104 protein-coding genes, 1 tRNA gene and 2 pseudogenes (1 of these 107 running past the window's edge) are annotated in these 114,578 nt (G+C 64.1%); 47 read left to right on the forward strand and 60 right to left on the reverse strand.

The annotated features are described in order from the left end of the window. Nucleotides 1-76: 76 nt before the first annotated feature. From fdxA to G6N73_RS00345, 4 genes are all read right to left on the reverse strand, one after another. Entirely contained in the window at nt 77-415 is a 339-nt protein-coding gene (gene fdxA, locus G6N73_RS00330) for a ferredoxin FdxA (RefSeq protein ID WP_165021593.1), read from the reverse strand. 136 nt (nt 416-551) lie between these two features. Beyond that, entirely contained in the window at nt 552-938 is a 387-nt protein-coding gene (locus G6N73_RS00335; protein ID WP_165021594.1) for an RNA-binding S4 domain-containing protein, read from the reverse strand. Then, the gene (locus tag G6N73_RS00340) at nt 939-4,406 is read right to left on the reverse strand and encodes a helicase-related protein (RefSeq protein WP_165021596.1); all 3,468 of its coding nucleotides are present in this window, start codon (nt 4,404-4,406) and stop codon (nt 939-941) included. Nucleotides 4,407-5,284: 878 nt separating this feature from the next. Next, nucleotides 5,285-6,166, reverse strand: a complete 882-nt coding sequence (locus tag G6N73_RS00345) for a LysR family transcriptional regulator (protein ID WP_165021598.1) — start codon at nt 6,164-6,166, stop codon at nt 5,285-5,287. Between the two features lie 388 nt (nt 6,167-6,554). Here G6N73_RS00345 and G6N73_RS00350 point away from each other — a divergent pair, with 388 nt between their 5' ends. The 3 genes from G6N73_RS00350 (at nt 6,555) to G6N73_RS00360 (ending at nt 9,153) form a co-directional block, all read left to right on the forward strand. After that, nucleotides 6,555-8,051: a CoA-acylating methylmalonate-semialdehyde dehydrogenase gene (locus G6N73_RS00350; protein ID WP_165021600.1), complete on the forward strand. Its 1,497-nt coding sequence runs from the start codon at nt 6,555-6,557 to the stop codon at nt 8,049-8,051. Nucleotides 8,052-8,337: 286 nt separating this feature from the next. Then, nucleotides 8,338-8,649 (forward strand): hypothetical protein, encoded by a 312-nt coding sequence (locus tag G6N73_RS00355; protein WP_165021602.1) that lies wholly within the window; start codon nt 8,338-8,340, stop codon nt 8,647-8,649. Between the two features lie 201 nt (nt 8,650-8,850). After that, the gene (locus G6N73_RS00360; protein WP_246251554.1) at nt 8,851-9,153 is read left to right on the forward strand and encodes a hypothetical protein; all 303 of its coding nucleotides are present in this window, start codon (nt 8,851-8,853) and stop codon (nt 9,151-9,153) included. 88 nt (nt 9,154-9,241) lie between these two features. Here the strand turns inward: G6N73_RS00360 and G6N73_RS00365 are convergent, their stop codons facing one another. Continuing rightward, on the reverse strand, nt 9,242-9,895 hold the full coding sequence (locus tag G6N73_RS00365; protein ID WP_206078580.1) for a GntR family transcriptional regulator: 654 nt from the start codon (nt 9,893-9,895) through the stop codon (nt 9,242-9,244). Between the two features lie 106 nt (nt 9,896-10,001). Here G6N73_RS00365 and G6N73_RS00370 point away from each other — a divergent pair, with 106 nt between their 5' ends. The 10 genes from G6N73_RS00370 to pyc all read left to right on the forward strand — a co-directional run bounded on the left by G6N73_RS00370 (nt 10,002) and on the right by pyc (nt 23,446). After that, nucleotides 10,002-10,895 (forward strand): dihydrodipicolinate synthase family protein, encoded by an 894-nt coding sequence (locus tag G6N73_RS00370; protein ID WP_165021606.1) that lies wholly within the window; start codon nt 10,002-10,004, stop codon nt 10,893-10,895. 216 nt (nt 10,896-11,111) lie between these two features. Then, a complete protein-coding gene (locus tag G6N73_RS00375; RefSeq protein WP_165021608.1) occupies nt 11,112-12,371 on the forward strand; it encodes an NAD(P)/FAD-dependent oxidoreductase in 1,260 nt (419 codons plus the stop codon). Between the two features lie 8 nt (nt 12,372-12,379). After that, entirely contained in the window at nt 12,380-13,381 is a 1,002-nt protein-coding gene (locus G6N73_RS00380) for a 4-hydroxyproline epimerase (protein ID WP_165021610.1), read from the forward strand. 333 nt (nt 13,382-13,714) lie between these two features. Then, nucleotides 13,715-14,617: a branched-chain amino acid ABC transporter permease gene (locus G6N73_RS00385; protein ID WP_165021613.1), complete on the forward strand. Its 903-nt coding sequence runs from the start codon at nt 13,715-13,717 to the stop codon at nt 14,615-14,617. A 4-nt stretch (nt 14,618-14,621) separates the two neighbouring features. Continuing rightward, a complete protein-coding gene (livM, locus tag G6N73_RS00390; protein WP_165021615.1) occupies nt 14,622-16,016 on the forward strand; it encodes a high-affinity branched-chain amino acid ABC transporter permease LivM in 1,395 nt (464 codons plus the stop codon). After that, nucleotides 16,016-17,416: an ATP-binding cassette domain-containing protein gene (locus G6N73_RS00395; protein WP_246251555.1), complete on the forward strand. Its 1,401-nt coding sequence runs from the start codon at nt 16,016-16,018 to the stop codon at nt 17,414-17,416. Before livM ends, G6N73_RS00395 begins: the two co-directional genes overlap by 1 nt. After that, nucleotides 17,416-18,144, forward strand: coding sequence for an ABC transporter ATP-binding protein (locus G6N73_RS00400; RefSeq protein ID WP_165021621.1), 729 nt, complete (start codon nt 17,416-17,418; stop codon nt 18,142-18,144). Before G6N73_RS00395 ends, G6N73_RS00400 begins: the two co-directional genes overlap by 1 nt. An 86-nt stretch (nt 18,145-18,230) precedes the next feature. Beyond that, entirely contained in the window at nt 18,231-18,578 is a 348-nt protein-coding gene (locus G6N73_RS00405; protein ID WP_165021630.1) for a DUF6867 family protein, read from the forward strand. A 146-nt stretch (nt 18,579-18,724) separates the two neighbouring features. Further along, nucleotides 18,725-19,840, forward strand: a complete 1,116-nt coding sequence (locus G6N73_RS00410) for a branched-chain amino acid ABC transporter substrate-binding protein (RefSeq protein ID WP_165021632.1) — start codon at nt 18,725-18,727, stop codon at nt 19,838-19,840. Between the two features lie 147 nt (nt 19,841-19,987). After that, nucleotides 19,988-23,446, forward strand: a complete 3,459-nt coding sequence (pyc, locus tag G6N73_RS00415; RefSeq protein WP_165021634.1) for a pyruvate carboxylase — start codon at nt 19,988-19,990, stop codon at nt 23,444-23,446. 2 nt (nt 23,447-23,448) lie between these two features. Here pyc and G6N73_RS00420 read toward each other — a convergent pair whose 3' ends face one another. Further along, the gene (locus tag G6N73_RS00420) at nt 23,449-23,727 is read right to left on the reverse strand and encodes a type II toxin-antitoxin system HicB family antitoxin (protein WP_165021636.1); all 279 of its coding nucleotides are present in this window, start codon (nt 23,725-23,727) and stop codon (nt 23,449-23,451) included. A gap of 7 nt (nt 23,728-23,734) precedes the next feature. After that, nucleotides 23,735-23,929, reverse strand: coding sequence for a type II toxin-antitoxin system HicA family toxin (locus G6N73_RS00425; RefSeq protein WP_165021637.1), 195 nt, complete (start codon nt 23,927-23,929; stop codon nt 23,735-23,737). A 322-nt stretch (nt 23,930-24,251) separates the two neighbouring features. Between G6N73_RS00425 and G6N73_RS00430 the strand changes: the two genes are divergently transcribed. Beyond that, nucleotides 24,252-25,430, forward strand: coding sequence for an MFS transporter (locus G6N73_RS00430; protein ID WP_165021639.1), 1,179 nt, complete (start codon nt 24,252-24,254; stop codon nt 25,428-25,430). 124 nt (nt 25,431-25,554) lie between these two features. Here the strand turns inward: G6N73_RS00430 and glmM are convergent, their stop codons facing one another. Next, nucleotides 25,555-26,907 (reverse strand): phosphoglucosamine mutase, encoded by a 1,353-nt coding sequence (gene glmM, locus G6N73_RS00435; RefSeq protein WP_165021641.1) that lies wholly within the window; start codon nt 26,905-26,907, stop codon nt 25,555-25,557. A gap of 150 nt (nt 26,908-27,057) precedes the next feature. Further along, nucleotides 27,058-27,621 carry a peroxidase-related enzyme gene (locus G6N73_RS00440; protein WP_165021643.1) on the reverse strand — a complete coding sequence of 188 codons (564 nt, stop codon included), beginning with the start codon at nt 27,619-27,621 and terminating at the stop codon, nt 27,058-27,060. Nucleotides 27,622-27,737: 116 nt separating this feature from the next. On the opposite strand from G6N73_RS00440, the gene G6N73_RS00445 reads away from it, so the two are divergent. Further along, nucleotides 27,738-32,522: an NAD-glutamate dehydrogenase gene (locus G6N73_RS00445; protein WP_165021645.1), complete on the forward strand. Its 4,785-nt coding sequence runs from the start codon at nt 27,738-27,740 to the stop codon at nt 32,520-32,522. A gap of 28 nt (nt 32,523-32,550) precedes the next feature. After that, nucleotides 32,551-33,954, forward strand: a complete 1,404-nt coding sequence (locus G6N73_RS00450; protein WP_165021647.1) for an MFS transporter — start codon at nt 32,551-32,553, stop codon at nt 33,952-33,954. 32 nt (nt 33,955-33,986) lie between these two features. Here the strand turns inward: G6N73_RS00450 and purH are convergent, their stop codons facing one another. Then, nucleotides 33,987-35,603 carry a bifunctional phosphoribosylaminoimidazolecarboxamide formyltransferase/IMP cyclohydrolase gene (gene purH / locus G6N73_RS00455; RefSeq protein ID WP_165021649.1) on the reverse strand — a complete coding sequence of 539 codons (1,617 nt, stop codon included), beginning with the start codon at nt 35,601-35,603 and terminating at the stop codon, nt 33,987-33,989. A gap of 142 nt (nt 35,604-35,745) precedes the next feature. Between purH and G6N73_RS00460 the strand changes: the two genes are divergently transcribed. Then, a complete protein-coding gene (locus G6N73_RS00460) occupies nt 35,746-37,398 on the forward strand; it encodes an FAD-binding dehydrogenase (RefSeq protein ID WP_165021651.1) in 1,653 nt (550 codons plus the stop codon). A gap of 36 nt (nt 37,399-37,434) precedes the next feature. Here G6N73_RS00460 and G6N73_RS00465 read toward each other — a convergent pair whose 3' ends face one another. Together G6N73_RS00465 and G6N73_RS00470 are read right to left on the reverse strand one after the other, a co-directional pair. Further along, entirely contained in the window at nt 37,435-37,755 is a 321-nt protein-coding gene (locus G6N73_RS00465; protein ID WP_165021653.1) for a DUF167 family protein, read from the reverse strand. Nucleotides 37,756-37,764: 9 nt separating this feature from the next. Beyond that, complete coding sequence (locus G6N73_RS00470; protein WP_165021654.1) at nt 37,765-38,055, reverse strand: YggT family protein; 291 nt, start codon at nt 38,053-38,055, stop codon at nt 37,765-37,767. 140 nt (nt 38,056-38,195) lie between these two features. On the opposite strand from G6N73_RS00470, the gene G6N73_RS00475 reads away from it, so the two are divergent. Continuing rightward, nucleotides 38,196-38,271: transfer RNA gene (locus tag G6N73_RS00475), tRNA-Ala, on the forward strand. 56 nt (nt 38,272-38,327) lie between these two features. On the opposite strand, the gene G6N73_RS00480 is transcribed toward G6N73_RS00475, so the two are convergent. Beyond that, nucleotides 38,328-38,543, reverse strand: coding sequence for a flagellar FlbD family protein (locus G6N73_RS00480; RefSeq protein WP_165021656.1), 216 nt, complete (start codon nt 38,541-38,543; stop codon nt 38,328-38,330). Between the two features lie 284 nt (nt 38,544-38,827). On the opposite strand from G6N73_RS00480, the pseudogene G6N73_RS00485 reads away from it, so the two are divergent. Next, nucleotides 38,828-39,061, forward strand: a pseudogene (locus G6N73_RS00485) (MFS transporter); the annotation flags it as partial. Between the two features lie 19 nt (nt 39,062-39,080). On the opposite strand, the gene G6N73_RS00490 reads toward G6N73_RS00485, so the two are convergent. The 6 genes from G6N73_RS00490 to hemC all read right to left on the reverse strand — a co-directional run bounded on the left by G6N73_RS00490 (nt 39,081) and on the right by hemC (nt 45,183). Beyond that, nucleotides 39,081-39,800 (reverse strand): glutamine amidotransferase, encoded by a 720-nt coding sequence (locus tag G6N73_RS00490; protein WP_165021658.1) that lies wholly within the window; start codon nt 39,798-39,800, stop codon nt 39,081-39,083. A 5-nt stretch (nt 39,801-39,805) separates the two neighbouring features. Beyond that, the gene (locus tag G6N73_RS00495; protein ID WP_165021660.1) at nt 39,806-40,291 is read right to left on the reverse strand and encodes a tellurite resistance TerB family protein; all 486 of its coding nucleotides are present in this window, start codon (nt 40,289-40,291) and stop codon (nt 39,806-39,808) included. Nucleotides 40,292-40,315: 24 nt separating this feature from the next. Then, nucleotides 40,316-41,974: a heme biosynthesis protein HemY gene (locus G6N73_RS00500; protein ID WP_165021662.1), complete on the reverse strand. Its 1,659-nt coding sequence runs from the start codon at nt 41,972-41,974 to the stop codon at nt 40,316-40,318. Between the two features lie 13 nt (nt 41,975-41,987). Next, on the reverse strand, nt 41,988-43,424 hold the full coding sequence (locus tag G6N73_RS00505; RefSeq protein WP_165021664.1) for a COG4223 family protein: 1,437 nt from the start codon (nt 43,422-43,424) through the stop codon (nt 41,988-41,990). A gap of 112 nt (nt 43,425-43,536) precedes the next feature. Then, nucleotides 43,537-44,253 carry a uroporphyrinogen-III synthase gene (locus tag G6N73_RS00510; RefSeq protein ID WP_165021666.1) on the reverse strand — a complete coding sequence of 239 codons (717 nt, stop codon included), beginning with the start codon at nt 44,251-44,253 and terminating at the stop codon, nt 43,537-43,539. After that, nucleotides 44,254-45,183, reverse strand: coding sequence for a hydroxymethylbilane synthase (gene hemC, locus G6N73_RS00515; protein WP_165021668.1), 930 nt, complete (start codon nt 45,181-45,183; stop codon nt 44,254-44,256). It abuts the gene before it with no gap. Between the two features lie 83 nt (nt 45,184-45,266). Between hemC and tsaD the strand changes: the two genes are divergently transcribed. From tsaD to G6N73_RS00550, 7 genes and pseudogenes are all read left to right on the forward strand, one after another. Further along, on the forward strand, nt 45,267-46,373 hold the full coding sequence (gene tsaD, locus G6N73_RS00520; protein ID WP_165021670.1) for a tRNA (adenosine(37)-N6)-threonylcarbamoyltransferase complex transferase subunit TsaD: 1,107 nt from the start codon (nt 45,267-45,269) through the stop codon (nt 46,371-46,373). Further along, entirely contained in the window at nt 46,370-47,353 is a 984-nt protein-coding gene (locus G6N73_RS00525; RefSeq protein ID WP_165021672.1) for an NAD(P)H-dependent glycerol-3-phosphate dehydrogenase, read from the forward strand. Before tsaD ends, G6N73_RS00525 begins: the two co-directional genes overlap by 4 nt. A gap of 17 nt (nt 47,354-47,370) precedes the next feature. After that, nucleotides 47,371-47,667: a YciI-like protein gene (locus G6N73_RS00530; protein ID WP_165021674.1), complete on the forward strand. Its 297-nt coding sequence runs from the start codon at nt 47,371-47,373 to the stop codon at nt 47,665-47,667. Between the two features lie 33 nt (nt 47,668-47,700). Continuing rightward, a complete protein-coding gene (locus G6N73_RS00535; protein ID WP_165021676.1) occupies nt 47,701-48,126 on the forward strand; it encodes an EVE domain-containing protein in 426 nt (141 codons plus the stop codon). Continuing rightward, nucleotides 48,081-48,779 carry a class I SAM-dependent methyltransferase gene (locus G6N73_RS00540; RefSeq protein WP_425484024.1) on the forward strand — a complete coding sequence of 233 codons (699 nt, stop codon included), beginning with the start codon at nt 48,081-48,083 and terminating at the stop codon, nt 48,777-48,779. Before G6N73_RS00535 ends, G6N73_RS00540 begins: the two co-directional genes overlap by 46 nt. Nucleotides 48,780-48,826: 47 nt before the next feature. Then, a pseudogene (locus G6N73_RS00545) lies at nt 48,827-49,240 on the forward strand (DUF1761 domain-containing protein). Between the two features lie 153 nt (nt 49,241-49,393). Then, nucleotides 49,394-50,005 (forward strand): LysE family translocator, encoded by a 612-nt coding sequence (locus tag G6N73_RS00550; protein WP_165021680.1) that lies wholly within the window; start codon nt 49,394-49,396, stop codon nt 50,003-50,005. Between the two features lie 119 nt (nt 50,006-50,124). On the opposite strand, the gene ftsH is transcribed toward G6N73_RS00550, so the two are convergent. From ftsH to ruvC, 15 genes are all read right to left on the reverse strand, one after another. Beyond that, on the reverse strand, nt 50,125-52,071 hold the full coding sequence (ftsH, locus tag G6N73_RS00555) for an ATP-dependent zinc metalloprotease FtsH (RefSeq protein WP_165021682.1): 1,947 nt from the start codon (nt 52,069-52,071) through the stop codon (nt 50,125-50,127). Between the two features lie 105 nt (nt 52,072-52,176). Beyond that, entirely contained in the window at nt 52,177-53,484 is a 1,308-nt protein-coding gene (gene tilS / locus G6N73_RS00560) for a tRNA lysidine(34) synthetase TilS (RefSeq protein ID WP_165021684.1), read from the reverse strand. Between the two features lie 16 nt (nt 53,485-53,500). After that, nucleotides 53,501-54,523, reverse strand: a complete 1,023-nt coding sequence (ybgF, locus tag G6N73_RS00565) for a tol-pal system protein YbgF (protein ID WP_165021686.1) — start codon at nt 54,521-54,523, stop codon at nt 53,501-53,503. Between the two features lie 154 nt (nt 54,524-54,677). Beyond that, nucleotides 54,678-55,181 (reverse strand): peptidoglycan-associated lipoprotein Pal, encoded by a 504-nt coding sequence (gene pal / locus G6N73_RS00570; RefSeq protein WP_165021688.1) that lies wholly within the window; start codon nt 55,179-55,181, stop codon nt 54,678-54,680. Nucleotides 55,182-55,387: 206 nt separating this feature from the next. Continuing rightward, nucleotides 55,388-56,674 (reverse strand): Tol-Pal system beta propeller repeat protein TolB, encoded by a 1,287-nt coding sequence (gene tolB, locus G6N73_RS00575; RefSeq protein WP_246251565.1) that lies wholly within the window; start codon nt 56,672-56,674, stop codon nt 55,388-55,390. Between the two features lie 68 nt (nt 56,675-56,742). Continuing rightward, complete coding sequence (locus G6N73_RS00580) at nt 56,743-57,810, reverse strand: hypothetical protein (protein ID WP_165021692.1); 1,068 nt, start codon at nt 57,808-57,810, stop codon at nt 56,743-56,745. A gap of 6 nt (nt 57,811-57,816) precedes the next feature. Continuing rightward, on the reverse strand, nt 57,817-58,275 hold the full coding sequence (tolR, locus tag G6N73_RS00585; protein WP_008834628.1) for a protein TolR: 459 nt from the start codon (nt 58,273-58,275) through the stop codon (nt 57,817-57,819). Between the two features lie 11 nt (nt 58,276-58,286). Continuing rightward, complete coding sequence (gene tolQ, locus G6N73_RS00590; RefSeq protein WP_165021694.1) at nt 58,287-58,997, reverse strand: protein TolQ; 711 nt, start codon at nt 58,995-58,997, stop codon at nt 58,287-58,289. Between the two features lie 250 nt (nt 58,998-59,247). Next, complete coding sequence (gene ybgC, locus G6N73_RS00595; protein ID WP_165021697.1) at nt 59,248-59,718, reverse strand: tol-pal system-associated acyl-CoA thioesterase; 471 nt, start codon at nt 59,716-59,718, stop codon at nt 59,248-59,250. A gap of 31 nt (nt 59,719-59,749) precedes the next feature. Continuing rightward, nucleotides 59,750-60,790 carry a Holliday junction branch migration DNA helicase RuvB gene (ruvB, locus tag G6N73_RS00600; protein ID WP_165021699.1) on the reverse strand — a complete coding sequence of 347 codons (1,041 nt, stop codon included), beginning with the start codon at nt 60,788-60,790 and terminating at the stop codon, nt 59,750-59,752. Beyond that, nucleotides 60,787-61,185 (reverse strand): type II toxin-antitoxin system VapC family toxin, encoded by a 399-nt coding sequence (locus G6N73_RS00605; protein ID WP_165021701.1) that lies wholly within the window; start codon nt 61,183-61,185, stop codon nt 60,787-60,789. Before G6N73_RS00605 ends, ruvB begins: the two co-directional genes overlap by 4 nt. Next, nucleotides 61,182-61,466 carry an AbrB/MazE/SpoVT family DNA-binding domain-containing protein gene (locus G6N73_RS37865; protein ID WP_165021703.1) on the reverse strand — a complete coding sequence of 95 codons (285 nt, stop codon included), beginning with the start codon at nt 61,464-61,466 and terminating at the stop codon, nt 61,182-61,184. Before G6N73_RS37865 ends, G6N73_RS00605 begins: the two co-directional genes overlap by 4 nt. A gap of 61 nt (nt 61,467-61,527) precedes the next feature. After that, nucleotides 61,528-62,148 (reverse strand): Holliday junction branch migration protein RuvA, encoded by a 621-nt coding sequence (gene ruvA / locus G6N73_RS00615; RefSeq protein WP_165021705.1) that lies wholly within the window; start codon nt 62,146-62,148, stop codon nt 61,528-61,530. Nucleotides 62,149-62,193: 45 nt separating this feature from the next. Then, nucleotides 62,194-62,481 (reverse strand): AbrB/MazE/SpoVT family DNA-binding domain-containing protein, encoded by a 288-nt coding sequence (locus tag G6N73_RS00620; RefSeq protein WP_343044533.1) that lies wholly within the window; start codon nt 62,479-62,481, stop codon nt 62,194-62,196. 28 nt (nt 62,482-62,509) lie between these two features. After that, nucleotides 62,510-63,022, reverse strand: a complete 513-nt coding sequence (ruvC, locus tag G6N73_RS00625; RefSeq protein WP_165021709.1) for a crossover junction endodeoxyribonuclease RuvC — start codon at nt 63,020-63,022, stop codon at nt 62,510-62,512. Between the two features lie 267 nt (nt 63,023-63,289). On the opposite strand from ruvC, the gene G6N73_RS00630 reads away from it, so the two are divergent. Further along, on the forward strand, nt 63,290-63,556 hold the full coding sequence (locus G6N73_RS00630; RefSeq protein WP_206078581.1) for a hypothetical protein: 267 nt from the start codon (nt 63,290-63,292) through the stop codon (nt 63,554-63,556). Between the two features lie 53 nt (nt 63,557-63,609). Here G6N73_RS00630 and rcdA read toward each other — a convergent pair whose 3' ends face one another. The 7 genes from rcdA to G6N73_RS00665 all read right to left on the reverse strand — a co-directional run bounded on the left by rcdA (nt 63,610) and on the right by G6N73_RS00665 (nt 69,498). Beyond that, entirely contained in the window at nt 63,610-64,143 is a 534-nt protein-coding gene (gene rcdA, locus G6N73_RS00635) for a protease adaptor protein RcdA (RefSeq protein ID WP_165022744.1), read from the reverse strand. Between the two features lie 344 nt (nt 64,144-64,487). Further along, entirely contained in the window at nt 64,488-64,907 is a 420-nt protein-coding gene (locus tag G6N73_RS00640; protein WP_165021711.1) for a cbb3-type cytochrome c oxidase subunit I, read from the reverse strand. Between the two features lie 133 nt (nt 64,908-65,040). Then, entirely contained in the window at nt 65,041-66,681 is a 1,641-nt protein-coding gene (locus tag G6N73_RS00645) for an AMP-binding protein (protein WP_165021714.1), read from the reverse strand. An 88-nt stretch (nt 66,682-66,769) separates the two neighbouring features. Continuing rightward, entirely contained in the window at nt 66,770-67,081 is a 312-nt protein-coding gene (locus tag G6N73_RS00650; protein WP_165021717.1) for a type II toxin-antitoxin system RelE/ParE family toxin, read from the reverse strand. Further along, nucleotides 67,082-67,327 carry a type II toxin-antitoxin system ParD family antitoxin gene (locus G6N73_RS00655; RefSeq protein ID WP_165021720.1) on the reverse strand — a complete coding sequence of 82 codons (246 nt, stop codon included), beginning with the start codon at nt 67,325-67,327 and terminating at the stop codon, nt 67,082-67,084. 84 nt (nt 67,328-67,411) lie between these two features. Next, nucleotides 67,412-68,602: an OpgC family protein gene (locus tag G6N73_RS00660; protein ID WP_165021727.1), complete on the reverse strand. Its 1,191-nt coding sequence runs from the start codon at nt 68,600-68,602 to the stop codon at nt 67,412-67,414. A 125-nt stretch (nt 68,603-68,727) separates the two neighbouring features. Further along, nucleotides 68,728-69,498, reverse strand: a complete 771-nt coding sequence (locus G6N73_RS00665) for a sulfite exporter TauE/SafE family protein (RefSeq protein WP_165021729.1) — start codon at nt 69,496-69,498, stop codon at nt 68,728-68,730. A 141-nt stretch (nt 69,499-69,639) separates the two neighbouring features. On the opposite strand from G6N73_RS00665, the gene G6N73_RS00670 reads away from it, so the two are divergent. The 7 genes from G6N73_RS00670 (at nt 69,640) to G6N73_RS00700 (ending at nt 76,080) form a co-directional block, all read left to right on the forward strand. Beyond that, entirely contained in the window at nt 69,640-70,296 is a 657-nt protein-coding gene (locus tag G6N73_RS00670; protein ID WP_165021732.1) for a thiamine phosphate synthase, read from the forward strand. A gap of 12 nt (nt 70,297-70,308) precedes the next feature. Beyond that, nucleotides 70,309-71,445, forward strand: a complete 1,137-nt coding sequence (locus tag G6N73_RS00675; protein ID WP_165022747.1) for an SEL1-like repeat protein — start codon at nt 70,309-70,311, stop codon at nt 71,443-71,445. Nucleotides 71,446-71,660: 215 nt separating this feature from the next. Beyond that, a complete protein-coding gene (gene efp / locus G6N73_RS00680) occupies nt 71,661-72,227 on the forward strand; it encodes an elongation factor P (protein WP_165021735.1) in 567 nt (188 codons plus the stop codon). Between the two features lie 116 nt (nt 72,228-72,343). Beyond that, entirely contained in the window at nt 72,344-73,144 is an 801-nt protein-coding gene (locus tag G6N73_RS00685) for an inositol monophosphatase family protein (protein WP_165021737.1), read from the forward strand. 64 nt (nt 73,145-73,208) lie between these two features. Beyond that, on the forward strand, nt 73,209-73,898 hold the full coding sequence (gene trhA, locus G6N73_RS00690; protein ID WP_165022750.1) for a PAQR family membrane homeostasis protein TrhA: 690 nt from the start codon (nt 73,209-73,211) through the stop codon (nt 73,896-73,898). A 132-nt stretch (nt 73,899-74,030) separates the two neighbouring features. Beyond that, nucleotides 74,031-75,050: a MotA/TolQ/ExbB proton channel family protein gene (locus tag G6N73_RS00695; RefSeq protein ID WP_165021740.1), complete on the forward strand. Its 1,020-nt coding sequence runs from the start codon at nt 74,031-74,033 to the stop codon at nt 75,048-75,050. A 1-nt stretch (nt 75,051) separates the two neighbouring features. Continuing rightward, nucleotides 75,052-76,080, forward strand: coding sequence for a peptidoglycan -binding protein (locus G6N73_RS00700; protein ID WP_165021743.1), 1,029 nt, complete (start codon nt 75,052-75,054; stop codon nt 76,078-76,080). 1 nt (nt 76,081) lies between these two features. Here the strand turns inward: G6N73_RS00700 and G6N73_RS00705 are convergent, their stop codons facing one another. Beyond that, nucleotides 76,082-76,435 (reverse strand): DUF1304 domain-containing protein, encoded by a 354-nt coding sequence (locus G6N73_RS00705; RefSeq protein WP_165021746.1) that lies wholly within the window; start codon nt 76,433-76,435, stop codon nt 76,082-76,084. A gap of 662 nt (nt 76,436-77,097) precedes the next feature. On the opposite strand from G6N73_RS00705, the gene G6N73_RS00710 reads away from it, so the two are divergent. Then, the gene (locus G6N73_RS00710) at nt 77,098-78,582 is read left to right on the forward strand and encodes a carboxypeptidase M32 (protein WP_165021749.1); all 1,485 of its coding nucleotides are present in this window, start codon (nt 77,098-77,100) and stop codon (nt 78,580-78,582) included. Between the two features lie 11 nt (nt 78,583-78,593). Here G6N73_RS00710 and G6N73_RS00715 read toward each other — a convergent pair whose 3' ends face one another. The 7 genes from G6N73_RS00715 to G6N73_RS00745 all read right to left on the reverse strand — a co-directional run bounded on the left by G6N73_RS00715 (nt 78,594) and on the right by G6N73_RS00745 (nt 86,334). Continuing rightward, nucleotides 78,594-80,300 carry a heparinase II/III family protein gene (locus G6N73_RS00715; RefSeq protein ID WP_165021752.1) on the reverse strand — a complete coding sequence of 569 codons (1,707 nt, stop codon included), beginning with the start codon at nt 80,298-80,300 and terminating at the stop codon, nt 78,594-78,596. A gap of 220 nt (nt 80,301-80,520) precedes the next feature. Next, entirely contained in the window at nt 80,521-80,919 is a 399-nt protein-coding gene (locus tag G6N73_RS00720; protein ID WP_165021755.1) for a F0F1 ATP synthase subunit epsilon, read from the reverse strand. Between the two features lie 91 nt (nt 80,920-81,010). Then, on the reverse strand, nt 81,011-82,627 hold the full coding sequence (gene atpD / locus G6N73_RS00725) for a F0F1 ATP synthase subunit beta (RefSeq protein WP_165021780.1): 1,617 nt from the start codon (nt 82,625-82,627) through the stop codon (nt 81,011-81,013). 77 nt (nt 82,628-82,704) lie between these two features. Further along, nucleotides 82,705-83,598, reverse strand: coding sequence for a F0F1 ATP synthase subunit gamma (locus tag G6N73_RS00730; RefSeq protein ID WP_165021783.1), 894 nt, complete (start codon nt 83,596-83,598; stop codon nt 82,705-82,707). Between the two features lie 15 nt (nt 83,599-83,613). Then, complete coding sequence (gene atpA, locus G6N73_RS00735; RefSeq protein WP_165021786.1) at nt 83,614-85,143, reverse strand: F0F1 ATP synthase subunit alpha; 1,530 nt, start codon at nt 85,141-85,143, stop codon at nt 83,614-83,616. After that, nucleotides 85,143-85,703, reverse strand: a complete 561-nt coding sequence (locus G6N73_RS00740) for a F0F1 ATP synthase subunit delta (RefSeq protein WP_165021789.1) — start codon at nt 85,701-85,703, stop codon at nt 85,143-85,145. Before G6N73_RS00740 ends, atpA begins: the two co-directional genes overlap by 1 nt. 235 nt (nt 85,704-85,938) lie before the next feature. Next, nucleotides 85,939-86,334, reverse strand: a complete 396-nt coding sequence (locus G6N73_RS00745) for an AGROH133_08824 family phage infection protein (protein WP_165021791.1) — start codon at nt 86,332-86,334, stop codon at nt 85,939-85,941. 389 nt (nt 86,335-86,723) lie between these two features. On the opposite strand from G6N73_RS00745, the gene G6N73_RS00750 reads away from it, so the two are divergent. Continuing rightward, nucleotides 86,724-86,984 (forward strand): type II toxin-antitoxin system Phd/YefM family antitoxin, encoded by a 261-nt coding sequence (locus G6N73_RS00750; RefSeq protein WP_165021794.1) that lies wholly within the window; start codon nt 86,724-86,726, stop codon nt 86,982-86,984. Between the two features lie 109 nt (nt 86,985-87,093). Here the strand turns inward: G6N73_RS00750 and G6N73_RS00755 are convergent, their stop codons facing one another. Then, complete coding sequence (locus tag G6N73_RS00755) at nt 87,094-89,277, reverse strand: primosomal protein N' (RefSeq protein WP_165021797.1); 2,184 nt, start codon at nt 89,275-89,277, stop codon at nt 87,094-87,096. A 91-nt stretch (nt 89,278-89,368) separates the two neighbouring features. Between G6N73_RS00755 and fsa the strand changes: the two genes are divergently transcribed. Further along, nucleotides 89,369-90,022: a fructose-6-phosphate aldolase gene (gene fsa, locus G6N73_RS00760; protein ID WP_165021799.1), complete on the forward strand. Its 654-nt coding sequence runs from the start codon at nt 89,369-89,371 to the stop codon at nt 90,020-90,022. 11 nt (nt 90,023-90,033) lie between these two features. Here fsa and lptE read toward each other — a convergent pair whose 3' ends face one another. Both lptE and leuS read right to left on the reverse strand, forming a co-directional pair. After that, complete coding sequence (gene lptE / locus G6N73_RS00765; protein WP_165021801.1) at nt 90,034-90,597, reverse strand: LPS assembly lipoprotein LptE; 564 nt, start codon at nt 90,595-90,597, stop codon at nt 90,034-90,036. Further along, on the reverse strand, nt 90,584-93,217 hold the full coding sequence (gene leuS / locus G6N73_RS00770; RefSeq protein ID WP_165021803.1) for a leucine--tRNA ligase: 2,634 nt from the start codon (nt 93,215-93,217) through the stop codon (nt 90,584-90,586). The genes lptE and leuS overlap by 14 nt, the downstream gene beginning before the upstream one ends. Nucleotides 93,218-93,338: 121 nt before the next feature. Here leuS and G6N73_RS00775 point away from each other — a divergent pair, with 121 nt between their 5' ends. Both G6N73_RS00775 and G6N73_RS00780 read left to right on the forward strand, forming a co-directional pair. Continuing rightward, a complete protein-coding gene (locus G6N73_RS00775) occupies nt 93,339-94,001 on the forward strand; it encodes a YggS family pyridoxal phosphate-dependent enzyme (protein WP_165021805.1) in 663 nt (220 codons plus the stop codon). Between the two features lie 52 nt (nt 94,002-94,053). Continuing rightward, entirely contained in the window at nt 94,054-95,982 is a 1,929-nt protein-coding gene (locus G6N73_RS00780) for an acyltransferase family protein (RefSeq protein ID WP_165021807.1), read from the forward strand. A 28-nt stretch (nt 95,983-96,010) separates the two neighbouring features. Here the strand turns inward: G6N73_RS00780 and G6N73_RS00785 are convergent, their stop codons facing one another. Next, entirely contained in the window at nt 96,011-96,283 is a 273-nt protein-coding gene (locus G6N73_RS00785; protein ID WP_165021809.1) for an usg protein, read from the reverse strand. Nucleotides 96,284-96,594: 311 nt separating this feature from the next. Here G6N73_RS00785 and acs point away from each other — a divergent pair, with 311 nt between their 5' ends. Continuing rightward, nucleotides 96,595-98,562, forward strand: a complete 1,968-nt coding sequence (gene acs / locus G6N73_RS00790; protein WP_165021811.1) for an acetate--CoA ligase — start codon at nt 96,595-96,597, stop codon at nt 98,560-98,562. Between the two features lie 4 nt (nt 98,563-98,566). Here the strand turns inward: acs and G6N73_RS00795 are convergent, their stop codons facing one another. The 5 genes from G6N73_RS00795 to G6N73_RS00815 all read right to left on the reverse strand — a co-directional run bounded on the left by G6N73_RS00795 (nt 98,567) and on the right by G6N73_RS00815 (nt 103,565). Then, nucleotides 98,567-99,835, reverse strand: a complete 1,269-nt coding sequence (locus tag G6N73_RS00795) for an SAM-dependent methyltransferase (protein ID WP_165021813.1) — start codon at nt 99,833-99,835, stop codon at nt 98,567-98,569. A gap of 383 nt (nt 99,836-100,218) precedes the next feature. Beyond that, a complete protein-coding gene (locus G6N73_RS00800) occupies nt 100,219-101,577 on the reverse strand; it encodes a TadE/TadG family type IV pilus assembly protein (protein WP_165021816.1) in 1,359 nt (452 codons plus the stop codon). A gap of 261 nt (nt 101,578-101,838) precedes the next feature. After that, entirely contained in the window at nt 101,839-102,306 is a 468-nt protein-coding gene (locus G6N73_RS00805; protein WP_165021819.1) for a thermonuclease family protein, read from the reverse strand. Between the two features lie 51 nt (nt 102,307-102,357). Continuing rightward, on the reverse strand, nt 102,358-103,227 hold the full coding sequence (locus tag G6N73_RS00810; protein ID WP_165021822.1) for a transglutaminase-like domain-containing protein: 870 nt from the start codon (nt 103,225-103,227) through the stop codon (nt 102,358-102,360). 122 nt (nt 103,228-103,349) lie between these two features. Next, the gene (locus G6N73_RS00815; RefSeq protein WP_165021825.1) at nt 103,350-103,565 is read right to left on the reverse strand and encodes a DUF1674 domain-containing protein; all 216 of its coding nucleotides are present in this window, start codon (nt 103,563-103,565) and stop codon (nt 103,350-103,352) included. A 110-nt stretch (nt 103,566-103,675) separates the two neighbouring features. Here G6N73_RS00815 and htpX point away from each other — a divergent pair, with 110 nt between their 5' ends. Then, nucleotides 103,676-104,656, forward strand: a complete 981-nt coding sequence (gene htpX / locus G6N73_RS00820; RefSeq protein WP_165021828.1) for a zinc metalloprotease HtpX — start codon at nt 103,676-103,678, stop codon at nt 104,654-104,656. Nucleotides 104,657-104,670: 14 nt separating this feature from the next. Next, nucleotides 104,671-106,041 (forward strand): RsmB/NOP family class I SAM-dependent RNA methyltransferase, encoded by a 1,371-nt coding sequence (locus tag G6N73_RS00825; protein WP_246251568.1) that lies wholly within the window; start codon nt 104,671-104,673, stop codon nt 106,039-106,041. A gap of 212 nt (nt 106,042-106,253) precedes the next feature. Here G6N73_RS00825 and G6N73_RS00830 read toward each other — a convergent pair whose 3' ends face one another. Together G6N73_RS00830 and G6N73_RS00835 are read right to left on the reverse strand one after the other, a co-directional pair. Then, complete coding sequence (locus tag G6N73_RS00830) at nt 106,254-107,672, reverse strand: adenylate/guanylate cyclase domain-containing protein (RefSeq protein WP_165021835.1); 1,419 nt, start codon at nt 107,670-107,672, stop codon at nt 106,254-106,256. A gap of 41 nt (nt 107,673-107,713) precedes the next feature. Continuing rightward, entirely contained in the window at nt 107,714-108,679 is a 966-nt protein-coding gene (locus G6N73_RS00835; protein WP_165022753.1) for a LysR substrate-binding domain-containing protein, read from the reverse strand. Nucleotides 108,680-108,976: 297 nt separating this feature from the next. Between G6N73_RS00835 and chvE the strand changes: the two genes are divergently transcribed. The 5 genes from chvE to G6N73_RS00860 all read left to right on the forward strand — a co-directional run. Further along, nucleotides 108,977-110,038 carry a multiple monosaccharide ABC transporter substrate-binding protein gene (chvE, locus tag G6N73_RS00840; protein WP_165021838.1) on the forward strand — a complete coding sequence of 354 codons (1,062 nt, stop codon included), beginning with the start codon at nt 108,977-108,979 and terminating at the stop codon, nt 110,036-110,038. Nucleotides 110,039-110,210: 172 nt separating this feature from the next. Then, nucleotides 110,211-111,743, forward strand: a complete 1,533-nt coding sequence (mmsA, locus tag G6N73_RS00845; protein ID WP_165021841.1) for a multiple monosaccharide ABC transporter ATP-binding protein — start codon at nt 110,211-110,213, stop codon at nt 111,741-111,743. Then, on the forward strand, nt 111,740-112,996 hold the full coding sequence (gene mmsB, locus G6N73_RS00850; RefSeq protein ID WP_165021843.1) for a multiple monosaccharide ABC transporter permease: 1,257 nt from the start codon (nt 111,740-111,742) through the stop codon (nt 112,994-112,996). The genes mmsA and mmsB overlap by 4 nt, the downstream gene beginning before the upstream one ends. Before the next feature lie 194 nt (nt 112,997-113,190). After that, nucleotides 113,191-114,177: an AraD1 family protein gene (araD1, locus tag G6N73_RS00855; protein WP_165021846.1), complete on the forward strand. Its 987-nt coding sequence runs from the start codon at nt 113,191-113,193 to the stop codon at nt 114,175-114,177. 10 nt (nt 114,178-114,187) lie between these two features. Further along, nucleotides 114,188-114,578, forward strand: the 5' portion of a protein-coding gene (locus G6N73_RS00860) for an SDR family NAD(P)-dependent oxidoreductase (RefSeq protein ID WP_165021849.1). Its footprint extends 386 nt past the window's final position; only the first 391 of its 777 coding nucleotides appear in the window; its start codon is at nt 114,188-114,190; the stop codon falls past the right edge of the window.

Consider the following 114,578-nt stretch of genomic DNA (forward strand, 5'->3'; position numbering starts at 1 on the left):
TTTAGCGCATGACGCAGAAAACCGGAATAGGTTTTCTGAAAGATCATGCGCAGGTCCAAAATCTGGAGAGGGGTGCTCAGTCGCCCTCGCCGGGATTCTCCGAAAAATACTTCTCGAACTTGCCTTCCACACCGTCGAACTCCTTGGCATCCACGGGCGGTTCCTTCTTCGAGGTTATGTTGGGCCACTTCGAGGCGTACTCGGTATTGATCTGCAGCCATTTGTCGAGGCCCGGCTCGGTGTCGGGCTTGATCGCGTCGGCCGGGCATTCCGGCTCGCAGACGCCGCAATCGATGCACTCGTCCGGATGGATGACGAGCATGTTTTCGCCTTCGTAGAAGCAGTCGACCGGACACACTTCAATGCAATCCATATATTTGCATTTGATGCAGTTGTCGGTGACGATATAGGTCATGCTGCGGCTCCGGGGCCCTGCTTTCTCGACTAATATGGGCGGTGAGGTATCGCCTTTACAGGGCTGTTGCAAGGGCGGCCATTCCCCGCAGGCGCCTATTGGCGAAACGGCCCGGCCGGATGGTGAGGACGGAGGCTTATTCCTCGCCGTTGCGCAGCCGGTCGGTCTCGCGCCGCTCCTTCTTGGTCGGGCGGCCGCTGCCTGCTTCGCGCAGCGGCGGCAACGCGTCGGGAGGAGCTTCGCCCTTCGGAGCGGGCGGCGGCGACAGATCCTCGTAGAGCGTTCGCGCCTCCTCGGCGGGACCGCGGCGGCTGCCCTGCTGCAGCACCTTGTAGATCAGTATCCGCCGCTCGAGCGTGATGGTCAGCACATCGCCTGGCTTAACCGAATCCGACGCCTGGCCGGCCTTGTCGCCATTGATGCGGACTCGCCCCGCAACCGCCAGCTTGGCAGCCAGCGAGCGCGACTTGACCACGCGCGCGAAAAACAGCCATTTGTCGATGCGCTGCCGGCCTTCGACCATCTACTTCTTGAGCTGGTCGCGCAGCGCCGCGAGCTTTGCAAAAGGCGAATCCGGATCGACGCGCACCGGGCGCTCCTCGCGCGGAGGCCTGGCCTGGAACGGCTGCTTGCCTTGGAAGCCGCCCTTGTCGCCGGGACGATTGTCGCGGCGGTCCGGCCGCTGGCCGTCGGCATTCGGCTTGCCCTTGAACTTGCCGCGCTCGAAACGCTCCTTGCCGCCATTCTCGCGCGGCGGCCGCGCTTCGCTGCGTTGCGGCCGATCGCCGTCTCGCTGCGTCCGGTCGCCCTGCGCCTTGCCGTCGCCGGCGACGGCGCCGTCGCGCTGGCCGCGGCGCTGGCGGTTGTCCTGCCGGTGGTGGCGGGGTCGCTGCTCGAACCGGGCCGGCCGCCACAAAAGGATCGGCTTCGGTTCCTCGGCTTCCTCTTCACCCTCCCCCTTGCGGGGAGGGTCGGCGCGCAGCGCCGGGGTGGTCCCGCTCGGCTCGGCGCCATTTCCATCTGTGCTTTGGTTCGTGCCGGCAGCTTCGCCGACGCTCTCCGGACCGGGCACAGCAGGCGTCAGGTCAGCGGGCAGCTCTTCCGCATCAGGCTTCCAGGTCGAAGCCGCGAGCGGCGTGGCGGCTTCCGTAGGAGCCTCGGCTTCCGCAGACAGCACCTCTGTGGCCGGCTCGTCCTGCACGACCGGCGCGATCGCCTCGGCGACGGACGACAAAGGTTCAGAAGCGACAGCTTCTCCCTCCGACGCAGTCAGTTCGGGTGCGGGTGGTGAAGAACCGAGCACGTCGTCTCCACCCCCCTCCGTCGCCTGCGGCGACACCTCCCCCGCAAGGAGGGAGGAGGGCGCTTCGACTGGCTCAGTCGCCGCCTTCTCGGCTTCCTTCGCGGCCTTCTCAGCAGCAGCTTTTTCAGCTTCCTTCGCCGCCCTTTCTGCTTCCCGCTTCGCGGCAGCGGCTTCCGAGGCCTCGCGTGCGGCTTGATCGAGCGCCTCGAGCCGCGTCTTCACCTCGGCGGCCGGCTTCGGTTCGGCGCGATAGCCGAGGCCTTTCAGGATTTCCTCTATGTCGTCGGCATTGGCTCCGAGGATCGACATCATCGCCGGCGTCACCAGGAAGGCGCTGCCGTCGAACGCGCCATCTGGCCGCGGGCCGGTTCCGGCCTTCCAGGCCAGCGCCGGCCGGATCAAATCGGCCAGCCGCTCCAGGATGTCGACGCGCACGGCGCGCCGGCCGAGCATGCGGAAGCCGGCCAGCTTGTAGAAGGCGCGGTCGAAGGCCGGGTCGACGACCACCGAAGTCCTGCCGGCGGCAAGCGCGTGGACGACGTCGCCGAAGCCGGGCTTTTCCTTGCCGTCGTTCTTCAGCGCCCAGAGCAGCGTCACCAGGCCTGCGGGGCCGGGCTTGAGCAGGCTCGGCACGAAGACGTGGTACGCGCCGAAGCGCACGCCGAGCCGGCGCAGTCCCGCGCGGCCTTCCTGGTCCAGCGACTTGATGTCGTCGGCAATCTCGCGCCGGTTGATCAGGCCGAAATGCTCGACCAGTTGGAACGCGATGCCGCGCGCGATGCCCGAAAGCTGCTCGGCGTTCTTCAGTTCGATCAGCGGCTTCAGCGCCGTGTCGATCTGGAAGTTCACGAAGCGCTCGGCGCGCGCCGCGACCTTGTCGCGGGCCGGGCCGGTCAGCTGCTCGTCGGCAAGCAGGATGATGCGGGGCCGGAGCGCATCCTCGGTCGCGGCCAGCGTTCCGATCGGCGTGCCGATCCAGCGCAGTATGCCGTCGGAGCCGAGCGCGATGTCGCTGTTGCCGGAAGCAGAAAACCGCTCGGCGCGGCTTTCGAATTCCAGCGCCAGCGCCTTCTGCGCCGCGGCCTTGATCGCCTTGCCCTCCTCGCCGCCGGCGGACTGGTCGGCGGTGAATCGGAACCCCTGCAGTTCTCCGACATGGTGGCCCTCTACGAGGACCGTTCCGGCAGGGCTTATTTCGGCTTCAAGCATCGTATTTTCTCTAAGGCGGCGCATGAGGACGGAAGTCCTGCGGTCTACGAAGCGTTTCGTCAACCGCTCATGCAGCGCATCCGACAATCTGTCTTCGATCTCGCGCGTTTTTTGTTGCCAGTGCTGCGGATCTGCAAGCCATCCCGGCCGGTTGGACACGTAGGTCCAGGTGCGGATCTGGGCGATGCGATGCGACAGCGTGTCGATGTCGCCCTCGACCGTGTCGGCGCGGCGCACCTGCTCGGCCATGTAGTTTTCGTCGACATGGCCGCGACGCGCAATGTCGAGATAGATCGCGGCGACGAGCTCCGAATGCTGCGCCGGCGCAATCTTGCGGTAGTCCGGCAGCGCGCAGACCTCCCACAGCCGCGCTACCCGCTCGCGTCCAGTGGCCAGAGCCCGGATATCCGGGTCCTGCGAAAGATGCTCCAGCGCCCGGCTGTCCACCGCCGGCAGCGCCCGCGTCAGTCCCTCGACCGGCGCGGTGGTGTCGATCGAGCGCTTGAGCGCGTCGATGCTGGAAAAATCGAACTGCGCGGTGCGCCATTGCAGCACTTTCACCGGATCGAAATCGTGGCTCTCGATCTTCTCGACCAGTTCGTCCGGAAAGGGATCGACCTGGCCTGTGACGCCGAAAGTACCGTCGCGCAGATGCCGCCCGGCACGGCCGGCGATCTGGCCGAGTTCGGAAGCGTTCAGGTTGCGGTACTGGAAACCGTCGAATTTCCGGTTCTGCGCGAAGGCGACGTGATCGAGGTCAAGATTCAGCCCCATGCCAATCGCATCGGTCGCGACCAGGAAGTCCACGTCTCCCGACTGGTAGATGGCGACCTGGGCGTTGCGGGTGCGCGGGCTGAGCGCGCCGAGCACCACGGCGACGCCGCCGCGCTGGCGGCGGATCAGCTCGCCGATCGCATAAACCTCGTCGGCCGAGAAGGCGACGATGGCCGAGCGGGGCGGCAGCCGCGTCAACTTTTTCGCGCCGGAATAGGCGAGATGCGAGAGCCGCGGCCGCGTCACCACCGAAACGCCGCGCAGCAGGCGCTGGAGGATGCCCTGCATAGTCGCCGCGCCGAGAAGCAGCGTTTCCTGGCGGCCGCGCAGATGCAGGATGCGATCGGTGAAGATGTGCCCGCGCTCGAGATCGCCGGCGAGCTGAACCTCGTCGATCGCCACGAAGGCGGCGTCGGTCTCACGCGGCATCGCCTCGACCGTGCAGACTGAATATTTCGCGCCGGGCGGCAGGACTTTCTCCTCGCCGGTGACCAGCGCGACCTTGTTCGCGCCGACCTTTTCGCAGACGCGGCCATAGACCTCGCGCGCCAGCAGCCTAAGCGGCAGGCCGATCACGCCGCTCTCATGCGCCACCATGCGCTCGATCGCCAGATGCGTCTTGCCGGTATTGGTCGGGCCGAGCACGGCCGTCACGTCTCGTCCCGAAAGGATGAGCGGGTCGTTCTTGGGCTGCTGCAGATTCATCGGAACGGGAAGCGGCCTTTCTGGCTCGGCTTGGCGGCTCGGCCTTCTGCGAACCGGCTGAATGGGGGCCGCTGCGGCGGCAAATGGCGATGAAGCCACAAATAGGGTTTCGGTCCCCGAAACGAAAGGCGGAAATCGTCAAAATTAACGTTGGAACGAGTCTGGAACGAATCGGAGACGAATCAGTGACTCCGCGCGATTCAGGATTTGTTCACGGCCACATCTAGCTTGGCCGAGGCGATCGCGCACCAGATCGTGAATCGGTTTGGGAGCGCCGCACTGCGACTGGCCGCGAAAGCGTTAACTTTTTCCGCCGAACCGGCCAATCGCGGTTTAATTGAAAGCTCAAGCGTTTGATTTCCAATACAATTCTACCTTTAGGAGCCTACCTGCGGAAGCTCGCGCGATGCGCCGGTTAACTTCTCGGCCAAACACGGAACGAATCGGCGACGAATCGCTGATTCCGCTGTTTTCCTGCTTTGTTCAACACAACATATGGGCCTTGACAAGTTTTCCGCCTCCAGATGGTGAATCGCAATTCGCCGCCCGACGGCTCATTTTCCGGGGCACGTTAACCTTTGATCCGGCGACCGTCGCCGAGAGCGAACTTGACGGGCCGCAACGCCGACCTGTTTGCCAAACCTTGCCGCAACCCTGCCGCCAGGACAGCGTCCGCTGCGATTTTCGTTAACGTTCCGGCTAAAGAGGGAACGAAGCGGCGACGAATCGCTGATCGGCCGGGTTTCCGCCTTTGTTCACCGCAACATGTTGTGCCGGTCAGCAGGCCGGGCAACCAATGGACACTCGCCGGCCGCGAGAAACCGAGTTTCTCATGCATCTCCGGTAAGGAATTTGTGCCGCATCGGCACAGCGCCGCTTCAAACGAAAAGCGCCCGTTCCCGCTCGACCGCTCTGGTGATGAATTCCGCCACGGTCTGGATGCGGCGCAGCGGCCGCATGGATTCGTGATAGACCAGCCAGTAGGCGCGGCGGATCGGCGGGGCGGCGGAGACAGGCACAAGCTCGGGCAGCGAGCGCGCGATGAAGGTGTGCACGATGCCTATGCCCGCGCCCGCGCGCACCGCTTCGGCCTGCCCCAGCGCTGAGGAGATCGCAAAACCCGCATCCCATCGGGGGCTGAATTCCCCGGCGTAGTCGAGCGAGGGGCTGGCGACGAGGTCCGGCACATAGCCGACCAGCCGGTGCGCGGCGAGTTCACCGACCGTTCGCGGCAGGCCGTTCTCTTCGGCATAAGCGCGCGAGGCGAACAGGCCGAGCGTATAGTCGACGAGCTTTCCCGCCACCAGCCGGCCTTCGGTGGGCCGCTCCACGGTGATGGCGATGTCGGCCTCGCGGCGCGACAGCGAAAAGGAACGCGGCACCGGCACCAGCTGGATCTTCAGCTCGCGGTGCTTTTCGGTGAGCCGGCCGAGCCGCGCGGCGAGGAAGGCGACGCCAAAGCCGTCGGGTGCGCCTATGCGCACCGCGCCCGACACCTCGTCGCCCTCGCCGGCGATTTCGGCGCGCGCGGTGATCATGTCGGCTTCCATGCGCTCCGCCATTTCTAGGAAGCGCTCGCCGGCCGGGGTGAGTTCGCTGCCGGTGGTCAGCCGGCGGAACAGTTTTGCGTTGAGCGCCTGTTCGAGAGCCGCGATCCTGCGCGAGACGGTGGCGTGGTTGAGTTCGAGGCGGCGAGCCGCGCCGAGAATCTGACCGGCGCGGGCAACGGCGAGGAATATGCGAACGTCATCCCAGTTCATGGGACGTACTTTCACCAAAGACGAGCTCGTGCCTGCGACGGCCCCCCTCTGTCCTGCCGGACATCTCCCCCTCAAGGGGGGAGATCACGCCTGCCGCGTAGCTTTCGTCAATCTGGACCGTCGGAGAAATAGCGACGGCGGCGAAGCTGCCAATCTCCCCCCTTGAGGGGGAGATGTCCGGCAGGACAGAGGGGGGTCGGTGAAGATGGGGCACAGCGATCAAGCAGAAGTTGAACTTGCCGCAAACTAATGGACACTTTGCGGAAATCAAAGCCCTTCTGCTCTGGCACTCGATTTTCCGCACAACGGTTGCTTTTCCGCTCGCGTTGCAATGCGGGCCGCAAAGCGGGACAATGCGGCAACTCAACGGAACTCAGGGAGAGAGATCATGGTCGAATACGGTCATTTCATCGGTGGAAAGCGCGTCGCCGGCACGAGCGGACGCGCACAGAACGTCATGCAGCCCATGGACGGCTCGGTCCGCGGCACGGTGGCGCTGGCGTCCAAGTCGGAACTGCGCGCCGCCGTCGAGAACGCCAAGGCCGCGCAGCCCGCCTGGGCGGCGACCAATCCGCAACGCCGCGTCCGCATCCTCATGAAGTTCCTGGAACTGGTGCAGCGCGACTATGACGAACTCGCCGATATTCTCGCGCGGGAACATGGAAAAACGATCGCCGACGCCAAGGGCGACATCCAGCGCGGCCTCGAAGTGGTTGAGGTCTGCATCGGCGCGCCGCACATGATGAAGGGCGAGTTCACCGACGGCGCCGGCCCCGGCATCGACGTCTATTCGATGCGCCAGCCCCTCGGCGTCGTCGCCGGCATCACGCCCTTCAACTTCCCGGCGATGATCCCGCTGTGGAAGATCGCGCCGGCCATCGCCTGCGGCAACGCCTTCATCCTGAAGCCGTCGGAACGCGACCCCGGTGTGCCGCTCCGGATCGCCGAACTGTTCCTCGAGGCAGGCCTGCCGGCCGGCATCCTCAACGTCGTCAATGGCGACAAGGAAGTGGTCGACGCCATCCTCGACGATCCGGACATCAAGGCCATCGGCTTCGTCGGCTCGACGCCGATCGCGCAGTACATCTATTCGCGCGCCACGGCCAACGGCAAGCGCGCGCAGTGCTTCGGCGGCGCCAAGAACCACATGATCATCATGCCCGACGCCGACTTGGACCAGACCGTCGACGCGCTGATCGGTGCCGGATACGGGTCGGCCGGCGAGCGCTGCATGGCGATCTCGGTGGCGGTTCCGGTCGGCAACGAGACGGCGGAGCGGCTGTTCGAAAAGCTCATTCCCCGCGTCGAAAGCCTGAAGGTCGGCCCCTCGACCGATTCCTCGGCCGATTTCGGTCCGCTGGTCACCAAGGAGGCGCTTGAGCGCGTCAAGAACTATGTCGACATCGGCGTCAAGGAAGGCGCCAAGCTCGTCGTCGACGGCCGCGGCTTCAAGATGCAGGGCTATGAGGACGGCTACTATATGGGCGGCTGCCTGTTCGACAATGTCACCGCCGACATGCGCATCTACAAGGAAGAGATTTTTGGGCCGGTTCTGTCGGTCGTGCGTGCGCCGACCTATGAGAACGCGATCAAGCTCGCCAACGACCACGAGATGGGCAACGGCGTCGCGATTTACACCCGCGACGGCGACGCCGCCCGCGACTTCGCCAGCCGCGTCCAGGTCGGCATGGTCGGCGTCAACGTGCCGATCCCGGTGCCGATCGCCTACTATACGTTCGGCGGCTGGAAGGCCTCGTCCTTCGGCGATCTGAATCAGCACGGCCCCGATGCGTTCCGCTTCTACACGAAGACCAAAACCGTGACCTCGCGCTGGCCGTCCGGCATCAAGGACGGCGCGGAATTCGTAATTCCGACGATGAATTAAACGGCTATTCCATTTTGGCCGACCTAGAACCCGCGGGCGATCAACCCCGCGGGTTTTTTGCGTCACGGTTTTGTTAAAGAGGGCCGTGGGGGCAAATCTTGTGGTTTCCTTCCGCTCTCCCCATATATGGAACATAGTGGGAACATCATTGGCCCACTAAACGATGGCAGACCGGAACACGGAAAGGAGCGACGCGATGACGACGTCGGAACCGGCCTGGATCGTTCCGGCAAAATGAGGCCTCCACACCTCCCTTGCCGGAACGCGATGGCGAAGGAGGTGCCCCATGGCACACAAATCGTTGCTGAGATGGATGAAGGCGCTGGTCGTCGCCACGGCGATGACGGTCGCGAGCCCCGCAAGCGCCCAGTACCAACATTGCGTCGACCACGGCGAACTCGTCGCCACACTGACCGAGAAATTCCAGGAAAAGCAGATTGCATTCGGGCTGATCGGTCGTATGGCGATCATGGAGGTCTATGTCGGCGCGGCTGGAAGCTGGACGGTCATCGTGACCGACACTCGCGGCAGAAGCTGCATCGTGGCGGCCGGCGACAATTGGGAAAGCACGGCGACCCTTTCCGGCCAAGACGCGTAGCGGTCGACGGGTTTGCGTTCGTGTCGGCCGCTCCACTAGGTCCTGCGACGGTATTGTAACAATCCGTGATGGAACGGCGGCAGGCAACCGGCGCTTTGTTTAAAGCTGAACCAGTGGATTACGTGCACTGGTTTCGAGGTCACGATCTGGAGCCGCGTCGTTGGATATTCAATCCATTCGACTGGTGGACGGAGGTGCGTCATGGCACGGAATCTACGCCTAATCGCGGCAGCCGCCGCAACTGCGATGTTGTTGCCGCTGGGTCCCGCCCTCGCCGAAGTCCCATGCGCGGAACGCGGCGAAATCGTCAAGAAACTCTCGGACGAATATAAGGAGAAAGCACAGGCAGTGGGCGTCATCAATCCCGATGCCGTTGTCGAGATCTTCGTTTCGGAAAACGGCACCTGGACCATCCTCGCTACCGGAACCGACGGCAAGAGCTGCGTGCTCTCGGCCGGCGAAGGCTGGGACGGCAATCTGATGGCGGCACTGCCCGGCGCTTGACCTCGACACCCCGACAGGCCGCGCGCTGCTCGCAGCGCGGCCATCGCGCCTGCAATTCCTCTCGCCTGAAGCGCTCGAATCCCTGGATCTACCTTGAAGCGGCCTGCTCCGCGTGTTCGCGCAGCAGCGACATGAGGCGTTGCGCTTCGGCCGCGGCCGCTTGCTCGTCCTTTTCCAATATTGCGCTGATCAAGCGGACATGGTGCTCGGCTGCCAGGCCGAGCCCGGTATCGGCCTGATAGCGGAACCAGAAGCGGCGGCTGTGCGTCTGCAACGGCGCCGCGACGCGGGCGGCGAAGGGATTATCAGCAGCGATCGCCATCGCCTCGTCGAGGGCTTTGTCGGCTTCCAGGAAAGCCGGAACATCTCCCGCGATCACGGCCTTGCGCATGGCGAGCGCCGCCGCGTGAAACCGGTCGGCGGCGTCGCGCGTCACGTGGCGCGCCGCCGAGCGGGCCAGCACGATCTCTATGCCGCGGCGCGCATCGAGGACCCGCATCCAGTCGGCGGCATGCAGGGGGGCAATCGCCAGTCCGGCGCGAGGACGCACCTCGACGAGCCCCTCCCAGGCCAGCCGCTGGATCGCCTCGCGGACCGGCGTTCTGCCGAGGCCGAGCCTCTCGATCATCGAGCCCTCGGTCGCAACGCTTCCGGGCGCCAGTTCGAGCGTTACGATCATGCGCTCGAGAACCCGGTAGGCCTTGGCGCTTGCCGAGCCGGAATTTTCGGCGGAAAAGGGCAAGGAAAATCCTCCAGTGATATATTTCCGATATATCACTGCTCAATTCCGTTTGACAGGGTCTCCTGCCAAGAGATATATCAGTGATATATCTGATGGAGAAAGCGCTATGTGGACCGGGGTATTCCCAGCAGTCACCACCAAATTCACCGAGGACGACCGCCTCGACCACGCCGAGATGGAGCGCTGCTTCGCGCTGCAGATGGAGGCCGGCTGCGACGGCATCATCGTCGCGGGCTCGCTCGGCGAGGGCCCGATGCTTTCGCATGACGAGAAGCTCGAGGTGATGGCGACGGCGCAGAAAGTCGCCGCCGGAAAGCCGGTACTGATGACCGTCAACGAACCGGCCACCCGCGACGGCGCGGCGCTTGCAAGGCGCGCGGCCAAGTCGGGCGCGGACGGCCTGATGGTGGTGCCGAGCCCGATCTACCACACAAATCCGCAGGAGACGGTGGCGACGCTGAAGGCGGTGGCCGCGGCGGGCGGTCTGCCGGTGATGATCTACTCCAACCGCCTCGCCTACCGCGTCGACGTGACCGTCGATGTGATGGAAGAACTGGCGCCCGATCCGCTGTTCGTGGCGGTCAAGGAATCGTCCGACGACATCCGCCGCTCGACCGAGATCATCAACCGCTTCGGCGACCGCTTCGATCTCTTCACCGGGGTCGACAATCTGGCTTTCGAGGCGCTGTCGGTCGGGGCCATCGGCTGGGTCGCCGGCCTGGTCACTGCTTTTCCGCGCGAAACGGTGGCTATTTATCAATTGATGAAGCAGGGCCGGCGCGAAGAGGCGCTGTCGATCTACCGCTGGTTCCGGCCGCTGCTCGACCTCGACGTCTCGACCTATCTGGTCCAGAACATCAAGCTAGCCGAGGTGCATGCGATCGGCACCAACGACCGCGTGCGCATGCCGCGCCTTCCGCTCGCCGGCGAGCGCCGCGCGACAGTGGAGAAGATCGTCAAGGACGCGCTCGCCGTCCGGCCGGCGCTGCCGAGGTTTTGAGAAGGCAGGTACTTTGTCGAACGGCATGGTCTTTGGTCGAGGCGAGGCAGCTTCACTAGATTGGCGCTGCCCCTCATCCGCCTGCCGGCACCTTCTCCCCGCAAGGGACGGGGAGAAGGGAGAAGCTCCAGCGCTGACGCTCCCCTCTCCCCGTTCTTCACGGGGAGAGGGTAAGGGTGAGGGGCGGCGGCTACATTTCTTCAGATCGCTCCAAGCATGATGGCTGAGCCCGTAACGAAATCAGACACCATCGCCATCATCGGCGGCGGCATTATCGGCGTCTGCATTGCCGCCTATCTCGCGGAGGCCGGAAGAAACGTCACAATCTACGACCGCACCGGCATTTGCGAAGAGACTAGCTCGGGCAATGCGGCCGCACTCGCTTTCTCCGACGTGCTGCCGCTGGCCCATAAGGGCATGCTCAGGCAGGTGCCGAAATGGCTGATGGATCCGCTCGGGCCGCTTTCCATTCCGCCCGCCTATCTGCCGAAACTTCTGCCGTGGCTGGTGCGCTTCTGGCGGGCTGGCGCGGCGGACAAATACGAAGGCGGCCTCAAGGCGCAGGCGGCCATGATGAAGCTCGCCGAAGCCGAATGGGACGGGCTGATGGCGCGGTCAGCGACAAAAGACATGCTGCGCGAGGACGGCTCGCTCGAGCTTTATGAGAGCGAAGCCGAGTTCGAAGCCTCGCTGCCCGGTTGGGCGGCGCGCGACCGCTTCGGCATCGAATATCTGCATGTCGAGCGTGACGGACTGGCGGCGTTGCAGCCGGGCCTTTCGCCGCGCTTCGTAAAGGGCACGTTCGTCCCGGGCTGGAAGACGGTGTCAGACCCCAAGCTTCTCGGCAAGGCGATCTGGCGCTATGCCGAGGAGAAGGGCGCGACTTTCGTCAAGGGAGATGTCGGGCTCGTCATGCCGTCGAAAGGCGGAATCGTCGTCCAGCTTCGCGACGGCCGCACCGTGAAGGCCAGACATCTGGTGCTCGCGGGCGGCGCCTGGTCGCATTTGCTGGCCCGGCAGCTTGGCGACCGCATTCCGCTGGAAACCGAGCGCGGCTACAACACCACCCTGCCGGCCGGCGCTTTCGATGTGAAGCGCCAGCTCATCTTTTCCGGCCACGGCTTCGTCATCACGCCGCTTGAGACCGGCCTGCGCATCGGCGGTGCGGTCGAACTCGGCGGCCTTCGCCGCCCGCCCAACTACGCCCGCTCGAAGGCGATGCTCGACAAGGCCAAGGCGTTCCTGCCTGGCCTCGACACGCGCGCTGGTCGCGAATGGATGGGGTTCCGGCCGTCGCTGCCGGATTCATTGCCGGCGATCGGCGGAGCCAGACACCACCGCAACGTTCACTATGCCTTCGGCCACGGCCATCTCGGCCTGACCCAGGCCGCCGCGACTGCCCGCTTGATCCGCGATCTGTTTTCGGGGCAGGCTCCGGCAATCGATCTTTCGCCGTTTTCCGTACAGAGGTTCTGAAACATCCAATGGCCCGCCACACCTTCTTCTGCATAGACGGGCATACATGCGGCAATCCGGTACGGCTGGTCGCAGGCGGCGGGCCGCTCCTGAACGGCGCGACCATGATGGAGCGGCGGGCGCATTTTCTTGCCGAATACGACTGGATCCGCACCGGCCTGATGTTCGAGCCGCGCGGCCATGACGTGATGTCCGGCTCGATCCTCTATCCGCCGACGCGCGACGACTGCGACATCGCCATCCTGTTCATCGAGACTTCAGGCTGCCTACCAATGTGCGGCCACGGCACCATCGGCACGGTCACCATGGCGATCGAGCACGGCCTCGTGCGTCCGCGCAAGCCCGGCATGCTGCGCCTCGATACGCCCGCCGGCCTGGTGGTGGCCGAATACAGGCAGGTCGGCGAATATGTCGAGGAGGTGCGCATCACCAACGTGCCATCCTTCCTTTACGCGGAGGGGCTCGCCGTCGAATGTCCGGTGCTCGGGCCGCTCAAGGTCGACGTCGCCTATGGCGGCAACTTTTACGCCATCGTCGAGCCGCAGGAGAATTATCGCGACATGGAGGACCACTCGGCCGGCGACCTGATCGCCTGGAGTCCGGTGCTCCGTCAGCGCCTGAACGAACAATATTCCTTCGTGCATCCCGAAAATCCGGGCATCAACAGGCTGTCGCACATTCTGTGGACCGGCGCGCCGAAGCATCCGGACGCGCATGCGCGCAACGCCGTGTTCTACGGCGACAAGGCCATTGACCGCAGCCCTTGCGGCACGGGCACCTCTGCGCGCATGGCGCAGCTCCACGCCAAGGGCAGGCTGAAGGCCGGCGACGATTTCATCCATGAATCGATCATCGGGTCTCTGTTCAAGGGACGGGTGGAGAGCGAGACGGAACTAGGCGGGAAAAGCGCGATCATTCCGTCGATCGGAGGCTGGGCGCGCATGACGGGACTGAACACCATCTTCATCGACGACCGCGACCCGTTCGCGCATGGATTTATCGTCAAGTGAGCGGCGGAAATGCGCCGCGCGTGCTTCTTCGGCTAAACGAGACCGATACGCCGGACGCAACAAATCCGTGCATCGACGACACACCACGCTGGATTCTTCGGTTTGAGGCAAAAGAATCTCTGGATTCGTCAAAGACATTGCGTTGGGCCAATGATAGCTTGCCGCCTAGTCCAGCGGACCTCATATGGAAAAGTGCAGGCAATCTGGGCAGGACGCTGAAGGGCGACCCGGCTGCAAAAGGACATTGCAATCCGGGCTCGAAACTTTAGGACTAGGGGAAATCAAGAAAAGGAACGCGTCCACCGGGCGACGTTCCAGGGGAGCCGCTTGAATATGGAATATTTCGTCCAGCAGCTTGTCAATGGGCTGACGCTGGGATCGATCTACGGACTGATCGCGATCGGCTACACGATGGTCTACGGCATCATCGGCATGATCAATTTCGCCCATGGCGACATCTTCATGATCGGGTCGTTCGTCGCCCTGATCGTCTTCCTGGTCCTGACCGCCGTCTTCTATTCGCTGCCGGTGGTGCTGTTCCTGCTGATCATGATGATCGTGGCGATGCTGACCACCAGCCTCTACAACTGGACGATCGAAAAAGTCGCCTACCGGCCGCTGCGCGGCTCGTTCCGGCTGGCGCCGCTGATCACCGCCATCGGCATGTCGATCGTGCTGTCGAACTTCGTGCAGGTCACGCAGGGCCCGCGCAACAAGCCGATCCCGCCGATGATCTCCAAGGTCTACGACATTTTCGGCATCTCGATCTCGCAGAAGCAGATCGTCATCGTCGTCGTCACTGTCGCACTGCTCGCCATCTTCTGGTACCTCGTCAACAAGACGGCTCTCGGCCGCGCCCAGAGAGCCTGCGAGCAGGACCGCAAGATGGCCGCGCTGCTCGGCATCGACGTCGACCGCACCATCTCGATCACCTTTATCATGGGCGCTTCGCTGGCGGCCGTCGCGGGCACGCTCTACCTCATGTATTACGGCGTCGTTGTGTTCTCGGACGGCTTCGTTCCAGGCGTCAAGGCGTTCACGGCGGCGGTGCTCGGCGGCATCGGCTCGATCCCAGGCGCAGTGCTTGGCGGGTTGATGATCGGCTTCATCGAATCGATGTGGTCGGCCTATTTCTCCATCGACTACAAGGATGTGGCGGCTTTCTCGATCCTCGCCATCGTGCTGATCTTCCTGCCGTCCGGCATTCTCGGCCGGCCCGAAGTGGAAAAGGTCTGACATCATGGTGCAAGCCGTTTCCACAAACCGCGTCGAGGCGGGTAGCCCCTTTCCTCGGGCAATTCGCGAAGCGCTCTATGCCGGCGCCATCTCCTTCGGCCTGTTCGTCCTTCTGGTCGGGCTGAAGACCGACCAGAATATCCGCAACGAGCTGATCATCGTCCAGCGCTGGGGCTTGCTGGCCATCTTCGTCGTGCTGACGATGATCGGGCGTTTCATCCATGTCGCCTTCGTCGGCCCCGCGCTCGAAGAGCGCAAGAGGATGAAGGGCAAGGCCGTGCCCGTCATCGCCGCCGAGCCCAGCTACCTGCGCAAGAATCTCATCAATCTCTCGATCGTCGGGCTGTTCCTCTATCCCGTGGCGATCGTCCTGCTCTTCGGCTTCCAGGGCTCGCTGAAATGGGTCGACAATTTCGGCATCCAGATCCTTATCTATGTGATGCTCGCCTGGGGCCTGAACATCGTCGTCGGGCTCGCGGGCCTGCTCGATCTCGGCTACGTCGCCTTTTACGCCGTCGGCGCCTATTCCTACGCGTTGCTCGGAACGGAATTCGGCTGGTCGTTCTGGATCCTGCTGCCGGCCGCCGGCGCCATGGCCGCTTTCTGGGGCGTCATTCTAGGCTTTCCCGTGCTGCGCCTGCGCGGCGACTATCTCGCTATCGTGACGCTCGCCTTCGGCGAGATCATCCGCCTCGTGCTGATCAACTGGCGCGAGGTGACCAACGGCTCGGCCGGCATTTCCGGCATCCCGAAGGTTTCGTTCTTCGGCCTGATCTCGTTCAACGTCTCCGACGACAATTACATCGCCAAGGTCTTCGACATCGCCCAGTCGGGCGCCTACTACAAGATCTTCCTCTACTATCTCATCCTGCTGCTGGCGCTGCTCACCGCCTTCGTCACCATCAGGCTGCGCCGCATGCCGGTCGGCCGGGCGTGGGAAGCCTTGCGCGAGGACGAGATCGCCTGCCGCTCACTAGGCATCAACACGACCACCACCAAGCTTACCGCCTTCGCCACCGGCGCTATGTTCGGCGGCTTCGCCGGCTCGTTCTTCGCCGCGCGGCAGGGCTTCGTCAGCCCCGAATCCTTCATCTTCCTGGAATCGGCGATCATCCTGGCAATCGTCGTTCTCGGCGGCATGGGCTCGCTGCCCGGCATCGCCGTAGCGGCGTTGGTGATGATCGGCGGCACCGAGATCCTGCGCGAGATGCAATTCCTCAAGATGATCTTCGGTCCTGATTTCACGCCCGAACTTTACCGCATGCTGCTCTTTGGAATGGCGATGGTCATCGTCATGATATGGAAGCCGCGCGGCTTCGTCGGCAGCCGCGAACCCACTGCCTTCCTGCATAAACGCAAAGCCGTGGCCGGTTCCTTCACCAAGGAAGGGCACGGCTGATGAATTCGGGACCTTCCATGAACACTCCGATCCTCGCGGTCGAGCATCTGTCGATGAAGTTCGGCGGACTGGTCGCGATCGGCGACCTGTCCTTCGAAGCCAAGCGCGGCGACATCACCGCGCTGATCGGCCCCAACGGCGCGGGCAAGACCACGGTGTTCAACTGCATCACCGGCTTCTACAAGCCGACCGAAGGCATGATCCGGCTGGGCGGCAGGAGCGGGCAGCAATTCCTGCTCGAGCGCATGCCCGGCCATGAAATAACGGCAAAGGCCAAGGTGGCGCGCACCTTCCAGAACATCCGCCTGTTTTCGGGCATGACGCTTCTGGAGAACCTTCTGGTGGCGCAGCACAACAAGCTGATGCTGGCGTCGGGCTATACGGTGCTCGGCCTGTTGGGCTTCAGCGGCTACCGCCGGGCCTCGGCCGAATCCATCGAACTGGCCAAGTTCTGGCTGGAGAAGGCCAATCTCATCGACCGCGCCGACGATCCCGCCGGCGACCTGCCCTACGGCGCGCAGCGTCGTCTCGAGATCGCCCGCGCAATGTGCACCGGCCCGGAGCTTCTATGCCTGGACGAGCCGGCCGCCGGCCTCAACCCGAGGGAATCGAACGCGCTCAACGCGCTCCTGATGGACATCAAGCACAATACCGGCACGTCGATCCTTCTGATCGAGCACGACATGTCGGTGGTCATGCAGATTTCCGACCACGTGGTCGTGCTCGAATACGGCCGCAAGATTTCCGACGGGAATCCCGATTTCGTGAAGAGCGACCCGCGGGTCGTCGCCGCCTATCTCGGTGTCGAGGATGAAGAAGTCGAGGAGGTGCTGATCGAGGTCGGCGACGAGCAGGTCATCGAGCAGTTCGATGCCGAGCCGGACAGGGAACACGGCCCTGGCGCGTCGTCTTCGATGATGGCGGGCGCGGTATCGGACACGATCGGCCACAGCGACGATCGCGGCGAACGCATCACAGTCTCCAAACGCGCGTCCAAGGCGCAGCAGGTGGACGACCGCGAGGCGCGCGCCAAGGCAAAGGCCGCAGCCGCAAAAGCCGCTGCCAAGCCGGTCGCCGCCAGGGCGCCGAAATCCGCGGCCCCCAAGGCCAGGACTGTCGCCAACACGCTTCCCGCGCCGCGCGGCGGCGTTGCAGACAGGCTGGTGCTGATCAAAGGCATCGGCCCCGTGAACGAGAAGAAGCTCAACGAGCATGGCATCTTCCACTTCGACCAGATCGCAGCATGGAAGAAGGCCGACATAGAGGCCGTCGAAGCCTATCTGGCCTTTGACGGGCGCATCGCCCGCGAGGATTGGGTCGGCCAGGCCAGGAAGCTCGCCAGGACCGCCGCCAAGCCTGCAACCAAGCCTGCAACCGGAAAGCGCGAAGGAAGTCGATAATGGCCGCTAAGGCGCTGCTGCAGGTCGAGGGCGTGCAGACTTATTATGGAAATATCCGCGCTCTGAACGGCGTCAACGTGTCGGTCAACGAGGGCGAGATCGTCGCCTTGATCGGCGCCAACGGCGCGGGCAAGTCGACGCTGATGATGACGATCTTCGGCAGCCCGCGGGCGCGTGCCGGCAAGATCACCTTCTCTGGAACCGACATCACCGAGATGCCGACCCACGAGATCGCCCGCATGCGCATTGCGCAATCGCCGGAAGGGCGGCGCATCTTTCCGCGCATGACAGTCATGGAAAACCTCCAGATGGGCGCAAGCCTGGACAATATGAGGCATTTCGACGAGGACGCCGAAAAGGTGTTCACGCTGTTTCCGCGCCTCAAGGAGCGCATCGCCCAGCGCGGCGGCACGCTTTCCGGCGGCGAGCAGCAGATGCTGTCGATCGGCCGCGCCCTGATGGCCAGGCCCAAGCTGTTGCTGCTCGACGAGCCTTCGCTCGGGTTGGCGCCGCTGATCGTGAAGCAGATTTTCGACGCGATCCGCGAACTCAACAAGACCGACGGACTGACCGTGTTCTTGGTCGAGCAGAACGCGTTCGGCGCCTTGAAGCTCGCCAATCGCGGTTATGTCATGGTCAACGGCAATGTGACGCTCAGCGGTTCCGGCGCGGAGCTGCTCGCAAATCCCGACGTGCGGGCCGCCTATCTCGAGGGCGGGCGGCACTAGAGTAAATCGCGGGCGCGGCTACCGTTCCCGGGGGATTGAAACCAGAATGATAGACAGCGCCCAGGCCTGTCTGGAGGTTGACGAAAATGCAGGGAATTCTCTACGAGGAACCTTCGATCTGGCAGTTCTTCTTCGTCACCTGCCTGCTCGGCGGCTGGGCGGCGTGGATGACCGGCAGGGCCTGCGCCCAGACCTGGCGGCCGATGCTCGCCCTCGTCTTCTATCTCCTGCTGCTCGGCATCGCGGTGCGCTTCATCCATCATGCGCTGTTCAACGGCACGATGTTCAGCCTACACTACTACATCGTCGATACAATCGTTCTGCTGATTATCGGCATCTTCGGCTACCAGTATACGCGCACCAACCAGATGGTAACGCAGTATCACTGGCTCTACGAACGGGCCTCGCTACTGAGCTGGAGGCCGAAAGGTTAAGCTTAATCATGAACGAGACGTAACTCTCTGCCGAGGTGAATCGGCGTGACAAGCGCCGGAAAATCGGCAAAGTAGCGCTTTCTGCGATATGGGTGGGCATCGCATGAAAGCTTCATCCAGCCCGCTCAGTTAATGGGAGTCTTTCAATGAAAAAGTCACTTTTGTCCGCAGTTGCACTGACCGCCCTGGTGGCGTTCAGCGGCAGCGCCTGGGCGGACATCGTCATCGGCGTGGCTGGCCCGATCACCGGCCCTAACGCCGCTTTCGGCGCGCAGCTCCAGAAGGGCGCCGAGCAGGCGGCCGCCGACATCAATGCCGCGGGCGGCATTAACGGCGAGCAGGTCAAGATCGTCGTCGGCGACGACGTTTCCGATCCGAAGCAGGGCATTTCGGTCGCCAACAAGTTCGTCGCCGACGGCGTCAAGTTCGTTGTGGGCCACTTCAACTCCGGCGTGTCGATCCCGGCGTCGGAAGTCTATGCCGAAAACGGCATCATGCAGATCACGCCGGCTTCGACCAACCCGCAATTCACCGAGCGCGGCTTGTGGAACACCTTCCGCACCTGCGGCCGCGACGATCAGCAGGGGGGCGTAGCAGGCGCCTATCTCGCCGCCAACTTCAAGGACGCCAAGGTCGCCATCCTCCACGACAAGACGCCTTACGGCCAGGGTCTCGCTGACGAGACCAAGAAGGCCGCCAACACCGCCGGCGTTACTGAAGCCATGTACGAAGGCGTCAATGTAGGCGACAAGGACTTCTCGGCCCTGATCGCCAAGATGAAGGATGCTGGGGTCACCGTCGTTTACTGGGGTGGCCTGCACACCGAAGCCGGCCTGATCCTGCGTCAGCTGGCCGATCAAGGTCTCGACGCGACCTTCATGTCGGGCGACGGCATTGTGTCCAACGAACTCGCCTCGATCGCCGGCGACGCCGTTGAGGGCACGCTGATGACCTTCTCGCCGGATCCGCGCAATGATCCTAACAATAAGGCGCTGATCGAGACGTTCCGCGCTGCTGGCTTCGAACCGGAGGCGTACACACTCTACTCCTACGCGGCCACGCAGGTGATCGCTGCCGCAGCGGCTGCCGCTGGGTCGAATGATCCACAGGCCGTCGCAGAAGCCGCCAAGGCCAAGGGCCCGTTCAAGACCGCTCTCGGCGACATCGGCTTTGACGAGAAGGGCGATCCGAAGCTCCCCGGCTACGTCATCTACGAGTGGAAGAAGGGCGACGACGGTAAATACACTTACTTCCAGATGTAAGCTGACGATCTCCGCCTACAAAAGGATGCCCGGCGCTTGCGCCGGGCATTTTTTATTGCGCCGTCGACTGTTTGCCCGAAACAAAAGTTTGCAGTGCAGCATTTTGGCGGTAAGCAGGAAACGTGCTTTCCCCTTCGGAGTGCGTCCGTGCCCATAGCCAAGATCCTCGTCGCCAACCGTTCCGAAATCGCCATCCGGGTTTTCCGGGCCGCAAATGAGCTTGGCTTGAAAACCGTGGCCATCTGGGCGGAAGAGGACAAATATTCGCTACACCGGTTCAAGGCGGACGAATCCTATCAGGTCGGGCGCGGCCCGCATCGGGCGAAGGATATGGGGCCGATCGAAAGTTACCTTTCGATCGAGGAGGTAATCCGGGTCGCTAAGCTTTCTGGTGCGGACGCCGTCCACCCCGGCTACGGCCTGCTTTCGGAAAGCCCGGAATTCGCCGAGGCCTGCGCCGAAAACGGGCTGGTATTCATCGGCCCGAAGCCCGAGACCATGCGCCGGCTGGGCAACAAGGTGGCGGCGCGCAACCTCGCCATCGAAGTCGGCGTGCCGGTCGTGCCGGCGACCGAACCGCTGCCCGACGACATGGCGGAGGTGAAGAAGCTCGCCGGAAAGATCGGCTACCCTGTGATGCTGAAAGCTTCATGGGGCGGCGGCGGACGCGGCATGCGCGCCATCCGCTCGGAGGCCGACCTCGCGCGCGAGGTGACGGAAGGCAAGCGCGAGGCGAGAGCCGCCTTCGGCAAGGATGAAGTCTATCTCGAAAAGCTGATCGAGCGCGCCCGCCATGTCGAGGTCCAGATCCTCGGCGACACCCATGGCAACGCCGTCCATCTTTTCGAGCGCGACTGCTCCATCCAGCGCCGCAACCAGAAGGTCGTCGAGCGCGCGCCGGCCCCCTACCTCGATGCGGCCCGGCGCAAGGAACTCTGCGACCACGCGCTGAAGATCGCGCGCGAGACCGACTATATCGGCGCCGGCACGGTCGAGTTCCTGATGGATGCCGATACCGGCAAATTCTACTTCATCGAGGTCAATCCGCGCATTCAGGTCGAGCACACCGTCACCGAGCAGGTGACCGGTATCGACATCGTCAAGGCGCAGATCCACATCCTCGACGGCTTTGCCATCGGAACGCCGGAATCGGGCGTGCCGCCGCAGGACGAGATCAGGCTGAACGGCCACGCGCTGCAGTGCCGCATCACCACCGAAGACCCCGAACAGAACTTCATCCCCGACTACGGCCGCATCACCGCCTATCGCGGCGCCACCGGCTTCGGCATCCGCCTCGACGGCGGCACCGCCTATTCCGGCGCGGTCATCACCCGCTTCTACGATCCGCTGCTGGAAAAGATAACCGCCTGGGCGCCGACGCCGCAGGAGGCGATCGCCCGCATGCACCGCGCTTTGCGCGAGTTCCGCATCCGCGGCGTGGCGACCAACCTCACCTTCCTCGAAGCGATCATCACGCATCCGAGTTTTCACGACAACAGCTACACGACCCGGTTCATCGACACGACGCCTGAACTGTTCGCGCAGGTGAAGCGGCAGGACCGGGCGACGAAGCTGCTCAACTATCTGGCCGACGTGACGGTCAACGGCCACCCCGAAACGCGCGGCCGGCCGATGCCGAAGGCGGACGCCGCCGCTCCGATCGTTCCCTATCTGAACGGCGCCATTCCGGGCGGGACCAAGCAGCGCTTCGACACGCTCGGCCCGGAAAAATTCGCGGCCTGGATGCGCGAGCGGAAGGAGGTGCTGGTCACCGACACGACCATGCGCGACGGCCATCAGTCGCTGCTCGCCACCCGGGTGCGCACCTACGATATTGCCCGCATCGCCGGAACCTATGCCCGTGCGCTGCCCCGCCTGCTGTCGCTCGAATGTTGGGGCGGCGCGACCTTCGACGTCTCCATGCGCTTCCTGACGGAGGATCCGTGGGAGCGGTTGGCGCTGGTGCGCGAGGGCGCGCCCAACCTGCTGCTGCAGATGCTGCTGCGCGGCGCCAATGGCGTCGGCTACACCAATTATCCCGACAATGTCGTGCAGCACTTCGTCAAGCAGGCGGCCAGGGGCGGCATCGACCTGTTCCGTGTTTTCGATTGCCTGAACTGGGTCGAGAACATGCGGGTCTCGATGGACGCGGTGCTGAGCGAAGGGAAGCTCTGCGAGGCGGCGATCTGCTACACCGGCGACCTTCTCGACCCGAACCGGGCCAAATACGACCTGAAATACTATGTCGGGCTGACCAAGGAACTCGAAGCGGCCGGCGCCAACATCATCTCGATCAAGGACATGGCGGGCCTCCTGAAACCCGCCGCCGCGAAAGTGCTGTTCAAGACGCTGCGCGAAGCGACGGACCTGCCGCTGCATTTCCACACCCACGACACGTCCGGCCTTTCAGCCGCAACCGTGCTTGCCGCGGTCGAGGCCGGCGTCGACGCCATTGATGCGGCAATGGATTCCTTCTCCGGCAACACTTCCCAGCCCTGCCTGGGCTCCATCGTCGAGGCGCTGCGAGGCGATGAACGCGATCCGGGCCTCGACCCGGAATGGATCCGCCGCATCTCCTTCTACTGGGAAGCCGTGCGCAACCAGTATACGGCCTTCGAGAGCGACCTGAAGGGCCCTGCCTCGGAGGTCTATCTGCACGAAATGCCGGGCGGCCAATTCACCAATCTCAAGGAGCAGGCGCGTTCGCTCGGGCTGGAAACCCGCTGGCACGAAGTCGCTCAGACCTATCACGACGTCAACCGCATGTTCGGCGACATCGTCAAGGTGACGCCGTCGTCCAAGGTCGTCGGCGACATGGCGCTGATGATGGTCAGCCAGGACCTGACCGTCGCCGATGTCGAGAATCCGGCCAGGGACATCGCCTTTCCGGATTCGGTCATTTCCATGCTGCGCGGCGATCTCGGCCAGTCGCCCGGCGGCTGGCCCGCCGCCCTGCAGAAGAAGGCGCTGAAAGGGGAGAAGCCGATCACCGTGCGGCCGGGCTCGCTGCTCAAACCCGCCGACCTGAAGGCCAGCCGCAAGGAGATCGAGGACAGGGTGGAGCGCAAGGTCAGCGAATACGAATTCGCCTCCTGGCTGATGTATCCGAAAGTGTTCTCCGACTTCTGCGGTGTGCAGGAGACCTACGGCCCCGTCAGCGTTCTGCCGACGCCGGTCTATTTCTACGGCATGAAGCCGCAGGACGAGATCTTCGTCGACATAGAGAAGGGCAAGACGCTGGTCATCCGCTGCTTCGCCATCGGCGAGGTCGACGACAAGGGCATGGTGACGGTGTTCTTCGAGCTCAACGGCCAGCCGCGGCGCATCAAGGTGCCGGACCGCGCCCATGGCGCGTCGGCATCCAGAGCACGGCGCAAGGCCGAGCCGGGCAACGAGGCGCATGTCGGCGCGCCTATGCCCGGCGTCGTCTCGGCTCTCGCGGTGGCGGCGGGACAGGCGGTGAAAGCCGGCGACGTGCTCCTGTCCATCGAGGCGATGAAGATGGAAACCGCGCTCCACGCCGAGCGCGACGGCGCCATCGCCGAAGTGCTAGTCAAGGCCGGCGACCAGATCGACGCGAAGGACCTGCTGGTGGTTTTTGGGTAGAATCAAGCGGCGTGGGCCATTTCGCCTGCCGGAGCCACTGCTGCCACTACGGCAGCAGACGACAGTTGTAGAAACTCGGGGTCGTCGCGGAGATCGTCGAGCGAACGGCGGGTGGGCAGCTCGCCTTGCCAATCCTCGAAGGCGAAGCCGAGCGCGACGGAAGCTTCGTGCAGGGCCGAATCCAGCGTATCGGCGACCACAGTGACGCCCGGAACGTCGGGGAAAGACACGCCATAGCCGCTTTCGGCGTCCTTGTGGATCAAGGCGATGTAGTGGGTCATGAACGTCTCAGTCCTTCAGCCACCCGGCCTGCACATAAATGGAGCGAACCGTTCCGGCGGGAATGTCCTTGCGCGGATGGGTAACGATTACGATCCTGCCGCTCACCAAATGCCTGAACTTGTGATGCGAGCCGCGGATCGACACAAGCTCGAACCCGTCGGATTTCAACCTCTTGATAATATCGCGGCTGTCTTTGAGCATCAAACTTTCATTTTCGACAGCTCGTGACCTCGCCGGGAGGCTTCGGCGCTGCGCCTACGACCCTGCGAGATAGATCGCAGCGCCGGCTCGCGCCGAAATGGCCGTCCTGTTCACATGGATTTCCCCCACCATGCATAAAAGCTCCCACGCGTAATGCCCGTCAAGGTAGAAGTTAACGCGAGATGAGCCGATTGGTTTTGGCTGAAAGTCTGTGTGCGAAGGCTTGCCGCCTTCCCTGGCCCAAGCTTTCTCCACTCCCCGCCCTTGACTCGCTCCTAAACCGATTTAGGTTCCGCCGCGCCCTCCAACGCCGGAATTCGCCATGGACGCCACCAACATCATCGCGACCGCAATCCGGGCCCGCTGGGCGGTCGGCGCGGTCTTCTTCGTCAACGGCTTCCTCACCGGAAGCTGGGCGCCGCAGATTCCGGTGTTCCTGACCCGCCTCGGCATCAGCGAATTCACGCTCGGCCTGCTCATACTGCTGTTCGGAGCGGGCGCGATCACGGCGATGACCTGGTGCGGGCATCTCATCTCGCATTATGGCTCGCGGCCGGTGGTGCGCTGGTTTGGCGCCATCGGCGCCTTCGGCCTGCTGGTCGTTGCCGCCGCGCCCAATCTGCCGCTCGCCGCCCTTGCGATGTTCCTTTTCGGCGGCCTGATCGGCGGCATGGACGTCGCCATGAACGCCAATGCGGTCGAGGTCGAGAAGCGGCTCGGCCGCGCCATCATGTCGTCCTCGCACGGCTTCTGGAGCCTTGGCGGCTTTGCCGGCGGCGGCCTCGGCGGCATCGCCATCCAGACATACGGCCATCTCGCCCATGCCGCCGCTGTGACAGCCGTTGCGCTCGCCGTCATGGCGTGGGCGCTTCCAAGGCTCATCGCCGAGCCGAAGGCCCTGGCGCACCAGCATCACAAATTCACGCTGCCGAAAAACCCGCTGATCTATCTTGTCGGCCTGGTGGCGCTGTTCTCGATGGTGCCGGAAGGCGCAGTGCTCGACTGGGCGGCGCTCTACCTGAAGCAGGAATTGGGCGCCGACCTAGCCACCGCCGGCTTCGCCTTCGCTTTCTTCGCCGGCACCATGGCGGTTGTCCGCTTCCTCGGCGACGCGGTCCGGAATCGTTTCGGCGCCGTGACGACGCTGCGCGTATCCAGCCTGATCGCGGCAGCGGGCATGCTGGTGGCGGGGCTGTCGCCCTGGCCGTGGCTGGCCATCGCCGCCTTCGCCTTTTGCGGTCTCGGCGTCGCCAATATGGTGCCGATCGCGTTCTCGGCCGCCGGCAACCAGCCCGGCACGTCTCCGGGGGCAGGCATGAGCGTGGTGACGACGATGGGCTATTCCGGCCTGCTCGTCGCGCCCTCGGCCATCGGTTTCGTCGGCGAGCGCACCGGCTTCGGCCCGGTGTTCATCGCTTTGTCGGGCCTTCTGGTCGTCGTCTGCCTCATGGCGGGACTGGCGCGCACCGCCGATTTCGCGCCGGCGCAGCCAGCCGAATAAGTTTCAGCGAACGACAAATGAAAACAGGCGCCGCAGCGGCGCCTGCTGGCCTCCTTCCAGCCAGCAATGAACCGCCTTTAAAAGGCCTGCCGGGGCTGGCAGGCCTTTCAGCAATACGTTGATTTCAGGCAGCGGTCTTGATGTCGGCGATAACGTCGACGATGTCGTTCACTACCGTCTCGACCAGCTTCTGGTCGTCGCCCTCGGCCATGACCCGAATCAGCGGCTCGGTGCCGGAAGGCCGGATCACCAGGCGGCCGGACTTGCCGAGCCGGTTGCGGGCGTCCTCGATCGCGGCCTTGACGGGGGCCGTCTCCAGGGGCTTGCCGCCGGCGAAGCGCACATTCTTCAAGAGCTGCGGCACCGGCTCGAACTTCTTGCAGATCTCGCTGACCGGCTTGTTCTGGCGCTTTATGCAGGCCAGCACCTGCAGCGCCGAGACCAGCCCGTCGCCGGTGGTGGAGAAATCAGACAGCACGATATGGCCGGACTGCTCGCCGCCGACATTCAGCCCATGCGCGCGCATGTGCTCGACCACGTAACGGTCGCCGACCTGGGTGCGGTGCAGTTGCAGGCCGGCGTCGCCGAGGAAGCGTTCGAGGCCGAGATTGGACATGACGGTTGCGACGACGCCGCCGCCGGCCAGACGGCCGCTCTGATGCCAGGATTCGGCGATCAGCGCCATGATCTGGTCGCCGTCGACGACAGCGCCGTTCTCGTCGACGATGACCATACGGTCGGCGTCGCCGTCGAGCGCTATGCCGATGTCGGCGCGCACTTCATGAACTTTCTTGGAAAGGCCGACCGGGTGCGTCGAGCCGCATTCTTCGTTGATGTTGAAGCCGTTCGGCTCGTTGTTGATGGTGATGACCTCGGCGCCGAGTTCCCAAAGCGCTGCCGGCGCGACCTTGTAGGCGGCGCCATTGGCGCAATCGACCACGATGCGCAGGCCCGCGAGCGACATGGAACGCGGCAGAGTGCGCTTGGCGAATTCGATATAGCGGTCGTGCACGCCGTCGACGCGCTTGGCGCGCCCGAGCCCGTCCGCGTCGGCCAGCGAAATGTCGACATCCTGGTCGAGCAGCGCCTCGATGCGCATTTCGATCTCGTCCGACAGCTTGTAGCCGTCAGGGCCGAACAGCTTGATGCCGTTATCGTAATAGGGATTGTGCGAGGCCGAGATCATCACGCCGATATCGGCGCGCAGCGACCGCGACAGCATGGCGACGGCCGGCGTCGGAATCGGCCCCAGCAGGAACACATCCATGCCGGCGGCACAGAAGCCGGCTACCAGCGCGTTCTCGATCATATAGCCTGACAGCCGCGTGTCCTTGCCGAGCACGACGCGATGGCGATGGTTGCCGCGCTGGAATGACAGGCCGGCAGCCATGCCGACCTTCATCGCAACCTCGGCTGTCATCGGAAATTTGTTGGCCCGTCCCCGGATCCCATCCGTTCCGAAATATCGTCTCGTCATTCTACGCAACTTCCCCGCGCGTGATTCACGCAGTCATCCATTTGACACAATAACGCGTCGTTCCGACATCACTTTCTGTGAGTATCTGTTACGAATGCTTAGAAATGGTTTCGCTTTCCCGGTGTCTAGCCTGGCAGACAAGCCCGATGCTCACCGCGCCATCTTGTGGTATTCCGTGTTGGGCCGCATGTCGATGGCCGCTGCGAGGCGGTTCGACATATTGAAGAATGCGGCAGTGGAGGCGATATCCCAGATGTCGCGGTCGGAAAAGCCGGCCGCGCGCAAGTCGGCGCGGTCGCTCTCCTCGATTTTTGCCGGGTGTTCCGTTAGTTTGGCGGAAAAATCCAGCATCGCCTTTTGGCGCAGCGAAAGTTCTGCCGCGCGATAATTCATCACCATCATCTCGCCCAGCGCCGGGTCGCCGGACAGTTGGCGCACCGCCGCGCCATGAGCGGTCAGGCAGTAATAGCAATGGTTGATTGAAGAGACGACGACCGCGATCATCTCGCGCTCGAGCTTGGACAGGCCGGAATCGCCTAGCATCAAATCATTGTAGGTGTCGGTGAAGGCGCGCAGCTTCTTCTCGTCGAAGGCATAGGAAAGGAGCACGTTGGGAACCAGTCCGAGCTTCTCCTCGCATTTTGCGAAATAGGCTTTTGTCGCTTCGCTCAATTCGGCGGCGGGCAGGTCCAGTGCATGGATGCGCTCGTTCATGGCCGTCATCTCCCTTTCATGCGAAGTTTGCATTTTGCATCTATGCCCGTGTCGCCAAATGCGGTTCATCTGCTACGATAGCCGCAAAAGCATGGGCCGGGGGAGGTTTAAGCATCATGGCATCCAGCGCCAAGGCCAAAGCGGCTGCAACGAAAATCCCCACACCGAATGCGATCGACGGGCCGGCGCGGCTGGCGGAATTCCTGCATGCGCGCACGCCTGCGGAAGATGTCGCCGCCTATGAACCCGCGGTGCTGGCCAAGGCCGCCGAGCTTGCCTATCGCGCGGTTGCGAAGCACCACAAGGGCGAGAGCGTCATCGCAATCGACAGCGCCGCCGGCATGGTGCGCGACGGGCGGCTGGTGACGGTCATCACCGTCGTCAACGACAACATGCCCTTCCTGTTTGATTCGGTGCTGGGCGAGATCACCGAGACCGCCGGCGAACCGGTGCTGGTAACCCATCCGGTGATCGTGGTCAGGCACGGCAAGCACGGCGTCGAGGAGATCGTCGGCGACGGCGGCCTGGCCAAGGATCATGGCGCCGATCGGCTGAGCGTCATCCATGTGCATATCGGCCGGCTCTCCGCGGAAGAGGCAGCAGGGCTGCACGACAGGCTGGCGGGCGTGCTCGGGCAGGTCCGCCACGCGGTCGGCGACTGGAAGCCGATGTTGGCGCGGCTCGATCAGGCGATCCTGGAATTCCGCTACTCTCCGGTCCCACTCGACAAGGATGCAGTGACGGAGGCGATCGCGTTCCTGGAATGGCTGCGCGACGACAATTTCACTTTCCTCGGCATGCGCGAGTTTGCCTACAAGGGCGGCGAGAAGAGCGGCACGCTGGAGCGCGCCGCCAGCCCCGGCCTCGGCATACTGCACGATCCCAACGTGATGGTGCTGCGGCGCGAGATCGAAGGCGCCACGACGACGCCGGAAATCCGTGCCTTCCTGCACGGACCCGATCCGCTGATCGTGACCAAGGCCAACGCCAAGTCGGTCGTCCACCGCCGCATCTATCTCGACTACATCGGGGTCAAGACCTACGACAAGAAGGGCGCGCTCTCGGGCGAGCTGCGCATCGTCGGCCTGTTCACCTCGACCGCCTATACACGCTCGGTGATGAAGATCCCCTATCTGCGGTCCAAGGCGCAGAAGGTTATCGCCAAATCCGGCTTCGACCCGGGCGACCACTCGGGCAAGGCGCTGATCAACGTGCTCGAATCCTATCCGCGCGACGAACTGTTCCAGATAACGGTGCCGACGCTGCGCAAGCATGCCGAGGCGATCCTGGGACTGGTGGAGCGGCCGCGCGTGCGCGCTCTGGTGCGGGTCGACCAGTTCGACCGCTTCGTATCGATCCTGGTGTTCGTGCCGCGCGACCGCTACGACAGCCGGGCGCGCGTTCGCATAGGCGATTATCTGAAGAACGCGTTTGAGGGGCGGCTCTCAGCCTACTACCCGGCCTTCCCGGAAGGTGGCCTGGCGCGAGTGCATTTCATCATCGGCCGCTCCGGAGGCAAGACCCCGAAGGTCGATCCCAGGACGATCGAGGCGGCGATCCGCGACATCGTGCGAACTTGGGAGGACGCGCTACGCGAGGCGACGGCCGCATCGAGCGCGGAGCCGGGGCTGGCTGGCATTGCCGCGAAATTCCCGGAAAGCTATCGCGGCAGCTTCTCGGCGGCCGAGGCGCTGGTCGACGCCGGCCGCATCGCCGCGCTCGACGCCACCAACCCGATCGCCATCGACTATTACCGCCATGCCGACCAGCGGCCGGAGCAGGCAGCTCTGAAGATCTACCATTTCGGCGCCCCGGTGGCGCTGTCGCGGCGCGTGCCGGTGCTGGAGAATATCGGCTTCCGGGTGATCAGCGAGCGCACCTTCGAGGTCGGTGATCGCGAAACCGGGCTGGTGTTCGTGCACGACATGGAACTGGAGAATGTCTTCGGACAGCCGATCGACCTCTCCGGCGGCGGCAAGCTGTTCGAGGATGTGTTCCTGTCGGTATGGCGCGGCGATGCCGACAATGATGGCTATAACGCCCTCGCCCAGACCGCCGGCCTGTGGTCGAACGAAATCATCATCCTGCGCGCCTATGGCCGCTATCTGCATCAGGCGGGGATTCCGCAGAGCCAGGGTTTCATCGCTGCCGTGCTCAACCGATATCCCGAGATTACCCGCGGGCTCTACCAGATGTTCGTCGCGCTGTTCGATCCGGCAGCGCAAAAAGACGGCGCAGTGACGGCGAAACACCTCAAGGCTAAGATCAAAGACGCGCTGGAGGATGTGCCGAACATCGATGACGATACGATCATCAGGCGCTATTTGAACCTGGTCGAATCCTCGCTGCGCACCAACCATTTCGTATCCGGAACGAAGGAGAGAGGTCAGTCGCTGGCGATCAAGCTCGATTCCCGCGCGGTGGACGGGCTGCCGGAGCCGCGGCCATGGCGCGAGATCTTCGTCTACGGGTCAGAAGTCGACGGCGTGCATCTACGCTTCGGTCCTGTGGCGCGCGGCGGCCTGCGCTGGTCGGACCGGGCGCAGGACTACCGCACCGAGGTGCTCGGCCTAGTCAAAGCGCAGCAGGTCAAGAATGCGGTGATCGTGCCGGTCGGCGCCAAGGGCGGTTTCTTCCCGAAGTGCTTGCCCGTCGGCGGAACCCGCGAGGCGGTGTTCGAGGCCGGCAAGAAGGCCTACATCAACTTCGTCTCCAGCCTGCTTTCGATCACCGACAATCTCGACGGCGACAAGGTGGTCCCGCCGGCCGGCGTGGTCCGTCGCGATGAGGACGATCCGTATTTCGTCGTGGCCGCCGACAAGGGCACCGCGACCTTCTCCGACACCGCCAACGGGATCAGCCAGGCGCACGGTTTCTGGCTCGACGACGCCTTTGCCTCGGGCGGCTCGGCGGGCTACGACCACAAGAAGATGGGCATCACCGCCAAGGGCGCCTGGGAGGCCGTGAAGCGGCATTTCCGGGAGATGAACCGGGACATCCAGACGCAGCCTTTCACCACGGTGGGCATCGGCGACATGTCGGGCGACGTGTTCGGCAACGGCATGCTGCTTTCCGATCAGACGCGGCTGATCGCGGCATTCGACCACCGCGACATTTTCATCGACCCGGATCCCGATACGGCCATATCGATGACGGAGCGCAGGCGCATGTTCGACCTGCCGCGCTCGAGCTGGCAGGATTACGACAAGTCGAAGCTCTCGGCCGGCGGCATCATCGTTTCGCGGGCGCAAAAGTCGGTGACGCTCTCGCCTCAGGCCGCAGCGGCGATCGGCCTTTCCAGGCACGTCGTCTCGCCTGTCGAGATCATGAACGCCATCCTGAAGGCGGATGTCGACCTGCTCTGGTTCGGCGGCATCGGCACCTATGTGAAGGCGACAGGCGAAAGCAACCAGGAGGTCGGCGACCGCGCCAACGACGCCATTCGCGTGACGGCCGCGGAAGTGCGCGCCAAGGTGATCGGCGAAGGTGCCAATCTCGGCGTGACGCAGCGCGGGCGAATCGAATTCGGCCTCGCCGGCGGGGCCTGCAATTCGGATGCGATCGACAATTCGGGCGGCGTCAACTCGTCGGACGTCGAAGTCAACATCAAGATCGCGCTGGCCGCGGCCATGCGCAAGGGAACGCTGGCGAGGCCGACGCGCAACAAGCTGCTCGCCGAGATGACGGAGGAAGTCGGCCGGCTGGTGCTGGCCAACAACTACCAGCAGACGCTGGCGCTTTCGCTGCAGCGCAGGCGCGGGCTGGCCGACTTCGCGCACCAGGCCCGCTTCATGATCGCGTTGGAAGCGCGCGGGCTGCTCGACCGGTCAGTCGAGACGCTGCCTTCGCCCGCGGCCCTTGCCGAGCGCGAGGCGCGCGGCGAGCCGCTGACCCGGGCCGAACTCGGCGTGCTGCTCGCCTATGCCAAGATCGTGCTGTTTTCCGACATAGTGGCGAGTTCAGTGCCGGACGACCCGCATTTCGAACGCGACCTGATGGCGTATTTCCCCGACCGGATGGAGAAGAAATATTCGGGCGAGATCCGCAGCCACAGGCTGCGCCGCGAGATCATCGCGCGTGTCGTCGCCAACGATCTGATCAACCGCGGCGGACCGTCATTCGTCAGCCGGCTGCAGGACATGACTGGACGCGCGGCCGACGATGTGGTGCGAGCCTTCGCGGTGGTACGCGACGGGTTTTCGCTGTCGGCGCTCTACGCCGAAATCGACGCGCTGGACAACAAGATCGACGGGCAGGTGCAGCTCGACCTCTACCAGTCGGTTGGCTGGCTGATCTACAACTCAAGCGCCTGGCTGCTGAAGAACGACACGGGAACCGCACCGCTCGGCCAGCGCATCGGTGAATTGCAGGACGCGCGCAAGGCGCTGGAGCCCAAATTCGATGCGCTGATGCCGACCTTCACGGCGGCAAAACTCGCGGAGCGCCGCCAAGGCTTCATCTCGGCCGGTGCGCCGGAAAAGCTCGCCGACCGGCTGGCGCGGACCGATGTGGCGGCGCTGATCCCCGACATCGCGCTGGTTTCCAGGACGGCCAAGGCCGACATAGTGGCCGCCGCGCGGGCGTTCTTCGCAGTCAGCGAAGCGTTCCGCATACCCCGCGTCGAAGAGGCGGCGCGCTCGATATTGCCGCCGGATTATTATGACGGGTTGGCGCTGACGCGCGCGACCGACATGATCGGCGCAGCACGGCGCGGCATCGCGGTGGCGGCGCTGACGGCGTTCGGCAAGGCCGACGACCCAGTGGCGAGCTGGCTCGAGGCCGGCGGCGAGCGGATCGCGCGCACTCGCGAAAGGCTGCAGGCGCTGACCGAGGGCGGCGAGATCACGGTGTCGCGCCTGTCGGTGGCGTCTGGGCTCATGAGCGACCTCACCGGGATGTAACCGGGCGGTCCGGAGGGAAAAAGCTGAAATGGTCGAGGTAAAGCGGGACGCCGCGACGCGGCGTGGCATATGGGGTTGGATGCTGTTCGACTGGGCGCAGCAGCCTTTCCATACGCTGATCATAACCTTCGTGTTCGCGCCCTATTTCGCTTCGGCGGTCGCCTCCAACGCGGCGCGCGGCCAGGAACTCTGGGGCTATGCCGCCGGCATCGGCGGGATGCTGATCGCGTTCTCGTCGCCGGTGCTCGGCGCCATCGCCGACGCGTCCGGGCCGCGCAAGCCATGGGTGTTCGGCTTCTCCGTCATCGGCGTCATTGGCTGCTGGCTGCTGTGGTACGCGGTGCCGGGCATGGAGAGCGTCGCCTTCATCATGGTCGCCATCGTGCTGGCCCTTGTCGGGATGGAATTCGCGGCGGTGTTCAACAACGGCATGATGGCCGATCTGGTGCCGCGCGCCGAACTCGGCCGTCTGTCGGGGTCGGCCTGGGCGCTTGGCTATCTCGGCGGGCTGGTTTCGCTGGTGATCGTGCTCGGCTTCCTTGCCGGACAGCCCTCCACCGGCAAGACGCTGATCGGGCTGGAGCCACTGTTCGGGCTGGACGCCGCAACCCGCGAGGGCGACCGCGCGTCGGGCCCGCTGACCGCAATCTGGTATGTCATCTTCGTCATGCCGATGTTCTTGTGGACGCCGGACGTCAAGCGCAAGCCGGCGGCAGACGGCGCGGTCGCGCGCGGGCTTGCGGAACTCGGCAAGACGCTGCGCCGCCTGCCTTCGGAGCGCAGCTATTTCAGCTTCCTGATGTCGTCGATGTTCTACCGCGACGCTCTCAACGCGCTCTATTCGTTTGGCGGCATCTATGCGGCGGGCGTGCTCGGCTGGTCTATCGTGCAGATCGGCATATTCGGCATCCTCGCCAACCTGACCGGCGCGATCGGCGCTTGGCTCGGCGGCCGCGCCGACCAGGCGTTCGGACCGAAAGTGGTCGTCAGCGGTTCGATCGTGATCCTGACGATCTGCTGCATCCTGGTGATCTCGACTACACGCACAGACGTGCTGTTCATGACAATCGCCGCCGAGGGCAGCCAGACCAACGTGCCCGACATCATGTTTTATGTCGCCGGCGGCTTCATCGGGGCTGCCGGCGGCTCGATCCAGGCCGCGTCGCGAACCTTGCTGGTCGACCAGGTCGACAGGGACAAGGTCACCGAGGCGTTCGGCCTCTATGCCTTGTCCGGCCGCGCGACGAGCTTCATCGGCCCGTTGGCGATAGCATTCGCGACCGCCTTCTTCGCATCGGAAGCGCTCGGCCTCTCGAACCAGGACGCGCAGCGCCTCGGCGTCACGCCGATCATCGCGCTTTTCATGGTCGGACTGGTCCTGCTGCCATGGGTGAAGAGCAGGCAGTATGAGGTGGCGCGGGCACAGCGTTGAGCACCTTCCCACATGGGAGGGTAGGCGCAACTTCAATGCCTGAAATGCCGGACCCCGGTGAACACCATGGCGATGCCGTGCTCGTCGGCGGCGGCGATAACCTCGTCGTCGCGCATCGAGCCGCCCGGCTGGATGACTGCGGTGGCGCCCGCCTCGATTGCCGACAAGAGCCCATCGGAGAAGGGGAAGAACGCGTCGGAAGCGACGACGGAGCCTTTGGTCAGCGGCTCGGTGAGATCCGCCGCTTCGGCGGCGTCGAGCGCCTTGCGCGCCGCGATGCGTGAAGAATCCACCCGGCTCATCTGACCGGCGCCGATGCCGACTGTAGCGCCGTCTTTGGCGTAGACGATGGCGTTCGACTTGACGTGCTTGGCGACACGGAAGGCGAATTGCAGATCGGCGATTTCCTGCGGCGTCGGCGTGCGTTTGGTGACGACTTTCAGGTCGCGCGCTGCGACCACCGCATTGTCCCTGCCCTGGACGAGCATGCCACCGGCGACGGACTTGACTGAAAGGCCGGGCGAATGCGGATCGGGCAGGTCGCCGGCCACCAGCAGCCGCAAATTCTTCTTCGCCGCGACGATCGCCTGCGCGTCATGGCTGGCGTCCGGCGCGATGATCACCTCGGTGAAGGTCTTGACGATCTCCTCGGCGGCCTCGGCGTCGAGCGTCCGGTTCATGGCGACGATGCCGCCGAAAGCCGAGACGGGATCGCAGGCCAGCGCCTTCATATAAGCTTCCTTCAGCGACTTTCCTTCCGCAACGCCGCAGGGATTGGCGTGCTTGATGATGGCGACAGCGGCCGAGCGCGAGGGGTCGAACTCGCCCACCAGTTCGAAGGCGGCGTCGGTGTCGTTGATGTTGTTGTAGGAGAGCTGCTTGCCCTGGAGCTGGCGCGCAGTGGCGACACCCGGCCGGCGGTCGCCGGTCAAATAGAAGCCGGCCTGCTGGTGCGGGTTCTCGCCATAACGCATGACGCTTTCGAGCCTGCCGCCGAAGGCGCGCCAGGCCGGGTTTTCGATCTCCAGCGTCTCTGCGAACCAGGCGGAGATCGCCGCGTCGTAGGCTGCCGTGCGGGCAAAGGCCTTGGCCGCGAGCTTCTGGCGGAATTCCAGTGACAGGCTGCCGATGTTCATTTCCAGCGCGTTGAGCAGCGGCGCGTAGTCCTCCGGATCGGTGACAATGGCGACATAGGCGTGGTTCTTGGCCGAGGCGCGCACCATTGCCGGGCCGCCAATGTCGATGTTCTCGACAATCGAGGCATAGTCCGCGCCGGAACGGCGGACATCCTCGAACGGGTAGAGGTTGACGACGACAAGATCGATAGGCTCGATGCCGTGTTCGCGCATTGCGTCCTGATGCTCGGGGTCGTCGCGAATGCCGAGCAGCGCGCCGTGCACGGCCGGATGCAGCGTTTTCACGCGCCCGTCCATGATTTCCGGGAAGCCGGTGAGATCGGAAACGTCGCGCACCGCAATGCCGGCGGCGGCGATCGCCTTGGCGGTGCCGCCAGTGGAGACCAGCTCGACGCCGGAATGCGCCAGGGCGGCGGCGAAATCGACCAGCCCGGTCTTGTCCGAAACCGAGAGCAGCGCGCGCCGGACCGGCACGAGATCGGGAGCGGGAATTTTCTTCGAGGCGACGGCCATGGCGGAAGTCCTTTCGGATCGAAAGCGCTGTGGCGGGGGCCGTAGCACCACAAGCCTGCCGGGACAAGAAGACCGACATTTTCCTTGATCGCCAACCTGCCCTCGGCCAACACTGCAACCAAATCGGGAGAACGGGGGCACCATGGCCGAACATGCCGACGCGATCATCGTGGGCGGAGGTCTCGCGGGGCTGGTCGCCGCCGCAGAACTGGCCGATGCCGGCAAGCGTGTCGTTATCCTCGAACAAGAGGGAGAGAACTCGCTCGGCGGCCAGGCGTTCTGGTCGCTTGGCGGGCTGTTCTTCGTCGACAGCCCGGAACAGCGGCGGCTGCGCATAAGGGACGGCCGGGATCTCGCGATGCAGGATTGGCTCGGCTCGGCGCAATTCGACCGAGCCGAGGATTTTTGGCCGCGGAAGGTGGCGGAAGCCTATATCGATTTCGCCGCCGGAGAGATGCGGCCCTGGCTGCATCAGCAGGGCATGCGCTGGTTTCCGGTGGTCGGCTGGGCCGAGCGCGGCGGCGGCCATGCGCATGGCCACGGCAATTCGGTGCCGCGCTTCCACATCACCTGGGGCACGGGACCGGGCGTGCTCGAGCCGTTCGTCCGGCGCGTGCGCGAGCACGTTTCGAAGGGCACGATCAAACTGAAATTCCGCCACCGGGCGAGCCAACTGATCAAGACCAACGGCAGGGTCACAGGCGTATCGGGCGAGGTGCTCGAGCCATCGACCGTCGAGCGCGGCCAGCAATCCGGGCGCGAGGCGATCGGCGATTTCGAGTTTTATGCCGGCGCGGTCATCGTGACCTCCGGCGGCATAGGCGGCGATTTCGACCTGGTCAGAAAGAACTGGCCGACTAATCGGCTGGGGCCGCCGCCAAAAAGCATGGTCGCCGGCGTGCCGCACCATGTCGACGGCCGCATGGTGGCGATCACGCAGGCAGCCGGCGGCGCGGTGATCAATTCCGACCGCATGTGGCACTACACCGAAGGCGTCAGGAATTTTGCGCCGATCTGGCCCAATCACGGCATCCGCATCCTGCCCGGACCATCGCCGCTGTGGTTCGATGCGACCGGCAACCGGCTGCCCGCGCCGTGCATGCCCGGCTTCGACACGCTGTCGACGCTGAAACACATCTTGTCGACCGGCTACGACTACTCCTGGTTCGTGCTGACGCAGAAGATCATAAAGAAGGAATTCGCGCTTTCCGGCTCGGAGCAGAACCCGGATTTCACCTCCAAGTCGTGGCGTGCGGTGCTGAAGAGCCGGCGCGGGACGGGCGCTCCTCCGCCGGTCGAGGCGTTCAAGGAAAAGGGCGAGGATTTCGTCGTCAAAGGCAATCTTCGCGAACTCGTCGCCGGCATGAATACACTCACTGGTGAGAACCTGATCGACCACGACCGGCTTCTGCAGCAGATCGAGGCGCGCGATCGTGAAGTGGAAAATCCGTTCTCCAAGGACGCGCAGGTCACCGCCATTCACGGTGCGCGCAACTATCTCGGCGACAAGCTGATCCGCACGGCAAAGCCGCACCGCATCCTCGACCCCGAGAACGGCCCGCTGATCGCGGTTCGCCTGCACATCCTGACCCGCAAGACGCTGGGCGGGCTGCACACCAATCTGGATTCGCAGGTGCTGGATGCGGCAGGCGAGCCAATCCGCGGCCTCTATGCAGCGGGCGAAGTGGCCGGCTTCGGCGGCGGCGGCTACCACGGCTACAACGCGCTCGAAGGCACGTTCCTCGGCGGCTGCATCTTTTCCGGACGCTCGGCGGGCAGGCATGCGGCAGCTTAGCCGGTGACGGATTGGAGCCGTCCACTTGCCCCCGGCTTAGCGGGCCTGCTCCACGAGCTTCTCCAGCCGCGCAGCGAGTTCCCTTGCTTCGCCGGCGATTCGCACGGTCTTCAGGCGCGAAGTCGCGCCCGAAACAACCGATACGCTGCTCGCCGGAACGCCCATGAACGAAGCCACCAGCTTCTCCAGCGCCGCATTGGCCGCGCCCTTCTCAGGGACGGCGCGGACACGCGCATTGAGATGCGGGCGTCCGTCGATCTTTTCCTCGACGCCTTCGATGACGTCTTTCGAAGCACGCGGCGTCAGCCGGACGTAGATGTCGATCCCGTCGTCGCGCACACGCCAGAAGCGGGCCACAGGGCAAACTCAGATGACGAGCGGCGCGACCGTGGTCAGCAGGAACTGGCGGATGAAGAAGATGATCAAGAGTACGACGATCGGTGAAATGTCGATGCCGCCGAGATCGGGCAGAAAGCGGCGGACCGGCGCCAGCACCGGTTCTGTGATGCGGAACAGGAAATTGCCGATCGTGCCGACGAACTGGTTGCGGGAATTGACGACGTTGAAAGCGTAGAGCCATGAGAAAATCGCCGAAGCGATGAGGAGCCACCAGTAAATGTCCAGCGCCAGAACCACAGTCTGAATAAGGGCGATCATGCCGTTCTCCCATTGAATTGGCGACATGTAGCCACTGGCCGGCGACGCGGCAAGTGCTGGTTGCCGGAGCGTCGAATGACGGCCGCTCTTTGCTTGACAGTGTGGGGGCGCCGCACATAAATACGCCCCATCCGCTGGACGGGGCTGTAGCTCAGCTGGGAGAGCGCGTCGTTCGCAATGACGAGGTCAGGAGTTCGATCCTCCTCAGCTCCACCAGCGGATCGAATTTTCCCATGGTTTCAAGCACTGCGCGACGCGGATCGCCCTGCGATTCAATGGAGTTCCGCCCGGCGATCACGCTTGGGGCCGTCGCGATCGATCGGTTGGAGTCGCAGGGCCTCGAAAAGCGCCAACTGACTTTCCAGGACGAGCAACTCGCCGCAGGTATGTACGATCAGGGTGCGGTCTCCATGATCCTGGATCGAAACCAGATAGTCGGTGTTGACCGTGATAGGATTCCCGTCAGCGCGCGTCAGCCGAATCCACATGGTTTACCCCCTTTGACCCGATTGCCATTTGTGCAACGGCGCCTACAACGAGTATGTGAAATTATTCACACGGGCGGCCTTCGATGTGATTCAGCGGCGCCCGGGAGCATTGAATCTTATTTTAGCTCCCACTCGCGGCCGACGCCATCGTTTATCGCTGTGCCGCCTGCGTGCTTATAACTGGGATGGGCGCGAATGGCCGCGTCGAGTTCGGTGCACGGCGCCTCGGGCACGGGCCGATCCGATCTCCATGCAGTCTGCTTTATCTTCTCCTTGAACGTCACCTTGCCCAGCTCTGGACGCCCGACGAGGTGCGCGGCCGCGTCAATGCCGTCAACATGGTATTCGTCGGCGCATCCAACGAGCTCGGCGAATTCCGCGCCGGCACGATGGCGGAGTTGATCGGCACGGCGTCGGCGGTGGTGTCCGGCGGGATCGGCGCGGTCGCAGTGGCGGGCCTGTGGGCTTTCCTGTTTCCGGAGCTGCGCAAAGTGCGCCATCTCGACGGACGGGATTGACGCCGCAGCCGGAAACGGCTCAGCGCTCGGGTTTGCCGAAGATCACCTCCAGGAATTCTGTGAGCCAGCGCTTCAGATGCATGTCCCAGATCAGCCTGCCGCCGAGATGGTCGCGGCCCGGCTGGGCACCGGGCAGTACGAAGCGATGCGCCCCGCGCACCACCCAGCGGTGCATCATCACCCGCGTCAGTTCGGCGTGGAACTGGATGGCCCAGGCATTGTCGCCATAGCGGAAGGCCTGGTTCGGATAGGTCTCTGCCGTCGCCAGCAGCTTCGCGCCCGACGGCAGCGAAAAGCCTTCGCGATGGAACTGGTAGACCATTTCGGGCCAGTGCATTAGCTGCCTGCCTTCCTCAGTCGGCTCAAGCGGATACCAGCCGATCTCGACCAGCCCTTCGCCATGGCCCTCGACCTTGCCGCCGAGATGATTGACCAGCATCTGCGCGCCAAGGCAGATGCCGAGGAACGGGCGATTCTCCTTCAACGGGACGGCGAGCCATTCGGTCTCGCGCTTGACGAAGTCGTCGTGGTCGTTGGCGCTCATCGGTCCGCCGAACACGACAGCGCCAGCGTGATGGTCGAGCGTCTCGGGCAATTCGTCGCCGAGCGGCGGCCGCCTGATGTCGAGATCGAAGCCGTTTTCCAGAAGCAGATGACCGACGCGGCCGGGGCTCGACGTTTCCTGGTGCAGTATGATCAGAATTTTCGGCCTGACGGCCCGCGTCGCCACTCGCGGCATGAATGCTACTCGTCCGCCGATTCGCCGATCGCGCCGGGCGCGTTACGCGCGGCCTCCTGGCGCGCCAGCACCCTTTCGCGCCGGTCGACGCCGATCAGTTCGGCGACGCGCCACAATGTGTTGTCTTCGAGTTCGTGCAGCACGCCGTCGGCATAGACGACCTCCCACATCGCCCGGATGAACTCGATGCGGGCTTCCTCGTCGAGATGCCGCTTCAAGACGCTGGTGAAGGCATAGAGGTCGATCGCTTCATTGTCGGCTTTCTCGCCAGCCGCGATCAGGGTCTCGAGCTCGTCGCCGCTCACGCCGTAGCTCTGCGAGAGCACTTCCTTGAGCCGCTCCCACTCGACATCGTGGCGCACGCCATCAGCGTTCATCACATGGAACATCAGCGCCGCTGCCGCCACGCGCGGGTCGTCCTCGCGCTCGAGCCGCGATCCCGGCGCTCCGGGCGGTAGCCCCTTCAGGAAGGAAACCAGGCGTTCAAACATGGGTCTGCCTCAGCAAGTCGGAATTCAAAACAGCCGAAACCTGCGCCGTTCGGTTTCGGCGGCTTCATCAGGATCGACGCCCGGGTCGTCCGGCCGAGGGGGCGCCGGCGGCGGCATCTCATCTGAAGCGTCAGCGTCGGCAACCGCGGCAAGCGCCGGGCGCTTGTGCTCGCGGGAAACATCCGCCGCCGGCGCAGGCGGCGGAGCTGCTATGGGCGCCGGCGCTTTCGCTTCTTCGGCTGCAGCCGGTTCGATCGGCGCAGCCGGCTCCACTACAGGAGCCACCTCCTCGACATGAGCGGGCTTTTGCGCCGGGCTTTCGACCGGCGCGACAAGCGCTGGTTTCTCCACCTGCAGCGACGGGTGCTCCTCGCCCTGCTCTATCAGCTGGCCGAGCCGCTCCATCGGTGCGCGCCACTCGAAGGCATCGAGCCTGCCGGTCACGGGCGAGGCAGGCGCCCAGCGCTCGGAAACATAGCCATCGGCAACCCAGGCCGGGTCGCGCGGCGCGCGCACGGCCTTCGACAGGAGCTGCCGCACCTTGCCCTGGTCGCCGGTCTCCGACTCCTCGATATCAACCAAAAGCAGGTAGGCGCCCTCGCGCGGCTGCATGCGGATCGCGGCCTCCGCCTCTTCCCGCGCAACCCGGTATTCGCCGGCATCGAGGGCGGCGCGTGCAACGGCCAGCGAGGATTCGGGGTGGTTCTGCTTCAGAGATTGGAGCTTGCGCGCCCGCGTCAGCCGGTCATGGGTGGCGTCGCCCGGACGGGCATGCACATAGAGGTCGGCGATTTCAGGATGCGGCTCGGCCTTCCAGGCAGCCTCCAGGATCTTGGCGCCCTTGCGGATGTCGTTCTGCCTGAACAGCGTCTTGGCGGCTATCACCGCGGCAGGCGCGAATTCGGGACGCAGCCGATTGGCTTCGACGGCGGCGCTGCGGGCGGCCGGCAGATCGGTATCGAGAAGCGCCATGGCCTTGGCCGTCAGCAGTACCGAACGGCGGCGATTGGCGGCGTCGCGCTCGATCTGGCGGCTGGATTTCTGGGCGTCGACCAGCTTGAGCGCGCCATCCCAATCGCCTCGCTCGACCTTCTCCTCCATTGTCGATTCGGCTGCCCATCCAAGCTGCGGCGCCAGGTCGGCAGCGCGCCCGGCATAGTGCCGCGCCGCGGATTTTTCGCCGAGCCGTTCGGCTTCGAGATAGAGCCCGCGCAGGCCGAGCAGCCGCATTTCGGGATCGTCGAGCATCGCCTCGAATTTCTGTCGCGCGCCATCATGGTCGCCTTCGAGCAGCGAGGACTGGGCGTCGAGCAACTGGATGAGCGGCTCCTGGTCGGAGCGAATCAGCTTCGCCGCCTGCTTGTTCATCTTGCGCGCCAGTCCGGCGTCGCCGGCACCGGCCGCGATCATGCCGGTCGACAGCGCCTGGTAGCCGCGGTCGCGACGGCGCACACGGAAATAGCGCGCCACCGTGTAGGGGCTGTTCCAGATCGCTTTGGTGAGCCACCAGACGATCATCACGGCTGCAACGACGGCAGTGACGGCAACCGCCGCCACCATCAGGCTTACCTGGTATTGATAGCCGCTGAAGGTAACCACCATATCGCCGGGCCGGTCGGCAAGCCAGGCAAAGCCGAGGCCGAGCGCGAAAACGATGAGGAGGAAGAAAAGGATGCGTATCATCTGGAGGTCCTACTCACGCCTTCATCGCGCCGGCGACTGCCTGATCCAGCAGTCGCTCGACGGCGAGGCGGTTGCGGACCTTCTCGATGAACACGCCCGCCGCCGCCTGAACGTTTTCGGGCAGCTTCTCATATTCGGCGATGGCCGCGGCATAGTCGCCGGCATTCAGCGCCACCTCCATGCGGGCGACGGTTTCCGGCACACCCTCGCCCTCGACCGCTCCAATGGGGCGAACCGTGACCAGCGATTCGGCGCTGTGGAGCAGCCGCTCGAAGAAGCCGGCATTGGTATCGACGGTGCGTTCGGCGGCGATCATCGCTTTGGCCGCTTCATCGGTCTCGGCAAGAATTTCTTCCCGCGAGGCAACACCCCTTTCGGCATGGACGCGCAGCTCCGGAATTTCCGGCGCATTAGGCGCGATGGCCGCAAAGGTCTCCAGCTCGGCCAGGAAAGGCGCGCCGCGATCCACCGCGGCCTTCAGCGCCGAAGTTGCGATCGCCATGGCGATCTTGGGCTGTGCCGCCTGGGCGTCGATCTTCCCCGAAAGCGCCGCCAGGTTCTCTTCCAGCGCGGCAATCCGCCCTTCATCGGCCGTTGCTTTCTCTCCCGCCGATTTGACCAGCGCTTCGAGGCCGGCGATGCGGTCGCCGATGGCTGCGATCTCGGCGGCCGGCGCCCCGGTCTGGCCTAGGCCGGCGATCGCCGTTTCGATCTCCTTGACCCGGCTGTCCAGCGCCTGCAGCCCGGCATTGTCGCCGCCACCGCCGGAACTGACGGCCTGCTGCAGGGCCGCAACATCCGCCTTGACCTGATCCAGCGAAGTCGAGAGGCCGTCGACCTGTCCGGCAATGTCGGTATCCGGAGCGGCTGCTGCGGCCTCCTTCAGTGCCGCGATCTCCTGTTGCAGCGACGCGATTTCCGACTGGATGCCATCAAGCGCAGGAGCGCCGCCTGCCGCTCCTGGGCTGCCAAGTACGCCGGCATATTGCAGCCCGCCCGCGCCGATCAGCGCCAGAACCGCGCCGATCAGTCCGGCAGCCACAGGCGTCAATCCATTTCGTTTCGGAGACGATCCGACAGTTGGCTGCTCAGGCGCCGCAGTCGCGCCGGTATCCAGCGCTTCCGCCCGTTCGCGCCGCGGCGCTTCCTCGGCCTCGAAGCCGTAGCCATAGGGCCGGTGCGGCGCATCCGAATCAGGATCGGTAGCAATCGCAGGCTCGGCGGCGGCTTCACCGGGTTCTCTGGCCGTTTCAGCCGGCTCAGCGGCGGGCTCGCTCACACCATCCTTCTCGGCCTCGACGAATTCAGCCGCCGGCTGCGGCTCCGCCGGCTGGCCGCCGTCAATGCCTTCGCCGGTCTCTTCGACGCGCGAAACCGCGTCCGGTTCCAGCTCTATCGTCACCGGCTCGCGCTGCGGCTTGGAATGCCGCGTCTTCGGCGTCTTGACCATGGCGGCCCTCCGCAATTCTTGTAATTTCGATCCCGGGAATGCGGGCACGGTGTATCGGACAACTAACTATCACACCAGCATCGGCTGAAAAGGGGCGGCGTGATGGCGGGGGTCAGCGGGTCTTTTCGAGAAGCAGAAGCAGCGCCTCCTCATTCGGTTCCGCCGCAACATGGATTTGCGCGCCTTGAAGTACGGCAAGCGTCGAGGCGACGCGTGGCGAAAGGCAGTAAAGGCCGGCCGCCTTGAACAGGGAAGCGAGTTCGGGGCGGCTCGCAACACTTACAAAGGCCTCTGCGGCTCTGGCGGAATACAGGAGCACTGCATCGACCGTCCGTTCGTGAAGCAGGCGGCGAATAAAGCCGCTTTCGTGGTCTATCCCGACCGTGTCGTAGGCTTCCATCGGGCGCACATCGATGCCGGCGGTGCCGAGCCTTTCCTCGAATGCCGACAGGCGGACGCGTCCGCAGAGATAAAGGATCGTGGCTCCGGGTTTCTCGGCTGAAACAATGGCGTCCGCCAGGGCTTCGGCTCCGCCGGGCCCGGTCACGATGTCGGCGAGCCCGGCCTGGCGCGCCGCCGCCGCGGTCTTTTGCCCCACCGCATAGCAGCGGCTGCCGGCAAGCCGGTCGAGAAGCGCGCGCGATGCGTGGCGGATGGCGTTGGCGCTCGTCACCGCGACGGCGTCGAACGTCTGGGGAATCGAATCGACCGGCAGGGCGCGAGTTTGCGACAGCGGCAGCACCAGCGGCGAAAATCCGGCAGCTTGCAGCCGTTTTGCAGTTTGCGACGCGCCGGGTTCCGGCCGTGTCACCAGAACGCGGCGGCTCATTCAGGCCCAGCCTTCGAAAAACCGCGTTCCGGCCTTTGCCCTGACCTCCTGCCCGGCGGCGCGGCCGATTGCGGCGGCGTCCTCGGCGCGGCCGGAGCCGGAAACCTCGTGCGCTTCGCGCCCGTCCGGCGTCAGGATCAGGCCGGTGAAGGAGATGTTGTCGCCTTCCACCACCGCGTGGCCGGCTATCGGCGTGCGGCACGAGCCGTCGAGGACCGCCAGGAATGCCCGCTCGCAAGCCAGCGCCTGTGCGGTTGGCTGGTGATTGATCGCAGCGATGAGCGAAGCCGCGCGTCCGTCGGCGATGCGGCTTTCAATGCAGATGGCGCCTTGCCCGGGCGCCGGCGGAAAAGTGGCGAGCGGCATAAGATGGGTTGCGACATGCTCAAGCCCGAGCCGACGCAGGCCGGCATTGGCCAGGATGGTTCCGTCGGCGACCCCCTCTTCGAGCTTGCGCAGGCGCGTCTGCACATTGCCGCGGAACATCACTACCTTCAGGTCGGGCCGCATGCGCAGGATCAACGCCTGCCGGCGCAGCGACGACGAGCCCACGGTCGCGCCATGCGGCAGTTCGGTTATGGACGGCGCGGTCTTGCCTATGAAGGCGTCGCGCGGATCTTCGCGCGGCAGGAAGGCCGAAAGCTCCAGCCCGTCCGGCAATACCGTCGCCATGTCCTTCGAAGAATGGACGGCGATGTCGATTCGGCCGGAAAGCAGCGCCTCCTCGATTTCCTTGGTGAAAAGCCCCTTGCCGCCGACCTCCGACAGCGGCCGGTCCTGGATGCGGTCCCCGCTGGTCGAGATCACCTCGATGGCGAACGCGTCCTCGGGCAGGCCATGCGCCGCCCTCAGCCGGTCGCGCGTTTCCAGCGCCTGCGCGAGCGCAAGCGGGCTGCCGCGTGTCCCGATTTTGAAGGCTGTTGTTTGCATGGCGCGCGGTCCGTGATACCCACCCCGCGAACAGGGTTATCTGCCCAATGATCTCCTATCGGGGAAAGGGCGCTCCGGCAACAATGGTACAGCGCGACAAATCATTCCGGGTATTGGGCATCGAGACGAGCTGCGACGAAACCGCGGCCAGCGTCGTTGCGCTGAAGGCTGGCGGCGTGCCAGAGATTCTGTCCAACATCGTGCTCAGCCAGATCGAGGAACACGCGGCCTTCGGCGGCGTGGTGCCCGAAATTGCGGCGCGCGCCCACGTCGAGGCGCTGGACGGCATCATCGAGGCGGCGCTGGCCGATTCTGGGACCGATCTCTCCGGGATAGACGCCATCGCGGCCACAGCCGGCCCGGGCCTCGTCGGCGGGCTGATCGTCGGCCTGATGACGGCCAAGGCGATGGCCATGTCGGCAGGCAAACCGCTGATCGCGATCAACCATCTCGAAGGCCATGCGCTGACCGCCCGGCTGACCGACGGCCTCGCCTTCCCCTATCTGCTGCTGCTAGTCTCCGGCGGCCACACCCAGATCGTGCTGGTCCGCGGCGTCGGCGACTACCAGCGCTGGGCGACGACCATCGACGATGCGCTGGGCGAGGCGTTCGACAAGACCGCGAAGATGCTCGGCCTGCCCTATCCCGGCGGCCCGAATGTCGAGATCGCCGCGTCGCGCGGCGATCCGTCCCGCTTCGCCTTTCCACGCCCCATGAAAGGTGAACAGCGTCCCGACTTTTCCTTCTCGGGACTGAAAACGGCGGTGCGCCAGGCAGCGACCGAAATCTCGCCGCTGTCCGACAAGGATGTCGCCGACATCTGCGCCTCGTTCCAGCTTGCGGTTTCCGACGCGCTCGGCGACCGCGTTTCGCGCGCGCTGTCCCGCTTCCGCGGCGAATTTCCCGACATCGCCGCCCCGGCGCTGGTCGTGGCGGGCGGCGTTGCGGCCAATCGCCAGATCAAGGCGACGCTGGAAGCGCTCTGCGGCGAATATGGCTTCCTCTTCGTCGCACCGCCGCACATACTGTGCACCGATAACGCGGCCATGATCGCCTGGGCCGGCATAGAGCGCATGCGGGCAGGCATGACCGATCCGCAAGCCATGGATTTCGTGCCGCGCTCGCGCTGGCCGCTCGACAGCATTTCGGCCCCTGTCGTCGGATCCGGCAGGCGGGGAGCCAAGGCATGAGCTTCTGTTCGGTCACCGTGCTCGGCGGCGGGGCCTGGGGCACCGCCCTTGCGCTTTCAATGCTGCGCGCCGGGCACAAGGCCCGGCTGTGGGCCCGCGACGCCGAAGACGCGGCCGCGATTTCGGCAGGCGAAAACCCGCTCTATCTGCCCGGCATCGAGTTCGGCAAAGGCATCGAAGCGACAACGGACATGGACGCGGCCTTGGATCGCGCCGACTGCGTGCTGGCCGTCACGCCGGCGCAGTCCCTGCGCGAGGTGTTGAGCCTCGCCCAAGGCCGTATGCCCGCAAACATCCCCCTCGTCCTCTGCGCCAAGGGCATCGAGCGCGAAACCGGCACGCTGCTGTCCGCCATCGCCGGCGAAATCCTGCCGAACAATCCGGTGGCGGCGCTTTCCGGGCCGAGCTTCGCCTCGGACGTCGCAAAGGGGCTGCCAACGGCCGTAGTTGTGGCGGCCCGCGAAGAGGCGCTGGCGGCGACGCTCGCGCTGCGCTTCTCGGCAGCCAATCTGCGCTGCTATTCGACCGACGATCTGATCGGCGTCGAAATCGGCGGCGCGCTGAAGAACGTCTTCGCGATTGCCGCCGGCGCGATCACCGGCGCCGGCCTCGGCGCCAGCGCGCAGGCGGCGATGGTGACGCGCGGCTTTGTCGAGTTGCGCCGCGTCGGCGCAGCCTTCGGGGCACGCCCCGAAACGCTGATGGGACTCTCCGGTCTCGGCGACCTGCTCTTGACCTGCTCTTCGGCGCAGTCGCGCAATTTTGCCTATGGGCTGGCGCTGGGCCGCGGCGAGGATCTTGCCGGCCGGCCGCTCGCCGAGGGTGTACCCACGGCCGCGATTGCCGCCCGCATCGCCCGCGAGCGCGGCATCGACGCGCCGATCATCGGCGCGACAGCCCAGATATTGGAGCGCGCCATCACAATCAGGGAAGCAGTCGCGGCGCTGATGTCGCGGCCGTTGCGAACCGAGGCCGAATAGGAACTCGAGGAGAAACAATGCTGTTTGCTTTCATCTGCCGTGACAAGCCCGGCCATCTGCAGGTCAGGCTCGACAATCGCCCGGACCATGTCGCCTTCCTGAACGGGCTCAACGCCGAAGGCACGCTGAAATTCGCCGGGCCGTTCCTGGATGACGACGGCAAGCCCTGCGGCAGCCTGGTGGTGGTCGAGGCGGCGGACAAGGATGCGGCGCGCGCCGTTTCCGCTGCCGACCCATACGCCAGGGCCGGGCTGTTTGCGACGGTCGACATCCAGCCCTGGAACTGGGTCTTCAACAATCCGGCAAATGCGTAGTACGCAAATGATGCGAGAAGAGGGATCGCGGACATGAATTACTGGCTTTTCAAATCGGAACCTTCGACCTTTTCCTTCGAGATGCTGAAGGCCAAGGGCAAGGCCGGCACGCAGTGGGACGGCGTGCGCAACTACCAGGCCCGCAACAATATGCGCGCCATGCAGATCGGCGACCTCGGCTTCTTCTACCACTCCAACGAAGGGTTGGATGTGGTCGGCATCGTCGAGGTCTGCGGGCTGGCGCATCACGACAGCACTACCGATGATCCTCGCTGGGAATGCGTCGACGTGCGGGCGGTGAGGGATGTTCCGAACCCGCCGACGCTCGATGAGATCAAGGCCAACGAAAAACTGTCCAAGATGGTGCTGGTGGTGAATTCCCGCCTGTCGGTCCAGCCGGTCAGGCCGGATGAGTGGAAGGAAGTCTGCCGGATGGGCGGCCTTGTTCCGGCGCCGTGAACAGCCTGGCGCCGGCGGAAGCCGAGAGCTTCATTCTCGCCAACACTTCGCTTAAGGCGCCGCCGCATGTTCCCGAAATCCGGCTGCACCTCGCCGACGAGGCTCACGACCTCTGGCTGAAGACCGAGGACGAGCTGGCGGCTATCGGCCTGCCGCCGCCCTTCTGGGCTTTTGCCTGGGCGGGCGGGCAGGGGCTGGCCCGGTACATCCTCGACCATCCCGAAATTGTGCGCGGCAGACGCGTGCTGGACTTCGCCTCCGGCTCGGGTCTGGTGGCGATCGCCGCGCATATGACTGGTGCGCGCGACATCGTCGCGGCCGACATCGACCCGTTCTGCGAGGCAGCGGTCGGCCTCAACGCATGCGCCAATGGCGTCTCCATTGAGTTTACCGGCTCGGATGTCATCGGCACTGACGGCGGCTGGGATATCGTCCTGGCCGGCGACGTGTTCTACGATCGGCCGTTCGCCGAACGGCTTGTTCCCTGGTTCTCCAGCCTGCACGAACGCGGCGCCGATATCCTGGTCGGCGATCCCGGCCGCTCGTATTTGCCGAAGGACAGGATGCAGGCGCTCGCAGTCTATCACGTTCCGGTCACGCGGGAGCTGGAGGATGCGGACGTGAAGAAGACCACGGTCTGGCGCTTCGCTTGACGGGTGCTCTGCACGGGCGTTGAATCCGGGCGAACAGGGGAGTCGCCATGAATTTCGCCGGCATGAACTATCTTGCAATCGTCGTTGCCGCCATCGCAGCATTTGCCTTTGGGGCGGCATGGTACGGCGCACTGTCGAAGCCCTGGATCAGGGCGGCGCGCCTCGATCCCTCTTCGAAATCGGCGCCGCCGCTGGCGCCGCTGCTGGCTACGAGCTTCGTCTGCGAACTGGTGATGGCCTGAATAATGGCCGGCGTCATCGGCCATCTCGGTACGGGTCAGGTCACCTTGTGGAACGGCGTTGTGTCCGGTTTCTTCCTCTGGCTCGGCTTTCTCGCGACCTCGACCGCCGTCAATCAGCGTTACGAGGGTTACGGCTGGGACCTGACCGTCATTGACGCCGGCCATTGGCTTGGCGTCGCCCTGATCATGGGCGGCGTGATCGGCTGGTTCGGCGTCTGATTTGCTGTCCAGCCGCATGACCCCGAAAAGCTGCGCTTCTCAGGATCATGCCAAGATGCGGACCAAATCCCATGCGAGTTGTGGCCGCGGGCTTGCGCGGCTTTGCGGTTGCAATATGCTGCCGCGTCGACCGCCGCCTGGGAGGGGATTGCCATGGAACCGACATCATTGCTGATCTTCGCAGGCGCGCTGTTCGTCGCCGCCGGATCGCCGGGGCCGAGCATAGCCGCGCTGGTCGCGCGGGTGATTTCCAAGGGATTTCGCGATGTGCTGCCGTTCCTGGCCGCGATGTGGATCGGCGAGGCGATCTGGCTGTCGCTGGCGGTGTTCGGCCTCGCCTTCGTGGCGCAGACCTTCCATCTGGCCTTCGTGATCGTGAAATATCTCGGCGTCGCCTATCTCGTCTATCTCGCCTGGAAGATGTGGACGGCGCCGGTCGATGTCCGCGACGGCTCGATGCCGCGCGAGGATTCGCCGGCAAAGCTGTTCCTGGCCGGCATGGCCGTGACGCTCGGCAACCCCAAGATCATGATGTTCTACCTGGCGCTGCTGCCGACAATCATCGACCTCGCCTCGGTAACGCTGGTCGGCTGGCTGGAACTGACGCTGACCATGGCTGTCGTGCTGATCGCCATCGACGTCGGCTGGGTGATCGCCGCTGCGCAGGCGCGCAAGCTGTTGAAGAGCCGGCGCGCCATGAAGATCGCCAACCGGATCAGCGCGACGACAATGGCGGGCGCCGCCGCGGCTATCGCGGCGCGCTGAGGGCCGCAAAGCGGTCTTTTCGTACGCGTCGCGGACCGCTCGCCAGCCGGCATCCCGTCACTGCGCAAAATAAAAACGCCGCAGCAAAGCGGCGTTTTTATTGTCAAGCTTCAGAAGCCTCAACCCTGCGGTTGGGGCTCCATGCCGCCTTCGGGCTCCTCGCCGCCGCTCTTCTTGCGGCGGCCGCCGCCGGTCGCGCCGGCCTTCGGCACGGCCGAACCGCGAGAGGTCGGCGTGTCGTCGCCCATGTCGCGCGAAGGCTTGTGCCCGGCCAGGAGCTGCTTGATCTCCTCGCCCGACAGCGTCTCGTATTCGAGCAGGCCCTGCGCGAGCGCTATCCAGTCCTTCTTCTTCTTGGTCAGCACGGCCTTGGCGGTCGAATAGGCCTCGTCGATCAGCCGGCGCACTTCGGCGTCGATGATCTGCGCGGTTTCTTCCGAGACGTTCTGCGTGCGCGCAACCGAATGGCCGAGGAACACTTCCTCCTGGTTCTCGCCATAGGCGACATGGCCGAGCTTGTCGGAGAAGCCCCAGCGCGTGACCATGGCGCGCGCCAGCTTCGTCGCCTGCTCGATGTCGGAGGAGGCGCCGGAGGTAATGTTCTCCTTGCCGAACTTGAACTCCTCGGCGACGCGGCCGCCCATCATGATCGCCAGCCTGGAGATCATGTATTTGTAGCTCATCGAGTAGCGGTCGCCTTCGGGCAGCTGCATGACCATGCCGAGCGCACGGCCGCGCGGGATGATGGTCGCCTTGTGCAGCGGGTCGGCCGAGGGCACGTTAAGCGCCAGGATGGCGTGGCCGGCCTCATGATAGGCGGTCAGCTCCTTCTCGGCCTGGGTCATGGCCGAGGAGCGGCGCTCCGCGCCCATCATGATCTTGTCCTTGGCGTCCTCGAACTCGGCCATGGTGACGAGGCGCTTGTTGCGCCGCGCCGCCATCAGGGCGGCTTCGTTGACCAGGTTCATCAGGTCGGCGCCGGAGAAGCCCGGCGTGCCGCGCGCGATGACCTTGAGGTCGACATTGGGAGCCAGCGGCACGTTGCGGATATGGACCTTGAGGATCTTCTCGCGGCCGATGATGTCGGGGTTCGGCACCACGACCTGGCGGTCGAAGCGGCCTGGCCGGAGCAGCGCCGGGTCGAGCACGTCGGGACGGTTGGTGGCGGCGATCAGGATGATCGACTCGTTGGATTCGAAGCCGTCCATCTCGACCAGCAACTGGTTCAGCGTCTGCTCGCGCTCGTCATTGCCGCCGCCGAGGCCGGCGCCGCGATGGCGGCCGACCGCGTCGATTTCGTCGATGAAGATGATGCAGGGCGCGTTCTTCTTGGCCTGGTCGAACATGTCGCGGACGCGGCTCGCGCCGACGCCGACGAACATCTCGACGAAGTCCGAACCGGAAATGGTGAAGAACGGCACATTGGCTTCACCCGCGACCGAGCGCGCAAGCAACGTCTTGCCGGTGCCGGGAGGGCCGACGAGCAGCACGCCGCGCGGGATCTTGCCGCCGAGGCGCTGGAATTTCTGCGGGTCGCGCAGATAATCGACGATTTCGACCAGGTCTTCCTTGGCCTCGTCGACGCCGGCGACGTCGCCGAACGTGACGCGGCCATGCGCCTCGGTCAGAAGCTTGGCCTTCGACTTGCCGAAGCCCATCGCGCGTCCGGAGCCGGACTGCATCTGGCGCATGAAGAAAATCCACACGCCGAGGATGAGCAGCATGGGCAGCCAGCCGATCAGTGCGCTGAAGATCGAGCCCGAGCCGTCATTCTCGGGCCGGGCATTGATCGTCACGCCCTTCTGCTCGAGCTTGGAAACCAGCGAAGGATCGCCCGGCGAATAGGTCTGGAAGCCGGCATTGTTGTCGATATAGGTGCCGCTGATACGCTCGCCGGCAATGGTCACCGTCTTGACGCGGCCGGAAGAGAGGTCGCTCAGGAACTCCGAATAGGCGATCTCGCTGGTCGCGCCACGCGTCTGTGGCGTCTGGAACAGATTGAACAGTGCGATCAGGAGAACGGCGATGATCGCCCAGAGCGCGAGGTTGCGATAATTCGGATTCATCGATTGTCCCGTTTGCGACCGAAAACGGGCGCAAGTCCTGTGTGAGTGTGTACCCCTAACATAGGGAGGGCACGGTGCATTGCCAAGCGGAACCGCTCGTCTCGGTTAAGCTCCGGTCACATTGTGTTTTGCGTATGGCGAGGCCGGCGGCGGCGCGGCGCCCAGCAGTTCGGCCACGGCCCGCGCCGGCTCCAGATCGAAGGAAGGCAGGAATCGCACCCAGGGCGCGACGAGCGGAATTGCAACGGGCACAGCGGGTTCGCTCCCGCCCCAAAACATCGGCTCGGCGGAAAGTGCTGCGCGAACAAGGCTTGGCGGAATATCCGCGGGGAGCGTTTCGGCGTCAGGCTCGATTGCTGGGTCATGCGGGCCGACAAGAACACCTTCGGCCTCGCCTGAAATCCGGTAGCGGCCGTCCCAGATCATACCGTCGCGAACCGGCTCCGGTTCGGGCAAACCCCGTGTTTCACGCAGCAGGAAGACGCCGCCCCGTCGCGCATCGACCAGCGTCCGCGACAATGTGGCGCAAAACGGCTTTACCGAGAGCCGGTCGAAAAGCCGGGCCCCGCGCGCCTCGTCAGGCAGATGCGGCGTGCCGCCGATCGCGGCCAGCAGGATGCGCAGCGCATAGACCGCGCCGTCGCGAGGCTCGGCCGCGGCGAAGGCCGGATCAAGCCTGAACAGGCCGGGCGCGACGTGACGCGCATGCGCCCAAATGAGGCCGGCCGCCTCGCGCCCGAGATATTCGCGCAGCAGCGCGGCGTCGCGGGCAGCGGCCAGCAATTTCGAAACATCGGCTTCGTCGCGCAAACGAGCGCGTGCGCGCGGACGCTCGAACGTCTGATTGACGTTGGTCGGATCTTCCAGCCACCCAACACTATTGGCGCGCAGATAATCGCGCAGCGTCTCGCGGCGGGTTTCGAGCAGCGGCCTGACGATCCAGGCCTTTCCGTCGAACAGGGTCGCAGGCGCCATGCCGGCAAGGCCGCGGCCGTCGCTGCGGGCCTGGCGCATCGCAACGGTTTCCGCCTGGTCGTCTGCGGTGTGGCCGGTGACGATCAGGTCCGTGCCTTCTTCGGCTGCGGCTTCAGCCAGCAATGCGTAGCGCGCCTCGCGCGCGGCCGCCGGCAGGCCGGTCGCAGGCTTCGGTCCCTCCCAGGCGAAAATGCGGTGGGCAATGCCGTGGCTTTGCGCAAAATGTCCGACGGCTTGCGCCTCCGCCGCCGAATCCGGCCTCAGGCCGTGGTCGACCGTCACCGCCGCCAGCCGCACCGCTGGCGCTTTCTCGTCGAGATAGGCCTTCAGCAGCAGGAGCAGGGCGGTGGAATCGCTGCCGCCTGACACGGCGGCGATAACCGCGTCGCGCGCGGCGAAGTCGAAATTCGAAAATGGCTGGAAAAGATCGCTGTCCACCCTGGAGCGCTTCAGGTCAGCACGCGGCCAGCGCCTGTTCCTGCTTGACGCGGCCCTTGAGCGCACCGGAAATGTCGGGGTAGCGCTTGCCGATTTCGGCGAAGGTCGCGCAGGCGACGTCGCGCTGGTTGAGGCCGACCAGCGATACGCCGAGCTTGAGCAGCATGTCGGGGGCCTTCTTGGAATCCGGGTAGTTCTTGTTGGCGGCGAGGAAAACCTCGGCCGCGTCGCGGTATTTCTGCTGGCCGAGCAGCGATTCGCCGAGCCAGAAATGCGAGTCCGCAGTCTTGGGGTCGGAGGGGAAGCGCGCAATGTGGTCGCGAAAGCCGGCTTCCGCCGTGCTGTAGTCGCCCGACAGGATGAATTCGTAGGAATTGCGGTACAGCTCTTCCGGATCGTCGGTCGCGGGCAGCGCCGCCACCACTTCGCCGCCGGGGGCGGGAGTGGTTCCGTTCGCCGGTGGCGGCGTGATCACGCCCTGCGTCGTCTGGTCGCCGGCGCCCTTGACGTTGCCGTTCTCATCGAAGGTGATGGTGCCGAAGGTCTTCGGCGGCGCGCCGGGCGCGGAGGGAGCCTGGCCGGCGTCGCCGGTGATGACCTCCTCGACGCTGCTGGGCGCCTGCGCCGCGCCCCCGCCGGCAGGCGGCTGCGGCTGCGCGGCCGCCGGGGCTTCGGCGACGCTGCGGTTGGATTTGCCCTTCGCGTCCGAGCGCTTTTCCAGCTCCTGGAAGCGGAACTCGTTGTCTTCCTGCATCTTGCGCATCTGCTCCTGCATCTGCAGGATCTGGAAGTTGAGCTCCTCGATCGTGCCCGACAGCGAGCGGATCTGCTCTTCGAGCGCGACCAATCGCGGATCGCCGGCCTGAGCGTAGCGCACGGTCTCGTCGGCTTTTTTTGCGCCGAACACGCCGGGAAGTCCGAATTTGGGCAGCAGGTCGATGATGCCGGGGCGGTCTTGCTCGCTCGGCTGGGCGAACGCGGCCGTCCCGGAAAGAAGGATTGCGGCGAGTGTGCCGCTCAGGATCGCTCGAAAATACATATGCCTCTCGCGGAAGGTGGATATTGCGTCGCGCGGAACCGCGCTTTTTCGCTTTTATCAGGACGCGAGACTTCGGCCAAATTTTGTTTGCAGGCCGTAGGAACGAAAAAGGCGGCCGCTGGGGCCGCCTTTGAACGCAACTGTGTCAGTTGGATCAGCTTCCGACGCCGCTCAGCGCGGTCACCGCGCGGCGGTTCTGCGACCAGCAGGAAATGTCGTCGCAGACCGCGACCGGCTTTTCCTTGCCGAAGGAGATGGTGCGCATCCGGTTGGCGGCGACGCCCTGGGCGGCGAGATAGTCGCGGGTCGCGGCGGCGCGGCGCGCGCCGAGCGCCAGATTATATTCGCGCGTGCCGCGCTCGTCGGCATGGCCTTCGATCTGGATGGCGTAGTTGGGATACTTGTTCAGCCACTGCGCCTGGCGGGCGAGGATGCCCTGCGCGTCGGCGCGAATCGCCGAGGAGTCCGTATCGAAGAAGATGCGGTCGCCGACATTGACGGTGAAGTCCTGCGTCGATCCTGGCGTCGCCGCGCCTGCGCCGAGGCCGAGATCGGCGGCGCTGTTGGGCGTCTTCTTGGAGGCGCAGCCGGCGATCGCCAGCGCCGCCACCATGGCGATGATTACGGGATTCGTGGTTAGTTTCGCGATGCGGCGCATCCCCGCCTCTCCTTCGCATTTGAGTGAAATCATTGAATTTCCAGTAACCACGTTGCGGTTAACCGGGGTTCAAGGAACATGGTTAATTTTCGGTCACCGCCATTGCCGTCCGCAATGCCGGGCCGTTCTGTGTTCCAGTTTGCGCGCACCCTAGGCGGAATTGCGGCGCAAACGCGGCGATACGGTGAGCCGCCGCATTTGTCGGATTATTCGAGCAGCGGCGACCAGGCCGGGTCCGAGGCGAAATTCGCCGTCGGGATCGGCTGTTCGTTGCGGCCGGTCAGGTCGATCGAGTGCAGGCGCGGACCACCCGAGCCGGCTTCCTCCTTGAAGAACATGAGGACACGGCCATTGGGCGCCCAGGTCGGACCTTCCTGCTGGAAGCCGGTCGAGAGGATGCGCTCGCCGGAACCGTCGGTCTTCATCACGCCGATCGAGAACTGCCCGCCCGACTGCTTGGTGAAGGCGATGAGGTCGCCGCGCGGCGACCACACCGGCGTCGAATAGACGCCATCACCGAAGGAGATGCGGGTCTGGCCGGAGCCGTCGGCGCCCATCACGTAGATTTGCGCGCGTCCGCCGCGGTCGGAGGTGAAGACCACCTTGCTGCCGTCCGGCGAATAGGAGGGCGAAGTGTCGATCGCGTTGGAATTGGTCAGCCGCGTCGTCGTGCGGCTGCGCAGATCCATGGAAAAAATGTTGGAATTGCCGTCTTCGCGCAGCAGGCTCATGATCACCTTCTGGCCGTCGGGCGAAAAACGCGGCGCAAAGGTCATGCCCGGGAAATTGCCAACCAGTTCACGCTGTCCGGTCTCGATCTGCAAGAGATAGACCCGCGGCTCGCCGCTCTCATAGGACATGTAGGTGATTTCCTGGCGGGTCGGCGAGAAGCGCGGCGTCAGCGCGATCGCCTTGCCGTCCGACAGATAGCGCACGCCGGCGCCGTCCTGGTCCATGATCGCCAGGCGCTTGCGGCGCTGGTTCTTGGAGCCGGATTCGTCGATGAAAACCACGCGGGTGTCGAAATAGCCCTTCTCGCCTGTCAGCCGCTCGTAGATGGCGTCGGCGATGATGTGGGCGACGCGACGCGAATTGGCCTTGGAGGAGAAGAACTGCTCGCCGGTGAGCTGCTGGCCGGCAAAGGTGTCCCACAGCCGGAACTCGGCGCGCAGCCTGCCGTCGGCCTCCTCGCTGACGCGGCCGGTGACCAGCGCCTGCGCATTGATGACTTTCCAGTCCTCGAAGCGGGGGGCCGCGTCGGGGTTGGAGATCTTTTCGATGAAAGCGCCCTTGTCGATCGGCGCGAACAGGCCGGATCGCTTGAGGTCGGCGGCGACGATGCCGGCGATTTCCGCGCCCAGCGCATCGGCCGACAGGAAGTCGGTGATGGCGATCGGCAGCGGTTCGACATTGCCCTTGTTGACGTCGATCTCGACCAGCGCCCGCGCCGGCAGGACAGCCGCGCTCATTCCGGCCGCGAGAGCGCCCATCATCAGGAGTGTCGTCAGGAAGTGCTTCATGTAGTTCAGCCTCTTTGGTCCGTATCGGGCATGCGGATGCCTCAGAACATCTCACTCGGATCGAAGTTGACGATGACGTCGGCCCACGCGTCATACTTTTCGGCGGGAAGATTGTAGGGAGCGCAGCGCGACACGGCGCGGCGGGCGGCCTCTGCGGCCGCGCGTTCGACACCGGAAGAGCCGCCGCCCGCGATGATCTCGGGCGTGCCTTCGAGCGCGCCGCTGGGGTCGAGCCTGAACTGGACCGAGACCTTCAGCGCCTCGCCGTCAAGCGCGCCGGCAGGAACGTTCCAGCAGCGCTGGACCTGACCGCGCAGCGCGTCCATCTCGCTCTGCGACAGTTTCGAGCCGCTGGTGGTCTTTTCGCCACCAAGCGCGGCCTGCTGCGTCGAGCGCTTGGCGCCGCCGCCCGACGCTTTCTCCTTGTTGAGAAGCGCTGCGACCTCATCGGCGTTGAATTCCTTTTCCGTGGATTTCGGCCTGGCCGCGGCTTCCTGCGTCGGCTTGTCGGCTTCCTTGCGGTCAGGCGTCTTGGCGGTCTGCGCCTGCGGCGGCTTCGGCCGCGCCTCGGGCGACGGAGCATTTTCGGGGAGTTTCACCGCCTCGGCCTCGGCCGTTTCGGCGACGATCGTTTCGGCGACCGGGTCGGGCGTCACCTCCTGCTTCGGCTCGGCGGTCGGAGCCACTTCCGTGGCGGGTGCCGCTTCCTGCTTCGGCTCGGGCTGCTTCACCGGCTCTGGCTTGGGCTGTTCGACCGGCTCGGGCCGCGGCGCGGGCTCGGGGGACGGTGGAGGCGCTGCCGCCGTCTCGACTGGCTTCGGCTTCGCCTCAGGCGTCACCGGCTTATCGGTGTCGACGGTGTTTTCGCCGGCCTTCTGCGCTTCGGGCACGATGTCCGGCTTCTTGGTCGGCAGCGGCGCAGGCGTCTCGTTCACCGTCGCGGTCTTGTCGCCCTGCTGGATCTGGGTGATCTCCTCGACCGGCACGATGTCGACCGGCAGCGCCTCGACGTCGGCGACCTCGAGCGCGCTCGGCGCCGACAGCGTGAACAGGCCGAAGCCGAGCAGCGCCGCGTGCATTAAAACCGAGGTGGTGAGACCCGCTTTCATCTGGGCTTACTGGCCGTCCTGTTCCTGTAGCGTCACAAGGCCGAGATTGCGGTATCCGGCCGCCGAGATGCGCGCCATCACCTTCATCACCGTGCCGTAGTCGGCGGTCCTGTCGCCGCGCACATAGATGCGTTCCTCATACCCCGCCTGGGCGATCGCCTCGAGTTTCGGCACCACTTCCTCGAGCGGGATCTCCGTCTCTTGAAGATAGATCTGGCCGCCCTGGTTGACCGAGACGGTGATCGGCTGCGTATCGGAGTTCAGCGCCTTGGCCTGCGTCTCCGGCAGGTCGATCGGCACGCCGACCGTCAACAGGGGTGCGGCCACCATGAAGATGATGAGCAGCACCAGCATCACGTCGACGAAAGGCGTGACGTTTATTTCCGATATCAGGCCGTGATGGCGGCCGCGCCGCCTGTGGCCGCGCGACCCGCGCCCGCCCGTTTGTCCCGCTGACATTCCCATGCTTGTTGTCCTCAGCCCTTGGGGGCTACTTTTTCATCGATTTGGCGCGAGAGTATGGCGGAGAACTCGTCGGCGAAGCCTTCCATCCGGACCGCGATCTTGCCGGCGTCCGATGACAATTTGTTGTAGGCGATGACCGCGGGTATGGCGGCGAGCAGACCGATCGCGGTGGCCAGCAGCGCCTCGGCGATGCCGGGGGCCACGACCGCCAGATTGGTCGACTTCGATCCCGCGATGGCCTGGAACGAGGTCATGATGCCGACCACGGTGCCGAACAGGCCGATGAAGGGCGCCGCCGAACCGATGGTGGCGAGGAAGCCGAGCTTGCCTTCCAGCCGCTCCATTTCGCGCGTCAGCGCCAGATCCATCGCCTTGTCGATGCGGGTTTGCAGGCCGAGCGGCGATTTCGCGCCCTTCTCGAAGCTCTTCTTCCATTCTCGCATCGCCGCCACGAAGATCGCGCCCATGCCGACGGTCTTGCGGTCGGCGAGCGTGCGGTAGAGTTCTTCCAGCGATTGTCCCGACCAGAATATCTGCTCGAAGCGGTTCAGCGCACCGCGCATGCGGGCATAGGCGATCAGTTTGTCGACGACGATCGCCCAGGTCCAGATCGAGGCCAGAAGCAGGCCGATCATCACCAGCTTCACGACCCAGCCGGCCTGCCAGAACAGCCCCCAGATCGACAATTGCACGCCCGGCTCGGCGAGAGGTAGGTTTTCCATAAAGACAATTCCTTAGATATCCGGGGCTTGGCTCGCGGCTTAGCCCAATGCGCATCATCCCGTTCGGTCCGTTCGCGCGAAGCTTTCGGAATGCCCCTGAAAATGCGCCTTCGCGGGCCTTTTCAGGGCAAAGTTTGGTGAAACGAAGGCGCGCCGAATCCACCCGATTTCACCGGAGCAAGCCACAGTTTGCTCCGATCTCTTCATGGACCGTTAAGGTTAAGGATGGGTTAGTGGCCGGCGCTCTGAATCACGCCCTGCCCGGTATGAAAGCCGCGAGCCATTCGCGCGGAAAGCGCCTCGGCCGGCCGTTTTCGCCGATGATAGCGGCCTCCACTTTCGCTTCGACCAGCACTTCCTCGCCGCGCTTCAATTGCTGCGCCATGAAGATGCGCGCGCCGGAAATCTCCTCGGTGCGTGTCTCCACCGTCAGTATGTCGTCGATGCGGGCGGAGCCGCGAAAGTCGATCTCCATGCGCCGCACTACCCAGACGATCCTCTCGCCGTGCTTGCCGCCGGCGAGTTCGGTATGGTGCACGCCGGCCAGCCTCAGGAAATCGGAGCGGCCGCGCTCGAAGAATTCGAGATAGCGGGCATGATAGACGACGCCGGAAAAATCGGTGTCGGCATAGTAGACCCGCGCCATCAGGCGGTGGCCGGCGGGCGTGAGTTCGCCGGAAAGGCCGGCCATCAGCCTTTCGCGTTCACCATGATCTCCCATCGCACTTTCCTTTTCGCCCGCGCTGCTTCGTTCACTCCTCATCCTCAAACAGGCTGATCTGCTGGATGGCGAGGTCGCGCGGCGCTTCGAGCCCGAGATGCTTCCAGGCGTTCGCCGTCAGCACGCGGCCGCGCGGGGTGCGCTGGATAAAACCCTGCTGGATCAGATAGGGCTCGATGATGTCCTCTATGGCGTCGCGCGGCTCGGAAAGCCCCGCCGCGATCGTCTCGATGCCGACCGGCCCGCCGCCGAAATTTTGCGCGATCATCGTGAGATAGCGCCGGTCGAGCTGGTCGAGCCCGAGCGCGTCGACTTCCAGACGGGTCAGCGCCTCGTCGGCGACCTTGCGGGAAACGTGGTCGGCGCCGGCGACGCTTGCGAAATCGCGCACCCGGCGCAGGAGCCGCCCTGCAATGCGCGGCGTGCCGCGGGCGCGCCTTGCGATCTCCAGCGCTCCGTCGTCGCCGAGCGGCATGGCCAGAATGCGCGCGCCGCGCCGCACGATCATCTCCAGTTCCTCGACCGAGTAGAAATTCAGCCGCACCGGAATGCCGAAACGGTCGCGCAGCGGATTGGTGAGCAGGCCGAGCCGGGTGGTTGCCGCTACCAGCGTGAACTTCGCCAGGTCGATCTTGACCGAGCGCGCAGCAGGACCTTCACCGATGATCAGGTCGAGCTGATAGTCCTCCATCGCCGGATAGAGGATCTCCTCGACCGCTGGCGACAGCCGGTGGATCTCGTCGATGAAGAGAACGTCGCGGTCCTCGAGATTGGTGAGCAGGGCGGCGAGATCGCCGGCCTTGGCGATGACCGGGCCGGAGGTCGAGCGGAAATTGACGCCGAGCTCGCGCGCCATGATCTGCGCCAGCGTGGTCTTGCCGAGGCCGGGCGGACCGACGAACAGCACATGGTCGAGCGCCTCGCCCCGGCCCTTCGCGGCCTCCACGAATACCTTCAGATTGGCCCGCGCAGCCGCCTGCCCGACGAATTCGTCGAGGCTCTGCGGCCGCAGCGTCGTATCGGCGTCCTCGCCGCGCGGGTCGGGAGAGATCAGGCGCGGCGCGGTGTTCATGCGAGGAGTTCCATGCCTGAAACCGCAGCAACGGCGTCGCGGTCGAAAGTAAGTGTTTGCGCGCAACCGGCTTTGGCTGCGGCGTGAACTATCAAGTGGTCGGCCAATTCATCTTTCAGCGCCACGCCGCTGCCTACGAGCATCGAAACGAAGTATTCGTCCTCGACGACGAGGCCGGCCGTCTCGACAATCAATAGTAGTACGGCATGGACTTGAGCACGGGGGTACCGATAGAGGCGTCTAAGAACCCAGGTCAGTTCGACAAGCACGATCAAACTGACGAAGGCAGGGTCATCTGCCGTGCGAGCTTTCAGGAAAGCCTCTGCTTTCGCATACTGCTCCGCATCGTCTTTGACGATGTATCGAAGGAGGATATTGGTATCGACACCAATCATTCGCGGCCCTCACGCCATTGCCGGCGAATGCGCTCGTCGTCTTCGGCGAGATAGTCGCCGATTGCCTTGTCGAAGTCCTCAAGTGTCGCACCTGCTCCCTTAGGCGGCTTACCCAGAAACCCGGCAAGATCAGCGATATTGCGATTCTTCGGGATCAGCCGAACTAGACCGTTGTCGAGGACATAGTTGATCCGATCACCTGGCTTCAAATTCAGATATTCGCGCACTTCTTGCGGGATTGTCGTCTGGCCTTTTGAAGTGACTTTGGACTGATACCCCATCGAAACCTCCATCCTTACATCACTATATAGGTAAGGAAATTTCACTAACGCAAGCCACAATTTACCGCGCCAGTTCCTTCAACCCCAGCCTTATCAGCCTGGCCGAATCCGCGCCGTCCCCCGCGCTTTTCATCGCAGCCGCCACGGCATTCGCCGCGATGTCGCGCGAATAGCCAAGGTTGGTGAGCGCCGAGACCGCGTCGGCGACGGGCGCGGGCGCAACGCCTTCGCCGAGTTCCTGCTTCAGCCCGATCGTGCCGGACGCGGTCCCGGCAAAGGCCGGCGCCTTGTTCTTCAATTCGGTCACAATGCGCTCGGCGACCTTTTTTCCGACGCCCGGCGCGCGGGAAACCGTGGCGATGTCCCTCAACGCAATCGCGTTCGCCAGGTCGGAAGGGGCCAGGGTGGAAAGGATCGCCAGCGCCACCTTGGCGCCGACGCCCTGCACATTGTTCATCAGCATGCGGAACCACTCACGCTCCAGCGCCGTCCGGAAGCCGTAGAGCCGGATCATGTCCTCGCGCACATAGGTCTCGATGAACAGCGTCATCGCCTCGCCCGGCGCGGGCAGGGCGGCGAGCGTGCGCGATGAGCAGTAAGCGACGTAACCGACGCCGTGAACGTCGACGATGCAGTGATCCTCGTCGACCTCGTCGAGCGTGCCCTTGAGCTTGCCGATCATGGATGGGTGTCCGGGGCTATGATTTCAACGGCGGCGCCATCGGGATCAATCAGGGTCGATATCGTCACGTGGTCCCCGCAGCCAATCGACATATTCCTTGCCATCCATTCCCATCGTGTCGCAGGTGCCGGACATGCTCGCAACCCGTTCTTCGAATGTCTGGCTGGGCGATGGCGGCGGGTCTTCTCGCTTCCGGAGAACGATGCCGCCGGCCCCTTCCACGAATTCCACTTCCGATCCCGGCCCAATGCCAAGCCGATCTCGAACTTCCTTCGGTATCGTAACCCGGCCTTTGGTCGTAACCCGCTTGGTAGCGCCCCGAAACCTACCTATCCCGCCTGCGCGGAACAAGTCAAGAACATCACCCCGCAAGCGCCGCCAGCCTCGCCACCGCGCTTTGCCGATGATGCGCATGGCAAATGGCGATCGCCAGCGCGTCGGCGGCATCCTCGCTGTCGAAGACAGCCTTCGGCATCAGCACCTTGACCATCATGGCGATCTGCTTCTTGTCGCCATGGCCGACGCCGATCACTGCCTTCTTGACGGCGTTCGGCGCATATTCAGCGACTAGGAGCCCGGCAAGTGCGGGGACCAGCATGGCGACGCCGCGCGCCTGGCCGAGCTTCAGCGTGGCGGCCGCATCCCGGTTGACGAAGGTTGCCTCGACCGCCGCCTCGTGCGGCAGCTGGGCGCGCAATATCTCGGAGAGGCCGTCATGCAGCTGGCAAAGCCGCGCGGCAAGCGACGCCTTGTCGTCGGATCGCACGGTACCGGAAGCGACGAAACGCAGCGAATTGCCGAGCGTATCGACGATGCCCCAGCCGGTGCGCCGAAGCCCTGGGTCGATGCCGATGATGCGAATCGCGCTGTTCATGCGGACGAATCTACCCGCGCCGAAGGCGCTTGTCAGGAAAAGCCTGTCGATCGCTCGGAACAGGGAACCGATTAAGCGCCGCCACGTTTGCGATGGCTGCCCCTTTGCCTCTGGCGGGTTGCAGTTGAACCGGCGGAATGCCCCCTGTCCCTGTCGACATCTCCGCCGGTTCATCCGCCATTCGTCTAAAACAGTATTTACGCAACTGAATAGCCCCCTATATCCGCGGTTTCGACTTGGTATGGGCGCGAGGCCAAGGGGAGAATCGTGACTCGCGATAAGCGCGAAGACTACATTTACAGCCGGGCCTACGAGCTTGCGGCGAGCGGGCTGCATCTCGAGCCGATCACCATCATTGCCGCGCTCATCAAGGAGGGCTACCCCGAAGCGGCCGAAATTCTGGACAGCCCGCTCATACGCAACGATCTGCGGCAGGTCTGTGCCCGCAACTGGCCGGGCGTGAATCCCGAAAGGCCGGCAGGCGCCATCGGGGCCCCTGCGCCGCGAAAGCCGCCGTCCAACGGCTTCACCTGAGGAGTGAGGCAGCCGGTGACGGAAGCCCGCTGTTTTTTACGGTGGCGAACCGGTCAGCCGCGGGCGAACGCCGTGTTCAAAAGCGTGATCTGGTCCGAGACCGGATTGGTGCGTCTTGCGGCCGGCGTCGCCGCGGCGTTGCCGGCGCGGCCATAGATCTCCTCGTCCATCCGGCGCACCAGCGCCTGAAGCCTCAGCGAACGGTTCACCAGATCGACGAAAGCTTCCGGCAGTTCGTTCCAGCCGGCCGCGTCGTCGTGAGCCGAAGCCGTGTCGAGCCGCACCTTGGATTTCTCCGAAGCCACCTGGTCGCGCGTCATCTCGCCGGAATTGGCGGCCCGCTGCAGGAGCAACCATGATGCAACCTGCATCAGGCGGGTAGTGAGTCGCATGGATTCTGCGGCGTAGAGCGTGGCCGCCAGCCGCGACAGCTTCTTGGCTTCGGTGCGGCCGGGGCCGTCGAGATACTCGGCAGCCTGTTCGACCAGCCCCATCCCCTCATTGTAGAGGGGCTTGAAGGACTGGGAAAAGATCCGGCGTTCCGCCAGCCTGACCGTCTTTCCGCCGCCCTTCAAAGCCTCGATCATCATGTCGCCCCTGCACTCCTGAAACCGCCGCATGCCACATGTTGGCTGCCCGCCGGCGCGTTCCGAACCTATACGATACCGTTTCGGGAAAATGCGCCCGTGCATGATTGAAGGCAAGCACATGTTTAACAGAAGGTTAACGCGCCCAGGCGAGGCCGGGTTGTCCACAGAAGGACCGCTGCGGCCAAAAAAAAGAGCCGCTGAAAAGCGGCTCTCAGGAGTTTAACAGGGAGGCGTCAAACGAAGTGGCTCCAAACCACTCGGTAAGAATCCAGATCACTGGATGCGCTTAGTAAACGCCCGTAAAGCTTAACGATGGGTTAACGGCCGTGAAAAAATTGTCGTCAACCGGCCGTCGCGTCCCGTGTTGGCACAGCCGCCCGATCGTCGGCCTTCCACAGCACCGGCAGCGCTATCCAGGCGAAAAGCAGTAGCGAGGCGAAGAAGCCGATCGAGCTGACGGCCACAACGGGCTCGATTCCCGGATTGCCGCCAAGCAGGAAGAACAGCCCGATAACGAGTCCGACGCCGCTCACCGCGGTCAGCCAGAAATGCGCAGGCGCCAGTCGCGAAGCGCGGGCCGCCGGAACCAGCTGATAGAAGAACGCGAACACCGCCGACATCAGCCAGCCCGCCACCATGATGTGGGCGTGGGTAGGCATCTGGGCATGGTCATGGCTGATCGACATGGCAAGGCCGAGTATCATTCCGGCGATGGCGTAGCCTATCGCCAGCGTGAAGAAGTTGCGTGCTATCCCGTGCATTGTGCACCCCTTGCTGAGCCGCCCCCGCGGCCGTGCATCCTTATTCTACCGCGTCGCCGGCCTTTTGCAGCAGCATTGTTTCGGCGCCATGTCGCCTGAGCGCGAGCCGCGTCTATGCACGGTTACATAGCCGCTACAGAGCCTTGGCCAGTTCCCGCAGCCGGAATTTCTGGATCTTGCCGGTCGAGGTTTTGGGAATCTCGGCGAAGATCACCGTCCGCGGACATTTGAAGCGCGCCAGGAGCGTGCGGCAATGCTCTATGATCTCGCTCTCCGTTGCAGCCTTTCCGGGCTTCAGCTCGACATAGGCGACCGGCGTCTCGCCCCACTTTTCGTCGGGCCGCGCAACCACGCCGCAGGAGGCGACGGCCGGATGCTTGTAGAGAGCGTCCTCGACTTCGATGGAAGAAATGTTCTCGCCGCCCGAGATGATGATGTCCTTCGACCGGTCCTTGAGCTGGATGTAACCGTCGGGGTGCATCACGCCGAGGTCGCCGGAATGGAACCAGCCTCCTGCGAAGGCTTCATCGGTCGCCGGCCGGTTCTTCAGATAACCCTTCATGACGATATTGCCGCGGAACATGACCTCGCCGATGGTCTCGCTGTCGGCGGGCGTCGGCTCCATCGTTTCGGGGTCGAGCACCGTCAGCGCCTCCAGCGCGGCGTAGCGCACGCCCTGGCGAGCTTTCTTCGCCGTGCGCAGGCCCTTGTCGAGTGCGTCCCAATCGGCATGCCACTCATTGACGACGGCCGGCCCATAGGTCTCGGTCAGCCCATAGAGATGCGTCACCGCAAAGCCGGCATCGGCCATGCCGGAAAGCACAGCCTCCGGCGGCGGGGCGGCCGCGGTGTTGAAGGTCACGGTCTGCGGAAATTCCCGCTTCTCGGCATCGGGCGCGTTGATCAGCGTCGACATCACGATGGGCGCGCCGCAGAGATGGGTGACGCCATGGTCGGCGATGGCATCATACATGGCCTTCGCCCGCACCCAGCGCAGGCAGACATGCGTGCCCGCCTGCACCGCCAGCGTCCACGGAAAGCACCAGCCATTGCAGTGGAACATCGGCAGCGTCCACAGATAGACCGGGTGCTTGCCCATGCCGGCATGGATGGTGTTGGCGTAAGCCATCAGCGCGGCGCCGCGATGGTGATAGACCACGCCCTTGGGATTGCCGGTGGTGCCGGACGTGTAGTTCAGCGAAATCGCGTCCCACTCGTCGTCGGGCATCGACCAGGAAAATTCCGGGTCCCCGCTCCGGATAAAATCCTCGTAATCGAGCGAGCCGATGCGCTCGCCCTTGGGATAGGGGGCGTCGGCGGCGTATTCCGGATCGTCATAGTCGATGACCAGGGGCCGGACCTTGGCGAGCGCCAGCGCCTCCTTCATGACTGCGGAGAACTCGCGGTCGACGATCAGAACCTTGGTCTCGGCGTGATCGAGCTGGAATGCGACGACGGCCGCGTCGAGCCTTGTATTCAGCGAATGCAGCACCGCCTTGACCATAGGCACGCCGAAATGCGCTTCCAGCATGGCCGGCGTGTTGGACAACATCACCGTCACCGTATCGCCCTTGCCGATGCCTTTTTGCGCCAGCGCCGAGGCGAGCTGCAGCGACCGGCGCCAGAAATCGCGGTAGGAGAGCCGCACGCTACCATGGATGATGGCGGTCTGGTCGGGATAGGTCTTGGCCGCACGCTCGAGATAAGTGAGCGGCGTCAGCGGCTGGAAATTGGCTTTATTCCGGTCCAGTCCGCCGTCGTAGATGCTCGCCACTGAAGTCTCCCCACCGGATGATTTTGGCGAAGCTTAGCGGCAACGATCGGCGTCGTCATCTGGTGATGGTGCATGCAGCGGCCGGCGGTCACGACCTGTCGTCCTCGTAATAGGCAACGATGTCGCGGTGACCCTCGAGGATGTTGATGACCTCGAGCCGGTCTTCGTCATACCGAAAGAAAATCACATAGCTCCCGAACGCGAAGCTGCGGATGTCCGGGCGCAGTTCGGGCCGCGCCCGGCCCAATGTTCCGGGCAGCGCCGCCAGTTTCGCGCACTGCCCGCGCAATTCTTCGATAAAGCGGCGGCCGATGGCCAGACTGCCGCTCTCTCGCGTGATGTAATCAAGAATTGCAAGCAGATCCCGCCGAGCCGACGCCAGATAGACGAGGCGCGGCACTCAAAAGCCTTCGTCAGCAAGCGCTGCAGCTCTTGCCGCGATAGCCTCCTCTACCTCGTCATCGCTATGGGCTCCGCCTTCCGCGATCGACGCATCCAGTGTCGCGCGAAGCGCCTGCAATTTTGCCTCCCGCTCTTCGACGAGCCGCAGGCCTTCACGCACGACTTCGCTTGCCGAACCGTAGCGGCCCTGCCTTACAATTCGGGTGACAAAGCCTTCCCAGCGCTCTCCAATGGAAACGTTCATGACGATGCCTCCTGCAGAGCGTCAGTATAGCCGATAGCAAGAATAGCGCAATCTTTGTTATTGGCCGAGACTTAGTCAGCGTGATCAGAAGAGCGCGCCGGCCCTTTCACCGATGGACGCCGCCGGCGATTGCGCGGATCCGGTCGCCGCCATGTCAGCGGGCCGGCGTCCGCCCCAGCCGATCTTCGGCAGCCATTCGAGGTAGTAGGCGAAGGCGAATTGCAGCGCGATGCCGGTCGAGATCAGCACCGTGTCGTAGACAAAGCCTCCGGGGCTGATGATCTTCATCACCTGGCAGAGCATCGCCAGCATGGTGCCGGCGATGAAGACGGGCAGCGAATGCCTGCCGAGAACCGCGAGCGGATTGCGGGGGCTCGTCCGCGCCAGGTTCGACAGGCTGGGCGCCACTGCGATCAGATAAGCGAGCGAGAGAATGTGCAGAAGCCGCGACAGCGAAAGGAATGTCTTGTCGAAGCCGGCCAGCACCGCGGGCAGCGCCAGCGATGTCTCCGCGCCCCATAGCGAAAACCGCACCCAGACCAGCGCAAAGACGAGGTAGGCTACGGCCAGCAAGACCAGACACCAGTTGAAGCGGAGCTCGCCGCCGCGCCGGACATGCATCGTCGAAGCGACGCCGATGATGAAGAGAAACTGCCAGGACAGCGGATTGAGGAACCAGAAGCCGTCGGCCGGGTAGTTGGCCGGAGCGATCTGCCAGATCCCGGCAAGCAGCCAGACGAGGCCCGAGACCGTGACCATCAGGCCGAGATTGAGGCTGCCCAGCAGCAGGAAGAACGGCATCATCAAAAGCACGGCCGCATACATGGACAATATGTTGTTGTAGCCGATCTGATGGCCGAGCGTGGCAATGCCGATCAGCGCCTCCGGCGTGTCCTCGATGATCATCTGGATGTTGATCAGCTTCAGGAGATCGGGCCGGGCAAAGTAAAGCGCAGCGGCCGAGAATATGGCCAGCGTCGCCACCGTCGTCATGACGTGAGCGACATAGAGCACGCCCGCCCGCTTCCACGCCTTGAGCGCGATCAGCAGCCTGTTGCCTGGCTGGAATTTCAGTCCGTAGGCCAGGCCGACGGCGACGCCGGAGATCAGGACGAAGGCTTCGGCCGAATCGGAAAAGCCGAAATTCTTGTGGGTGAGGTGCTCGAACAGGGTGCCGGGAACGTGGTTGACGAAGATCGTCAGCAGGGCCAGCGCCCGGAAAACGTCGATGCGGGTGTCCCGCCTGGGTTGGGGACTGACGGTCATCGCGGTCATGACTTCTTCCGTGACATTCACTCGGGCGCCACGCGGTCCGAGTCGGCGGCGCGGCGAATCCGCCACGCAGAAGCTGTCCGAAAGAGGCGAATTTGTGCGCCTCCCCGTCACAAAATAATTCACCTTCAAAACATTTGGATGACGCCGTCCCAGATCAGCTTGAGCCCGATGATCGCCACCGTGGCGTAGGTGAACGGATAAAACACTTCCGGCCGCATGCGGCGCACGAGCCACGCGCCGGCAAGCGTTGCGAGCGGCGCCATCGGCATCAGCACGGCCGAGGCCGTGAGGTTGGTCGTGTCGAACTGGCCGAGCGCGAAATAGGGAACCAGCTTGACCGCATTGGTGACCGCGAAAAAGATCGCGCCGGTGCCGGTCAGCACTTTCGGGTCCATCCGCAGCGGCAGCGCATAGACCTGGAAGGGCGGCCCGCCGACATGGGCGACGAAGCTGGTGAAGCCGGCCACGGCGCCCCAGAAAGCCGCGGCGATGCGGTTCGGCTGGGCGGCATAGACGGAACCATGCCTGAACTGCTGGTACACCCAGCGCGTGACGAAAACGATCGCTACCGCACCGACGATGAAACGCACCATGTCGGCTGTGACCAGCGCCGCCGTCAGCCAGCCAAGGCCGATGCCGGCCAGCGCGCCTGGCAGCATCGTTGCAAGCGTCAGGCGGTCGAACACGCCGCGCCAGGTCCACAGCGAAACCATGTCCATCAGCACCAGTATCGGCAGCAGGATCGCGGCCGCCTGCACCGGCGGCATCACCAGCGCCATCAAAGGCACGCCGACAAAGCCGACCGCGCCGCCGAAGCCGCCCTTGGACAGGCCGACGAGTATGACGGCCGGAATGGCGGCCGCGTAGAACCACGGATCGGTGAGCAGTGCGTTCATGGAAGGGCCTTTCGCGATCCCGCAATATCGCGACAGCGGCGATTCGGCGAGAGGCGCAAACCCTGTTCAAGCGACCTGCCTTCGTCTATGCCCAAATCCAACCACGATCCCGCTGCATGGGAACCGACAGAAAGCTCAGCAATGCCCGTCACACCGCCAAACCGCTGCCGAATCGTGCTGATAGCTCCGCCGGGCGAAGACGCCGCGGCGTTCGAGCAACGCCTGCGCGCCGCGATCTCGGGCGGCGATATCGCCTCGATCATCCTTCCCGCCTACGGGCTCGACGAAGCCTCGTTCCAGGCCTTCGCAGAGCGGATCGTGCCGGTGGCGCAGGCGGCTAATATTGCCGCCATCATCGCGGAGGATACGCGGATTGCCGGCCGGGTCGGGGCCGACGGCCTGCATCTCGAAACGGGACGGGCAGCACTCGAGGAGGCGATCGATCGCTTCCAGGGCCGGATGACTGTCGGCGCGGGCGGGGCCAAGACCCGCGACGATGCGCTCGATCTTGGCGAGGCGCGTCCCGACTACATATTCTTCGGTCGCTTCGGCTACGACAACAAGCCCGAGCCGCACAACCGTAACCTGGCGCTTGGGCAATGGTGGGCCGAAATGATCGAAATCCCGTGCATCGTCATGGCCGGTTCGGACATCGCCTCGGTCGAAACGGTGGCGGAAACCGGATGCGAGTTCGTGGCGCTGTCCAGCGCTGTCTTTGGCGAGGGCGTCGATCCCGCACAGGCGGTCGCGCGCGCCAACGCCATTCTCGACGAGACGGCGCCACGGTTCGAGGAGTAGGTCTTGACTGTACTGCAATTGTCCGTCCGGGCATGGTTCACGGCGCTGGCGCTGGTTTCAGCGGCGACGCCCGGCGTCTTTGCGCAAGCCGCTGCGCCGGCTGATCAGAGGGCCGCGCCGGAAACGAAATTGCCTCCTAAGGCCACTGCCGCCGAGCCGACGCAGAAAGCGCCCGCCATCGAGCCGTTGGCAAAAACTCCCGACACGCCACCGGCGTCCGGTCCCTTGCCCGCAGGGGCAAAACCGCTAGGCGTCGACCCCACGCGGTTCGGCGGCCCCCGCACCGTCGACGGCAAACCCGACCCGGCGCGTTTCGGGACCAAGCCCGCCGATCCGGCCTATGGCGCGTTCCAGCGCGGGCTCTACAAGACAGCCTACAATCTGGCGCTGGTGCGCGCCGAAAACGGCGACCCGGCCGCGCAGACGCTGGTCGCCGAAATCCTGTCGCGCGGGCTCGGCATGGCCCGCAACGAGGCCGAGGCCGCCAAATGGTACGCGCGCGCTTCCGAGCAGGGCGTGCCGGAGGCGCAGTTCCAGTATGGGCTGATGCTCCTCGATGGGCGTTTCGTGAAGAAGGACCCTCAGGGCGCCTATGCGCTCATGCAGGCGGCCGCCGAAGCCGGAAACCGCCTGGCCCAGTTCAATTTCGCGCAGATGCTGGTCGACCGCGAGGGTGGGGCGAAAGGGCTGGAAAAGGCGGTCTCCTATTACGAGCGCGCCGCAAAGTCCGGCCTCGCCGACGCGCAATATGCCATGGCCCAAATCCACGCCAACGGCGTCGGCGGCAAGGCCAGGGACGAGAAGGAAGCGCGGCGCTGGCTGGTGCTGGCAGCGCGGCAGAATTTCGACACCGCACAGCTCGATCTCGCCACTTGGCTGGTCGACGGGCGCGGCGGCGAGCGCAATCTGAAGGAAGGGTTCGGCTGGATGCGGCGGGCGGCTGCAGGCGGCAATGTCGCGGCGCAGAACCGCCTCGCCAAGCTCTACATGAAAGGACTCGGCGTTGAGCCGGATTCGATCGCGGCGGCGGCCTGGTACATCCTCGCCCGGCGCGCCGGGCTCACCGATGCCGAGATGGAGGATTTCTTCGACGGTCTGACTGACGAAGAGCTCAAGAAGGCCCTGGAGCGCGCCAACCGGCTGCGTTAGCGAAGACCTTCGAGGCTCGCTGCGCTCGTACCTCAGGATGAGGAAGGTTGGCGCTGGAGGTCCTCATGGTGAGGTGCGACCCTGAGCTTGCCGAAGGGGAGCCTCGAACCACGAGGGCGGCGCCGCGAGTTCGATCCCTTGCCTCTTTTGCCGATTTGTGGTCTTGGAGGCGCCGAAACCGCCTGTCGGCGTACAAACCTCCGGAATTGCGAAATATGGCCAAGATCAACGGCAACGAAATCCGTCCCGGCAACGTCATCGAGCACGATGGCGGCCTCTGGGTGGCGGTCAGGACCAACCATGTGAAGCCCGGCAAGGGCGGCGCCTACAACCAGGTCGAATTGAAGAACCTGATCAACGGCACCAAGCTCAACGAGCGTTTCCGCTCCGCCGAGACAGTGGAAAAGATCCGTCTCGAGCAGAAGGATTTTTCCTACCTCTACGAGCAGGGCGACGCGCTTGTGTTTATGGACACCGAGAGCTACGAGCAGCTCGAACTGCAGAAGGATTTCGTCGGCGATCGCGCCGCCTTTCTGCAGGACGGCATGATGGTGACGGTCGAACTTTACGACGAGCGCCCGATCGGCATCTCGCTGCCCGACCAGGTGACGCTGACCATCACCGAGGCCGACCCGGTCGTGAAGGGGCAGACGGCGGCTTCCTCCTACAAGCCGGCGCTGCTCGAAAACGGCATCCGCGTGCTTGTGCCGCCCTTCATCTCGTCGGGCGAGAGGATCATCGTCGACACCAATGAGATCACCTACGTCCGCCGGGCGGACTGAGTAATTGAGGCAGTAGGCAGTGGGCAATCGGCAGTAGGGGCACATTGCGACTAGACATTCCTGCTGCCTACCGCCTATTGCCCACTGCCCATTTCCAACGAACAAGCGACCCCGCCATGCCCCGTTCAGCGATCCTCAACGTCATGGTCCAGGCCGCCATGAAGGCCGGCCGCTCGCTGGCCCGCGATTTCGGCGAGGTGCAGAACCTGCAGGTGTCGCTGAAGGGCCCGGGCGACTTCGTCAGCCAGGCCGACCACAAGGCCGAGGAGATCATCCACGCCGAGCTGTCCCGCGCCCGCCCGGGCTATGCCTTCCTGATGGAGGAACGCGGCGAGGTTTCGGGCGAGGACGACCAGCACCGCTGGATCGTCGATCCGCTCGACGGCACCACCAATTTCCTGCACGGCCTGCCGATCTTCTCGATCTCGATCGGGCTCGAGCGCCAGGGACAGATCGTCGCCGGGGTGATCTACAATCCGGCAATGGATGAGCTCTACACCGCCGAACGCGGCGGAGGCGCCTTCATGAACGACCGCAGGCTGCGCGTGGCGAGCCGCACCAAGCTCACCGATACCGTAATCGGCACCGGCGTGCCGCATCTCGGCCGCGGCCATCACGGCAACTACCTCATCGAGCTTCGCAACGTCATGGCCGAAGTGTCTGGCGTGCGCCGGCTCGGCTCGGCGGCGCTCGATCTCGCCTATGTCGCAGCGGGCCGCATGGACGGTTTTTGGGAACATGCGCTGTCGCCCTGGGACATGGCGGCGGGCATATTGATGATCCGCGAGGCCGGCGGCTTCGTCAGCGACCCGGCAGGCGGCAACGGCATGTTCGAGAGCGGCTCGATCGTCGCCGGCAACGAGATCATCCACCGCGCGCTCCTGAAGACGCTCAAGAAGCCGCTCGTCCCGCGCTGAACCGCCGCGCCCCCAAGGCTTGAAAAACCACCCGGCGACCGCTCAAATAGGCTCCATCGAGCAGATGATGAGCGAGCCGCAACCAGTTCAAGCCGACGTGCCCTTCCGAGGGCGCTTCGACTATTCGCGCGCCGAGCTGATCGCCGACGGCATCGTTCATGCGGTGGGCATAGTGTTTGCGATCGCCGCAGGCTCGGCGCTGCTGGCGCTGTCTGCCTTTCGCACCGGCCCGGGCGAATACATCGCCGCCGCGTTCTACGTCGTCTCGGTCCTGACGGTGCTGTCGATTTCGCTCGCCTATAATCTCTGGCCGATATCGCCAGCGAAATGGTTATTGCGACGCTTCGACCATGCGGCGATCTATCTCCTGATCGCCGCGACCTACACGCCGTTCCTCACGCAATTGAACGATGTCTGGCTTGCGCGCTGGATGCTCGGGGTCGTCTGGTCCGCAGCCGCTCTCGGCATGGCCGCCAAGATGCTCTTTCCCGGCCGTTTCGATCGCGCCGCCATCATCTTCTATCTTGCGATCGGCTGGAGCGGCATCGTGGTCCTGCGGCCGATCCTGGAGATCCTGCCGTCAACGACGATTGCGCTGATCATTGCCGGCGGCATCGTCTATTCCTGCGGCGTGGTGTTCTTCGTGTGGAAAGGCCTGCGATTCCAGAACGCCGTCTGGCACGGCTTCGTCGTGACGGGCGCCGGCCTGCATTTCGCGGCCCTGATTGACACTCTGGTCATCGACCGCCTCTGATGCGTCCCAGCGGTGCTGCTGCGGCCTCACAACGTCTTTCAATTTCGTCACAATTCCGTTTAGAGTCGCGCTCAGTTTGATTGCGGCAGACTCGCGATCAGTTTGGTCGCGGCAACGGGATTCGGGGCGCGCATGGCATTTTTGCGAAAATTCGGCGGGGGCCGGGCATCAGATGGCGGCTACGACCCCTACCGACTGTCGAGTCCGCAGGTCTTTCTCCTCTCGATGCTGGTGTTCCTGGCGATCGTCGCTTTCATCGCGGCCATCCTTGCCCGGCAGATATCCTCGGCTTTCGGCACAAATCCCGGTTTGAACGGACTGATCCTCGGCGTGCTGGCGGTCGGCATCCTGCTCGCCTTCGTGCAGGTGCTGCGGCTTTTCCGCGAAATCCGCTGGGTCAATTCCTTCCGCGCCGGCTCCGAAGTCGTTGAGCCGGTTCTGCTCGCGCCGATGAAGGCGCTGCTCAGCCGCTCCACCTCCATGGCGCTGTCGACCAGCTCTATGCGCACCATGCTCGACTCCATCGCCACCAGGCTCGACGAGACCCGCGACATCTCTCGCTACCTGATCGGGCTGCTGGTGTTTCTCGGCCTGCTCGGCACCTTCTGGGGTTTGTTGCAGACGATCGGCTCGATCGGCGACACCATCCAGTCGCTCGATCCCGGCTCGGGCGATGCGGCCGCCGTGCTCGATTCGCTGAAATCCGGCCTGTCCGCGCCGCTCGAAGGCATGGGAACGGCGTTCTCGTCGTCGCTGTTCGGCCTCGCCGGCTCGCTGGTGCTCGGCTTCCTCGACCTGCAGGCTGGCCGTGCGCAGACCCGCTTCTACACCGAGCTGGAAAACTGGCTGTCCTCGGTCACCGACCTTTCGTCCGACGTCATCGTCGCCGATCCCGCAAAGGCCGGCTCCGCCGAAGAGATCAAGGCGCTTTCGGAAAGGCTGCGCAACCTGCAGGAATCCGGCGGCTCCAATCCGCGCATCGCGACGGCCATGGCCAATCTCGCCGACGGCATTTCGGGGCTGGTCAAGAACATGCGCTCCGAGCAGCAGATCATGCGCGACTGGGTCGAGGCGCAGTCGGAAGAACAGAAGGCGATGCGCAACACGCTGGAAAAGATCGCCGACGCGCTGAAGAAGCGGGAGCTTAGCTGACATGGCATTGGCACGCGCAAGGCGCGACCGCCGCGTCGATTACTGGCCGGGCTTCGTCGATGCGCTCTCGACGCTGCTTCTGGCCATCATGTTCCTGCTTTCGGTGTTCGTGCTGGCGCAGTTCCTGCTCAGCCGCGAGATCTCCGGCAAGGACGAGGTGCTCACCCGCCTCAACTCCCAGATCAACGAGCTGACACAGCTTCTGGCGCTCGAGCAGTCGAACACGCAGGATGCGGAGGATGCGCTCGCCAACCTGCAAGCCTCACTCGCACAGGCGGAATCCGACCGCACCCGGCTCCAGCAATTGCTCGACCGGGGAGCCGGCGCTGGGGCCGCCGCCGAAGAGCGGATAGGCGCGCTGACGGGCGAGCTCGACAGCGAGCGCCAGCTCAGCCAGCGGGCGCTGTCGCAGGTGGAACTGCTTAACCAGCAGATCGCCGCCCTGCGCAAGCAGATCGGCGCGCTCGAACAGGCGCTGGACGTGTCGGAGCAGCGCGACCGCGAATCCAACACCAAGATAGCCGATCTCGGCCGCCGCCTGAACGTCGCGCTGGCGCAGCGTGTCCAGGAGCTCAACCGCTACCGTTCGGATTTCTTCGGCCGGCTGCGCGAGATCCTGTCCGACCGTGAAAACATCCGCATCGTCGGCGACCGTTTCGTCTTCCAGTCGGAAGTGCTGTTCCCGATCGGCTCGGAGGTCATCAACGAGGCTGGCCGCACCGAGATGCAGAAGCTCGCCGGCGCGATTATTGAATTGCAGAAGGAGATCCCGCCGGAGATCAACTGGGTGCTGCGCGTCGACGGCCACACCGATGACAGGCCGTTGTCGGGGTCAGGGCGTTATCGCGACAATTGGGAGCTGTCGTCGGCGCGCGCGACCTCTGTCGTGAAGTATCTCATCGACAACGGCGTGCCGGCCAACCGGCTGGTGGCGGCCGGCTTCGGCGAGTTCCAGCCGCTCGACGCCGCCGACAGCGAGGAAGCGCGCAGCCGCAACCGCCGCATCGAGCTGAAGCTGACGGAACGATGACCTACCAGCCGGCGAGCAGAGCCACCAAAGCAAGCACCGCCGGAACCGCCTGCACGTAGAGAATCTTGCGGCTCACTGTTGCCGCGCCGAACAGGCCGGCGGCCATCACGCAGACCAGGAAAAAGACCTTGATCGCAAATCCCGCCTCGCCGAAGTAGAAGCCCCAGATCAGCCCGGCGGCGAGGAAGCCGTTATAGAGACCCTGATTGGCGGCGAGCACTTTGGAGGCCTTGGCGAATTCCGGCGTCAGCCCGAACGCTCTGTGGCCGGCCGGCGTGTCCCAGGCGATCATCTCCAGATACATGAAATAGAGATGCAGCGCCGCCACCACCGCAATCAGGATATTCGCCAGCATTTTGCTCCCCTGTCAGGTTTAAGACTCCACGAGCCACTCAACGCCACAGAAGGGACGGTAGCAACAAGACAGGCTCTCCAAAAGTGGATAAAATCCACCTCCATTTAGGCTCGTTCGCGAAAAGAACTGCTGCCGATCAATGGCATAACGGCCGGCGAGTAAAATTTCGCACCCGGATTTGTTCACACATCCTGCCCCTCGAGCATAATCGCCTCACCGTTCTGGCGGGACCTGGTGCGCACCGGGCATCAGGCAGGACGGCGGTGACCTCTCCCCGTGGGTTCGGTATCCACGTCTCCGAGGGCGTCCGACGGGCCGGCGTTCCCGCGGCAGGCGCAAATGCCTGGGCGGCGGGTTTGCGGAGTATCCGTGCGTGCGACCATGAAACGTCCGTGTGCAATCCGCGGGGCAGCATGGAGACGGCGTGTGATCGGCCGACGGGGCGACAGACACCGGACGGGCGGGCATGGGAGTGCCTGTTCTTGTTTACGAATTCGTGCGGCGCTTTCCTGCCCGCCCGTCTTCCCGACCACCTCACCCTGAGCTTGTCGAAGGGTCAATGGCCAGACGCGAAAGCGGGCGTGGCGATGAATAGGTGCCAGACTTGCCATCGCCCTTCCCTTGCTGTTCCTTCGCTCCCGTCCCAAACGATCGGAATCATCATGTCCTTCAAAAAAATCGACCAGCTTTGCCGCAAGCTCGAAGCGCTGGAGCATTCGCTCGCCATCCTCGGCGCCGACGAGGCGACCCACATGGCCGTCGGCGGCGGCGAGAAGCGGGCGGAGGCGATGTCGGCGCTGGCCGGCATGCACCACGCCCGGGCGGCAGCGCCGGAGATCGCCGACTGGATCGACGCGGCTGAACAGGAGGCGCTCAACGAGGACCAGCAGGCGGCGCTTCGCGAATTCCGGCGGCAATACACCAACATGACCTGCCTGCCGACCGAGTTCGTCGAGCGCCAGACCACGGCCCGGCTGCGCTCCGAGCAGCTTTGGCGCGACCTCCGGCCGAAGAGCGACTGGCTGGGCTTCCTGCCGGCGCTGGACGGCATTGTCGCGCTTGTGCGGGAGGAAGCGGAGCTTCGCGCCGCGGCAACCGGCCTCGACCCGTACGATGCGCTGATGGAGCAGTACGATCCCGGCCACCGCGCCGCCGACATTGCGCCGGTTTTCGCCGAGCTGAAAAGCTTCCTGAAAGGCTTCGTGCCGGAAGCGCTGGCGGTGCAGGAGGAGCGGCTGGCCAAAAATCCGCTGCGGCCGCTGTCCGGCGTCTATCCGATCGACAAGCAGCGCGAACTCGGCCTCGCCATGATGGCGGCGGTCGGCTTCGATTTCACCCATGGCAGCCTGGCCGTGTCGCACCATCCCTTCTGCGGCGGTGTTCCGACCGACGTGCGCATCACGACGCGCTACAAGACTTCGGATTTCCTCTCGGCGCTGATGGGCGTGCTGCACGAGACCGGCCATGCCATGTACGAGCAGAACCTGCCCAAGCCATGGTCGCACTGGCCGCTCGGCAAGGCGCGCGGCATGGCCATGCACGAAAGCCAGAGCCTGTTCGTCGAAAAGCAGCTCGGCCGCAACCCGGCCTTCTGGGAGTGGGCGCTGCCGCTGGTCGAGCAGTATCTCGGCGAAAAGTGGAGCAAGGACGAGATTTTAGCTCATGTGCATTGGGTAGAGCGAGGGCTGATCCGCGTCGACGCCGACGAGGTCACTTATCCGCTGCACGTGATCCTGCGCTTCGAACTGGAGCGGGAACTGGTGAGCGGGCGTCTGAAAGCCGCCGACCTGCCGGAAGCCTGGGACGCCAAGATGAGCGACTATCTCGGCCTCTCCACCATCGACACGCCGCAGGACGGTCCGATGCAGGACGTGCACTGGCCGAGCGGCGCCTTCGGCTATTTCCCGTCCTATACGCTCGGCGCGATGATGGCGGCGCAGCAATGGGCGGCGCTGGAGAAGCTGCATCCGATGGTCGACGAAGAAATTGCAAAAGGAAAGTTCGACACGGTAACGGCCTGGCGGCGCGAAAAGATCTGGTCGCAGGGCTCGCGCTGGTCGACGCCGGAACTGATGGAGCGCGCCACCGGCGAAAAGCTCAACGCGGCGCATTTCACCGCGCATCTGAAGAAGCGCTACGGGGCTTAGGCGAAGGACTGCTAAGAGGCCGGACGTGTGCGTGTCATCTGCCAGCGCACCTCGCCGAACTCGGAAGCCTTGAAGGCGAGCACGATCTGGCGGCTGCGGCGCGGGCCGCCGAGACCGGCAAAGAAGATCGACTCCTCGACCTGCGGCTCGACCTCGTTGCAGGTAAAGGTCCAGCGGTCGGCGCGCGGCGCGGCGAGCACGAAGTGGCCGTGCCCGTCGCGGAAGAACTCGATGTCCGGGTGAATGTGGAACCGGACCGCCACCAGGTCGCGGCCATTGTCGCGCACCGGCGCGCCGCCGGCCCGCAGGAAGCGGTCGACGCCGCTCAGCACATCGCCCTGGCCGGACAGCGAAAGCTCGCGCTCGTGATAGATGCCGAAGGCCGGCACATAGCCGTCATGGCTGGCGACGAAGCCCTGGATGCCCTTCGAATCCATGCGCTCGCAGGGCACATGGCGCGGTCCGCCGATCAGCGGAGAGCCGAGCAGGCTGAAGCGAGGCGAGTGGCTGAAGCGCGCCGAGGAGGTGTCGTTGATCGAGGCGGTCGAATGCGCCGCAGTGGGGCGCGCCAGCGGCCGAAAATCCTCCGCGCCGTAGGTGTCGACGCCGGCATTGACGATGAAATTGTGCCGGCCCGACGACATTTCGAAGGACAGGCAGCCGGCATGGGCCGCGCCGGATACGTCGATGGGCGGCGGCAGGCCGGTGTCGGCGATAACCGTGGTTTCGCCCATCGAGAGGCGCTCGTAACCCGAATGCGGCGCATGCAGCAGCGGCGCGCCGACCGTGTCGTCGTGGCGCAGTATTGCCGCGATGCGATCCTGGATCGTCGCGCCCATGCCGTTGAAGCGGGCGATGCTGCCGTCCTGGTGGCGAAAGAATCGCAGCGCCGGCAACATGCGCTCGACCGCGCCGATCAGCGCGGCGGGTGGCGATTCGGCCTGGTTGGCGTAAGTCTGGCGCAGCGGCAGGAGGTCCGATAGGAGCTCCAGCACCATGATGGGATTGCGTGAGATATGGCCGCCATCCGGGAGGATCTGGCGCTCAAGCTCATCGGCGAGGTTGCGCGTGGCGCCGCGCAGCGCCGAAGCCGGCGCCGGCAGCGACAGTGCGGCGAAGGCGAGCGCTATGCGGGTGCGCAGCCGCGCCTTGCCATCGGGCAATTCACGCGCCATCGATCTGAGATAGCGGATCTGCAGCGCCAGCGATTTCAGGAAGGCTCGGTAGAAGGGCAGTTCGGCGCCCTGCAGCACCACGGAGGAATGCTGCAGCCAGGCGATGATGCGCTTAGCGGTTGTCGCCGGTTCCCAGGCGATGCCGGAGATGCGGCCGCCATGCATGCCGATCCAGTCGGAAACCAGCGCGCGGGCGTTGGCGGCGGCAAGCTCGGTGCCGGCGGCGCGCATGTGGCGCAGCCAGCGGAAGCCGTGCAGCGATTTCTGCCAGCCGCGATTGGCCACCTCGATTTGGAAGGGGGAGCGGCCGGCCGTCTCGACCATATGGCCGGAAAGCGGGAAGCGACCATAGTAGATTTCGAGCGCGATCTGCGGATCGGCGAGGCGCAGGTCCGGCGGTGCGATCAGCACCCGTTCGGGCGTGCGGCCGGTATAGCGCCAGCGATAGACCGGCCCGGCGCGCAGGCGGCGGCGGGCCCGGCGCCAATACTCCCTGGCAACGAGCGCCCAGAGACGCGTCGTATTGCCTGCAGCCACTGCCAAAAAGTCACCCTCCGAACGTCCCCCGCCGAAAGAGTCTAGATGATTCAAGGTCTAACGCGAAGGCGAAATTGCCCGCCAGGCTGGATGTCCCCTGTAGAACGGCTGCTCTGAAGCACCGTGCTTCCAACTTGTGATTCAGAACCAAGCTCTTTCATCCGCACAAAAAAAGCGAGGCCCAGCCTCGCTCTTGCCCCTAACGGTGCTTTCAAACCCGGTTGGGCTACACCGCGTCCTGCAATGTAGCCAACTGGGCGAGGAAGGCCTCGGCCCTGGTGCGCTCTTCGTCGCTCTTGGCGTCGGCTGCGTCCTCGCGCGCTTCCTGGATGCGGCGGGCGAGATCGTCACGGTCGATTTCCGCGACCCGCACGGCCGATTCGGCGAGCAGCGTGCAGCCTTCCGGCAGGATGTCGGCGAAACCGCCGAACACCACGTAGCGCTCCTCCCCGCCGCCTGCCGATTTTACGGTCACGACGCCGGGCTTGACCGTGGTCATTACCGGAGAGTGGTTGGCCAGAACCGTCATCTCGCCTTCCGCGCCGGGAATGACGACATGCTCGACCTGTTCCGAAACGAGCAGCCGTTCGGGGGAGACCAGTTCGAATTTGAAAGCTTCAGCCATGTCATTCTAGCGAATAGGAAGTAGCGAATAGCGAATAGAAATTCGCTGCCCCGATCCCTATTCGCTACTCCCTATTCGCTATTCGCTTGTCTTACGCCGCTTCCGCAGCCAGCCGCCTTGCCTTCTCGACCGCCATGTCGATGCCGCCGACCATGTAGAACGCGGCTTCCGGCAGATGGTCGTATTCGCCGTCGACAAGGCCCTTGAAGCTCTTGATCGTCTCTTCGAGCGGCACAAGCTGGCCGGGCGAGCCGGTGAACACTTCGGCCACGAAGAAGGGCTGCGACAGGAAGCGCTCAATCTTGCGGGCGCGGGCGACCGTGATCTTGTCCTCTTCCGACAGCTCGTCCATGCCCAGGATGGCGATGATGTCCTGCAGCGACTTGTAGCGCTGCAGGATTTCCTGCACGCGGCGGGCGACCTGGTAGTGCTCCTCGCCGACGATCAGTGGGTCGAGCATGCGCGAGGTCGAGTCGAGCGGGTCGACGGCCGGGTAGATGCCCTTTTCCGAGATCGCGCGGTTGAGCACGGTCGTCGCGTCGAGGTGGGCGAACGAGGTCGCCGGCGCCGGGTCGGTCAAATCGTCGGCAGGCACGTAGATCGCCTGTACCGAAGTGATCGAGCCCTTGTGAGTGGTGGTGATGCGTTCCTGCATCTGGCCCATGTCGGTCGACAGCGTCGGCTGATAGCCCACCGCCGAGGGAATGCGGCCGAGCAGAGCCGACACTTCCGAGCCCGCCTGGGTGAAGCGGAAGATGTTGTCGACGAAGAACAGCACGTCCTGGCCCTGGTCGCGGAAATGCTCGGCGATGGTCAGGCCGGAGAGCGCAACGCGGGCGCGCGCGCCGGGCGGCTCGTTCATCTGGCCGAACACCAGGGCGCATTTCGAGCCTTCGGTCGAGCCGTTGTTCTCGTGCGGGTCCTTGTTGACGCCTGACTCGATCATCTCGTGATAGAGGTCGTTGCCCTCGCGGGTGCGCTCGCCGACGCCGGCGAACACCGAATAGCCGCCATGCGCCTTGGCGACGTTGTTGATGAGTTCCTGGATCAGAACGGTCTTGCCGACGCCGGCGCCGCCAAACAGGCCGATCTTGCCGCCGCGGGCATAGGGCGCAAGCAGGTCGACGACCTTGATGCCGGTGACGAGGATCTGCGCTTCCGTCGACTGGTCGACATAGGCCGGTGCGTCCTGGTGGATGGCGCGGCGGCTGGCGGTCACGACCGGGCCGGCTTCGTCGACCGGCTCGCCGATGACGTTCATGATACGGCCGAGCGTCTCGTCGCCGACCGGAACGGTGATCGGCGAACCCGTGTCGTACACGGCCTGGCCGCGCACGAGGCCTTCCGACGTGTCCATGGCGATGCAGCGGATGGTGTTTTCGCCGAGATGCTGCGCCACTTCGAGCACCAGCCGGTTGCCGCCGTTCAGCGTCTCCAGCGCATTCAGGATCGGCGGTAGGTCGCCGTCGAACTGCACGTCGACGACGGCGCCGATGACCTGCGTGACGCGGCCGGCCGGGCCTTTGGCCATCATCGCAGTCACGCCCGACTTTGCCGCCGCCGCCGGCTTTGCAGCGGCAGCCTTTGCCGGGGCTGCCTTCGCGGCCGCGGCGGGAGCCTTTACGGCGGCTGCCTTGACGGGCGCCGCCTTCTTTGCCGCGGGGGCCTTCGCCGCCGGAGCCGCTTTCGGAGTAGCTGCTTTAGCCATGGTGATAACCTCTGTGTCCGTTCCTTGTTTCACATGATCCCGTCCGCAAACGCCTGCGGCGTCCCGGGATCATGTGGCTAGAGCGCTTCCGCGCCCGAAATGATTTCGATCAGTTCCTTGGTGATCTGCGCCTGCCGCTGGCGGTTGTAGGTGATCGTCAGCTTGTTGATCATGTCGCCGGCATTACGCGTCGCATTGTCCATGGCGCTCATCTTGGCGCCCATCTCGCCGGCCGCATTCTCGAGCAGCGCCCGGAAAATCTGCACCGAAATGTTGCGGGGGATGAGGTCGGAAAGAATTTCGCCCGGCTCGGGCTCGTACTCGTAGACAGCGTTGCCGCCGGCCGTCTCCGGCTCCGTGGCGGCGACGATCGCCCCGGCGGGGATGATCTGCTGCGCAGTCGGAACCTGGCTGATCACCGATTTGAACTCGGAATAGAACAGCGTGCAGATGTCGAAACCGCCTTCGTTGAACAGCGCGATCACCTTCTTGGCGATGGCGTCCGCATTGACGAAGCCGAGCGTCTTGACCTCGCGCAGGTCGACGCGCTCGATGATCAGCGCGCCATATTCGCGGCGCAGGATGTCGTAGCCCTTCTTGCCGACGGTGATGATCTTGACCGTCTTGCCTTCGGCCAGCAGCTTGCGGATGCGTTCGCGCGCAAAACGAGCGATCTGCGAGTTGAAGCCGCCGCAGAGGCCACGCTCGGCGGTGCAGACGACCAGCAGATGCGTGTCGTCGCTGCCGGTCCCGGTCATCAGGCGCGGCGCATCGCTGCCGCCGGCATTGCTGACGGCCTGCGCGATGTTGGCCAGCACCGCGCCCATGCGCTGCGAGTATGGACGGGCGGCTTCCGCGGCTTCCTGCGCGCGGCGCAGCTTCGCCGCGGCGACCATCTGCATCGCCTTGGTGATCTTCTGCGTCGCCTTGACCGAGGCGATACGGTTGCGAAGGTCTTTTAAGGAAGCCATGCCCTATCCGTGCAATCAGGCGAAGTTTTTCGCGTAGGCGTCGATATGGCCCTTGAGCTGGGCGCGCAGGTCGTCCGACAGCGCCTTTTCCTTGCGGATGCCGTCGAGCACTTCCTTGCCGTCCGAGCGCATATGCGCGAGCAGGCCCTGCTCGAACCTGCCGACCTGGTTCAAGGTCAGCTTGTCGAGATAACCGTTGACGCCGGCGAAGATCACCGCGACCTGCTCCTCTGTCTTCAGCGGCGAGAATTGCGGCTGCTTCAGGAGTTCGGTCAGCCGCGCGCCGCGGTTGAGGAGGCGCTGCGTGGCGGCGTCAAGGTCGGAGCCAAACTGCGCGAAGGCAGCCATTTCGCGGTACTGAGCGAGCTCGCCCTTGATCGAGCCGGCGACCTGCTTCATCGCCTTGATCTGCGCCGACGAACCGACGCGCGACACCGAGAGGCCGACGTTCACCGCCGGGCGGATGCCCTGGAAGAACAGATTGGTCTCGAGGAAGATCTGGCCGTCGGTGATCGAGATCACGTTGGTCGGGATATAAGCCGACACGTCGTTGGCCTGTGTCTCGATAACCGGAAGTGCGGTCAGCGAGCCGTTGCCGTTGTCATCGTTGAGCTTGGCGGCACGTTCGAGCAGGCGCGAATGCAGGTAGAAAACGTCGCCCGGATAGGCTTCGCGGCCCGGCGGGCGGCGCAGCAGCAGCGACATCTGGCGATAGGCGACGGCCTGCTTCGACAGGTCGTCATAGGCGATAACCGCATGCATGGCGTTGTCGCGGAAATATTCGCCCATGGCGCAGCCGGCGAAGGGCGCCAGGAACTGCATCGGCGCCGGGTCCGAAGCGGTCGCGGCAATGACGATCGAATATTCGAGCGCGCCGCGCTCTTCCAGCACCTTCACGAACTGCGCAACGGTCGAGCGCTTCTGGCCGACGGCGACATAGACGCAGTAGAGCTTCTGGCTCTCGTCGTCGCCCTGGTTCAGCGGCCGCTGGTTGAGGAAGGTGTCGAGAATGATCGCGGTCTTGCCGGTCTGGCGGTCGCCGATGACCAGCTCGCGCTGGCCGCGGCCGATCGGGATCAGCGCATCGATGGCCTTGAGGCCCGTCGACATCGGCTCATGCACCGACTTGCGGGGGATGATGCCGGGCGCCTTGACGTCGACGCGGCGACGCTCGGCGGCGACGATCGGGCCCTTACCGTCGATCGGGTTGCCGAGCGCGTCGACGACGCGGCCCAGCAGGCCCTTGCCGACCGGCACGTCGACGATCGAGCCGGTGCGCTTGACGGTGTCGCCTTCCTTGATGTCGCGGTCGTTGCCGAAAATGACGACGCCGACATTGTCGCTTTCAAGGTTCAGCGCCATGCCGCGGATGCCGCCCGGGAATTCGACCATCTCGCCGGCCTGGACATTGTCGAGGCCATAGACGCGGGCGATGCCGTCGCCGACGGACAGGACCTGGCCGACTTCGGAGACTTCAGCCTCCTTGCCGAAATTCTTGATCTGGTCTTTCAGAATTGCGGAAATTTCCGCGGCGCGGATGTCCATCAGCCGACCTCTTTCAGTGCGAGCTTGAGCGAATTGAGTTTGGTTTTGAGTGAAGTGTCGATCTGGCGCGAGCCGATCTTGACGATGAGGCCGCCGAGCAGCGACGGATCGACCGTGACGGCGATCGAGACGTCCTTGCCGGCAACGCCCTTGAGCGCGGTCTTGAGTTCCTTTTCCTGCGCCGGGTTCAGCGCATGAGCCGAGGTCACTTCGGCCGAGACCTCGCCGCGTTCGGAGGCAGCGATCTGGCGGAATGCCCTGATCATTGCCGGCACCGCGAAGAGGCGGCGGTTCTGCGCCACGACGCGCAGGAAATTGCCGACCAGGCCGCCGATTTTCGCGCGGTCGACGATCGCGGAAATCGCCTTGAACTGCTCGTCGGAGGAAAACACCGGGCTGCGGATCATCCGGGTCAGGTCTTCGCTTCCCGCGAGCAGCGCCTCGAAGCGGCCGAGATCGGCTTCCACGGCGGGAACCGCCTTGGCCTGGGCCGCGAGTTCATAGAGCGAACCCGCATAGCGTTCGGCAACTCCGGAGATTGGCGAGCTAGACTGTGCCACGGACCGTCTTTTCTCTTGTCTGACAGGCCGCAAGATTGTTGGCGCGAGTGTGGAACTCTGCTAAATCTTTGACCTTGCTGCATTTTCTCGACGGAGAGCCTGCGCGTGACGCGTCCCCCGAACGAAAGTCGACTGCCGTCTAGCACAGGCATTTACCGACCGCAACACGTTGCCGGACGGGCGTTTGGGCAGTTTTGTCGCAGCCCGGTTGAGACCGTACAAGGTGGCCGCGGATTCAGGGCATGAAGCCGAAGGCAAAGCCCAGCGGCAGCAATGCAAGCACAAGGTCGATCAGCACGAAAACCCAGTTGTAGAGCGTATTTCCGCGGTCGGACAGGATCGAGACCAGCCGGCCGAACGCGGTGAACAGCCAGGAGAAGCCGAGCGCCATATAAAGCAGCGGCTGCGCCAGGAGGATGCAGCACAGGCCGAGACCCAGATAAAAGCCCGACATGGTGGCCCGCGCCGCCGCCACCGCCTCCGGGTGCGCCTCGGTCGTCTGCAGCCGCAGCGCCTTGAACGACAGGCGCGGCGCGAAGAAGAACATCAGGCCGAGCAGCACCGTGACGGCCGCCGAAGACCAGGCCAGCCACTCGCCCTGTGTAACCGGCCACGGAAACGCGAATTCCATGTCGTCCCCTCCAGAATCGCTCGAACCGCTGCCATACTATCGATCGGCGGCGACTTCGCCAGATGGGCGGACGTCAGGAGAATCGTGATGGCCCAAAAGATTCCGGAGAGGCTGAGCTGGGCGGTCGAGCAACTGAAGATCGCCGGCGAAGAGCGGCTGCTGGAAATCGGCTGCGGCCGGGGCGTGGCCGTTTCCCTCATCTGTCCCCTGCTGACCTCCGGGACAATCACCACGATCGACCGATCGGAGATCGCCATTAACGCCGCCCGCCATAGAAATGCAACTCACTTGGCTGCCGGCAAGGTCTCGTTCAGCCATACCGGACAGGCCCGCCGCAATCTTTCGACAATATCTTCGCCGTCAACGTCAATCTGTTCTGGCTCGGCGCCATGCGTGGCCTCGATGTCGTACGAAAGCTGCTCGCACTGGACGGAACGCTCTTCCTGTTCTACGAACCGCCATCGTTGGCGGGGTGCGAGCCCACCATCATCACGAAGCATGGCAAGCCGGCTGCCATGGTCGTGCCGATCGACAAGGCGCGGAAACTCTATCCCGACCGCGACGACGCGTTTGTCGACTTCCTCCTCACATATCCGGGCGGCATCGAGTTGGAGCAAAATCAATCGAAATTGCGGGACTATGGTTTTTGACCGGGTATCTGCTCGTGACGGTCCTGACTACCAATAGCCGGCATTTTGAGGTTCTTGAGGTCGCGAATCTGAACCCGTTTGCCGCAGGACGCGAAGCTTAGCTTCTGGCCTACAAAAAGCTCTGCGGGTCGATATCCACCTGAACCCGCACCGAGCCGCGCAGCTTTGGGCCGCCGGCCAGCATGGCGCGCAGGAAGCCCTGCATGTCGGAGCGGCGGTCGCCCTGCACCAGAAGCCGGAAGCGGTGGCGTCCGCCGATCAGCGCCAGCGGCGCTTCGGCCGGTCCGAGCACATGGATATCGCTTGCCGCGGGTGCTGCCCGCCTCAATTGCCTCGCATGCGCTTCCGCCTCGGCCCGCGTCGCGGCGCTGACGATGATGCCGGCCAGCCGCCCGAAAGGCGGCAGCCCGGCCTTTTCGCGCTCGGCGATCTCCCGCTCGTAGAAAGCCTCGGAATCGCCCGACACGATCGCCCGCATCACCGGATGGTCCGGCTGGAACGTCTGTAGCAGCCCAAGACTCTTCTTGCCTGTACGCCCCGCCCGACCGGTGACCTGGCTCAGCAGTTGAAAGGTCCGCTCGGCGGCGCGCGGATCGCCATTGGCGAGGCCGAGATCGGCGTCGACCACCCCGACCAGCGTCATGTTGGGAAAATTGTGTCCCTTGGCCACCAGTTGGGTGCCGATGACGATGTCGGCCTCGCCCTTGGCGATCGCTTCCAGTTCGAGCCGGAGCCTCTTCACCCCGCCCATGATGTCGGATGAGAGCACGATCGTGCGAGCATCGGGGAAATGCCCGACCACCTCTTCGGCGATCCGCTCCACCCCCGGCCCGCAGGCAACCAGATGATCGAGCGCGCCGCATTCCGGACAGGCTTCCGGCCTCTTTTCGTTGTGGCCGCAATGGTGGCAGACGAGTTGTCCGCGAAAGCGGTGCTCGACCAGCCAGGCCGAGCAGTCCGGGCACTGGAAGCGGTGGCCGCACACCCGGCAGAGTGTCAGCGGCGCATAGCCGCGCCGGTTGAGGAACAGCAGCGACTGCTCGCCTCGGCCGAGCGTCTCGCGCACATGGCCGACTAGAACCGGGGACAAAAAGCCGCCTCGGGCCGGCGGCGCGCGGCGCATGTCGATCGCCTTTATGTCGGGGAGTGCTGCCTCGGCAAAGCGCGCCGGCAGCGCGACGCGCGCGTAGCGGCTCTGGCTCGCATTGACCCGGCTTTCCACAGAGGGCGTGGCCGAGGCCAGCACCACAGGAAAATCGCCGATATGCGCCCGCACCACCGCCATGTCGCGGGCATTGTAGAAGACGCGGTCTTCCTGCTTGTAGGCAGGGTCGTGCTCCTCGTCGACGACGATAAGCCCGAGATCCCTGAACGGCAGGAACAGCGCCGAGCGCGCGCCCGCAACCACCCTGACGCCGCCTTCCGCCACCTGCCGCCAGACTTTTTCGCGCATGCGCGGCGCAAGGTCGGAGTGCCACTCGGCGGGCTTTGCGCCGAACCTGTCCTGGAAGCGCTCGAGAAAAGCCTGCGTCAGTGCGATTTCCGGCAGCAGGATCAGCACCTGCTTGCCCTTATCCATCGCCGCCGCCACTGCCTCGAAATAGACTTCGGTTTTGCCTGAGCCGGTCACACCGTCAATCAGCGTCACACTAAATGCGCCTTTCGCGCCGGATTCGCGCAAGGCCGCCGCCGCCTTCTCCTGGTCGCCGGTCAAGGCGGCCGCCGCAAAGCCCGGGTCGGGCGCGGCAACGACCGGCCGCGGCGGGATCATCGCCGTCTCGAAGACGCCCTGCGCCTTCAGCCCGTCAATGACGGTGGAGGAAACGCCGGCTGCGTGCGCGAGCCCGGAGCGGGTCCAGGCCAGCCCGTCGGAAGCCATTTCCAGCACACGTGCGCGGGCGGCGGTCATCCGGTCGGGCTCGGCTTCGGTCCTTATCAACCCTTCGATCCACGGCTCCGGGTCGAACGCCTCAGGAGCGCGCAGGATCATCCGCGCCACCATTCCCGGCGGCGAAAGCGTGTAGGCGGCGATCCAGTCGACGAAGCGGCGCATCTCCTTGCCGATCGGCGGACAGTCGAACGCCTGCACGATCGGCCTGAGCTTTTTCGCGTCAACCGTCTCGCACGCCGAATCCCAGACGATGCCGGCCACCTGGCGCGGTCCGAGCGGCACGCGCACGATCGATCCCGGCTCGACATGCATCCCCACGGGCACCGCATAAGTGTAGGGCCGCTCGGCCGGCATCGGCACGAGAACGGGTACGGCAAGCAGCGGCGGCGAATCTTGTTTCATGAGGCGTGACCTTGCCCGGACTTTCGGCTAGAGCAAAGTCCAACCCGCCAGCCGCCTTCGCGGCGCATTCCATTTTGCCAGGGAGACTGCCATGAAATTTTTCGTCGACACCGCCGACGTGAAGGAAATCCGCGAGCTCAACGATCTGGGGCTGCTCGACGGCGTCACCACCAATCCGTCGCTGATCCTGAAATCCGGCGGCAACATCGCCGAGGTCACCAGGGAGATTTGCGGTATCGTCGAAGGTCCGGTCTCGGCGGAGGTGGTCGCCACCGAATACAAGGAGATGATGCGCGAAGCCGATGTGCTGTCGAAGATCGCCGACAATATCTGCATCAAGGTGCCGCTGACGCTGGACGGCCTGAAGGCCTGCAAGTCGATCCGTTCAACCGGCCGTCTGGTCAACGTCACGCTCTGCTTTTCCGCGAACCAGGCCCTGCTTGCGGCCAAGGCCGACGCCACCTTCATCTCGCCCTTCGTCGGACGGATCGACGACACAGGTTCGGATGGAATGGAACTGATCGCCGAGATCAAGCAGATCTACGACAATTACAATTTCCCGACCGAGATCCTGACGGCCTCCATCCGCACGGTGAATCACGTCAAGCAGGCCGCCCTCATTGGTGCGCATGTCGTCACCGCGCCACCGGCCACCCTGCGCGCGCTGGTCAAGCACCCGCTCACCGACAAGGGCCTGGAAGCATTTCTCGCCGACTGGGCCAAGACCGGTCAGAGGATCGGCTAACCGGCGGGCAGCTACAGCCGCGAAAGATCCTGGCCGATCGCTAGCTTCAGCAGTTCGGCCAGTTCGCGTGCGGCGCGGTTTTCCGCGTCGCGCTGGGCTCTGAGCGCGGCGAATTCCTGCCGCGGCCGGTCGTAGGACGAGGAAATCCGGCGCGTGCCCCGCGCTACCACCTCGCCGGTGCCGACTTTCGTCAGTCTGTAGGACGACGTCATCACGATCGTCCCGGCCGACGGCCGGTCCTCACCCGTGGTCGTAGGCGCCAGCAATACACGGCTGTCCACCTCGGTTACGCCGAGGTCTAGCGAATATTGCGCGTTGGCCGGCTGCCCTGCCCCGCCGTTCAGCATGAAGATCAGGTGATTGCGCACTTCCTGGGCATAGCGCGTCTGAACCGGCTTGATGTCGATCGCCGGATACGCAGCCGCGGTGGTCGTCCCCGCTCCTCCCGGCGCCACTGCGTTCGAATAAAGCGGCCGCACCGTACATGCCGACGCGATGGCCATCGCCGCGATGCAGACGGATAGAACCACGCCGCGTAGGAGACCGGCCGGGGCTTTGCGTTCAGGCGACGACATTGACGATCCTCTGCGGCACGACGATCACTTTTCGCGGGCTTTTCCCCTCGAGCGCCTTCTGCACGAAATCGAGTGCGAGCGCTGCCTTTTCGACGGCACCTTGATCTGCGTCGCGGGCGATTGTCAAATCGCCGCGCTTCTTGCCGTTGACCTGCACCGGATAGGTGATTTCGCTGTCGACGACGAGCGCCGGATCGAACTCCGGCCAGCGGCGATTCGCCACGAACCCCTCGCCGCCGAGTGCGGCCCAGCACTCCTCGGCCAGATGCGGCATCATCGGCGCGATCATTACCGTCAGCATGTCGACGGCCTCGCGGGCGGCCGCGCGCAGCGCCGGCTCAGCCTTGCCCGAAGCGATCACTGCGAACGGCGCCTGCATCGCGTTCACCAGTTCGTAGATTCTCGCCACCGCCTTGTTGAAGGAGAGCTTGCCGATATCTTCCCCGACCGCCTTCAGCGCCTTGTGGGCTGCCTTCGACAAGACGCCCGCCTCGCCCTCGCTGGCTGCCTGCGGCGCCTCGTCCGAAAGCTCGGCCGACGTCTCCGAAATCAGCCGCCAGACGCGCTGCACGAAGCGATGTGCGCCTTCCACGCCGGCTTCCGTCCAGATCACGTCGCGTTCCGGCGGCGAATCCGACAGCATGAACCAGCGCGCCGTGTCGGCGCCGTAGCTGGCGATGATATCGTCGGGATCGACGACATTCTTCTTCGACTTCGACATCTTCTCTATCGAGCCGATCTCGATCTCTTCGCCCGTCGCAAGCAGCGTTGCTCGTCGTTTCCCGTCGCTCTCCTCGACCTTGACCTCGGCCGGCTGCACCCAGCCCTTCGGGCCCTTGTAGGTCTCGTGCACCACCATCCCTTGCGTGAACATGCCCTCGAACGGCTCCTTCACCTCGTTCAGATGGCCGGTAATCCGCATCGCCCGGGCGAAGAAGCGCGAGTAGAGCAGGTGCAGGATCGCGTGCTCGATGCCGCCGATATACTGGTTCACCGGCAGCCAGCCTTGCGGGCCGTCGGCATATTTCGGCGTCGTCGGGCTCTGTTCGTTCCACGGATCGGTGAAGCGAACGAAATACCAGGACGAATCGACGAAGGTGTCCATTGTGTCGGTGTCGCGCCGCGCCGGCTTGCCGCAGTTCGGGCAGTCGACGTGCTTCCACGTCGGATGATGGTCGAGCGGGTTGCCCGGCTTGTCGAAGCTGACTTCGGTCGGCAGCAGCACCGGCAAATCCTTGTCCGGCGTCGGCAGCGAGCCGCAATCGTCGCAATGGATGACCGGGATCGGGCAGCCCCAATAGCGCTGCCGCGAGATCAGCCAGTCGCGCAGGCGAAACTGCACCTTGCGCTCGCCTTGCGGGCGGTTGCCGACGGTCACGCCGGAGAGCCGCATGGCGACCTTGTCGAAAGCCTGTTTCGGAGTCATGCCGTCGAGGAAGCGCGAATTGATCATCACGCCGTCGTCGACATAGGCTTCGTCGATGATCTGGAAGGTTTTCGCGTCCGCATCTTCCGGCATCACGACCGGGACGACCGGCAGGCCGTATTTGTTGGCGAAGTCGAGGTCGCGCTGGTCGCCAGACGGGCAGCCGAAGATGGCGCCGGTGCCGTAATCCATCAGCACGAAATTCGCGACATAGACCGGCAGCGTCCAGCTTTCGTCGAACGGATGGATGACGCGGATGCCGGTGTCGAAACCCTTCTTTTCCGCAGTTTCGATCTCTGCGGCCGACGTGCCCATCCGGTGCACTTCGTCGATAAACCCGGCGAGCGCCGGATCGTTTTCGGCGGCCTTGCGGGCCAGCGGATGGTCGGCTGCGACGGCCATGAAGGAGGCGCCGAAGATCGTGTCGGGACGCGTCGTGTAGACCTCGAGCTCGGTCTCGCCTTCGGGCGAGGTTTCCTTCGCCAGCTTCCAGCGGATCAGCATGCCTTCCGAGCGGCCGATCCAGTTCGACTGCATGACACGGACTTTTTCCGGCCATTTGTCGAGCGTGTCGAGGCTGTCGAGCAGTTCCTGCGACATAGACGTGATCTTGAAGAACCATTGCGTCAGGTCGCGCTGCTCGACCAGGGCGCCGGAGCGCCAGCCGCGGCCGTCGATCACCTGCTCGTTGGCGAGCACGGTCATGTCTTCCGGATCCCAGTTGACCTTGGCCGACTTGCGCTCGACCAGTCCGGCGCGCCAGAAATCCAGGAACATCTTCTGCTGATGGCGGTAATAGCTCGGATCGCAGGTGGCGATCTCGCGGGCCCAGTCGAGCGACAGGCCCATCGTCTTCAACTGGCCCTTCATCGTTTCGATGTTGGCATAGGTCCAGTCGCGCGGATTGACCTTGTTGTCGCGCGCGGCGTTCTCGGCCGGCAAGCCGAAAGCGTCCCAGCCCATCGGATGCAGCACGTTGTAGTCCATGGCGCGACGCCAGCGCGCAACCACATCGCCCATCGCATAGTTGCGGACATGGCCCATATGGATGCGCCCGGACGGATACGGGAACATTTCGAGCACGTAGTATTTCGGGCGCGGATCGTCGTTCTGCGTCTCGAACAGCTTTTCGTCATCCCAGGCCTTTTGCCATTTGGGTTCGGACGCGCGCGGATTGTATCGTTCGGTTGCCATGACCGGTTTTTCACTTAAAAGACGTGCGGATTGACGGACGGGCGGACCTTCACCACGGTTTGCCGAACCCGTCAACACCATGGCCCGCTGCGGCGGCGCACGACAACCGGGATATATGGACATGACGGATGCGGTCGAACAGCTTGCCGCGGTGAGGACGAAAATCGCCGCCGCCGAACGGCAGGCCGGTCGCGAGCCGGGTTCGGTCACCCTGGTTGCGGTGTCGAAAACCTTCGACGCGACAGCAATCCGCCCCGTGCTCGTGGCCGGCCAGCGGGTGTTCGGCGAGAACCGGGTGCAGGAAGCGCAAGGCAAGTGGCCGGCGCTGAAGGCCGAATTCCCCGATGTCGAGCTTCACCTCATCGGCCCGCTCCAGTCGAACAAGGCCAAGGAGGCCGTGGCGCTGTTCGATGTCATCGAGACGATCGATCGCGAGAAGATCGCGGCAGCACTTGCCGCCGAAATCCGCAAGCAGGGCAGGTCGCCGCGGCTCTATGTCCAGGTCAACACCGGCTCGGAGCCGCAGAAGGCGGGCATCGAGCCGCGCCAGGCAGTCGCCTTCGTCAAGCGCTGCCGCGATGTCCACGGCCTTGCCATCGAAGGGCTGATGTGCCTCCCGCCGATCGAGGAAAATCCCGGCCCGCATTTCGCGCTCCTTGAAAAACTCGCTCGCGAGGCCGACCTAGAAAGGCTTTCCATGGGCATGTCCGGCGACTATGAACTCGCCATTGCCTTCGGCGCCACGAGTGTGCGGGTAGGATCGGCGATTTTCGGAAGCCGCTAATCGTCTGTCGTGCTTCGCGGTCGCGATCGTTTTCCAGTTAGGTTTGCAGGTAATGGACGTCAGAGATTACAGGCCGGATATTGACGGCCTCAGGGCAATTGCCGTGCTCAGCGTGGTCCTGTTCCATTTCGGCTGGAGCCAATTTTCCGGCGGCTTCATCGGCGTCGATGTCTTCTTCGTCATCAGCGGATACCTGATCACCAGGCTGATCACCGGCGAAGTCGCCTCCACCGGCGCCTTCCATTTTCGGCGTTTCTACGTGAGGCGAATGCGCCGGCTCTTTCCGGCCTTGGCCGTCGTGCTCCTGCTCAGCGCAATCGCCGCCGCATTCATCTTCTCGCCGGAGCACCTCAAGCGGTTCAGCCGCGAGCTGATGACGGCGGCGCTGTCGGTGTCGAACATCTTCTTCTTCACCGTCAGCGGTTATTTCGATATCGCAAAGAAATTTCAGGCGCTGCTCCACACCTGGTCGCTCGGCGTCGAAGAGCAGTTCTATCTCGTCTGGCCGGTTCTCATTGTATGGGCGATGCGGTCCGGGCGCCGGATCCTGCCGGTGGCCCTCATGGCAGCGGCTATTGCGAGCCTTTATTACGCGCAGACGCTCGACGACCGGTCGGCCGCCTTTTTTCTCACGCCGTTCCGCATCTTCGAATTCGCCATCGGCGCCGGCCTCGTCTGGATGGTGAAAGTCCAGCCTGCGAACAAACTCCTGCTGGAGCCGATCCTGCTCTGCGGACTTGGCGCGATCGGGTACGCGGTCTTCGCCTATTCGTCGAAAACGCATCTCCCAGGGCTGCTGACGCTGACGCCGACGGTCGGTGCTGCGCTCGCGATCTACGCCGGCCGCGCCCGCTATACCGGCCTGCTCCTGCGGAATCCCTTGTCGGTCTGGGTCGGCAAGATCAGCTACTCGCTCTATCTGGTTCACTGGCCCCTGGTTATTTTTTACGCGTACATCACCGGCGAGCCGTTTACCGCCAACGAGCGGGTTGGCCTTCTTGCCGTCTCGATCGCGCTTGCCGCCATGATCCACTACGGCGTCGAACAGCCGCTGCGGCGGCCGCGGGCCCAGGCCGAAGGCGGCAATGTCGGCTTCATGAAAGGTCTCGTGGCTGCCACGTTGCTGTTCCTGGTTTTTGGAGTGAGCGTCATTCTGGGCCAGGGATGGGCCTGGAGACTGTCGCCAGATGCGGCCAAACTGCTGGCCAGCACCACCCGCGAAATTGAAATGCAAGGCGAGTGCCAATACGAGACCGCGCGATTGAACGAAGCCTTCCAACGGACATTCGACGGCTGCGTTGCCGAGGCCGGAAAGGCTGTGCTCATCATCGGCGATAGCCATGCCAGCGATCTGTTCAACGCAATTGCTCACAACGGCGCCCGGCGCCACGTCGTCGGCGTGGCGGATGGTGGCTGCCGGCCGATCGGACCTGAGGCCTGCCGCTACGCCGAATTCGGCGCCTTCATCGCCGCCAACAGGGACAACATCGCCGGCGTAGTGTTTGTTCAGATGGGGGGCTATTTTCTGACCGACTTGAGACATCTGCCGGTCGATACCGACGGAATCGACGAGACCATCGATTATCTGGCCAGGTTCGCGCAGCCCGGCATCCCCTTGCTCTGGGTGGGGCCGCAATGGGAGCCGTATTACGAGGTCGACCAGTTCGTCGCGACGATGCCGGCGGTCGAGCGGCCGGATTACCTGCGCAACAGTTCCGTCCACATCGCCGACGTCGATGCGGCCATCGACGCAGTCGTCAGGCGCCGCGAATCACCGGTCGACTACGTGTCGCGGACCGCGATCCTCGGCCCGCTTACCGCCGGCCAGTTCGTCGTTGACGGCGAATACACCTATTCCGACACGGACCACTGGTCCGCCAAGGGCGAGGAGGTGTTCGGAAGACGCCTTCTTGCCGGCAGCGCCGAGCTGCGCGAGCTGTTCGGACTGCGCGAAGACCGGCAGACCGCGCCGGGCGCATAACGCGTCGGCCTAGGTCCACCGCCGCTCCTCAGTGCAGCACGAACTCCCCGTCCACCTTGCGCCATTCGTTCGGCGCGATCAGCTTCTGGTGTGTATAGGTCACTGAGTGCAGCGGACCATCGAGTTTTGTCCGCCAGAAATCGATGAACTTCACCAGCACCGGAAACTTCGGCGCGATGTCGTATTCCTGCCAGATGAAGGTCTGCAGCAGATGCGGGTGGTCGGGCAGATGGTAGAGGAACTGTGCGGTGGTCAGCCCGTACCCATTCAGCATCAATTCCATTTCCGAAATGTCGCGCATGCGTTCTTCGAGCCTTTCAGACAATCCTCCACCGCCAGAGTGTGCGGCGCGATGGTTAACCGTCTATTGACAACGCAATCTAGCCGAATCGGGTTTCATTCGCAAAATCAAATGCTTGGCAGCATCTGTCGGTGAGTGCTGACAGTGCAACGGCGGCTCTCGTCCTGTGCGGGTGCGGCACGCCGCCACGCAAATCCAAGGTCTAATATTGTGGCGGGCGGCCAAATGATAATAAATGCCCGCGAATCCGCCCTTGCAGCGGAAATTCCGGCGGTGTCGAAGCCGGCTTCAATTCGGGAGGGAGACAGAGAATGTCCGATGTGAAAATCCACCGCGTCAAGCCGGAGTGGAAGAAGAACGCGCTCATCGACAACGAGACCTACCTGAAATGGTATGCGGAGAGCGTCAAGAACCCGGACAAATTCTGGGGCAAGCACGGCAAGCGCATCGACTGGTTCAAGCCCTACACCAAGGTGAAAAATACGTCTTTCACCGGAAAGGTGTCGATCAAATGGTTCGAGGACGGGCTGACCAACGTCTCGTACAATTGCATCGACCGGCACCTTAAGAAGCGCGGCAACCAGACCGCGATCATCTGGGAGGGCGACAATCCATATGATGACAGGAAGGTCACCTACAACGAGCTGCACGAGTACGTCTGCCGCCTCGCCAACGTGCTGAAGAAGCACGGCGTCAAGAAAGGCGATCGCGTCACCATCTACATGCCGATGATTCCCGAGGCCGCTTATGCGATGCTCGCCTGCACCCGCATCGGCGCGATTCATTCGGTCGTTTTCGGGGGCTTTTCCCCGGATTCACTCGCCGGCCGCATCGTCGATTGCAAATCGACTTTCGTCATCACCGCCGACGAGGGGCTGCGCGGCGGCAAGCCCATCCCGCTCAAGGACAACACCGACAAGGCGATCGAGATTGCCGCTAAAAGCAAGGTGAAGGTCGACAAAGTGCTGGTGGTGCGCCGCACTGGCAGCAAGACCGGCTGGGTGGAAGGCCGCGACGTCTGGTATCACGACGAGGTCGCGTCGGTGAAGCCGGACTGCAAGCCCGAGAAGATGAAGGCCGAGGATCCGCTGTTCATCCTCTACACCTCAGGCTCGACCGGCAAGCCCAAGGGCGTGCTGCACACCACCGGCGGCTATCTCGTCTATGTTTCGATGACGCACCAATATGTCTTCGACTACCGTGACGGCGACATCTACTGGTGCACTGCCGATGTCGGCTGGGTCACCGGCCATAGCTACATCGTCTATGGCCCGCTCGCCAACGGCGCCACCACGCTGATGTTCGAGGGCGTGCCCAACTATCCGTCGGCATCGCGCTTCTGGGAGGTCGTCGACAAGCACAAGGTCAACATCTTCTACACCGCTCCGACCGCCATCCGCGCGCTGATGGGCGCTGGCGACAGCCATGTGAAGAAGACTTCGCGCAAGTCGCTGCGGGTGCTTGGCACGGTTGGCGAGCCGATAAATCCGGAAGCCTGGGAATGGTATTTCAAAGTCGTCGGCGACAAGAAGGTGCCGATCGTCGACACCTGGTGGCAGACCGAGACCGGCGGCATTCTGATCACGCCGCTGCCTGGCGCGAGCGATCTGAAAGCCGGCTCGGCGACGCGGCCTTTCTTCGGCGTGCAGCCTGAACTTGTCGACAATGAGGGCAAGGTTCTGGAAGGCACTGCCAGCGGCAACCTTTGCATCACCGATTCCTGGCCCGGCATGATGCGAACGGTCTATGGCGATCACGACCGTTTCGTGAAGACCTATTTCTCGACCTACAAGGGCAAATATTTCACCGGCGACGGCTGCCGGCGCGACCAGGACGGCTACTACTGGATCACCGGCCGCGTCGACGATGTGATCAACGTCTCGGGCCATCGCATGGGCACAGCCGAAGTGGAATCGGCGCTCGTCAGCCATGACAAGGTTTCGGAGGCAGCCGTCGTCGGCTACCCGCACGACATCAAGGGCCAGGGCATCTATTGCTACGTCACGTTGATGGCCGGCGAGCAATGGTCGGACGACCTCCGCAAGGACCTTGTCGCCCATGTCCGCAAGGAGATCGGCGCCATCGCCTCACCCGACAAGATCCAGTTCGCGCCCGGCCTGCCGAAAACCCGCTCGGGCAAGATCATGCGGCGTATCCTGCGCAAGATAGCCGAGGATGATTTTGGCGCACTCGGCGACACCTCGACGCTTGCCGACCCGCACGTCGTCGACGACCTCATCGCCAACCGCCAGAACAAGAGGGCCGAGGCGAAAGCATAGGAATCTATCTATACAAGTCGGCCCGGGTCGGCGGCAGCCCGCTCGCGCCGCGCGCCCGCCTCGTCGCCACGGCCTGGTAGATCAGCACCGAGCCGCCGTCGAAGCCGAGCGAGCAGCCGGTGAGATAGAGAAGCCACAGCCTGGCCTTCGTCTCGCCGACCTCCGCGATGGCCTCGTCGAAGCGGGCGTGCAACCGTTCCGCCCACAACCGGCAGGTGCGGGCATAATGCTCGCGCAAATTCTCGACGTCGTGAACCTCGAAGCCATAGGCCTCCAGGTTTTCCACCGTCATGCCGATATGGTCGACCTCGCCGCCCGGAAAGATGTACTTGATCAGCGCCTTATAGCTCGGAGCCTTGCGCCTCCAGGCCTTCCTGTCCCGCTTCATGCGCCGTGTGATCGCATGGTGCAGATAGATGCCGCCGGGTTTGAGCAGCCGGCGGACCGCCAGGAAATAGGCCTCGTGATTGGCGAGGCCGAGATGCTCGAACATGCCGATCGACGATATCTTGTCGAATTTTCCGGTCAGTTCGGAACAAGGCTTCACCTCGATGGTGATCCGGTCCTCCAGCCCTTCGGCGCGGATTCGCTCGCGGGCGAGCGCGGTCTGCGCTTCCGACAGCGAGACGCCGTGGCCGATAGCCCCATAGTGCTTGGCGGCGTGGATCAGCATGGCGCCCCAGCCGCAGCCTATGTCGAGCAGCGTCTCGCCGGGTTTCAGCCGCAGCTTGCGGCAGATATAGTCGAGCTTGTCGGCCTGCGCCTGGTCGATGCCGTTGGCGAAATCCTTGAAGTAGCCGCAACTGTAGACCATGCGCTCGTCGAGGAAGAGCCGGTAGAAAGCGTTCGAGATGTCGTAATGGTGGGTGATCGCCTCCTTGTTGGAGCCGCTGACGAAGGGGTTACGCCCGGCAAGCCGGTCGAGCGCCGCATCGCGACCGCTCGAAAGCATGAGCGCCGGCAGATCGCGCAACAATTGCAGTTTTGGAAGCTGGCGCAGCTTCGCCTTCAGTTTCCCCTGCGGGCGGCGCTCGACGATGTCGAACAGCGACCCGTTCTCGACATCGATGGCCTTGGAAATCCAGAGTGCGATCAGCGTATCAAAGACCGGACGCCGTAAGACGCGGCCGACCATGCCGCTGTCGTTGATCGCCACCACCGGCCCGTCGGCAGGCCCTATGCGCTCGCCGTTCCACAGCCGCACCGCAAAATCCGGCTTCACCTCGCTGATTACGGTCCGGATGATCCGGGCTGCCCTGTCTGCGCTGTCCATCCTCTCCATGCCGCCGGATGGGGATTCCGGCGTCCCCTTGGCAGGGACATGATGGCCGCTGCGGCCCGCCGCCACAACGGCTTTGTTGCATCCGGGGCACGCTTCCGGCGAATTTTGCACCCACACTTGCCATTTCCAAGTGAACACCCCATCCTTGGCGTGTGTTCAACAAATCGAAAGGAGGTGATCCGATGTCGAGTGATTTCGTTTTCCAGAACGTGGCCTCAGCGGATTGTCCTTTCGGGAAGCAGCCTTCCCGTTAACGGCGCAAGATGCGCGGCTGGTGGTCCCTTGAGGACCACGGCCAGGGGGCCGCGCCACGGACGGAAACACGGAAGGCCGCCTGCTTCGAAAGAAGCGGCGGCCTTTTCCTTTTGTTGTGCCTATTTGGTCAGCGCCAGCCGCTCGATGTTGCGCGCGATCTCCTGGAAGGCTTTGTCGAGTTCGGCTCCGGTTGAAGTCTGGTAATAGTGCTTGACGCTGCCGGTATCGGGGGTGGCGCAATCCTTCATCACGTCTTTCGCGTAGCTGTTTTCGAGCTTGAAACCCACGCTGAAGATTTCAATGTTCTGCGCGCGCATGGCCGCGCAGAGTTTCTTCGCGGCGGTTCGGGTGGGCTCCTTGCCCGCGTCGTTATAGACCTCAGACGATTTGTTTGCGTCGAAGTAGGACAGGTTGAATTCGCCGTCGGTCATCAGGATCGCGTATTTGGCAACCTTTTTGGGGTCGAACTTCACCGGTCGCGCGCTTTCCTCGAGAACGCCCGACCATCGTTCCGAAAGCATATACCAGGCCCACTGGATGCCGATATGGCCAGCGGTGCCGCCCTCGGCCACGAAGCTGTCTATCGTGGTTTTAAGCGCGTCGGCGTTGGCTGTCAGCGGAGCCAGAGCGGCAACCGGGCAGGCGCGGGTTTTTCTATCTTCGGAAAAATCGGTCAGAAGCAAATCGCGGTTGACCATCGCGACATCCGGACCGGCATCCGTATACTGCTCGTTTCCTTTGCGTTCGGTTGCGCAATTGTCCGGACGAGACCCGCCGGAAGCGGCAATCGGGGCTTCCGAACCAGGCGCCTGCTTGCGATCGGAAGCGTCACGCTCGACAAAGACGCTGGTGCTGGCCAGGCTGCCGGCGTTCACCGAATTGGCGTAAGGCACGATCGCCACGCGGACGCGCGGCTTCTTCGGATCCTGACCGGCAAGGAACGCGTCGACTGCGTTCTTCGCCGCCGTTTTCAGATCCTTGATCTTCTGGCCCGCCATCGACCCGGTAACGTCCAGCATCATCGCCACCTCGATCGTCTTGTCGGAATAGACGGCGGCCGAACTGATCGAACCGCGGGGATCCTTGGCCGAGAAGATCGGGAACGCCAGGTTCACATTGGCGTAAGCCGTCGCTTCGATGGTCTTCGCCGTACGGTCGATCACCAGGCTGTCCAGCACGAACCGGTCCGTCGTGGCGAATTTGGGATCGCTGTTGGCGTGAAGGAACGCCTCGACCATCTTGCGTGCTTCCTCCTCTTCGATAGCGCCCGTCGTCAGGTCGCGCGCTGTCGAGGTCACGGCCGAATCGAGCGCGTTGCGCAGGCTGGATTTGAGCTGATAGGACTGCGCGACGTTGACGCCATAGCCCACCGACAGCATCAGCATCGAGGCGATCACCCCGGTCAGCACGGCGAAATTGCCGCTTCGGTCGCTGGCCAGATCGCCGGCAAGCTGTATCGTCTTCTCGAAAATCCGCATCGTTCCTGCCTCCGCCATGCGGGCAAAAGCCCGCCTGACCGAGGCAGTGCAGGAATCCGGCCGGATATTCGCGGGAATCGAGCTTGGCTCGACTGCAAAGCGTAGGCCTTTGTTTTAAAAGCGCTTTCCTGATCTTGGTGGTAAACCGCAGGTTAACGTCCAAGTCGGGTTTTAAGTCCTGGCACCACCTTGCCAGACGGAAGCGGAAGCGCGACGGAAGACCTGTGCCACAGCGGGACGGCGTCCCTGTGCCATACCGGTTCAGCCGCACCAGCTCCGACGCTTGCCGCCCCGATATGGACGAACGATATCGCGTGCGAGCATCATTTCGGAAACTGCGGAGCCGTCCGGCGTCGCGACATCGGCCAGCACGCGGCCGTAATATTTCGCCCCGCCAATGTTGGAGATGGACACAGCGCCAGCCCCCAGCAGTTCGGCCAGGACGGCGCGTGCGTGCAGGGCGGCGAGGCGCTCGCGCTCGCAGCGGCTCTTCATCTCCGGCGCGTCGATGCCGCGCACACGGATGTTGACGCGCACCGAGTGCCCTGGCCAGACATGGGCCTCGGCAAGGAACGTGTCGCCGTCGATGATTTCGATCACGGTGGCTTCGACCGGACCCTTGAAGCGTTTGGCCGCTTCGGCCGATACAGCGGGCGAGAGGAAGAATGCAGCCGCCAGCATGGCCTGCAAAACCCGTGTCAGAGATGGGAATGGCGTCGGCGAATCCATGACAAGGCATTTATTCCTATTTTCGGGAACAATGCAATGCCTGGCGGAGGATCAGGCGATCGTATGCGCGCCGACTGTACGGTCGACGCCATGATAAGGCGGCTTGGCCGGGTGGCTTTCCTGCTCGTACGTCCAGACCTTGAAGGTGGTCAGGCTGTGCGGTCCGAAACTGTGCAGCAGCGGCACGTCGGTCGCGTCGCGGCCGCGCGCCACAACGACGCGACCGATGCGCGGCATGTTGTGCCGGGGGTCGAACGCGTACCATTTGCCGTCGAGGAACGCCTCGAACCAGGCGTTGAAATCCATCGGCGCCGGGTCCGGCGGCACGCCGATGTCGCCCAGATAGCCGTTCACATACCGGGCGGGAATATTCACGCAGCGGCATAGCGTGATCGCCAGATGCGCGAAATCGCGGCAGACGCCGACACGTTCTTCATGCGCCTGGGCGGCCGTACGCGTGCACCGTGCATAGCCGTAGCCGAAGGAAAGCCGGTTGTGCACATAGTCGACGATCGCCTGCACCCTCGCCCAACCCCTCGGCGTCTGGCCGAACAGGTTCCAAGCCAGATTGCCCAGATGGTCCGTCTCGCAATAGCGGCTGCCAAGCAGGTAGCCGATCACGTCATCAGGGAGTTCCTCGATGGGTGTCTCGCCGGCCAGCGTGTTGGTCTCGTCGGGCTCGCCGCTGTCCTCGATCACGGCATCGTAGAGAATACGAAAGCCGCCCGCCGGCGCCAGGAAGCGACGGCAGATGTTGCCATAGCGATCCTCGTAGATATGGCTCGGCGTCGACGGCAAGGTCAGCACGCGGGTCTGCCGCTTGATATCCTTCTGCCGGTCTTTGTGGATCTCCAATACCGAGATGACTGGCGTCGGCTGCGGGCATTCGATCGCGATTTCGTAGCCGAGCCTGATGAGCATCTGTGTAACCCCGCGGAGAGAAGAAAGGCATTCGGCGCTCAACGCGTTGTGCCATTTCTTGTTCCGCAAAAGCCGCCGACCGGTACGGTCAAAGAAGCGCCTGCTGGTGGGTCGATGCAGCCTCAAAAATCGCTGGTCAGGCCCTTTATTTCCCAGTCGCCATAGCGTCCCGGCTCATTGCCTCCGCGCCCGCCTATCTCCTTGGGCAGCGACGCCTCGCGATCGCGATATGCCTTGCGCCGCGCTTCCGCCTCCTTGAGCGCGCGTTTCGCCGCCGGGCTCACCCGCTTGGCGACCTTGGGGGCTTCGTCAGCGTTGACTGGTCTGGTATCGGACATCGGCGCTCCTGGAAGACGATTGAAACCGGGCGGCTGGTTCACCATCATATAGTCGGGCCGAAGCTGCGGTTCGAGCCTTTCCTGTGCAGCCGGCCATCATGGAGTCGACGATGAACATGATACGCACCGCAATGCTGCTGGCCTTCATGACCGCGCTCTTCATGGGCGTCGGCTATCTGATCGGCGGCGGCGGCGGCATGATGATCGCCTTCCTCATCGCTGCGGGCATGAACCTGTTCAGCTACTGGAACGCCGACAAGATGGTGCTCCGAATGCACCACGCGGTCGAGGTCGACGAGCGCAACGCGCCGGAATATTTCGGCATCGTCCGCGACCTTGCCGCCAGCGCCGGCCTGCCCATGCCGAAGGTCTACCTGATCGACAATCCGCAGCCCAACGCCTTCGCCACCGGCCGAAATCCGCAAAATGCAGCAGTGGCGGCCACGACCGGCCTGCTGCAGCGCCTTTCCTATGAGGAGGTCGCGGCCGTCATGGCGCACGAACTCGCCCATGTGCAGAACCGCGACACTCTCACCATGACTATCACCGCGACGCTCGCCGGCGCGATTTCCATGCTCGGCAATTTCGCCTTCTTCTTCGGCGGCAATCGCGACAACAACAACCCGCTCGGCATCATCGGCATTCTCGTGGCAATGATCGTCGCGCCCCTGGCTGCCGCCCTGGTACAGATGGCGATCAGCCGCACGCGCGAATATTCCGCCGACCGCCGCGGCGCCGAAATCTGCGGCAATCCGCTCTGGCTCGCATCCGCCCTTGACAAGATCGCCCGCAACGCCGAACGGATCCACAATCCGGATGCCGAGCGCAATCCAGCCACGGCGCATCTTTTCATCATCAATCCCCTTTCCGGCGAGCGCATGGACAATCTTTTCTCGACCCACCCCAACACCGAGAACCGCATCGCCGCGCTCGAAGCGATGTCGCAAGCGGGAGCCGGCCGTCAGACTCGCCACGAGCAGCAGCCTTGGGGCGCGCCAGCGGCGGAACGCCCGGCCGAGCCGAAAGCTGAAGCTCCGAAAGCCAATCCGTGGGGCCGCAACCCGACCGGGCCTAAGGGCCCTTGGTCGTGACGGCCGAGAAAGGCCTGCACCGCAGCCGCAGATCGCCCGAAAGCACCGCATCAGCACGCGGCGCCGATGTCGCCGGCCTCGCCGCCCGCAAGGCCGCCGCGAAGCTCCTCGCAGCCGTCGTCGACGCCAAGACCTCGGCCGATGGCCTGACCGACCACGAGCACGGCCATCCGCAATACCGGGCGCTCGACATGCGCGACCGGGCGCTGGTGCGGGCGATCCTCGTCACCGCGCTGCGCTTCCGCCGCACCATCGACAATCTGATTTCGGCCCGGCTGGAAAAGCCGCTGCCGGCCAACGCCACGGCTCTCTCGCACCTGTTGCATGCGGCCGCCGCCCAAATCCTCTTCCTCGACATTCCCGACAGCGCCGCCGTCGACCTCGCCGTCACCCACGCCAAATCCGACACGCGTACCGCGCGTTTTTCCGGCCTGGTCAACGGCGTGCTGCGCTCGCTGGCGCGCGGCAAGGCCGAGGAACTGCCGGCCATGTTGGCCGACACGCAGGACGCGCCGGAATGGTTCCGCAGCCGGCTCGTCTCTACCTATGGCGCCGACACAGCGAACGAGATCCTCGCCACCCACCGTGTCGAGGCGCCGGTCGACTTCACAGTCAAAACCGATGCCGAACGCTGGGCCGGCGAACTAGGCGGCATCATCCTGCCGACCGGCTCGGTGCGCGTTGCCCGGCTTGCCGCGTCGGTCGCCGAGTTGCCTGGCTTTGCCGAAGGCGCATGGTGGGTGCAGGACGCGGCAGCCGCCCTGCCGGCTCGCCTGTTCGGCGATATCGCCGGGCTGCGCGTCGCCGACCTCTGCGCCGCGCCCGGCGGCAAGACCGCGCAATTGGCGAAGGCGGGTGCGCATGTCACCGCCATCGACAGTTCGAAAAACCGCCTCGCCCGGCTCGAGTCCAACCTTCAGCGCCTCGGTCTGGCAGCGACGACCATCCAGGCCGACATTTTTCAGTTCGAGCCGGAACAGTTTTTCGACGCCGTGCTGCTCGACGCACCCTGCTCCTCGACCGGCACGGTGCGCCGCCATCCGGACGTGCTATGGACCAAATCGCCGGCCGATGTCGAAAAGCTCGCGGACCTCCAGCGCCGCATGCTCGAACGGGCGACCGGCTTCATGAAGCCCGGCGGCCGCATCGTCTTCTCCAATTGCTCGCTCGATCCACTCGAGGGCGAAGCGCTCGTCGCCGCATTCCTCGAAGCGCAGCCCGGCGTCGCTGCCGATCCAATTCTGCCCGGCGAGTTTCCCGCTCTCGACCAGTTTTTGACTCCTGATGGCGCGCTGCGCACCACTCCCGCCGACATGGCGCTCGGCGACCCCGCTATTTCGGGGATGGACGGCTTCTTCGCCGCGCGCCTGCGCCGGGTCGGCTAGAGGATCAGGGCGAGAAAATTCAGATGATCGGCGCGTACTCCACATCGATGGCGCGCCGGTCCGGTTGAGGAGATCACAGCGGCCGAATTTGTAGGCAACTTCGCAAGATTGCAGCGGGAAACGCTGCCGGATGGCGTCTCGCCAGGGCTGTGCGCCTGATCTGGAATTCCAAAGGGATTGACTATTCGGCTCGGCAATCGCTCTCTGGCACGTCAATTCGCGACTGGTACGCCTGAATTTTCCAATACCGACTTCGGCGCAATCCAGACCTCGACCTCGTGGTCGCGGCCGCGGACATGGATGGCGCCGTGCTCGACCATGCCGGAGAGCGCGTCTTCGTCGCCGGCGCGCTTCACGGCCTCGACGAGATCGGCGCCGACGCAGACTTCGGCGTCGAGTTCGCGGCACATGGTCTGCAGCCGGCTCGCCACATTGCAGGTGTCGCCGACCACCGCGAAGGACAGGTTGCGCTCGCTGCCGATGGCGCCGAGCACGACCGGGCCGTACTGGCAGCCGATGCGGACATCGACCGGCGCGCTGCCTCTGGCGCGGCGCTCGCCGTTCCACTCTTCCACGGCCGCCGCCATTGCGCGGGCGCAGCGCAGTGCGCGCGTCGCGTCGTCCTTGGCGGAAGCCGGGATGCCGAAAGTCGCCATGATGCAATCGCCGATATAGTTGTCGACCGTGCCGCCATGGTCGAAAACCACCTGCTCCATGCGGCGGTGGAAGGTGCGCAGCAATTCGAACACCTGCTCGGCCGGGTGATCCTCCGAATAGGCCGTGAAGCCGACAATGTCGGCGAAAAGCACCGCGACGTCCTGGCGGCGGACGGGGCCAAACGGTTCGTCGTTCGACGCCAGTTCGTCGACGACGTTGGGCGAGAAGTGGCGGGCGAGATTGGAGCGCGCGCGCTCGGCCGTCGTGTAGTCGTCCGCCATCTTTCGCGAGCGCGAAACCACTGTGGCGATAATGCCGGTGATGATCAGGATCACCACCACATGGGTGAGTTGATCGATCAGATCGACGAAATTCGGATTGAAGTAGAGCCTCACATGCTCGTCGAACCGCATGTTCTCGGCCTGTATCAGCGCGACTATCGTACCCGGACGCGTAATGACCCAGACGACAGCCGTGGTCCAGCAGATCGCAGCCGCGATGCCGAGCCACGCTGCAAGCCGCGGGGAAAGCGTCAGCGCGCCGAGACAGACAAAGATCAGCAGATACTGGAAACCTGCCTCGCGCAGGCTCATGGCCGGCGGCATGATGATCTCCGCAAACGGATTCGGTCCGACCAGCAGAAGCGTCAGCAGAATCATGTCGAGCGTGCCGAAGACCGCGCCCACCCACACCGGACTGTAACCTTTCTTCACGAGCCGGTAGTGGGCGAGTCCGATCAGGAAGAAGACGAAGACGGCCGAGAACATGAAGCCGGACGCCGGATCCCATTTGCTGAAGACGGTGAAGAAGATCTCGACCGCCAGCAAGGCTGCGGTGCGCGCCCAGAATTGCAGGCGCGCGCCTTCACGCTCAGCTTTCGCCATGAGCGAACCCAGCCTCAGGCGGCGTCTCTGTTCCAAATTGAGCGGCGTCGTCGTGGCCACGAAGTGCTCGGGAAGCGGCTGGATTTGCATGCGGAATTCCGGTGTTGAGTGCGAGGCCAACCGCGAACGGGTCAGCGAATCTCGCGCAAAATATAATCATACAGCAATTGCGCAGAGGCCGAGAGCGCACGGTTGCGGGTTCGGATCATGCTGTAGGGCTGGACATTGATCTCGAAGGGGATGGGCAGGATCTCGATGGCGCCGTTCAAGCCTTCATCGTTCCTGATGAATTTCGCCACTTCGAGCGCGATCGGCGCGATGGCGTCGGATTGCGCGATCATGACGAGGGTAAGCAGCACCGAGCTCGTGTTCAGCACGCGGTCGGGCAGCGCGACATTGTGAGTCATGAAGATGCTTTCCATGGTCCGGCGAAGCAGCGAGCCGCTCGGCTGGAACACCCATTCATATTCGGTCATCTGTTCAAGGCGCACGCTTGCCGCTCCCGCCAGCGGATGGCCGCGCCGCACCATCAGACAGGCTTTCTCGATTCCAATCACGCGGCTTTCGAACAGGCGCGGGTTCAAATCGTCGGGAATGCGCGAGATGATGAAGTCATGGCGCGAGGCGAGCAACTCACGCGCCAATATATTGCTGGTCTCGATCTGAACATTGATCTCGATGCGGGGATAGAGCGCGCGGATCTTACGGATCGCCGGCACCGCAAGCTCGATCGCAGGCGCGGTGACCGCGCCGAGGAACACCGAACCGCCCTTGCCGGATTTCAGGTCGGAGATCTCGCGATCGACCTCGCGCATTTCGAGCAGCACCGCGCGGGCCCGCCGCGCCAGCGCATTGCCGTAGGGGGTGAGCCTGACGCCGCGCGGCAGCCGTTCGCAAAGCGGCACGGCGAGTATGTCCTCCATCTCCGCGATCATGCGCGAGGCGGCGGGCTGCGAGATGTTGAGCACATGGGCTGCGGCGCTGATCTGGCCATGTTCGTCGAGCGCCAGGATCATGCGCATATGCTGGAGCTTCAGTCCGCTTCGCAGCAGCCGGTCGCCCCCTTCGGATATCGCGCCGGCATCCCGCGCGGCCATGAGCGATCCGACCGCGTCGTTCGCCATTCCACCTCTCCTTCGTCTGGCATATCAAAAGCAGCATATCATTGCGCATACAACGCATTTGACAGTTATACCGATCGAATCCAACGTGGCCAGGTCGCGGGCACGCCCGGTGACGGCGCTCTGCCGCGCATCGAGGGAGGTGCACCGGCCCGCGAACGACAATGGGAGGACTGCCAAATTTATCCGTATGAGCCGGATCGCCTTGCGCGACCGGGAGACTTGCGCGCCGCCGGGATAGCCGGCCGCTACATCATCACAAGGGAGATTATAGTGAAAATTATCAAGACGTTGGTTGGCGCGTTGGCGCTTGCAGCCATGACGTTTACCGCACAGGCCCAGGACAAGGGCACGGTCGGCATCGCGATGCCGACGAAATCGTCGCTGCGCTGGATCAGCGACGGCGACGCGCTCGTTGCCGCGCTGAAGGAGAAGGGCTACGGCACCGACCTGCAATACGCCGAAGACGACATCCCGAACCAGCTCGCGCAGATCGAGAACATGGTCACCAAGGACGTCAAGGCGCTGATCGTCGCCTCGATCGACGGCACCACGCTCTCGGCCGTCCTGCAGCAGGCCGCCGACAAGGGCGTCAAGGTCATCGCCTATGACCGCCTGATCCGCGACAGCGGCAATGTCGACTATTACACCACCTTCGACAACTTCAAGGTCGGCGTGCTCCAGGCCGAATCGCTGCTCAAGGGCCTCGGCTATCCCGAGAAGCAGGGACCGTTCAATGTCGAGCTGTTCGGCGGTTCGCCGGACGACAACAACGCCTTCTTCTTCTATGACGGCGCGATGTCGGTGCTCCAGCCGCTGATCGACAAGGGCGTTCTCGTCGTCAAGTCGGGCCAGATGGGCATGGAAAAGGTCGGCACGCTGCGCTGGGACGGCGCCGTCGCGCAGGCCCGCATGGATAACATCCTGTCCGCCAACTACTCCGACGGCAGCCGCGTCGACGGCGTTCTGGCGCCCTATGACGGCCTCTCCCGCGGCATCATCTCGTCGCTGCGCGGCGTCGGCTACGGCACAGCAGACCAGCCTTGGCCGGTCGTCACCGGACAGGACGCCGAAACTCCGTCGGTCAAGGGCATCATCGCCGGCGAGCAGTACTCGACCGTGTTCAAGGACACGCGCGAACTGGCCAAGGTAACGGCGAACCTGGTCGATGCCGTGCTTTCGGGTGGCACGCCGGAGATCAACGACACCAAGACCTACGACAATGGCGTGAAGGTGGTTCCGTCCTACCTCCTCGTTCCCGTGTCGGTCGACAAGTCGAACTACGAAGAGATCGTGGTCGGCTCCGGCTACATCAAGGCCGAAGAGCTCAAGTAGGCTGGCTTTTCCTGCTCCCCGTCCTGAGCTTGTCGAAGGAACGGGGAGAAGGTGGCCCGAAGGCCGGATGAGGGGCAGCACCTGCATTGCAAGGGTTCCGCCCCTCATCTGCCTCCTGAGTTTGCCGAAGGGCGGCAAGAGACCTCCGGCCTAACGACAAAGAAAAGCGATGATGGAAAAAACCATTCTGGAGATGCGCGGCATCACCAAGACCTTTCCCGGCGTCAAGGCGCTGCAGGACGTCAATCTGAATGTCCGCGCCGGCGAAATCCACGCCATCGTCGGCGAGAACGGCGCCGGAAAATCGACGCTGATGAAGGTGCTGTCCGGGGTCTATCCGCATGGCAGCTATACAGGTGAAATCCACTACGAAGGCCAGGAATGCCACTTCAAGGGCATCCATGACAGCGAGCGGCAGGGCATCGTCATCATCCACCAGGAACTGGCCCTGGTTCCACTGCTGTCGATCGCCGAGAACATCTATCTCGGCAACGAGCAGGCTCATTACGGCGTCATCGACTGGAACGCGGTCCGCCGCGGCGCGGCCGCACTGCTGGCCAAGGTCGGGCTGAAGGAAGATCCCGATACGCTGATCACCAACATCGGTGTCGGCAAGCAGCAGCTCGTCGAGATCGCCAAGGCGCTGTCGAAGGAAGTGAAGCTGCTCATCCTCGACGAGCCGACCGCATCCCTGAGCGAAAAGGACAGCGACGCGCTGCTCAACCTGCTTGTCGAGTTCAAGAAGCAGGGCATCGCCTCCATCCTGATTTCCCATAAGCTCAACGAGGTCGGCAAGGTCGCCGACCGCATCACCATCCTGCGCGACGGCCGCACGATCGAGACGCTCGACCGGCACGACATCAGCGAAGACCGCATCATCACGTCGATGGTGGGGCGCACGCTGGAAGATCGCTTCCCGACGCGCATGCCGAAGATCGGCGAGACGATCTTCGAGGTGAAGAACTGGGTGGTGCACCACCCGCTTCATGCCGACCGGCAGGTCATCAAGGGCGTCGACATCAGCGTCCGGAAGGGCGAGGTCGTCGGTATTGCGGGGCTGATGGGCGCCGGCCGGACCGAGTTCGCGATGAGCGTGTTCGGCAAGAGCTACGGGCAACGGGTCAGCGGCGAGATCTTCCTGCACGGCAAAAAGATAGACGCATCGACCGTCGGCAGGGCTGTCGCGCATGGCCTGGCCTATGCGACGGAGGACCGCAAGACCTTCGGCCTCAACCTGATCGACCACATCAAGCACAACATCACCATCGCCAACCTCAAGGGCGTGGCGAACAATGGCGTCATCGACGACATGCGCGAGCTGAATATCGCCAACGACTATCGCAAGCGAACCAACATCCGCTCGTCGAGCGTCTATCAGACGACCGGCAATCTGTCCGGCGGCAACCAGCAAAAGGTGGTGCTGTCGAAGTGGCTGTTTTCGGACCCTGAGGTCCTGATCCTCGACGAGCCGACGCGCGGCATCGACGTCGGCGCCAAGTACGAGGTCTACACCATCATCAACAAGCTCGCGGATGAAGGCAAAGGCATTCTTGTCATCTCCTCCGAAATGCCTGAACTGCTTGGCATCTGCGACCGCATCTATGTCATGAACGAGGGGCGCATCGTCGGTGAAATGGCCGGCAGCGAAGCGTCCCAGGAGAAGATCATGCGCGCCATCGTGCGCGGGGAAGGAAAAGCATCATGAGCACCGAAACGCTCACCAATGCCGAACGAAACGCCAAGGCCTCGGCGCAGATGGCGCTCAAGGACAATCTGCGCGACTACGGCCTGGTTCTGGCGCTCATCGCGATCATGGTGTTTTTCCAGTGGCAAACCAATGGCGTGCTATTCAAGCCGGTGAACCTGACCAATCTGGTGCTGCAGAATAGCTACATCATCATCATGGCGCTCGGCATGCTGCTGGTCATCGTGGCGGGACACATCGACCTGTCCGTCGGCTCGGTCTCGGGCTTCGTCGGAGCGGTCGCGGCGGTCCTGATGGTGCAGTACAAGCTCGATCCGATCCTGACGACACTGATCTGCCTTGCCGTCGGTGGACTGATCGGTGCAAGCCAGGGCTACTGGATCGCCTACATGAAGATCCCCTCCTTCATCGTCACCTTGGCGGGCATGCTGGTTTTCAAGGGCCTGTCGTTGGCGCTCCTGGGCGGCATGTCGGTAGGGCCGTTCCCGCCGGCGTTCCAGCTTCTCTCCGCCGGCTTCATTCCCGACGTGATCGGCCCGTTGACGCTTGTCCAACCAACGCTCGACGCCGCCGGAAAACCTGTTGCCGGAAGCGCCGTGGTGCTGCACTCGACCACGCTTCTGATCGGCGTTGTCATTGTCGCGCTCATGCTCTGGTCCAGCTTGCGCAGTCGGGCGAATCGCGAAAGCCACGGCTACGAAGCCGAACCATTCACTCTATTCGTCGTCAAGAACGCGGTAATTTCGGCTATCGTGCTCTTCCTGATCTACATGATGGCGTCCTATCGCGGCTTACCCAATGTGCTGATCGTCATGGGCGTGCTGATCGCGCTGTTCGTCTTCATCACCAAGCGTATGACGTTCGGACGGCGCGTCTTTGCCATGGGCGGCAACGTCAAGGCGGCGGCGCTCTCGGGCATCAAGACCGAGCGCCTGACCTTCTACGTCTTCATCATCATGGGCATGCTTGCGGCGCTGGCGGGGCTGATCTTCGCCGCCCGGCTCAACACGGCGACGCCCAAGGCCGGCCTCGGCTTCGAACTCGACGTGATCGCGGCGGTTTTCATCGGCGGCGCGTCTGCCATGGGCGGCGTCGGCCAGGTCGCGGGCGCGGTCATCGGCGCCTTCATCATGGGCGTCATGAACAACGGCATGTCGATCATGGGCGTCAACATCGACTGGCAGCAGGTCATCAAGGGCCTGGTGCTGCTCGGCGCGGTGGTCTTCGACGTCTACAACAAGAACAAGGCCTGAGGGCCGGAAGCTTGCGGAATACGGTCATCGACGGCGTGCGCTGAAACCTCGCCGAAGTTCCAGTCGGAGCGATCGTGATCGACATCAGGACGAAGCTTTTGACGCGCCGGGCGTGACGCCGTCCGGCGGACGGGAATGGCTGCGTAATTTTTGAGCTGGTCAAATGGCCGATAGCGGACTGCAAGGAGGCTGAGATGCTGATTTCCGAAGTGATGGACGAGGCCGGGATCATAAAGGTCGCCGTCCGCAATGGCGGGCCGGCGCGGATCGTGCGCAGCGCCAAGAGCGTCTATTCGCTGGCGCTGGAGGCAGCACGCTCCGGCTCGAGCCTTGCGGCGCTGATCGAAGCGCGGGGATTGGGCGAGGCCGTCGACCTCGAAGCCGCCTATCGCAAAGGGCTGCTGCGCTCGCCGATCAGCCATGCCGACCCGGCTCATCTCCACATCACCGGCACCGGGCTCACCCATCTCGGCTCGGCGGCGGCGCGCGACGCCATGCACCAGAAGCTGAACGGCGAGGAGACACTGACCGATTCGATGAAGATGTTCCGCATGGGCATCGAAGGCGGCAAACCGGCCAGCGGCCAAATCGGCGTTCAGCCGGAATGGTTCTACAAGGGCAACGGCACCATGGCTGTAGCCCCCGGCGCGCCGCTGATCTCGCCGCATTTCGCCAACGATGCGGGTGAGGAGCCGGAAATCGCCGGCATCTATGTCATAGGCGACGACGGCACGCCTTTCCGCGTCGGCTTCGCGCTGTCGAACGAGTTCTCCGACCACGTTACCGAGCGGGTAAACTATCTCTATCTCGCCCATTCCAAGCTGCGCAACGCATCGTTCGGCCCCGAGATCCTGGTCGGCGAGCTGCCCGCAGATACGCGCGGCTCGTCACGCATCATCCGCAACGGCAGTGTTTTCTGGGAAAAGCCCTTCCTGTCCGGCGAAAGCAACATGTCGCATTCGATCGCTAATCTGGAGTACCATCACTTCAAATATCCGGTGTTTCGCCAGCCAGGCGACATCCATGTGCATATGTTCGGTACGGCGACGCTGTCTTTCGCAGATGGCGTCAAGACGGAACCGGGCGACGTGTTCGAAATCGAAGCGCCGGAATTCGGGCTGCCGCTTCGCAATCCGCTGGCGGTGGATCGGCCGATTTCGGTCCAGGTGCGGGCGCTGTGAGGGATCCGATATGAGTATGCAAGCTGTCAATTTCGCCCGCTACCCCGGGCTCTCCGGCGTTCCGGTCATCGTTTCCGGCGGCGCGAGCGGCATAGGCGAGGCGATCGTGCGCGCCTATGCGGCCGAGGGCGCCAAGGTAGGCTTCGTCGATCTCGCCGAGGCCGAAGGCGAGGCGCTGGCCGCCGAGCTGAATTCCGGCGGTGGTTCGGCGACATTCCGGCGCTGCGACATCACCGACACCGACGCCTACAGGGAAGCGCTGCGCGAGATAGAGGCCGTCCAGGGCCCGACGCGGGTGCTGCTTAACAATGCCGCCAACGACACAAGGCACAAATGGGACGAGGTCACTCCCGCCTATTTCGATAGCCGCATCGCAGTCAATCTGAAGCACATGTTCTTCG

The organism is Allomesorhizobium camelthorni (assembly GCF_011045125.1).
Lineage (GTDB): Bacteria > Pseudomonadota > Alphaproteobacteria > Rhizobiales > Rhizobiaceae > Allomesorhizobium > Allomesorhizobium camelthorni.

Bases quoted from the DNA above. Each gene is read 5' to 3' on its own strand.
- G6N73_RS00580 (WP_165021692.1), bottom strand. From the start codon at position 57,810: ATGAAAGCGGGTCTCACCACCTCGGTTTTAATGCACGCGGCGCTGCTC.
- livM (WP_165021615.1), top strand. From the start codon at position 14,622: ATGGTGCAAGCCGTTTCCACAAACCGCGTCGAGGCGGGTAGCCCCTTT.
- G6N73_RS00640 (WP_165021711.1), bottom strand. From the start codon at position 64,907: ATGCACGGGATAGCACGCAACTTCTTCACGCTGGCGATAGGCTACGCC.
- G6N73_RS00370 (WP_165021606.1), top strand. From the start codon at position 10,002: ATGTGGACCGGGGTATTCCCAGCAGTCACCACCAAATTCACCGAGGAC.
- mmsB (WP_165021843.1), top strand. From the start codon at position 111,740: ATGAGCACCGAAACGCTCACCAATGCCGAACGAAACGCCAAGGCCTCG.
- G6N73_RS00685 (WP_165021737.1), top strand. From the start codon at position 72,344: ATGCCCCGTTCAGCGATCCTCAACGTCATGGTCCAGGCCGCCATGAAG.
- G6N73_RS00480 (WP_165021656.1), bottom strand. From the start codon at position 38,543: ATGTGGATTCGGCTGACGCGCGCTGACGGGAATCCTATCACGGTCAAC.
- atpD (WP_165021780.1), bottom strand. From the start codon at position 82,627: ATGGCTAAAGCAGCTACTCCGAAAGCGGCTCCGGCGGCGAAGGCCCCC.
- G6N73_RS00670 (WP_165021732.1), top strand. From the start codon at position 69,640: ATGCCCGTCACACCGCCAAACCGCTGCCGAATCGTGCTGATAGCTCCG.
- G6N73_RS00350 (WP_165021600.1), top strand. From the start codon at position 6,555: ATGGTCGAATACGGTCATTTCATCGGTGGAAAGCGCGTCGCCGGCACG.
- purH (WP_165021649.1), bottom strand. From the start codon at position 35,603: ATGGCCGTCGCCTCGAAGAAAATTCCCGCTCCCGATCTCGTGCCGGTC.
- G6N73_RS00360 (WP_246251554.1), top strand. From the start codon at position 8,851: ATGGCACGGAATCTACGCCTAATCGCGGCAGCCGCCGCAACTGCGATG.
- htpX (WP_165021828.1), top strand. From the start codon at position 103,676: ATGAACATGATACGCACCGCAATGCTGCTGGCCTTCATGACCGCGCTC.
- G6N73_RS00815 (WP_165021825.1), bottom strand. From the start codon at position 103,565: ATGTCCGATACCAGACCAGTCAACGCTGACGAAGCCCCCAAGGTCGCC.
- mmsA (WP_165021841.1), top strand. From the start codon at position 110,211: ATGGAAAAAACCATTCTGGAGATGCGCGGCATCACCAAGACCTTTCCC.
- ybgC (WP_165021697.1), bottom strand. From the start codon at position 59,718: ATGGGAGATCATGGTGAACGCGAAAGGCTGATGGCCGGCCTTTCCGGC.
- G6N73_RS00780 (WP_165021807.1), top strand. From the start codon at position 94,054: ATGGACGTCAGAGATTACAGGCCGGATATTGACGGCCTCAGGGCAATT.
- ruvA (WP_165021705.1), bottom strand. From the start codon at position 62,148: ATGATCGGCAAGCTCAAGGGCACGCTCGACGAGGTCGACGAGGATCAC.
- trhA (WP_165022750.1), top strand. From the start codon at position 73,209: ATGATGAGCGAGCCGCAACCAGTTCAAGCCGACGTGCCCTTCCGAGGG.
- G6N73_RS00385 (WP_165021613.1), top strand. From the start codon at position 13,715: ATGGAATATTTCGTCCAGCAGCTTGTCAATGGGCTGACGCTGGGATCG.
- araD1 (WP_165021846.1), top strand. From the start codon at position 113,191: ATGCTGATTTCCGAAGTGATGGACGAGGCCGGGATCATAAAGGTCGCC.
- G6N73_RS00445 (WP_165021645.1), top strand. From the start codon at position 27,738: ATGGCATCCAGCGCCAAGGCCAAAGCGGCTGCAACGAAAATCCCCACA.
- tolR (WP_008834628.1), bottom strand. From the start codon at position 58,275: ATGGGAATGTCAGCGGGACAAACGGGCGGGCGCGGGTCGCGCGGCCAC.
- G6N73_RS00605 (WP_165021701.1), bottom strand. From the start codon at position 61,185: ATGATTGGTGTCGATACCAATATCCTCCTTCGATACATCGTCAAAGAC.
- G6N73_RS00785 (WP_165021809.1), bottom strand. From the start codon at position 96,283: ATGCGCGACATTTCGGAAATGGAATTGATGCTGAATGGGTACGGGCTG.
- acs (WP_165021811.1), top strand. From the start codon at position 96,595: ATGTCCGATGTGAAAATCCACCGCGTCAAGCCGGAGTGGAAGAAGAAC.
- G6N73_RS00510 (WP_165021666.1), bottom strand. From the start codon at position 44,253: ATGAGCCGCCGCGTTCTGGTGACACGGCCGGAACCCGGCGCGTCGCAA.
- G6N73_RS00795 (WP_165021813.1), bottom strand. From the start codon at position 99,835: ATGGACAGCGCAGACAGGGCAGCCCGGATCATCCGGACCGTAATCAGC.
- G6N73_RS00505 (WP_165021664.1), bottom strand. From the start codon at position 43,424: ATGGTCAAGACGCCGAAGACGCGGCATTCCAAGCCGCAGCGCGAGCCG.
- G6N73_RS00665 (WP_165021729.1), bottom strand. From the start codon at position 69,498: ATGAACGCACTGCTCACCGATCCGTGGTTCTACGCGGCCGCCATTCCG.
- G6N73_RS00655 (WP_165021720.1), bottom strand. From the start codon at position 67,327: ATGAACGTTTCCATTGGAGAGCGCTGGGAAGGCTTTGTCACCCGAATT.
- G6N73_RS00470 (WP_165021654.1), bottom strand. From the start codon at position 38,055: ATGATCGCCCTTATTCAGACTGTGGTTCTGGCGCTGGACATTTACTGG.
- G6N73_RS00550 (WP_165021680.1), top strand. From the start codon at position 49,394: ATGGAACCGACATCATTGCTGATCTTCGCAGGCGCGCTGTTCGTCGCC.
- G6N73_RS00425 (WP_165021637.1), bottom strand. From the start codon at position 23,929: ATGCTCAAAGACAGCCGCGATATTATCAAGAGGTTGAAATCCGACGGG.
- G6N73_RS00420 (WP_165021636.1), bottom strand. From the start codon at position 23,727: ATGACCCACTACATCGCCTTGATCCACAAGGACGCCGAAAGCGGCTAT.
- leuS (WP_165021803.1), bottom strand. From the start codon at position 93,217: ATGGCAACCGAACGATACAATCCGCGCGCGTCCGAACCCAAATGGCAA.
- G6N73_RS00490 (WP_165021658.1), bottom strand. From the start codon at position 39,800: ATGCCGCGAGTGGCGACGCGGGCCGTCAGGCCGAAAATTCTGATCATA.
- ftsH (WP_165021682.1), bottom strand. From the start codon at position 52,071: ATGAATCCGAATTATCGCAACCTCGCGCTCTGGGCGATCATCGCCGTT.
- G6N73_RS00710 (WP_165021749.1), top strand. From the start codon at position 77,098: ATGTCCTTCAAAAAAATCGACCAGCTTTGCCGCAAGCTCGAAGCGCTG.
- G6N73_RS00340 (WP_165021596.1), bottom strand. From the start codon at position 4,406: ATGAATCTGCAGCAGCCCAAGAACGACCCGCTCATCCTTTCGGGACGA.
- G6N73_RS00500 (WP_165021662.1), bottom strand. From the start codon at position 41,974: ATGATACGCATCCTTTTCTTCCTCCTCATCGTTTTCGCGCTCGGCCTC.
- G6N73_RS00380 (WP_165021610.1), top strand. From the start codon at position 12,380: ATGGCCCGCCACACCTTCTTCTGCATAGACGGGCATACATGCGGCAAT.
- G6N73_RS00495 (WP_165021660.1), bottom strand. From the start codon at position 40,291: ATGTTTGAACGCCTGGTTTCCTTCCTGAAGGGGCTACCGCCCGGAGCG.
- G6N73_RS00830 (WP_165021835.1), bottom strand. From the start codon at position 107,672: ATGCAAATCCAGCCGCTTCCCGAGCACTTCGTGGCCACGACGACGCCG.
- hemC (WP_165021668.1), bottom strand. From the start codon at position 45,183: ATGCAAACAACAGCCTTCAAAATCGGGACACGCGGCAGCCCGCTTGCG.
- G6N73_RS00800 (WP_165021816.1), bottom strand. From the start codon at position 101,577: ATGCGGATTTTCGAGAAGACGATACAGCTTGCCGGCGATCTGGCCAGC.
- ybgF (WP_165021686.1), bottom strand. From the start codon at position 54,523: ATGTATTTTCGAGCGATCCTGAGCGGCACACTCGCCGCAATCCTTCTT.
- lptE (WP_165021801.1), bottom strand. From the start codon at position 90,597: ATGTCGTCGCCTGAACGCAAAGCCCCGGCCGGTCTCCTACGCGGCGTG.
- G6N73_RS00430 (WP_165021639.1), top strand. From the start codon at position 24,252: ATGGACGCCACCAACATCATCGCGACCGCAATCCGGGCCCGCTGGGCG.
- G6N73_RS00720 (WP_165021755.1), bottom strand. From the start codon at position 80,919: ATGGCTGAAGCTTTCAAATTCGAACTGGTCTCCCCCGAACGGCTGCTC.
- G6N73_RS37865 (WP_165021703.1), bottom strand. From the start codon at position 61,466: ATGGGGTATCAGTCCAAAGTCACTTCAAAAGGCCAGACGACAATCCCG.
- G6N73_RS00810 (WP_165021822.1), bottom strand. From the start codon at position 103,227: ATGCTCATCAGGCTCGGCTACGAAATCGCGATCGAATGCCCGCAGCCG.
- tolQ (WP_165021694.1), bottom strand. From the start codon at position 58,997: ATGGAAAACCTACCTCTCGCCGAGCCGGGCGTGCAATTGTCGATCTGG.
- G6N73_RS00395 (WP_246251555.1), top strand. From the start codon at position 16,016: ATGAATTCGGGACCTTCCATGAACACTCCGATCCTCGCGGTCGAGCAT.
- G6N73_RS00805 (WP_165021819.1), bottom strand. From the start codon at position 102,306: ATGGATTCGCCGACGCCATTCCCATCTCTGACACGGGTTTTGCAGGCC.
- G6N73_RS00375 (WP_165021608.1), top strand. From the start codon at position 11,112: ATGATGGCTGAGCCCGTAACGAAATCAGACACCATCGCCATCATCGGC.
- efp (WP_165021735.1), top strand. From the start codon at position 71,661: ATGGCCAAGATCAACGGCAACGAAATCCGTCCCGGCAACGTCATCGAG.
- G6N73_RS00775 (WP_165021805.1), top strand. From the start codon at position 93,339: ATGACGGATGCGGTCGAACAGCTTGCCGCGGTGAGGACGAAAATCGCC.
- G6N73_RS00695 (WP_165021740.1), top strand. From the start codon at position 74,031: ATGGCATTTTTGCGAAAATTCGGCGGGGGCCGGGCATCAGATGGCGGC.
- G6N73_RS00750 (WP_165021794.1), top strand. From the start codon at position 86,724: ATGCGTGGCCTCGATGTCGTACGAAAGCTGCTCGCACTGGACGGAACG.
- G6N73_RS00525 (WP_165021672.1), top strand. From the start codon at position 46,370: ATGAGCTTCTGTTCGGTCACCGTGCTCGGCGGCGGGGCCTGGGGCACC.
- G6N73_RS00535 (WP_165021676.1), top strand. From the start codon at position 47,701: ATGAATTACTGGCTTTTCAAATCGGAACCTTCGACCTTTTCCTTCGAG.
- ruvB (WP_165021699.1), bottom strand. From the start codon at position 60,790: ATGAACACCGCGCCGCGCCTGATCTCTCCCGACCCGCGCGGCGAGGAC.
- ruvC (WP_165021709.1), bottom strand. From the start codon at position 63,022: ATGAACAGCGCGATTCGCATCATCGGCATCGACCCAGGGCTTCGGCGC.
- G6N73_RS00450 (WP_165021647.1), top strand. From the start codon at position 32,551: ATGGTCGAGGTAAAGCGGGACGCCGCGACGCGGCGTGGCATATGGGGT.
- pal (WP_165021688.1), bottom strand. From the start codon at position 55,181: ATGCGCCGCATCGCGAAACTAACCACGAATCCCGTAATCATCGCCATG.
- fsa (WP_165021799.1), top strand. From the start codon at position 89,369: ATGAAATTTTTCGTCGACACCGCCGACGTGAAGGAAATCCGCGAGCTC.
- G6N73_RS00835 (WP_165022753.1), bottom strand. From the start codon at position 108,679: ATGGCCGCGCGGGATGCCGGCGCGATATCCGAAGGGGGCGACCGGCTG.
- G6N73_RS00400 (WP_165021621.1), top strand. From the start codon at position 17,416: ATGGCCGCTAAGGCGCTGCTGCAGGTCGAGGGCGTGCAGACTTATTAT.
- G6N73_RS00405 (WP_165021630.1), top strand. From the start codon at position 18,231: ATGCAGGGAATTCTCTACGAGGAACCTTCGATCTGGCAGTTCTTCTTC.
- rcdA (WP_165022744.1), bottom strand. From the start codon at position 64,143: ATGATCGAGGCTTTGAAGGGCGGCGGAAAGACGGTCAGGCTGGCGGAA.
- G6N73_RS00345 (WP_165021598.1), bottom strand. From the start codon at position 6,166: ATGAACTGGGATGACGTTCGCATATTCCTCGCCGTTGCCCGCGCCGGT.
- tsaD (WP_165021670.1), top strand. From the start codon at position 45,267: ATGGTACAGCGCGACAAATCATTCCGGGTATTGGGCATCGAGACGAGC.
- G6N73_RS00700 (WP_165021743.1), top strand. From the start codon at position 75,052: ATGGCATTGGCACGCGCAAGGCGCGACCGCCGCGTCGATTACTGGCCG.
- G6N73_RS00745 (WP_165021791.1), bottom strand. From the start codon at position 86,334: ATGGAATTCGCGTTTCCGTGGCCGGTTACACAGGGCGAGTGGCTGGCC.
- G6N73_RS00355 (WP_165021602.1), top strand. From the start codon at position 8,338: ATGGCACACAAATCGTTGCTGAGATGGATGAAGGCGCTGGTCGTCGCC.
- G6N73_RS00730 (WP_165021783.1), bottom strand. From the start codon at position 83,598: ATGGCTTCCTTAAAAGACCTTCGCAACCGTATCGCCTCGGTCAAGGCG.
- fdxA (WP_165021593.1), bottom strand. From the start codon at position 415: ATGACCTATATCGTCACCGACAACTGCATCAAATGCAAATATATGGAT.
- G6N73_RS00530 (WP_165021674.1), top strand. From the start codon at position 47,371: ATGCTGTTTGCTTTCATCTGCCGTGACAAGCCCGGCCATCTGCAGGTC.
- G6N73_RS00460 (WP_165021651.1), top strand. From the start codon at position 35,746: ATGGCCGAACATGCCGACGCGATCATCGTGGGCGGAGGTCTCGCGGGG.
- G6N73_RS00755 (WP_165021797.1), bottom strand. From the start codon at position 89,277: ATGAAACAAGATTCGCCGCCGCTGCTTGCCGTACCCGTTCTCGTGCCG.
- G6N73_RS00335 (WP_165021594.1), bottom strand. From the start codon at position 938: ATGGTCGAAGGCCGGCAGCGCATCGACAAATGGCTGTTTTTCGCGCGC.
- G6N73_RS00410 (WP_165021632.1), top strand. From the start codon at position 18,725: ATGAAAAAGTCACTTTTGTCCGCAGTTGCACTGACCGCCCTGGTGGCG.
- tolB (WP_246251565.1), bottom strand. From the start codon at position 56,674: ATGATGGGCGCTCTCGCGGCCGGAATGAGCGCGGCTGTCCTGCCGGCG.
- G6N73_RS00705 (WP_165021746.1), bottom strand. From the start codon at position 76,435: ATGCTGGCGAATATCCTGATTGCGGTGGTGGCGGCGCTGCATCTCTAT.
- G6N73_RS00440 (WP_165021643.1), bottom strand. From the start codon at position 27,621: ATGAACGAGCGCATCCATGCACTGGACCTGCCCGCCGCCGAATTGAGC.
- G6N73_RS00660 (WP_165021727.1), bottom strand. From the start codon at position 68,602: ATGACCGCGATGACCGTCAGTCCCCAACCCAGGCGGGACACCCGCATC.
- glmM (WP_165021641.1), bottom strand. From the start codon at position 26,907: ATGACGAGACGATATTTCGGAACGGATGGGATCCGGGGACGGGCCAAC.
- atpA (WP_165021786.1), bottom strand. From the start codon at position 85,143: ATGGACATCCGCGCCGCGGAAATTTCCGCAATTCTGAAAGACCAGATC.